Genomic DNA, 115,343 nt, shown 5'->3' with positions numbered 1-115,343 from the left:
ACCGATGCAAATCAAAGGTGTGAAAGGATTAGAAGAAAAACGAGAAGGACTGTCGGAACGTTTCCGGGAAGCAGCGCTATTCGTCCAACCATTCGTTCAGAATGTCATTAGCGATCGACGCTGGGTGGAACAAGCACCTCGATACGGAGATCTTGACGAAAGTTTGCGTGAAGTAGCGAATGAGATTGAGATTGCCTATCCAGTCGAACGTCTCGAACGTCTCAAGTCGCTCGCAGCAGGAGAAGATATTACGTTTAGCGGTCAAGCGATTCAATCATCCGATTGGAAAGAACGATTCGCGGCGCTCGATGAATTACCTGTTGAGATGGAATGGGTTCCAGCTTATGCTCGCCTGTTACAGGATGAGAAGATGCAAATTCGGCGTCAAGCGATTGTAAAGCTTGGGATGTTCGAAGATCACCGAGAAGAACTGTTAGAGTATTTGACGAGTGCACTGCATGATCCGTCAGGGATCGTTCGTCGGACAGCAGGCGATACGATTTCAGATTGGGCGATGCCAGAAGCTGAACCAATGATGATGGAAGCGTTAGCGGATAAAAATAAATTAGTACGCTGGCGAGCTGCACGCTTCCTGTTTGATGTCGGAACGGAACAGTCAATCCCAAGACTGCGTGAAGCAAGCCGAGACCGGGAATATGAAGTAGCTCTACAAGCCGAACTCGCATTAACGCGGATCGAGAGTGGGGAAGAAGCACTAGGAACGGTTTGGCAGCAAATGAATCGAATGATAGATGAAAGTTCATGAGAACTTAAAAAATAATTGGGTGAGAGAATCATTCGACAAAATGAGTCACTAATTGTCTAGGTATATATTCCCTGTTTCCTAAAAATACTGGTAAAATAATCAAAATCATGTTGTCATCTTTTTGAAATCGAAATGAAATGTGTTGGAAATGCTTATTAAAACGCTTGCATCTAACAACTAAATGGATTATTCCAAAATATCCCTGATGAAATTGAAATATTGTTTTGAAATGAAATGTCGAATGACAATTTTCTTCTTTTTTCTGCCCTTTGGTACAGTTAACCTACAATAACGAATTCGGAACATGTAGGTCATCTCTTGGCTGGGCATTATGAATGAGAAAAGGGGAGAATCGGGGATATGTTACTTTTCGCTGAAACTGATTTAGCAGTAGGATATAAGGAACGGACAAAAACAGGGGTATATGTAACGATCGAAACAATCGACAGTCGTACGATTACATTAGTCGCACCAGCAAACGCGGCAGAGGATATTTGTGACGAACTGTTTGCGACAGGACTAGAGCAATTGTTTTCATTCAAGATGAATCCATCGACTTTACCTGTGGCATAAGTGAATAACCGTGCGAGAGAGGAGAATCCTCTCTCGCTTTTTTTGTGATAAAATTATTAGAGATAAAAGGAGGGATGAGATGAAACGTCTCGTTTTCATTCTGCTACTGCTTTCTGTTTGTTTAGCAGGTTGCCAAGAAAAGAAACAACAGGCAACAACAACTACGAACGAACCGATTCGGATCGCAGTCAAAACGACAAAGCAGGACGACATGATGCAATTAGACATTTCTTTAACGAATCCAAATGATCACAGTGTGAACGTGACGTATCCTTCCTCACAACGTTTTCAGGCTCAATTGATTGATGCGAAACAACACGTAACGTATGATTTTGAGAAAGAGCAAGTATTCACGCAAGCGATTGAAAAAGATACGTTCACGAAACATGAAACGAAACAGTATACGGTTGAATTACCAATCTCCTCTTTAGGTGATAGCACGGAAGTTCGCGTATCGACAATCCGTCAATTCAAGGGAGCAAGTGCAAAACAAACGACGGATCAACAAATGATTGATTCAAAATGACGATCAACACAATGTGAAGGAGTGAAGCGATTCATGCAAAAAGAAATCATCCAAGTAACAGGAGTAAAGCCTGTCATTGACCCAGCACAAGAAGTAAACGAGCGGGTAGCCTTCTTGAAAGCGTATCTCAACCATACAGGAGCAAAAGGATTCGTATTGGGCATCTCAGGGGGACAAGATTCTTCGCTCGCAGGTCGTCTGTGCCAACTGGCAGTTGAAGAGTTGCGAAAAGAAGAGGGGAAAGATGTCGCATTTTATGCGGTCCGCTTGCCTTACGGGGAACAACAAGATGAAGCAGACGCACAGACAGCCTTGACGTTCATTCAACCGGATCATTCGCTTCGTGTGAACATTAAACCAGCAGTCGAAGCATCGATGCAGGCGTTCAAAGAAGCGACAGGTGCAGAACTTTCCGACTTTAGTAAAGGAAATACGAAAGCGCGGGAGCGAATGAAAAGCCAATATGATTTAGCTGCTCATTATGGCTGTTTAGTCGTTGGAACGGATCATGCAGCTGAATTCGTGACGGGATTCTACACGAAACACGGTGATGGTGCATGTGATTTGACGCCATTGACAGGACTGAATAAACGGCAAGGGAAACAACTGTTACGTTACTTGAACGCACCAGAAGTCTTGATTGAAAAAGTTCCGACAGCAGACCTTGAGGAAAATCGTCCGGCACTACCAGACGAAGTGGCACTTGGTATGACATATGAAGAAATCGATGACTACTTGGAAGGAAAGACGATTTCAGAAGCAAGTCAAGAAAAGTTAGAGACGCAGTATAAACGTGTTGGACACAAGCATCATATGCCGGTCTCACCACTCGATGAATGGTGGAAAGCATAATCCAAAATAAGGAGGCGTGATTTCAAGATTGAAATCGCGCCTTTTTTCATGTTCTTCGATTCTTCTTCAATCGTTATGGGAAAAGAAAAGAAATGACGATTGAGGAGGCGGGAGTATGACGATTGGTATCATAGGTGGAGGGTTATCCGGCTTGACGGCAGCGGCATTATTCGCAAAACAAGGAACGCCGGTCACGCTCTGGGATGCGGGATTACTTGGAGGACGTGCCACCTCTCAAACCGTAAAAGGATTTACGTTTAATTACGGTGCTCATGCGATTTATGGACGCGATCAATCGATTCTTCGCAAATTAACGAAACAGCTCGGTATCGAAGTGACGTGGCTGGATTTCTCAGCAAGTCGTGCGAAATATGAGTTTTCAGGTCATTTGACGGCAATTCCTGCGAATGCCTGGGGATTATTGAAAACAGAAGTCATCGAAGGAACGAACAAAGTACGTTTCACATGGGAAATCATTAAAACGATTTTACGAGTCGAACGAGGGGATCCGCAACAATCAATCGGGCAATGGTTAAAAACAGAACGAGTCGATGAACAAGTGGCACAGTTGATGCTTGATTTGGCCTCAACGAACTTTTTTACGGCAGAACCCGAAAAAATTCCGTCAGACGTCTATTTCGAGTATTATCAAAAACTTTTTCGGACGCGCAAGCCTGTCTCATACATCGAAGGTGGATGGCAAGGGTTAGTTCAGGAGTTGGAACGGATCATCCTAGAAAACCGCGGAGAGATCCTAAAAAAAACAAAAATAACAGCAGTCGAATCGACTAAGACCGGATTCTTAGTACGTGATCGAAAGAAACAAGAATGGAACGTCGAACGGATCATCTTTGCCGTCCCACCGCGTGAAATCTTAAAAATGGCGACCCCCACTGCCATTCAGCGATTTGTTACACCATATGCAAGTCATGAACCGGTAGAAGTATTCGTGTATGATCTTGGACTTCATCCGTATATTCAAACACCGTATTCATACATCTACGACCGTTCGCATCGAGCGTTCATCACGGATTTATCGCATTATGATGCAAGTCTTGCACCGAAGGATGGTCAAGTCCTTCAAGCAATCGCCTACCTTGAACACGATCGACTTGAGGATCCTGATTATATTGGACATGTCCGAACAGGAATCGAACAGATGCTTGACGTTCATTTTGCAGATTGGCGACAACGTATCGTCGCAGAACGAACGATCAAACGAGCAGTCGTACAAGAAATCAAATGGAAAATGGGTCAAGCGCCGCTTGCGACTCATATTCCGGATCATGCAGGTGTCGCTTTCGTCGGGGACTGGTGTGAAGGTACAGGACAGCTCTCAGAGCTTGCGTTCTCAAGCGCCGTCAGCGTCTTCAATCGCTGGGCGTGAATCAAACGACAAAAAAGAGAAGTCGAATCGACTTCTCTTTTTTGTATCTTACGCTTCATTGTTCGAACGTGCTGGATAGAACGCTAGAATCAAGAGTAATGTAAAGGCAATGAGACTCATCATCGGAATCGTCAAGAAACCAAAATAGTTGACCCATTTGATGAGACAGCCGCTTGTACATAACGCTTCGCCATCGGGTAAGCGCTCAAGAATGACGTGGTACAAGGCGACACCAAAGCCAGCAAGCACATACAGGCGGACGAAGAGTGGATCAATCGTTTTCGACCGGAATAGCGAGATGAGCAAATAAAAGGCAGTCGTATACATGAATAGTCGTTGCCACCAACAGAGAGGGCAGGGGATGAATCCACGAATTTCACTGAAATAGAGACTGCCAAGCGTTGCAATCGTTGAGATGATGAACATAAAATGATAGCGTGTCATATGTATCGTCCTTTCTAACGTGTTAAACTAATGCCATCTTATATCATGAGGAGTCGAATCTCACATTGCAAGTGTCGGAAATGGAAATGTTGATCACCTTATCGGAAGAATTGAATATGAGGCGCGCTGCTGAACGATTATTCGTCTCGCAACCTGCACTTAGTCAACGTCTCGTTGCGATTGAAAGACGCTGGGGAACAAAGTTATTCATTCGTTCATCGCGTGGGTTAAGCATCACACCACAAGGAGAAAAAGTAATCGGTCTCGCAAAAGAGATGAATCGGAAGGAACTTGAGTTAAAAAGTGAATTGACGGCAGAAGAGGGTGCTGTTTATGGAACGCTTCGAATTGCCGTCGCTTCCATCATGGGACAATACTGGCTCCCGCGTGTCTTGAAACGATTCGTTGAGCGTTATCCGCATGTCCGTGTTCAGCTCGTCACGGGATGGTCCAGTGAGATGATGCGTCATATGTTAGAGGAACATTTTCATATCGGGATCATTCGTGGAAACCCGGACTGGAAAGGTGTTAAAGAACGTCTTTTCTCGGATCCGCTCTATTTAGTCGATAGTGAGTTGACGTCAATCGAACAGTTACGCGTGACGGATCGACCATTCATCCAGTTCAAGAGTGATTCAACGTACTATCAAGAAATTTTAGAATGGTGGCAAGATCGGTTCGCAAGTCCGCCATCGCGGACGCTGGTCGTCGATCAAATCGAGACATGTAAGCAGATGGCTCTACATGGAATTGGATTTGCGATTTTACCCGAATCGACGATCCAACAATCAAATGAAGTCATGCAGCTTCCGTTAAAAACATCATCTGGAAAGGTATTAAAGCGAGATACATGGATTTTGTCTACGGAATCGATGCTTGAACTAAAACAAGTTCAAGCATTTTGGGATATCGTAAAAGAAGAAGGAGGAAGTCAGTCAGATGGAATACGCCATTGAAATGCGGCGCGCGCTTCATAAAATACCAGAACCAGGGTTCAAGGAATTTAAGACGCAAGCTTTTATATTGGAACAAATTCGTGCTTATCCACCAGATCGTGTCACGTATGACACGTTTGAAACGGGTGTTTTCGTTCGAGTGAAAGGATTGACTGGAAATCGGACGATTGGATACCGGGCAGACATTGATGGGTTACCAATCGAAGAAGCGACAGGTCTTCCATTTTGCTCGGAACATCCAGGCTTCATGCATGCCTGTGGTCACGATATGCACACGTCGATTGCGTTGGGATTGATGAAACGAATCATTGAATTGCCGGTCATGGATGATGTCGTCTTTTTATTCCAACCAGCGGAAGAAGGTCCGGGCGGGGCAGAACCGATGATTAAAAGTCCGTTGTTTGAAAAATATCGTCCAAGTGAGATGTATGGTCTTCACGTCGCACCGGAGTATCCAGTCGGTACGATTGCAAGCCGTCCCGGCGTCTTGTTCGCGAGTGCTCGAGAAGTCCATATCACGATCTATGGTCAAAGTGGTCACGCGGCCTTTCCTCATTTGACGATTGATACGGTCGTCGCGCAAGCAGCCTTAATCATGCAATTGCAAACAATCGTCAGCCGATCCATCAATCCGATGAACTGTAGCGTCATCACGATCGGAAAGGTCGATGCCGGGATTCGAGAAAACGTCATCGCCGGTAGAGCAGTTCTTGACGGTACGATGCGCGCACTCAACGGGGAAGACATGGAAAAACTGGAACGACGCGTTCGTGACATCATCCGGGGAATCGAAGCTTCCTTTGGCGTCAAGATTGATCTACAATTCGGAAATCGTTATTACGAGGTCGTCAATGACCGACACATCGTTGATAAATTTTCATCATTCGTTAAGATGAATGCGAACTATATTGAATGTGATGCAGCAATGACAGGAGAAGACTTTGGATTCATGTTGAAGGAAATTCCAGGGATGATGTTTTGGCTTGGAGTCGACAATCCGACATCTGGACTTCATCAACCAACCTTGAATCCAGATGAATCCGCTATTCCATTTGTGATTGATTTACTCGATCATTATTTCCGAGAATATGTTTAAAAAGTTTTATGAAATAATAAAGGACATTAAGCTTTCCCTTTCGAAATCAAGAATGGGAAAGCTTTTTATATATGTAAGAATAGGAGTTTTCGAACATTTTGTGAAAAAAATCACGTGCACATGTGAACAATTTGTTACATCAAACATTATAAACAGACATAAAGGGTTATGTTCTCTATGATACGGTTATAGACCATATAGAGAAGTATGTTTTAGGAAGAGGGGGCTATATACATGTTCAATGATCCCGTATTGCTCAGTCGATTGTTGACAGGGCTCACATTAGCGTTTCATATTATATTCGCGACGATTGGCGTCGGGGTACCACTCATGGTACTCGCAGCTGAATTCATCGGTCTGAAACGCAAAGATCCGGATTATATTTTATTAGCAAGACGGTGGACGCGTGGATACGTCGTTACCGTCGCAGTCGGTGTCGTGACAGGGACGGCCATCGGATTGCAATTATCACTACTTTGGCCGTCACTCATGCAAGTGGCTGGTCAAACGATCGCACTACCGCTATTTATGGAAACATTCGCATTCTTCTTTGAAGCGATTTTCCTCGGTATTTATCTGTACACGTGGGATCGGTTCAAAAACCCATGGTTACACTGGTTGATCGGGATTCCGGTCGTCATTGGTGCGACAGCATCAGCATTCTTCATTACGACGGTCAACTCCTTCATGAACTCACCAGAAGGATTTAAGATCGTCAACGGAACGCTAACGCAAATTGAACCATTGAAAGCAATGTTCAATACAGCAACACCTACAAAAGCAACACACGTCATCGTATCGGCTTATTTAACAGTCGCATTCATCTTGGCGGCAATCGCGGCGTTCCACTTACTCCGTAAAAAAACACTCTCGGCAGCGGAAACAGCGTATCACAAAAAAGCACTTCGCTTAACGGTCATGGCTGGATTGATTTTTGCCTTCTCGACGGCACTTGTCGGGGACTTCTCAGGGAAATACTTGGCGAAATACCAGCCAGAGAAACTCGCAGCTGCTGAATGGCATTTTGAAACGACAAGTGAAGCCGAGTTGATCTTCGGTGGGATACTTGATCAGCAAGAAGACGGCAGTTATGAAATCAAGGGTGCCGTCAAAATCCCATATGCACTCTCAATTCTTGCGGGTGGAGCTCCAGATACAGAAGTCATTGGTCTAAATGAGTTCGCAAAAGAAGATCAAGCACCGCTGATCGTTCACTATTTCTTCGATATCATGGTTTCGATTGGTATGTATTTGGCTGCCATCTCTGCCTTGTTCATCTTGGCATTCCGTTTGAAAAAATTAAATCCTTATAACAAATGGATTTTAAGAGGTGTCTTCATCGGTGGACCTCTGGCGATGATTTCAATTGAAGCAGGTTGGATGTATGCTGAAATTGGTCGTCAACCTTGGACACTGTACGGCATCATGCGGACAGCAGATGCGGCGACGACATCAACTGCTGTTGGTCCGATGTTGATTCTATTCAGTGCCTTGTACTTGATGCTCGGTACGATTTGTACAGTCGTATTATTACGGATGTTCAAGAAAAACCCGGTTGGAAAAGAACTTCAAGAACTTGCTGAAAACCACCACGCGCGTGGGGAAGCTATGTTCGTGGATGATAACAAGTAAGGAGGGAACGATTTGGACGTTCAAACACTAGGAATTACGGTCCTTTGGACTTTCCTGTACGGATATCTCATCGTTGCCTCAATTGACTTCGGTGCTGGATTTTACGCCTTTTATTCAAAATATACGAAGCGGGATCATTTAACGAATCGATTGATTCTTCGTTATCTCTCACCAGTGTGGGAGGTAACGAATGTCTTCTTCGTATTCTTCTTCGTCGGACTAGTCGGGTTCTTCCCGGATACCGCTTATTATTTCGGTACGGCACTGCTCGTGCCAGCCTCAATCGTTCTCGTATTAATTGCGATTCGTGGTAGCTTCTATGCATTTGCCAATTATGGATCAAACGACAGCATGTTCTATACGTTCTTATATGGAGCAACTGGTCTATTGATTCCGGCGGCGATGTCAACGACTTTGACGATCAGTCAAGGTGGATTCATTCGTAAAACGAATGAAACAGTCGAGTTTTTAGGAACAAAATTATTTACGAACTTTTACTCTTGGTCGGTCGTAGCACTCGCTATCGTATCCGTCCTCTATATCAGTGCGATGTTCCTCTTGTTCTACGCAGATAAAGCGAAGGATGAAGGGGCTACTCCGCTAATTCGTAAATGGGCACTCTTCTGGAGTGGTCCAACGATTCTAGTCTGTGCACTCGTTTTCTTTGGATTGAAAAATCAAGCGGCATGGCACTATGAGAACATCTTAAACGGGAACTGGTGGTGGTTCGCTGCTAGTTTCATCTTCTTCCTTGTTGCGGTGACACTCGTCTACATGAAGAAGAATTACGGAATTGCTTTCGTCGCGGTCATGCTACAGTATGGAGTGGCATGGTTCGGTTACGGTTATACGCACTTACCATATATCTTGTATCCATATATCGATATCAACAAAGCGGTCGTTAACGAAACAATGGCTTCCGCACTCGTCGTTGTCTTCATCTTCGGACTCTTACTCTTGATTCCGGCGTTGTACTTGATTTTACGACTCTTCTTGTTCGATAACGATTATGTACGTGGGAAATCCTCAAAATAATGGATGAATAAACGCCTCTGCGAATCGCAGGGGCGTTTATAGTAATTTTAAATTGAATCGGGTACACTACTAAGGAAGAGCGATTGTGAAGGAGAGTTGTGAAAATGAATGGAGAGTTTGCAGTAATTGGACTAGGGCGCTTTGGTGGCTCGATTGTCCGTGAATTATCGAAAAATGGCTATGATGTCTTAGCGATTGACTCCGACGAGGAGCGCGTCAATGAATTCATGGGAATTGCGACGCATTCCGTCATCGCGGATACGACGGATGAGAACGTCTTAAAGAGTCTAGGAATCCGAAACTTCGATCATGTCATCGTTGCGATCGGGGAAAATATTCAAGCATCCATCTTGACGACATTGATCTTAAAAGAGCTTGGGGTACAATCGATTACTGTCAAAGCGACGAACGATTACCACGAAAAAGTATTACGAAAAATCGGAGCAGATTTCATCGTTCACCCCGAACGGGATATGGGAGTCCGGATTGCAAATGGTTTAATGAGTTCCAATATTCTTGACTATCTCGATTTATCTCAAGAATTTTCGATCGTTGAAATTAAAGTCAGTGATCGGATGGCAAAACAAACATTGATTGACCTGGATCTACGGAGCAAATACGGAGCGAACGTTGTCGCCATTAAACGTGGAGAAAACGTTCTGATTTCTCTACAAGCTGACGAAATGATTGAAAAAGGGGACTATCTCGTCGTCATTGGTGAAAATGAGGACCTCGACCGTCTAGAGCGTGCGATTCATAAAGTGAAGAACTAAAAAAAGCTGAGGCGCGCCTCAGCTTTACATTTACTTAATTAAATGAGTTGGAATTCTTTTAATCCGTGTGCGATACCGTCCTCAAGGATGGGTTTCGTGACATAGTCAGCGGCAGCTTTCGTTTCTGGAAGTCCGTTGCCCATTGCAATACCCGTTCCGACGTAGCGAAGCATCTCTAGATCGTTTAAAGCATCACCAAATGCAAAGGTATCTTCGCGGCGAATATTCGTCAATTTCAGGAATTGTTTGATCCCTTCTGCTTTCGAAGAACCGACATTGATGACATCCATTGCATGTGGGTGCCAACGAATGAAATCAAATGCGTCATAGCGTTTAACATAATCGCTCTCTTCTTCAGCTGTGCAGTAGACGAGCGTTTGGAAAACATCATGCGATAAGAATGCTTCTTCATCGTGAATCGGCAACGGCATATCAAGCTCCCCGAGTGAATCGACGACATGAACATCATTTGATTTCGTCGTGAAGCCTTTTGTTTCGCCAAGATAAACGAGTGTATGCCCGTTTTCTTTCGCTTGTTGCGTTAAATGCGTTAAATCCGTCTTCGGTTGTGGACGTTTGTAGATGATTTCATTTTGATGAACGACGATTTGCCCGTTATAGCCGATAATCGTATCGATGTTGAGTAGTTCACGGATTCCAGACAACATCGCAGGTCCGCGTCCGGTTGCAAGGGCTACATAGACACCATTTTCTTGAAGCTTACGAATTGCCTGTTTTGTTGATTCCGGAACAAAATGACCATCATGCAATAAGGTTCCGTCGATATCGAAAAAGACGACTTTCTGATTTGCCATGGTTTCACCTTCTCTTTTTAATTGGTCGAAATGACCTGTTCATGTGAAAGTATAGCATAACCAAAAGCGTGTTGCCGGAAGGGAACATGCCGAATAAGGATGAAAAATAGTCCATGTATCGTGTATACTGTACTAAGGACAAAAAACAATGTACTGATAAGGAGTTGCTAGGCATGATTTTTAAAGTATTTTACCAACCGCTTCGTTCGGAAGCACCTGTTCGTGAACGGACAGAAACAATGTATGTAGAAGGGGAAAGCATTCGTGACGTGCGATCAACGATTGACCACCTCAAAGATATTAACATCGAGTTCATCCGCGAAGTCAGCGGAGAATTTTTGACATACGAACAACAACATCCTGATTTCAAGGTTGCGACGTTCGAATGAAGTTCGTCAAAAACCATCAGGCCGCCGTTTTCGCACTCGGTGGACTCGGGGAAATCGGGAAGAACACGTATGTCGTTCAATTCCAAGATGAGATCATCGTCATTGACGCGGGTGTCATGTTCCCAGAAGATGAATTACTCGGAATCGACTATGTCATTCCAGATTACACGTACTTGATCAAGAACAAGGATAAGGTCAAAGGCGTCTTCATCACACACGGTCACGAGGATCACATCGGTGGATTACCTTTCTTGCTTAAGCAAGTCAATTTACCAATCTATGCAGGTAAAATCGCCATGGGACTTATCAAAGTAAAATTAGAAGAACATGGCTTGCTTCGTAATGCAGAACTTCATGAAATCGATGAGGATTCGATCATCAAGTTCCGCAAAACAAGCATTTCGTTCTTCCGTACGACGCACTCGATTCCGAATTCGTTCGGTGTCGTCGTCAAAACACCACAAGGGAACATCGTGCATACAGGGGACTTCAAGTTCGATTTCACGCCAGTCGGAGAGCCGGCTGATCTAGCGAAAATGGCTGAACTCGGTAAAGAAGGCGTATTGTGTCTTCTATCGGACTCAACGAATGCGGAAGTAGAAGGGTTTACGATGAGTGAACGTGTCGTTGGGGAAACGATCTCAGACATCTTCCGTAAAGCGGAAGGACGGATCATCTTCGCGACGTTTGCGTCGAACATCTATCGTCTGCAACAAGTCGTCAATGCTTCTGTAGAAGCAGGACGGAAAATCGTCGTCTTCGGACGTAGCATGGACAAGGTCATGATGATTGGTCAAGAACTTGATTTCATCAAAGCGCCGAAGGGTACGATCATCGAGCCGAACGAGATGAAACGTTATAAATCAAATGAGTTGACGATCCTTTGTACGGGTTCACAAGGAGAACCAATGGCTGCACTTAGCCGTATCGCAAACGGAACACATCGTCAAATCTCGATCATTCCGGATGATCTCGTCATCTTCTCTTCGTCACCAATCCCAGGAAACGTCGTTTCTGTCGGAAAGACGATCAATCAGCTGTACAAAGCTGGCGCAGATGTCATGTACGGTAAACTAAATGATATCCATACATCAGGTCACGGTAGTCAACAAGAGCAGTTGCTCATGTTACGTCTATTGAATCCGAAATACTTCATGCCGATTCACGGGGAATACCGGATGCTGAAGAAGCATATGTCGCTTGCGATGGATGCTGGCGTACCGGAAGAGAACTGTTTCGTCATGGATAACGGTGAAGTACTGGCATTAGATGCGAATGCAGCCGCTATCACTGGAAAGATTCAAGCGAATGCGGTTTATGTCGACGGGAAAGGAATCGGAGACATCGGAAACATCGTTTTACGCGATCGCCGTATTCTCTCAGAAGAGGGACTCGTCGTCGTCGTCGTGACGCTTGACTCGAAGACGAATCGTCTCGTCTCTGGACCGGACATCATCTCGCGTGGTTTCGTCTACATGCGTGAGTCGGGTAATTTGATTAAAGATGCTGAACGTCTTCTCAAGCGTTCACTTGATCAATCGCTTGCGAACCGTAATACGAAATGGACGGACATCAAACAAGTCATCAATGATACGCTCACACCGTATTTAACAGAAAAAACACAACGTCATCCAATGGTCATGCCGATCATCATGGAAGTCTGATTCAAAAAATCCTCGTCTCCGAAAACGGAAACGAGGATTTTTGTATTACGTGGCAGGACCGTATTCCTTGAACGGTTCTTTTTTATCAATCCGATCATAAAACATGACGCCATCTAGATGATCGTATTCATGCTGGCAGACGATTGCTTTCATCCCTTTTAAACGTAATTTTACAGGATTTCCGTTATGATCGATGCCAGTTAGGGTAATACGCATATAGCGCGGTACATGTCCTTCGACTTCACGGTCGACGGACAGACATCCTTCGCCGCCCGTTAAATACGTCTGCTCGACGGAATGACTGATGATTTTTGGATTATAGATACCAAATTCCAGCAAATCATCTCCATCCGGTAAGCGGATCGCGAACATGCGCTTGTTGACACCGATTTGTGGTGCTGCAAGTCCAATGCCGCTTCGTAAATCGTATTTCTTCGCAATTTCATCATCTTGACTGTTGGCGAGGAACTCGCGCATGAGTCGCATCGTTTCCTTATCCTCATCGCTGAGAGGGAAGGTCACTTCTACTGACCGTTCGTGAAGAGCAGGAACGTCTTCGCGTACGATTTCATTCATGGTGATCATGAACAACACTCCTTTCGTCTACAAAAAGTATAGCATAGGAAAGTGGGGAATGATGACAACTAACACAGTAGGAAAATATCGAATGATACAGAAGATGGAATATTCTAGTTTTGTGATTGAATTCACAATGTGAAACGCGAAAAAAATAAAACATTTCCTTTGATTTTAAGGTGTTACAGATTTATACTTGTAACGTAATGAACAAGACACTATAACGTGTCGATTCATGATAATACAGTTTACTCAACTGAATAGGTACACAGACACATGTTCAAAGGATAGTCACACGGGACTTCGTTTTTTGGACACTATTGTCATGTGGGCAAATCAGTCAGAGGAATATTTCGCTGAACGCAGTGAAAGGATGAGGTGAAAAGATGAACGTAAACATGTTTAAAAACGTGGAAGAAAACTTTGAAACGTTCCGCATTCTTGACGAGAAAGGTGAAGTCGTCAATAAAGACGCTATGCCAGACCTCTCGGATGAAGAGCTTACGGAATTAATGCGCCGTCTCGTATACACACGTATCTGGGACCAACGTGCAATCTCACTTAACCGTCAAGGACGTCTTGGTTTCTACGCTCCAGTAGCTGGACAAGAAGCGTCAATGATCGGTACGCAATTCGCTTTGGATAAAGATGACTGGATTCTTCCTGGATACCGTGATATTCCACAAATGGTCTTCCATGGCTTCCCACTTTACAAAGCATTCTTGTTCTCACGCGGTCACATCACAGGTGGTAAGATCCCTGAAGGTGTTAACGTCTTAATGCCACAAATCATCATCGGTGCGCAGATCGTTCAAGCGGCTGGTGTTGCTCTCGGTCTTAAGAAAAGCGGTAAAGAACAAGTCGCAATCACTTACACAGGTGATGGTGGTTCTTCACAAGGTGACTTCTATGAAGGTATGAACTTCGCTGGAGCTTTCAAAGCACCTGCAATCTTCGTCGTTCAAAACAACCGTTTCGCAATCTCGACACCTGTCGAAAAACAATCTATGGCGAAAACAATCGCTCAAAAAGCTGTCGCTGCTGGGATCAATGGTATCCAAGTCGACGGTATGGACGTTCTTGCTGTATACGCAGCTACGAAACAAGCGCGTGTTGAAGCACTCAACGGTGTTCCGACATTGATCGAAACATTGACTTACCGTTACGGACCACACACACTCGCTGGTGATGATCCAACACGTTACCGTACAAAAGACATGGATGATGAGTATCAAGCACAAGATCCACTCGTCCGATTCCGTGCTTTCATGGAAGCAAAAGGTCTTTGGAACGAAGATAAAGAGAACGAAGTCATCGAGCAAGCAAAAGCTGACGTTAAGGAAGCACTTGCACAAGCTGACAAAGAACCAAAACAAAAAGTTACAGATTTCATCAACGTGATGGCTGAAAAGCTTCCACAAAACCTGCAAGAGCAGCTTGATGAGTATACAGCAAAGGAGTCGAAATAACCCATGGCACAAATGACGATGATCCAAGCGATCACTGACGCAATGCGCGTCGAGATGAAACGCGACGAACAAGTTCTCTTGTTCGGTGAAGACGTCGGTAAAAACGGTGGGGTATTCCGTGCGACAGAAGGTCTTCAAGATGAGCTCGGCGAAGACCGCGTCTTCGATACACCACTTGCAGAATCAGGTATTGGTGGTCTTGCTGTCGGATTCAGTCTGACAGGATTCCGTCCAATCATGGAAATCCAATTCTTCGGATTCGTATTCGAAGTATTCGATTCAGTCGCAGCACAACTTGCGCGTCTCCGTTACCGTTCAGGCGGCACATACAGTGCACCTGTTACAATCCGTTCACCATTCGGTGGCGGTGTTAAAACACCGGAACTTCACGCAGATAACCTCGAAGGACTCATGGCTCAGTCACCAGGACTTAAAGTTGTCATTCCTTCAACACCTTACGATGCAAAAGGTCTTTTGATCGCGTCAATCCGCGACAACGACCCAGTCGTATTCCTCGAGCACATGAAACTCTACCGTTCATTCCGCGGTGAAGTGCCAGAGGGCGATTACACGATCGAACTCGGAAAAGCTGATGTTAAACGTGAAGGTACAGACGTAACAATCGTCACTTACGGTGCGATGGTACACGCTTCACTTAAAGCAGCTGAAGAGCTCGAAAAAGAAAACATCAGCGTCGAAATCATCGACTTGATGACAATCAGCCCAATCGACATCGATACGATTCTTGCTTCTGTCAAGAAAACAAACCGTGTCGTCGTCGTTCAAGAAGCACAAAAACAAGCGGGTATCGCTGCAATGGTTGCAACTGAAATCCAAGAACGTGCAATCCTTGACCTCGAAGCGCCAATTCTTCGTGTTGCTGCTCCAGATACAATCTTCCCATTCGCACAAGGTGAAGACGTCTGGATCCCAGATCACAAAGATATCGTTGAGAAAGTCAAAACTGTCTACAATTTCTAAGAGCATTTCGGAAAATAAGGAGAGGGGTTCATTCTCTCCTTGCTTCCGTTTTTACAGATAACAATCGACTAGAAGAGTGAACTAAAAGGAGGCATATTCAAATGGGTTTATTTGAATTCAAATTGCCGGATATCGGTGAGGGTATTCATGAAGGTGAAATCGTAAAGTGGTTCGTAAAAGCGGGCGACACTGTCAAGGAAGACGACGTTCTTCTTGAAGTACAAAACGATAAAGCAGTCGTTGAAATCCCATCACCAGTTGATGGTACTGTTAAAGAAGTAAAAGTTGACGAAGGTGTCGTAGCTGTCGTTGGCGACGTCCTCATCACTTTCGAAGTCGAAGGCGAAGGTTCTGCTCCTTCTGAAGAAGCAGAGCAACCAAAAGCTGAAGACAACGCAAAAGACGTTCAAGATACGGATCAAAAAGTGGAAGACAAACCAAACGAGGTTCAAATCCATAAATCAGAACGCGTCATCGCGATGCCATCTGTCCGTAAATATGCACGTGAAAAAGGTGTCGACATCCGTGAAGTCCAAGGTTCTGGAGACAACGGTCGTGTCGTCAAAGAAGACATCGATGCATTCGCAAACGGTGGTCAAACTTCTGAAGCACCAGCAACAGAAGAAAAAGCACCAGCTGCAGCTGCTTCTGCACCAAAAACAGAAGTTAAGCCATACGTTGCTGCTCAACCTGAACTTGAAACACGCGAGAAAATCAAAGGAATCCGTAAAGCGATTTCGAAAGCAATGGTTAACTCGAAACATACAGCTCCACACGTAACACTCATGGACGAAGTCGATGTTACGAACCTCGTAGCACTCCGTAAAAACTTCAAAGAAGTTGCGGCTGCTCAAGGTACGAAATTGACTTACCTTCCGTTCGTCGTAAAAGCATTGACTGCTGCTGCTAAAAAATACCCAGCAATCAACGCATCAATCGACGATGTAAACGAAGAAATCGTCTACAAAAACTACTTCAACATCGGTATCGCTGCAGATACAGACAACGGTCTTGTCGTACCAGTCGTTAAAGATGCAGATCGTAAATCGATCTTCTCACTCGCTGACGACATCAACGACCTTGCTGGTAAAGCACGCGAAGGTAAACTTTCTGGCGAAGAGATGAAAGGCGGATCAATCACGATCACTAACATCGGTTCTGCTGGCGGTCAGTGGTTCACACCAGTCATCAACCACCCAGAAGTTGCAATCCTCGGTATCGGCCGTATCGCTGAAAAAGCAGTCGTTAAAAACGGCGAAATCGTTGCTGCACCAGTTCTTGCACTTTCATTCAGCTTCGACCACCGTCTCATCGATGGTGCAACTGCACAAAACGCGCTTAACTTAGTTAAACGCCTATTGAACGACCCACAACTTCTCATCATGGAGGGATAAGCAATGGTAGTAGGTGAATTCGCACAAGAAACAGATTTACTCGTAATCGGGGCTGGCCCTGGTGGTTACGTTGCTGCAATCCGCGGCGCGCAACTCGGTATGAAAGTAACAATCGTTGAACGTGAAAACGTCGGTGGTGTTTGCTTAAACGTTGGATGTATCCCATCAAAAGCCTTGATCACTGCAGGTCATAACTTCCAGCATGCTAAAGGTTCAAGCGATATGGGGATCACTTCTGAGAATGCAACTGTCGATTTCTCGAAAGTTCAATCTTGGAAACAATCTGTCGTCAACAAATTGACTGGCGGCGTTAGTGGTCTTCTTAAAGGGAACAAAGTCGAGACTGTCGTTGGGGAAGCTTACTTCCAATCAGAAGATACAGTCCGTATCATCAACGAAGATTCTTCGACTCCTTACAAATTCAAGAAATGTATCATCGCGACAGGTTCGACTCCAATCGAACTTCCAGCTTTCAAATGGTCAAAACGCGTTCTTTCTTCAACAGGCGCATTGAACCTTCCTGAAATCCCGAAAAAACTCATCGTCATCGGTGGTGGATATATCGGGATGGAGCTTGGTACAGCGTATGCGAACTTCGATACAGAAGTCGTCATTCTTGAAGGAACAAAAGACATCCTTTCTGGTTTCGAGCCTGCTATGACGCAAGTCGTTAAGAAAAAGCTCAAACAAAAAGGTAACATCACAATCCACAACGAAGCACTTGCTCAAAGTGTGGAAGAGTCGGAAGATGGCGTTAAAGTAACATTCGAAGTCAACGGTGAAGCACAAACAGTTGAAGCGGACTACGTCCTCGTCACTGTCGGTCGCCGTCCGAACACTGGTGATCTTGGTCTTGAAATGGCAGAAGTCAAAGTCAGCGACCGTGGTCTTGTCGAAATCGACGATCAGTGCCGTACTTCAAACGAAAACATCTACGCAATCGGTGATATCGTTCCAGGACCACCACTTGCACACAAAGCTTCATTCGAAGCTAAAATTGCTGCTGAAGCAGCTGCAGGACACCCTGCATACCTCGACTACAGCGCGATTCCAGCGGTCGTCTTCACAGATCCAGAACTCGCTACAGTCGGTTACACGGAAGCACAAGCGAAAGAAGAAGGACTCGATTACATCGCGTCTAAATTCCCTTACGCTGCGAATGGTCGTGCACTTGCACTCAACGAGCCAGACGGCTTCTTGAAAATGATCACTCGTAAATCAGATGGTCTCTTGATCGGCGCGCAAATCGCTGGTACAGGCGCATCTGATATGATCGCTGAAATGGGACTCGCAATCGAGTCTGGTATGACAGCTGAAGATATCGCACTCACAATCCATGCACACCCATCACTCGGTGAAATCGCAATGGAAACTGCTGAAGTTGCAATCGGTAGCCCAATCCACATCATTAAATAATATCGAAACACCTCATACACGGGGAGCCGACCGTGTATGAGGTGTTTTTTTGTTTGGTCTTGATACAAAAAAGGAAAAGAAAAAGTAAAAATCGGAGAGGGTGGACGCACATGGAATCCGTGACTACCTTAGAGGAGCTGTATTACGTATCGGAAATGGATAAGGTTCGTTTTGTCGGCTGGACGACCGCACTCGCCCGCTATGATTTTGCTGTCGTCTGTACGGGACAATTCTTCGGGAAAGTACTTGTCGTCAGTTTAACCGGTGGTCAGTCAGCGTTACTCGATCAACAGGATGTGTTGAATGGAGATGTCTTAATTCGTACATTTGCGATTGAACGAGAGGATGTCGAAGTAATCGGTGAAGCACTCGCAGCATTCATTCCTTGTTCACCAAACGATGAGTACGCAGAATGAAATGACAAAAAAAGCAGTAATCCTCATTAACTAAGGATTACTGCTTTATCTTGTCTTCACCGAATCGCATTCGATTGTTGAATGACTTTGATCGTCTCAAGCGAATGATCTTCAAGACCTTGAACCGGAAGACCGGCTTCGATGTTTTCTTTAATATAGGCAAGGTTGTCTGCCGTGATCATTTCGCCTGGGATGAAGATAGGAATACCAGGTGGATATACCATCATGAATTCAGCCGAAATCCGCCCAACCGCATCGATCAACGGAATCGTCTCTGTCTCTTCATAGAATGCATCACGAGGACTGAGAGCGAGCGCTGGGATGTCTGGAAGAACAATCGAATGATCAGTCGTCTCGGCGGCATTATTTTGATAACGTGCGACAAGTAATGACATCGCATGTAAAAAGGCATCAATCGTCTCTTCTGAGTCGCCAGACGTGATGATGACGAGAATGTTGTTCAAATCAGAAAGTTCAACTTCGATCCGGTGTTCTTCACGTAAGAACTCTTCGACGAGGTGACCAGAAATGCCAAGCCCTTTGACGGAAACAAGCACTTTCGTTGGATCAAAGGCGAACGTCGCACTCGAATGAAGATCGGATTCACCGAAAACAGCGAGATAAGGAAGCTTCGCTAATCCAAAGCGCATCCGTGTCGCAAGTTCAAGTGCCCGACGATTCATCGCTTCACCGTTGATCGCAAGATGACGCCGAGCGCAGTCAAGAGAAGCGAGCAACAGGTAAGATGTCGATGTCGTCGTCAACATCGAGAGCACTGCTTGAACTTTATCTGGAGAGACAAGTCCGCGACGAACGTTCAGGACAGAGCTTCCTGTAAGTGAGCCACCGAGTTTATGCACGCTGGTTGCGGCAAGATCAGCTCCTGCTTGCATCGCAGACAACGGCATATCTTCGTGGAAGGCAATATGGACGCCGTGTGCTTCGTCGACGAGTACCGGAATACCTTTACTATGGGAAAGCTTGACGATGCTTTCTAAGTCACCAGCAACGCCGAAATAGGTCGGGTTGATGACGAGTACTGCTTTTGTATCGGGATGAAGTGCAAGGGCACGTTCTACCGCGCTTGGTGTGATGCCGTGCGCGATTCCGAATGTCTCATCGAATTCAGGGTGAATGAAAATCGGATGCGCACCAGAAAGAACGATAGCTGACATCACCGATTTATGCACGTTCCGAGGAACGAGAATTTTATCATCAGGTCCGACGACACTCATGATCATCGCCATGATTGCCGTTGAAGTTCCTTGTACGGAAAAGAACGTTTCGTCGGCGTGGAAGGCTTGAGCTGCCAATTGATGAGCTTCCTTAATGATTGCCTTTGGATGATGGAGATCATCAAGGGGAGCGATATTGATTAAATCGATATCGAGCGCATTCTGACCGATGAACGATCGAAAGGCTGGATCCATTCCCTGACCATTTTTATGACCGGGAATATGAAATTGAATTGGTTGACGTTTCGCATGCGCGAGTAGCGCATCGAATAAAGGTGTATCGAGCTGTGTTAAGCTTTTTGTTTGCACCAGATTTCCCCCCTTAAAACCGAATAAAAATACAATCAAACAAGCTAACTATAACAAGTTTTCGGACGGTTGCAACTGTTTTATGCTTCTTTTCCGTGTAAAATAGAAAAGAGCAGAAAGGAAGTGGGAATGATGGCATTGAATTATCCGCTCAATTCCGATTGGTCGACTGAAGAAATCGTGAAAGTCATCGACTTCTTTAATTTAGTCGAGCAAGCGTATGAGACAGGTGTTGAACGACAACGATTGCTCGAAGCGTATCGTGAATTCAAGCAAATCGTCACCTCGAAATCCGAGGAAAAACAGTGGGATCAGTTTTATATGGAAGAGACCGGTTGCTCGAGTTATCGGACGATGCAACAAGCAAAACGTCAGGAAGAACCGATTGTTCGTATGAAGAAATAATTGGATCATGAAGATAAGACTCCTATGCGATCGCGTAGGAGTCTTATCTTTTAATCCGACTGGAAATGTGCGGGAAATGATCAACATTTGTTTAAAGTGGAAAGGAAGCGGCTATATACTACATACAAGACGTTGGCCTTACAAATATGTGAAACTGTATTTTTTAAAATTAGATGCTTTACATCTAAGTTGAATCGTACTATTATAGATTCAATCCACTAATAAGTCGCAATTGTCTGACAAATTAAACCTCTGTTTATCCCGCGAAGGAGTGTGGTTACTGTGAAACAAGTGATAGAAGCATACAAGAGAAAAGATGCAGAAAAACGCATTCCTGTATTGCGTCTCGAAATCGATTATGAGCTTGCTACATTACACGATGCGATGGTGGCAAGTGACGCAGAAGCTGTTGGCGCAAGTAAAGAGCGCCTCGAAAAATATCGTCAAGAGATGGTACGTCTTGAAGCTTGATTTCAACGTTCCGATCTCTACCTTATAATAAAATATCAACTCTTCAACCAGCGAGCTGTTCGCTGGTTTTCTTTTTTTGTTACTATAGAAGAAGCTGGAAACTACGATGAAGGAGTGAACTCAAATGCAGATTGAGTTGGATGCGATAGATTTGATCAAACGAGCGGGAAAGTACATTCGCGAAAAAATTGATGGTTCGTATCACGTCGAACAAAAAACCGGAAAAAGCGATTTAGTGACAGAGATTGATCAAGCCGTCGAGGATTTATTGATTCAAGGTATTTTAGATCGCTATCCGAATCATCATATTTATGGGGAAGAAGGGCGAATCGCTCGACCCGATACACTCGAAGGCACGATCTGGTTCGTTGATCCGATTGATGGAACGATGAACTTTATCCGTCAAAAACGAATGTTTGCCATCTCGATTGCGATCATGATAGATGGTGAGTTACGTTATGGATTCGTCTACGATGTCATGGCGGACGAGTTGTTCCATGTCATCAAAGGGCATGGTGCTTATCAAAACGGCATACGATTACCACAAATCGAGGAGCGGAGTGTTAAAGAAGCAATCATCTGTATGAACGCGACCTGGGTGACACCAAATCGCCGGATCAATACGGATCGTCTTGCGCCACTCGTACGACACGCGGTAGGTGTACGAGCAATCGGTGCAGCATCACTTGAACTCGCATGGACAGCTGCAGGGCGTGTTGACGGGTATATCACGATGCGTAATATGCCTTGGGATTACGCAGCCGGTCAGTTATTGATTGAAGAGGTCGGTGGGCGTGTCGGAACAATCACAGGTGAATCGATGTCATTTCTCGAACAAACGAGTGTGCTAGCAGGGAGCCAGACGTTCGTTGAAGATGTGTTGACATTCGTACAAACACAAGAGGATTGAAAAAAGGTTTCTTTCGTCTTGAACGAAAGGAACCTTTTTGTTCATGCTTGTTTTCGTAAACGTGCTTTTAAAACGAACCCGGCACCCATCGCAACAATCATTAAGATGACAGAGGCGATCGTCATCGGTACGTTTTGTTCCGCGATGAAGATGCCGATGGCTGCCATGGATCCTACGGCAAGCATGGCTAGTAATAAAAATAGCAGGCGCATGTTCTTTTCCCCCTCTACCCGTGAGTACGTTAACAGTGTAGCGTGAATGAAGGATAATGAAAAGGCTTTCGGAGTGATGTCGAATCTTAGTCATTGCCAATTAGGACTCTACCTGTGCTATACTCTTAAAGTTGACCGAAAGTATGATAAGATTTATTTAAATGAATAGAAAGAGGTACACACCTATGACAACATTAGTACGAAATGATTTACGCAACGTTGCGATCATCGCCCACGTTGACCATGGTAAAACAACATTAGTCGATGAGCTTTTAAAACAGTCTGGTACGTTCCGTACGAACGAACAAGTCGAAGAACGCGCAATGGACTCAAATGACATCGAGCGGGAACGTGGAATCACGATTCTTGCGAAAAACACTGCAATTGACTACAAAAACACACGCATCAACATCGTTGATACGCCAGGACACGCCGATTTCGGTGGAGAAGTTGAGCGGATCATGCGTATGGTTGATGGCGTCATCCTCGTCGTCGATGCACGTGAAGGCTGTATGCCACAAACACGCTTCGTTTTGAAAAAAGCACTCGAGCAAGGACTTCAACCAATCGTCGTCGTCAACAAAATTGACAAACCGATGGTCCGTCCTCTTGAAGTCGTCGACGAAGTCGTTGATCTCTTGATCGACCTCGGAGCTGACGAAGATCAACTCGAATTCCCAGTCGTTTATGCATCGGCAGTCAACGGCTCAAGTTCGTTTGAACCTGAATTAGAGAAACAAGAAGATACAATCACAAACGTTCTTGATTTAATTCTTGAGCACACACCAGCACCTGTCGATAACACAATGGAGCCACTTCAGTTCCAAGTGACGATGCTTGACTATGATAACTACCTCGGACGGATCGGTGTCGGTCGTGTCTTCCGTGGAGAAATCAAAGTTGGCGATAGCGTTTCGCTTTCAAAACTTGATGGTTCAACGAAGAACTTCCGTGTTACGAAGTTGTTCGGTTACTTCGGTCTAAAACGTGTCGAAATCGAAACAGCAAAAGCTGGAGATTTGATCGCGATCGCTGGTATGGAAGATATCAACGTCGGTGAGACGGTTTGCCCAACTTCACACGTTGATCCACTCCCATTATTACGTATCGATGAGCCAACGCTTCAAATGACATTCATCGTCAACAACTCGCCATTCGCTGGTCGTGAAGGGGATCTCGTTACTTCACGTAAAATCGAAGAGCGTCTTGAAAAAGAACTCGAAACAGACGTTTCACTTCGCATCGAAAACACAGATTCACCGGACCGCTGGATCGTTTCTGGTCGTGGGGAACTTCACCTCGGGATCTTGATCGAAAACATGCGCCGTGAAGGATACGAAATTCAAGTATCGAAACCGCAAGTAATCATCAAAGAAGAAGAAGGCGTCAAAGTCGAGCCATTCGAACGCGTCGTCATTGATACACCAGAAGAGTACACAGGTTCTGTCATGGAATCGATCGGTCTCCGCAAAGGTGAATTGACGAACATGCAAACAATGGACAACGGTCAAACAAAAATGGAATTCATCGTTCCTTCACGTGGTTTGATCGGTTACCGTAACGAATTCCTTTCTGCTACACGCGGATACGGAATCATGAACCACACATTCGAAGAATACCGTCCGTTCATCCAAGCGGATATCGGTGGACGTCGTAGTGGTGTTATGGTCTCAATCGAAACAGGTAAAGCAACTGCTTACGCGATCTCAGCTCTTGAAGACCGCGGAACGATCTTCATCGAGCCTGGTATTGAAGTATACGAAGGTATGATCATCGGCGAATGTAACCGTGATGTCGATCTCGCTGTCAACGTCGTTAAAGCAAAACAATTAACGAACATGCGTGCATCTGCAAAAGACTCAACAAACGTTCTTAAACGTCCACGTGTCTTCTCACTTGAAGAGTCGTTGACATTCTTGAACGAAGATGAGTACTGTGAAATCACACCACAATCGGTTCGTCTCCGTAAACAAGTCTTGAACAAAAACGAACGTGAAAAGCAAGAAAAACGTCGTCGTCTAGGTAAAGATTAAGTCTTGAACGAATAGGGGGACTGGCAATGAATGCACAAGCTGCCGTTGCTTCTGATTTCTCGAAATACGATATTCCGTTCATCGCGAAACTTCTCGGTATCGGAAGTGATCCGAATAACATCGAAGCGGGATTTTATCCTTTAATGATTACCGTCGTCATCTTGACACTTGTCGTCTTTAAGTTAGGATTTGCTAAGGAACTAGCATGGTGGAAATCACTGATCGTCTATCTCTTGCTCGCCGTCTTCTCGGCAGCATTGACGCTTGTCTTCTGGACATGGCCAATTCCTGAAGTACTCCTTGCGATGGTCTTTGTACTTGGTATTTATCGCTTCCGGATGTGGATGGTCAAGCGTGAACGTGAACGGACAGCTTCTTGACGGAAGCATGTCATGAATCAAAAGAACGAATCTCTTCGGAGGTTCGTTCTTTTTTTGAGCCAATTCAGATGCATGATTTAAAGCGTAGCGGGAACTAGAATACTAAAAGGGGGAGAAAACATTGAAGATCAAGTATGTCATATCACCCCTCCTGTTAGCGGGTATTCTGATGGGTTGTACACAAACGTCAGAAGAATCGTCAACAGAGGAAACGAATCAGACGACACAAGAAAACAATCAACAGGATTCAGGTGATCAAGAAGCGACGCAATCATCTCAAGCACAAGAAGGTGTCGTATTTAAAGAACTAAACGCTCCGTGGAATATTGTCCGAGAAGGAGAGGTATTTTACATCACGGAACGAGAAGGAACGATTGTCAAAGGAGAAAAAGATGATTATGAACGGATGTGCCTTCAGCTGAAAGAGGATGTCCTCGCTGAAGGAGAAGGTGGATTGCTTGGAATGGTACTTGATCCTGATTTTAAGGACAATCAGACGGCATACGTCTACCATACGTACGCCAAACAAGGACAAGCGACAAATCGCGTCATCGCGATAAAAGAAGAGGGTGATCAGTGGACGGAAGAACGTGTCTTACTCGATGATATTCCCGGAGCGACGATTCATAACGGGGGACGACTGGAGTGGGGACCTGAGGGCGCGCTCTACGTCACAGCAGGAGACGCAGCGAATCCCGAACTGGCGCAAGACTTTGATTCGTTGGCAGGAAAGATTTTACGTATCACATCTGAAGGGAAACCGTTCGAGGGGAATCAAAAAGGATACGTCTACAGTCTCGGTCACCGGAATCCACAAGGACTTGTTTTCGTCGATGATCAACTGTATGCAAGCGAACATGGGCAAAGTGGGCACGATGAAATCAACCGAATCGAACAAAAGAATTATGGATGGCCGACGATTGAAGGGAAAGAACAAGCAGATGGACTGGTGACGCCGTGGTATGAAGTAGGAGAACAATCTGTTGCACCAAGTGGAGTTGCAACGGCAGAGAATACACTTTATTTTGCAACACTTGTCGGACAACGATTACAAACCATCGATCTAGAGACGAAGCAAGTCAAGACGATCGTCGAAAATCAAGGTCGGATTCGAGATGTCTGGATTGACGAGACATCGATTTACTATATTACAAATAATACGGACGGAAGAGGGAATCCATCGGCAGATGATGATCGACTCGTTCGTATCAATCGATGAACAATAAAAGGTCTGTCAGGGAATTTCCCCGCAGACCTTTTGTTTACCAGTGTTTTCGTTTCGTTTCCCAAGTCGGGTATAGATGGAATTGCCCAGAAGCGTGGCGTTCAAGTGTCCGTTCTTCTACGCGTGATCGACATTCATCACAAATGTGGACACGAACAGGTTTATTGCGTAATCGCTTCGCCGTGAAGGACCAATCATCAATCGTTTCACGCTTATCGCAAATCGTACATTTCACTCGCATGCCAGGTCCTCCCTTTTTTTCTTAGTATATCATATTAGAAGATTATTCAGATGTAAAAAAGGGAAACGAGAAGTATATCTCGAAATATCATCACTAAGTCGTAGAGGGGGTGATGTCATGGCAAATAAAGTTGAACAACAGCTCAACTCAGATCAACTAGAAGCACTATCGCAATTACCACTTGTTTTTTTGATTACGCATGATCAATCCAAACATTGGCCCATCACACACGCAATCAGTTGGGTACATGCGACGGATTCGCAAACGGTTCGTTTTACAATCGAAGCAGATTCTCATCTCGTTAAAACATTACGAGGACATCCGGTCTTCACATTGATCTTTTTTGCAGATCAGTCGACGTACAGCTTAACGTGTACGGACGTCAAGGCGTTTACGCCGCAAGAAGACCTTCCGTTGCCACTCGCTTTTTATGAGGGACGCGTTGAGGAGGTACGTGACATCTTGTTTTACGGAGCAGCTGTCACACAACGACCGACTATCGAAAAAACATACGATGAACAGGCAGCTGAACGGTTGGATCAACTCGTTCATCGCATCCTAAAAGCGTAACATTCATCACAAACTCGACTCTAAAGGGGCGAACGATGGAATGAAAAAAATATACGTACTTGATACTAATGTCATGCTTCACGATCCACTTTCTCTTTTCCAATTCCAGGAGCACGACGTCGTCATACCAGCGATCGTATTAGAAGAACTAGATGGAAAAAAACGCAACATGGATGAGGTTGGACGTAATGCACGAGAAACAGCTCGCATTTTAGACCAATTACGAGAAACGGGTCAGCTTCATGCGGGAGTACCACTCGGAAATGGCGGTATTCTTCGCGTCGATATTGGGGACTCCATTCATGAAGGTTCGCCGTTTACGCATGAATCGAACGATAATAAGATCATTGAACTGGCGTGGTCGATTCATCAGGAACAACAAACCGAAGCGACCCCACGAGATGTCATTCTCGTCTCAAAAGATATCTTAGTCCGCGTCAAAGCGGATGCGTATGGATTAGTCGCTGAAGATTATATGACAGATCATATCGCTGATTTGACCGGTCTTTATACAGGATTCATCGAAGTGACCGTCGATCAGGAATATATTGATGCCTTCTATCAGGACAAACGGCTTTCGGTGGATGTCTTGCCAGAAAAAGTGCAACCGAATGAGTTCGTCATCTTAAAAAGTAACATGTCGAAAGCTTCAGCCATCGCCGTCGTTGATCAGAACCTGCCAATCATTCGGGCACTTTCGATCGATGTCGATCAAGTCTGGGGCGTCATTCCACGAAACGTCCAACAACGGATGGCATTTGAGTTATTATTACGTGACGATGTACCACTTGTGACACTCGTTGGTAAGGCAGGTACCGGAAAAACATTACTTGCACTCGCTGCGGGTCTCCTGCAAGTGGAAGACGAGCATAAATATAAAAAACTGGTCGTTGCTCGTCCGGTCGTACCGATGGGAAACGATATCGGCTACTTGCCGGGTGAAATGGAAGAGAAGCTTCGTCCGTGGATGCAACCCATCTACGATAACCTTGAACACCTTTTCAATACGGGATCGGGAGACGAACTAGGTAACATTCTCGCCGGAATGAAGACGATTCAACTGGAAGCTTTAACGTATATCCGGGGACGCAGTATGCCGGGACAATTCATCATCATCGATGAAGCGCAGAATTTGACGAAACATGAAGTCAAGACGATTTTGACACGTGTCGGTGAAAACTCGAAAATCGTGTTAGTCGGGGATCCACAACAGATTGATCATCCGTATCTAGATGAGTATTCCAATGGTTTATCCTACGCCGTAGAACGACTTAAAAATGAGAAGATGACGGGACACGTCAAACTCGTCAAAGGGGAGCGCTCGAACTTGGCGCGCCTCGCAGCCGATTTACTATGAAAAAACGTGGTGCGTCTATTCAGGCGCACCACGTTTTCCTTATATGACGGTAACCGTATGAACGGATTTGACGATCCGTTGTCCGTGTAACAGATGAACGGGTCCATCTGCTAATACTTTGCCGTCTTGTGAGAACTGCAGATACACTTCGTCGAGTTGCTCAAGTGGAAGTTCAACCGTTTCTTCGCCTTCAAAACGAATAGCAATCGCATCTGGTAAAAGTTCGGCATTCCGGATGAACGGTGCAAGCGCCATGGCGAATGACCCTTGAAGCGCGGCTTCTTTTTCAGCACGTGTCATCGGACGATTGTGATCCGTACGACTGCCTTCCATGATGCCTTTATCCCACGCAGCCCCCATTTTCGCGTAGTACGCTTCTTGTTCACTTGTGTCGGCTGGTTGACCGATTTTCTCGATTTCCACCTTTCGTTCATCAAAGATCCAGACTGTCGGATCAATCGTCAACTGATGCCGTACTTTACCGTTAATCGGAAAAATCATTTGTTCTACCCCCTAAATGTGTAAGTCCAACAAATCCATTATACCGAAACGTTGAATTGTTGGCGAAAGTAAGGTAAAGTTTAGCTATAACAGGAACGCGTCATTTGATGAGGAGGGATTGGATTGTCAACTGAAATCGAGACAGTTCATCGCCAGCGCGCTCTTGAGCTACTAGAAGCGGATGCACAAAAAATCCGCCGGTTGATCGAGGTCCAGCTTGCGAATTTAACGATGCCACAATGTCCTCTTTACGAGGAAGTATTGGATACACAAATGTTCGGATTATCCCGTCAGATTGATTTTGCGGTACGTCTTGAACTGATTGATGCGGGTGAGGGGAAACAATTACTCGAATCACTTGAACAGCAATTATCTGATTTACATGATGCGGAGACGTGCTGATTTTCTACTCAAACGTGAAATGCGGCGTTTGGGTATTTTTTTTAGAAAATGAAAAAAGGACGTGTACATATGTTAGCGAAGTTTAAAGAAAAACGAGCATTTTTTGACTATGGTCTCTTCTTTACGATGCTCATCCTCATGGCGATCAGTACGGTCATGGTCTATAGTGCGAGCGTGTGGAACGGTGGGGATTATGCGAATACGTCCTTCTTTGAGAAGCAGTTGATGTTTGATGCGATGGCGATCGCCTTGTTCCTTTTCGTTTCGCAAGTAAATCATGAGGTGTTCCGTGGACCGATTATTCGCTTACTCCTGTACGCGATTACATGGTTGATGTTGATGGCAACGTTGTTTTCGGCTCCACTCAATGGTGCTCGTGCATGGCTGAACTTCGGTATCTTCTTGATTCAACCGATCGAGCTCTGTAAATTCGTCCTCGTCGTCGGACTTGCGAGTTATTTTGATCAAAAGCACAAAGGGAAGATGGACGGCGTGATTGGGATCGTCCACCACTTCATCCATCGTCAAATCAAAGCGACGTCTCCAGGCCGAAGAATTTTACTTAGTTTCTCGGACTGGATTTTGATTCCGATGGTTGTGTTACTGGCACCATACGCAATCATCATTCGCATGCAACCGGATGACGGCGGATTGTTCATTCTGTTGCTCATCACGGCGATGATTTTATTCGCAGTTGGATTACCGAGTGGTTACATCATGTTATGTGTCGTCACCGTACCAATCATCTTCATGTATGCCTGGAACAACTTTTCGGATAATCAGATGCAACGGATTCAGGCAAGTTTGAATCCCTTCCTTGACGCAGAAGGTAAGGGATATCAGCTCATCAACTCCGTCATATCGATTGCACACGGGGGATTATTCGGAGTAGGTCTCGGGAATAGCTTTCAGAAGTATGGTTATTTGCCTGAACCTGAAACTGACTACATCATGTCGATCATCTCGGAGGAACTTGGATTCGTCGGTGTCCTCGTCGTGCTTGGTCTACTGTTCTACTTGATGATTCAAGGGGCGATTATCGCTAACCGGTGTGTTTCTATTTATTCGAGTATGCTTGCGCTTGGGATTTCAGGTATTATCTTCATTCAGACATGTATCAATATCGCGGCGATGTCTGGTCTCTTTCCAGGAACCGGCGTCACCTTGCCATTCATCAGTTACGGTGGGTCATCGTTACTCGTCATGAGTACGATGCTTGGTGTAATGGCGAACATTTCCATGCAAAACAAATATCGAGTGGCTTATCAGAAAGAAGTGCGGACTGCACGTTCGATGAGTGCCACAAGCTCATTAACTAAAGGGGGAGCATCAGTTGACTAAAATCCAGAAGATTCTCGTAGCAAACCGCGGGGAGATCGCGATTCGCGTTTTCCGTGCAGCGACAGAACTCGGTATTCGTACCGTTGCCATTTATTCGCGAGAGGATATGGGTTCTCTTCATCGCTATAAAGCCGATGAAGCGTACCGGATCGGAGAAGGGAAAAAACCGATCGAAGCCTATCTCGATATTGAAGATATCATTGCAACAGCGAAAAAAGCCGAATGTGATGCAATCCATCCTGGTTATGGATTCCTCTCTGAGAATATTGAGCTAGCCAAACGTTGTCGTGAAGAAGGAATCATCTTCATCGGACCGCAAGAAGAGCATCTGTATAAGTTCGGGGATAAAGTACGGGCACGAACGACAGCGATTGAGGCCGGTCTTCCTGTCATTCCAGGAACGGATGGTCCGATCTCATCCATTGATGAAGCATATGCGTTCGCAAAAGAAGCAGGCTATCCACTCATGGTCAAAGCATCGCTTGGCGGTGGTGGACGCGGTATGCGTGTCGTCCGGACAGAAGAAGAGCTCCCAGACATGATCGAACGTGCGAAATCTGAAGCCTTAAAAGCGTTTGGTTCGGATGAGATTTACGTCGAAAAATTAATTGAACGACCAAAACATATCGAAGTTCAAATCATCGGTGACGCCCATGGGAACATCATTCATTTGTTTGAACGTGATTGTTCCGTACAGCGTCGTCACCAAAAAGTCGTCGAAGTGGCGCCGTGTGTGACGCTATCAGACGAAGGTCGACAAAAGATTTGTGACGCAGCCGTCACTTTGATGAAACATGTCGGATACGAAAATGCGGGTACGGTCGAATTTCTCGTGACACAAGATGAATCGTTCTACTTCATCGAGGTCAACCCACGTGTCCAAGTCGAGCACACGATTACGGAGATGATCACAGGCGTTGATATCGTCCAGACACAAATCCGTGTTGCTGAAGGCGAATCGTTACATAGCGACCTCGTTGGTATTCCGCAACAAGAAGACATTAAGATGCTTGGTTTTGCGATCCAAAGCCGAATCACGTCAGAAGATCCGGAAAACGGCTTCTTGCCGGATACAGGGAAAATTAAAGCCTATCGTTCACCAGGTGGTTTTGGTGTACGTCTCGATGGTGGAAATGCTTATGTTGGAGCGGAAATCTCACCATATTATGACTCGCTGCTTGTTAAAATCTCGACGCATGGTTTGACATACGACCAAGCCGTCGCGAAGATGCGTCGAAATTTAAGTGAATTCCGAATCCGAGGGATCAAGACAAATATTCCATTCTTGAGTAACGTCTTGAAGCACCATGCGTTCGTCAGCGGGGATTACAACACATCGTTCATTGATGATACACAAGAATTATTCATCTTCCCAAAACGTCAAGACCGGGGAACGAAACTTTTGACGTACATCGGAGAGGTTTCCGTCAATGGATTCCCGGGAATCGGAAAATTGGACAAGCCGCTTGCACGTGACGTCCGGATTCCGAAAAATCTCCCGACAGACTATAAACCAGGTGCAAAAGCGATTCTCGATGCAGAAGGTCCAGAAGCCGTCGCAAAATGGTTGGCAGCTCAGGAAAACGTTTTGTTGACAGATACGACATTCCGTGACGCCCATCAGTCGCTCCTTGCGACGCGGATGCGGACGAAGGATCTCGTTGCAATCGCCGAAGCGGAAGCGAAACTTCTACCTGAATTGTTCTCTGTCGAAGCATGGGGAGGCGCGACATTTGATGTTGCCTACCGATTCTTATCGGAGGATCCATGGGTTCGTCTGATGAAATTACGTGAAAAGATGCCAAATGTCCTTATTCAAATGTTGCTTCGTGGTGCGAACGGCGTTGGTTACAAAAACTATCCGGACAATGTCATTCACACGTTCGTTAAGGAAGCGGCGCAGGCAGGAGTCGACGTTTTCCGAATCTTCGATAGCTTGAACAACCCGGAGTCAATCCAACTTGCGATCGATGCGGTCTTGCCGACTGGTAAAATCGCGGAAGCAGCTGTCTGTTACACAGGGGATCTATTCGATGCGAATCGACCGAAATATCACCTGCCGTATTACGTCAATCTGGCGAAACAACTGGAAGAAAGCGGCGCTCATATCATTGCCATCAAGGATATGGCGGGTCTCTTGAAACCGGAAGCAGCCTATGCGCTCGTATCAGCACTTAAAGATGCGGTATCGCTACCGATCCATCTCCACACACACGATGCGAGTGGGAACGGGATTTATACGTATGCGCGTGCGATCGATGCAGGTGTCGACGTCGTAGACGTCGCCGCATCAAGCATGTCGGGACTGACGAGTCAGCCAGCGGGTGGTAGCTTGATTCATGCCTTAAGTGGTCATCCACGTCAACCGCTCGTATCAGCACAGAAGTTTGAACAGATTTCGGATTATTGGCAGGACGTGCGTCATCTGTATCAAGCATTCGAACTCGATATGATCGCACCGAATCCAACGGTCTACGACCATGAGATGCCGGGTGGACAGTATTCGAACTTACAGCAACAAGCAAAAGCGGTTGGACTTGCGGATCGTTGGTCTGAAGTCAAAGAGATGTATGCGCGTGTCAATATGCTGTTTGGCGATATCGTCAAAGTCACACCATCGTCAAAAGTCGTTGGAGACATGGCACTCTTCATGGTTCAACATCATCTGACAGAAGAGGATGTCTTGCACCGTGCAAGTGGACTTGATTTCCCGGATTCAGTCGTCGAACTGATGAAAGGGGAGCTCGGAACACCACCAGATGGTTTCCCGCAAGACGTTCAACAGGCTATTCTCAAGGGAGCTGCTCCGCTGACAGAACGTCCAGGTAAGATGATGGAACCACTCAATTTTGATGCGATCAAACATGAGTTGTTCGAAAAACTTGAACGTCCCGTTACAGAATTTGATGCACTCGCTTACGCGCTCTATCCAAAAGTCTTCATGGACTACAGTTCGTATGTCGCGCGATATGGCGATATCTCTGTTCTTGATACGAATACGTTCTTCCATGGAATGCGTCTAGGGGAGACGATCGAGGTTGAAATCGAACGAGGCAAGACACTCTACCTTAAGTTGATTCAAATCGGTCAGCCAGACGATCATGGTATGCGGACGATCTATTATGAGATGAACGGTGTGCCTCGTGAAGTCGAAGTCAAAGACATCAGTATTAAGGAAAGTTCATCAAGTCGTCCAAAAGCAGATCGAAGCAATGCGAAACAAATCGGTGCATCAATGCCGGGGAGCGTGCTGAAGGTGCTCGTCGAGACGGGTACACGTGTCCGTAAAGGAGAGCAACTCCTCGTCACGGAAGCGATGAAGATGGAAACGACGATCCAAGCACCGGAAGACGGTGAAATCAAAGCCGTCCACGTCAAGGAAGGCGAAGCCATCGCGAGTCAAGACTTACTGATTGAATTCGTATAAGGTCACAAGGAAAAACAGGCGCACGCTCGGCGGGCTGCCTGTTTTTCATTCAATACGTAGTGGGAGAGGATACGATTGAACATTATTTGTTGGGTACGTAGTGATTTTCGATTACAAGATAACCACATGTTGGCACGTGCTGTTGAATTACTAAATGAAAATCCGAAGGCGACGGTCGAGTTCGTCTTTTGGCTCAATCCGGATTACATCGGAGAATATGAAGCACGGCAACAATATTTCTTCCAAGCGCTCGAGATGTTTTCTGATGCCTGCAAAGAGAAAGAGATGCCAATTCGTTTCATCGAAGGCGATGAACAGGCTTTCTTAGACGCAACTGGTGATGCGGACGTTTTGTTATTTAATGCGGAATATGTCGAACCATTTAAGACGCGAGATGAAAAAATCATTAAAAAGCGTAAAGATCGTCAGACGGAGCGACTACTAGACCGGCATCTTCTTCATCCACATGACATTAAAAAGCAAGATGGAAAGTTCTATAAAGTATTCACGCCATATAAGAATGCATTCATGAAAAAAGACATTCCTGCACCATACGAAGTCAAATGGCAAACGCTGCGGGATCATTATCAAAAGCGTCAGCACGATAATAGTTTCATCAACGCTTATTTTAAAAAGGCAGAGTCGGAAGCTGTCTTCCATCCTGGTGAAAAGCAGGCGAAACAACGCTTGAAGAAATTCATCGAACAATCGCTTGAAGATTACGAAGAGAACCGTGATTTTCCTGCTGTCGACGGTACGAGTTTACTTTCTCGCTATTTACGGACTGGAGAAATCAGCATTCGGACCGTCTATGCGGCTGTTCAGGAGGCAAAAGAATCAAAAGGGAAACAGACCTTCATCACCGAACTCATCTGGCGTGAATTCTATTACATGATTTTAATGCATTTCCCGGAATCAAAACGACAAGCCGTCAATACGCAATATCGGGAAATCGAATGGGAAGAAGATGAAGAGGGCTTCAAGGCGTGGTGTGAAGGCAAGACGGGCTATCCGATCGTTGATGCAGCGATGCGGCAATTGAATCAAACAGGGTGGATGCATAATCGTCTACGGATGATCGTCGCTTCTTTCCTGACAAAAGACTTGTTGGTCGATTGGCAGAAAGGCGAACGATATTTCCAGCAGAAACTCGTTGATTACGAAGCGGCATCAAACATCGGGGGTTGGCAATGGGCAGCATCAGTCGGAACGGATGCCGTCCCGTACTTCCGCGTCTTCAATCCGACGACTCAATCGAAGAAGTTCGATAAGGATGGAGCGTTCATTCGAAAGTATGTCACGGAAATCAAGGATTTATCAAAGCAGTATATTCATGAACCGACTGCTGAGCAACGCAAGGATTATGGCTATCCAGAACCAATCGTCGCACATGACGAAGCGCGAAAGCGTGCGATTGCTCGATTCAAATAATGAAAAAAGGATGTCCCTCAAGTGAGGAACATCCTTTTTTATGACCTTATTGAAGACGACTATTTGCCTTACGCGTTCGGAATGCATGGTACGTCAAGTAAGATAAGACCCCGAAGTAACATGTGATCAAGAAGGCGTGGAGTAACGGCACATACGTTGCATGTCCACCAAGAACGATCCAAGCCCCAGTGGCGACTTGGCACGAGATGAAGAACGTCGCGAACGCCATACCAATCGTTGTCGTCCGATGCTTTAAGCGAATCGCAACGACATGGACGAATAAGGTGAACAGGAACAGTAATCCTGCCATGATTCGGTGAATCATCTGCACCCACGCTTCGAACGTCATGGAAGGTTGAGAACAGACAGGCCAACCAACGCAAGCATATGTAGCCCCGACGTGGCGTACGTAAGCACCCGTATAAACGACGATCAGCGTATAGATGAGTAGACCGTACAAGAGCTTCCGTAAGAATGCTGGGACAGATTCCCTGAATTCCTGACCCGGACGCTCCATGATCAACAGTGTCAAAATCAATAGCGAAGCAAAGGAAATCAAAGAGATTCCGAAATGTAACGCCATGACGAGGTCTGATTGTTGCCAAACGACTGCTCCAGCACCGACGATCGATTGAATCAACATGAAGATGAAAGCAAGAAACGCAAAGATCTTCGTATCTAATCGATCCTTGAAGGCAACGAGCGTCCAGAGACATAAGGCAATGATTAAGAGTCCAACGACTCCAGTCACAGCGCGGTGACTATATTCAATCATCGTTTCAACACTTGGGTTCGTCGGAATGAGTTCCCCGTGACAGAGTGGCCAATCCGTTCCGCAACCATCTCCCGAATCCGTTTTTGTGACTGTCCCACCCATCAGTAAGACGATCATCATCGTAAACGTGACGAAGGCTGAAAACATCGAAAGTTTTCGATTCAAGATTTGGACACCACCTTTCTAAAAAAATACGAAATACATGGATTTCCATAGGTCTAGTATCGCATAAAAAGTACTGAAAGGGTTGCAATCTTTTAGAACAACGCTATTCTAGTATTAGGTAAATATGGTGAACTGTGATGAAAATCACATAGATTTCACATTTTGTTCATTATGTCGAAAGTATTTTCATACGTCACGGTCCTCGATATGTGGTATCTTTTATAGAGAAAAGGGCGTTTCGTGGCATGTCTGTGTTATTTCTGTGAAGAAATTACGTGAAGCTTAGGTGCTAAACGGAAGCAGACGGTGAAAAGGAGGGAACAGCATGGCGAAAGTTACTGGAGAGGCACTGGATATGGCGATCGAGCAAGCAGATCAGCCGACATTCAAGGACTATATTACCCTAGCAAAAATGGGGATTGTTCGTGCCAATCTGATTACGGTCTTCGCGGGGTATGTCGTAGCAGCATCGTACATAACGGATGATGTCCTGTTGTACTTGTGGCAAACCAAGTGGATGTTACTGTGGACGCTTCTCGGGAGTGGATTGGTCATTGCCGGAAGTTGCTACCTCAATAACTACATTGACCGGGACATCGATTACAAGATGGAACGGACGATGGGAAGACCAAGCGTTACTGGGAAGATGGATGGACAGCGGATACTCGCACTAGGACTCGGTATTCTTGCGACCGGTACGGTATTGTTGTTGATCGTCAACCATGTGGCGGCAGTGTTCGGATTGATCGGATCATTCGTTTACGTCGTGATTTATACGATGTGGTTAAAGCGGACGCACACGATCAATACAGTCGTAGGTGGTATATCAGGAGCTGTGCCACCAATCATTGGATTTGCGGCAGTCACTCCGACGCTTCACATTGATGCGTGGATTTTATTCCTCATCATGTTCGTGTGGCAACCACCACATTTCCTTGCACTCGCGATGCGACGGACAGAGGAGTATCGGGCAGCAGGTATCCCGATGTTACCTGTCGTAAACGGATTCGCGATCACGAAACGACAAATTGTATGGTGGATTGCAGTACTCATTCCATCATCACTCCTCTTAGCACACTATGGCATCATCTACATGATCGTCATGGCATTGCTCGGTGGATATTGGCTCTATATGGGACTGAAAGGTCTGAAGATCCAAGATGAACAAGCCGAAATCAAATGGGCGTCGAAGATGTTCTTCTTCTCACTGTTTTATTTCACGGCTTGGATCGTGACGGTCGTACTCGTTTCTCTCTAAAACGATTTGACATAATTCACGTACACCATTACGAAAGACAAAATTGGGGACAAAGAAAGTGGGGATGGTTGTGAAAAAATCAGTAAAAATGCTCTTCCGGCTTCTTCCAATCGGCTTGATGGCACTCATGTTATCAGGTTGTGGAATTCCGGAATTGTCTGCGCTACAGCCTCGCGGAGAAGGCGCTGAGATGCAACTTGAGATCATCAAGCTTAGCTTGTGGGTCATGTTGTTCGTCCTTGCGATCGTAGCCGTCATTTATATTTACGTACTTATGAAATTCCGTCGTAAATCAGGTGATAACACGGTTCCGAAGCAAGTCGAAGGGAACCATACGCTTGAAATCATCTGGACAGTCATTCCGATTCTTCTTTTGATCGTTCTTGCAATTCCGACGATCAAAACAACGGTTGAACTCGCAGATGCAAAAGAAGCGAAGAAAAACGAACAAATCAACGTTACAGCAAACCTCTACTGGTGGGAGTTCGAATACCCAGACAAAGGTGTTTCGACAGGACAAGAACTTGTCATCCCAGTCGGTAAACGTGTTGCTGTTAACTTGACGTCTAAAGACGTCATTCACTCGTTCTGGGTACCAGCTCTTTCTGGTAAAACAGATACGAACCCAGGTCTTGAGAACGAAATGTGGTTACAAGCAAAAGAAGCAGGCACTTACTACGGTAAATGTGCCGAGTTGTGTGGTCCTTCTCACGCATTGATGGACTTCAAAGTCGTTGCACTTGAACAAGACGACTACGACAACTGGTTGAAAGATATGAAAGCTGCTAAAGAAGCAGAGACGAAGCAGCTTGATAAAAAGAATGAAAAGAACTGGACGACTGGCGAGAAAGTCTATGCCCAGAACTGTCTCAGCTGTCATGGTGGCGGGAAAGTCGCACCTAGCTTGACGAACTTCGGTGATCGTCAACGTATCGCGGGTTACCTCGACCATGATAAAGAAAACCTCGAAAAATGGATTCGCGATCCTCAAAAAGAGAAGCAAGGTACGAAAATGCCTGGATTCTCTGAAGATCAGATCAGCGATGAAGAATTGAGCGAATTGGCAGATTATCTATTGGACAAAAAGCTCCAATAATTTTTTAAGGGGGAATCATAGTGGGGACACATACTATGGGTATGCCGCAGAAAAAAAGCGGCATCATGGACTGGCTAACGACAGTCGACCATAAGAAAATCGGGATTCTCTACATCATGTCTGGATTGTTCTTCCTTCTAGTCGGTGGCGTAGAAGCCCTAATGATTCGTTTTCAATTGATTAAACCGATGAACGATTTCGTCAGCGGTGAACTCTTTAACCAATTGATCACGATGCACGGTACGACGATGATCTTCTTGGCAGCGATGCCGATGTTGATCGGATACATGAACGCAGCAGTACCGCTTCAAATCGGGGCACGTGACGTTGCGTTCCCATTCTTGAATGCACTTGGTTTCTGGTTGTTCTTCTTCGGTGGAGTCTTGTTGAACCTTTCTTGGTTCTTTGGCGCTGCACCGAACGCAGGGTGGACTGCATACGCCCCACTCTCGACGGTACCTGAGTCTCTCGGTGTAGACTTCTACGCGTTGGGTCTTCAGATTTCTGGTTTCGGTACACTTATGGGGGGGATTAACTTCCTCGTTACGATTTTGAACATGCGTGCACCAGGTATGAAACTGATGCGGATGCCGCTCTTCACATGGACAGCATTCGTTGCTTCTGCCTTGATCGTTTTCGCATTCCCACCACTTACGGTTGGATTGTTCCTCTTGACGTTCGAGCGACTCTTCGGAGCGCATTTCTTCGACCCGGCAGCGGGCGGGAACATCGTCATCTGGGAACACCTCTTCTGGATCTTCGGTCACCCGGAAGTTTATATCTTGATCTTACCGGCATTCGGTATTTTCTCTGAAATCATTCCTACATTTGCTCGTAAGCGTCTCTTCGGTTACACGACGATGGTCTTTGCGACGATGTTGATCGGTTTCCTCGGATTCATGGTATGGGTCCACCACATGTTCACAGTTGGTCTCGGTCCGGTCGCAAACGCGATCTTCGCCGTAGCAACGATGGCGATTGCCGTACCGACAGGGGTCAAGATCTTCAACTGGCTCTTTACGCTATGGGGCGGTAAATTGACGTTCCCAGTCGCAATGCTTTACTCGGTCGCGTTCATTCCATCATTCCTTGTTGGTGGTATGACAGGGGTCATGCTTTCTGTTGCACCTGCCGATTACCAGTACCATGACAGTTACTTCGTAGTAGCTCACTTCCACTACGTTATCGTTGGTGGGGTTGTCTTTGGTCTCTTCGCAGGTCTTTACTACTGGTTCCCACTCATGTTCGGGAAACAGCTCAACGAATTCTGGGGAAAAATTCAATTCTGGTTGTTCTTCATCGGCTTCCATTTGACGTTCTTCCCGCAACATATTCTTGGTCTTACAGGTATGCCACGTCGTGTCTTCACGTACTTGCCAAACCAAGGCTGGGAAACTATGAACTTACTTTCATCAATCGGTGCAGCCTTCATGGGTGTGTCGACGATCGTTCTCGTCATTTCGATTGCAGCAGCATTGATGTCAAAAGAATATGTAAAACGCGACGTCTGGGGAGATGGACGTACACTTGAGTGGACACTTCCAGTTCCAACTCCAGAGTATAACTTCGCTCAAATCCCACTCGTCAAAGGTTTGGATACGTATTGGCTCGAAAAAATGGCAGGAAACAAAACAGTTTCTGTATCGGAAGAAGTCGGCGATATCCACATGCCGAACAACACGATCTTGCCATTCGTCATGTCAGTCGGTCTATTCCTCGCAGGTCTCGGATTCATTCTTCGCCTAGACTATGGAACTGTTGGTCTTGTCGTTGCCTTGATTGGTCTTGCGATGACATTGATCGCGATGTTCCTCCGTTCTTGGATCGATGATGAAGGATACTACATCCCGAAATCAGTCGTCGAAGAAGATCTACGCCTTGAAGCAGAAAAGGAGGCGAAGTAAGATGGGTCATCATTCAGTACCGAATAACCCGATCACGGGTATTCCGGATCATGTTGAAAAAGCAACACTTGAGGGTAAGAATAAATATGTAGCCTTCTGGTTCTTCCTTGGAGGAGAGACGACTTTGTTCGCCTCTCTCTTCGGGACATACATCGGTCTTCATAACTCCGGTGCAAAAGAAGGATTACGCAGTTATGACATCTTTGAAATGGGTCTCGTCTTCATCATGACGATGCTTCTCTTGACGAGTTCATTAACAAGCGTTCTTGCAATGATGGCAATGAAACGTAATGATGTGAAAAAGATGAAGCTTTGGCTCATCATCACATTGCTTCTCGGTCTTGGATTCTTAAGTGGTGAGATTTATGAGTTCAATCACTACTACCACATCGGTCATACGTTCACGTCGAGTGCATTTGGTTCTGCCTTCTACACTCTCGTCGGATTCCACGGTGCGCACGTCTTGTTCGGTCTTCTCTGGATCTCGACATTGCTCATCCGGAACTGGAACCGTGGCATCACGGTCGTGAATGCGCCGAAGTACTATGTTTCAAGTCTTTACTGGCACTTCATTGACGTCGTCTGGGTCTTTATCTTCTCAGTCGTCTACCTCATGGGGATGGTGAAATAAGATGGAAAAACACGAACCGCAACTTACGCGCAATCAAATCGAGCTTGAGATGAAAGCAGAACGTGGTCGTGAGACACAACTGCAACTCATCAGTTTCGCACTCATGATTTTCTTGACGCTCATCGCTTTCGGTGCTGTCATGGCTGATCTCATGCCGCACTGGGCAGCTGGTGGTTTCTTGATCATCATGGCAATCGTTCAGGTTTACCTGCAGCTTTACATGTTCATGCATATGAACAACAAAGGCAACACATGGATCAAAGTCATGATGGGTCTCGGTGTATTCGTCGCCTTGACGATCGTTGCGACGCTTCGTCTGTTGATCTGGTAAGAAATGTGACCATTCTGCTAACGTTTAGCAGGATGGTCTTTTATTTTGGAATCGTTTTATGAGAAACCTTTACAATGAAATAGGGGAACGGTAATCTTAGTTTGTAAGAGAAAGGAACGGGGTGAAAAAATATGTTAGGCAATTTAAGGGGAGCACTTTCGCAATTCGAATGGACTGTCTTATGGAGTCCGTATTATGCGTTGATACTCGTTGGATTGTATATCCTATATGCTGTCGTGACAGAAAAGTTGCGTCGTCCGGATGAGCCGGAAACAACGCTTGGGCAAAAGTTTTCGATGCTCGCGGCATTGATCGTTTTTTACATCGGTTTTGGAAGTCCGTTAGACCTGCTAGCACATATCACGTTCTCAGCACACATGCTGCAGATGGTATTCGTCTATATGGTCGCACCGCCGCTCTTGTTGATTGCGATACCAGAGTGGCTTTATAAGCGCTTGTTCGATACACCGTATCTTGGTAGGATTCTTCGCTTCTTCATCAAGCCGCTGATTGCACTTGTCGTCTTTAATGCCTTGTTTACGTTCTATCACATGCCATTTATTTTTGATTATGTCTTGACGAACTATACCGTTCACCGTCTGTTCCACGGAACATTGATTTTCTTGAGTATGACGATGTGGTATCCGATCATTGCACCGGTCAATGAGGCGGACAGCCTTTCTGACCTGAAGAAGATGGTCTACATCGTAGCGAATGGTGTGTTGTTGACACCAGCCTGTGCCTTCATGATCTTCAGTCAAAGTTTTCAGTATCAAGCGTATCAGGATCCGGCGACATTCGCGAAAGTACTCGCTTACTGTATGCCGAACAATGATTTAAGCGGATTGAACCTGGAACGATTGCTCGGAACGACAGATGACTTATTAGAGGACCAACGCTTTGGTGGTGTCCTCATGAAGCTCGGTCAAGAACTCGTGTATGGTCTATTCTTCGGACTGACCTTCTTTACATGGGTGCGCCGTTCAAAAAGTACTGCCGTGGATGAAGGCATGTCCTTCACACCAAAAGCGGATTAAATTGGAGGAAGTTGGAACATGAGTTATTTGCCGTTGATTTGTGTGTCGCTGATTGTCATCAGTGCGATTTTCGTAGCGATTGGCTGGTTTTTGATCGCCCAAACGCGTCGTAACATGAAAGCTCACCAAACCGTGATGACGATTGCAGCTGCACTCGCTTTATTGTTCTTCATCATGTATGCCTTGCGGACGATTTTGCTTGGTAACACAGCCTTTGGCGGTCCTGAATCCGTCAAAGCCTACTACACAGGATTCTTGATCTTCCACATCCTTCTTGCGACATCTGGTGGGGTGCTCGGTTTGATGGCACTCTATCACGCGTATAAGAAGAACTTTGCACGTCACCGTAAAATCGGACCGGTTGCCTCAATCGTTTGGTTTTTGACAGCCATTACCGGTGTGATCGTGTATTGCTTACTATATGTCGTCTACGATCCGGGTGAGACGACGAACGTATTCCGGGCGATCTGGAGTCATTAAGGGGGAGCCAACTTGAAAAAGAATAGTTACTTGACGGTCGCTGCCGTCGTCCTTATCTTAGTTGCGGCAGCCGGGGGATATTATTATTTCTTCATGAAAGAAAAGTTACCTGTCATCGCTGAACCGACACCATTTGAATTAACGAATGCCGTAGACGGAAAATCATTCAATTCGGAAGACGGAAAAATCAAAGTGTTGACGTTCTTCTACTCGAACTGTCCTGATATTTGTCCGTTGACGTTAAATGATTACCGTAAGCTTGAGAAGAAGCTTCGGAGCGAAGAATTGTACGGAAGTGACGTCGAACTCGTCGCAGTGACGGTTGATCCAAAAGTGGATACACCGAAAGTCTTGAAAAAGTATGCTTCGAACTTTGAAGCAGATGCCAAAGGGTGGAGAGTATTGACGGGAGATCCAGTCGTCATCGATCGTTTGACACGTCAGTTGAATTTCTATTACTCGAAGGCTGAGAGCGGCTTAGTGACACACGGAACACAAATGTTCATTTTGGACCGTGAGAATAAAGTACGGGCGATTTCGTCCATGGCGAAGACACCGGATGAACCGGTCGACTTAGAAGAGGTCATGTCTTCGGTCACACAATTAGCAAAGGAGTGAAGGTAGATGACTTATGAAGAGTACATGCAAGGAGATGTTACCGTCTCTATTCAAGCCATCGAGGAATTACTTGCTTGTGCGATCGAGGATTATGGAATCCATCACTCCCGGATCAAACGGATGGACCGGGAAGAGATTGCATTTAGCGTAAAGGTCAATGCACCGGCAACGTCACTTCACGCACTTTATCTTCATGTACGCGAGCAGCTTGGGATTCAGCTCGGAGACGATGTCGTATCTTATGTACAATTCGTCGCGCGTTAAAAGCGATTTCGCGTGTATTAAGGAATAACAATCAGGTGGACAGAACAGCTAATGATTTCGTGGATGATGCGAGGTCGTTAGCTTTTTTGTTTGGCATGAAGAACAAAAAAATAGAGGCTCCTCATTGGAACCTCTACGTGTGGATCTTATTTTTCGAGTGTTTCGAGCAATGCTGCTAAACGACGTTCGCAGTCTTTGACGATTTCCGGAGGGAACGTCTCATCATACTCGACACCGTGTGGATAGTAGTGTTTACCGAGAAGTGGTGTCATCATACGAACGACAGCATGGCGGTCTTCAATCTCGCCTTGGATCGCATAGACAGGAACACGCAGGTAGAATACTTCACCTGTTGATTGTTTTTCATATTTCATGTCGTACATCGCGCGTTCGTAATCCCACTGTCCTTCACGAACGAAGCGGTGATGTTCCATGATTGTTTCGAGAAGACCGAACTTCAGTTCCTTGCCTTCGATGCCATATTGTTCAAACTTCATGTTTGAATCCCCCTATACCCCAGTTTGCTAGTAGATACTAGTCTTTCCAAACTATCATACCATAATGAATGAAACGATGACGTAAAAGATGTGAAGTCATTTTGAAGAATTCATGAACTTCCATATTTTCGTTCGACATATTCAAGAATCGTATCCGGTGCGTGGATACCAAGATGATTGAGACCTTCCCCACCGAAGAAGACATTGAACTCAAGAACGTACCACTGTCCGTCACGGATGATGAGATCAAAACCGGCGTGATCGATATCGAGCTGTTTCGCGAGAGCGAGCACGAAGTCGATCGCTCCTTGTGGCACATCATCAAAATCAAGGACACCACCTTGAGCGACGTTATTTAAGAACTGAGCACCACCGACGCGCCAGTACGCAGCAAGAACTTGATCGCCGACGACGACGACACGTAAGTCCTTCTCATTCGGAATGTACTCCTGAATGTAGAACGTCTCGTGTGTATCCGTGTATTTCTTCCAGTCTGTTTCATTTTTGATGAGATGGACACCTTGTCCCATGGAGCTACGGACTGTCTTCGCAACGAACGGAAACGAAAATTCACGTAAGACACGTTCGACGGTGAATTCATTTTTTCCATAGATACCGGTTCGAGGGATGTTATCCGGAATGACGGTTTGAAAAATCCGCGTCATCTCGATCTTGTCATGACCTAAGTGGAACGTAGCAGCCGACGGGAAAATCGGTTTTTTCATTCCGTAGATGATTGAGTGGATTTGCCAGTATTCCGGGAACAGGACGACATCCGCCTGTTCGATTTTTTTCAAGGAATCAAAGTGATAATCTGATTTGGCATGTTCCGTCTTGATTCCAATCGTCCGGAACATATTAAAAGAGAGCAGTTGCATAAAGTTCATTCCTTCCTTCTGAACAAATTATACACAATTCAACAGGCTAGGAGGGAGAGAAATGTTATGATAAGATGGTAAAGTTAAGGAGGAGATTCGTTGTGATATATACCGATAAGACGATTGACCTCATCAACGCAGCGGAAGACCTCATTCGATCTCTCGCTCAAAGTGAAACGGGGCAAGCATATAGATGTGCGAAACAAGCACAGCAAGAGTCAACAGAGGCACAGGCTGTCATTCGCGATTTTCATCAAGTCAAGGAGGACTACGAACTCGTACAGCGATTCGGACGGTATCATCCTGACTATCAGACGATCACGAAAAGGGTCCATGAAGTCAAACGGCGACTTGATTTACAAGAGGAAGTCGCGCAGTTTAAAAAGGCGGAAAAACAACTCGAGACGTTACTCGGACAAATCAGTCTGAAGCTCGCTGGAGAAGTATCACCGCAAATTAAAGTACCGACGGGAAATCCTTTCTTCGATCAAGGATGCGCTGGAGGTTGTTCGACCGGTGGCAGCTGTAGCTGTAGCGGATAACGAAGGTGAAGGGGGTAGGCTGGCGTGATCAAGGAACGAGTGGGACTCATCGTCTATGTCAATGCGATGAAAGCATCCCGTCAATTACGCCGTTACGGGAACGTCTACTTTACGTCTAAACGTGAACGATACGTTCATCTGTATGTCGATTTAGATCAGCATGAACAGGTGATGGAAGTCATTTCGACTCTCCCGTTCGTCGAATCGATCAAACGTTCAGAACGACCGTTCATCACGGAGACGTTCGCGAACAAAAAAGGTAAAATGCCAGAAGAAGCATAATCCATGGAGCGATGAGGACATCCTCGTCGCTTCTTTGTTGAAAGGAATGAAGGAAATGCGAGTCATTTCAGGGGAACGGAAAGGTACACGATTAAAAGCAGTGCCAGGGGATCAAACACGACCGACGACGGATAAGGTAAAAGAATCCTTATTCAACGTCATCGGTCCTTATTTCAACGGAGGACGAGCACTGGATCTGTTTGCGGGGAGCGGTGGTCTTGGGATTGAATCTCTTTCAAGAGGATGCGATGAGGCGGTGTTCGTCGACCAACACCATAAAGCGATCCAAACGATCCAAGATAATTTACGAACGACGCGCTATACGGACCAAGCACGTGTTTTAAAAAAAGATGTAGCGATCGCTTTAACGGAACTCGCATCTGAAGAGCCGTTTAAGTTGATTTATCTAGACCCTCCCTATGCAAAAGAGCGATTGACGGAACATGTCACGTACATAGAGCAACACAATATGTTGACGGACAATGGTGTCATCGTCTGTGAACATGACTCAGCGGTTGAATTACCGGACCAGATCGGACGACTAGAAGTCGTGCGTCGACTTCGTTATTCCGCTGTCATCTCGATTACATTGTACGAATTCATGGAAGCGGAGGAAGACCACGAATGAAACGAATCGCCATTTGCCCAGGTAGCTTTGATCCAATCACGAACGGACATTTAGACATCATCGAGCGTGCCGTTCCGATTTTTGATGAGATCATCGTTGCCGTACTGAATAATTCTTCGAAGCAACCACTCTTTTCTGTCCAGGAACGGATGGAGTTAATTGCCGATGTGACATCGCACCTACCTCAAATCAAGGTGGATTCCTTTAATGGTCTACTGGTCGATTATGCGGCGGAAGTTGGAGCAACCGCGATCGTACGCGGTTTACGAGCAGTTTCGGATTTTGAATACGAAATGCAAGTCGCTTCTATCAACAAGAAGATGAACGATCAAATCGAGACACTATTCATGATGACGAATAATCAGTATTCCTTCTTGAGTTCTTCAATCGTCAAGGAAGCTGCCAAATATGGTGCTTCCGTTGCCGATCTCGTACCGCCTTCCGTCGAAGAGGCGCTACGTCAGAAATATGCGAAAGGAGAACTGTGATGAAAGCTTGGAAACCTGCCTTAGCAGCGATCATCGCTGCCTTGATCGTATTTTTCTTACCACTTCCTTATTTCATCTCCTATCCGGGTGACGCGACGTCGACGGACAATTTGATTGAAGTATCTGGAGGCGACAAGGAACCGGGAGATTTGATGATGCTGACGATCGCACAACGTCGGGCAACGCCTTACTTTCTCATTGAAAGCTTATTTCTACCGTTCTCCGAAACATCGAGTGTAAGTGATTATCTGTACGACGGCGAGTCGGACGCGCAGTATGAAACGCGTCAGAAGCTGTATATGGAAGAAGCACAACATAACGCAACAATCGAAGCGTATGAATTAGCGGATCAAAAGGTCGATGTCGATTTCGAAGGGGTCTACGTCTCCGGCGTCATTCCCGGTGGTCCAGCCGAAGGGAAACTGAAGGCAGGGGATCGGATTACAAGTGTTGACGGAAAACCGATTACGTCATTTGAAGGTTTCATGAAGACGATTCAAGCAAAAAAAGCCAAAACAGCTGTTCCGATTCAGTTCACGCGTAAATCGGAAGACAAGAAGACGACGATTCGAGTGGATCAGTTATCTAAAGAGGTCAAGCGAGTCGGGCTCGGCATTTACGAACCGCTCCCGATCTCGAACGTGAAGACGGATCCTGAGATCGAGTTTCAGGTCGAAGACGTCGGGGGACCTTCTGCAGGAATGATGTTCACTCTTGAAATCTACGATCAATTGACGCCGGGAGATTTGGCGAAAGGGCATAAAATCGCCGGCACAGGAACCATTGAAGAAGGTGGCAAGGTGGGACCAATCGGTGGAGCTTGGCAAAAGGTGGTCGCTGCAGACGAGGCAGAAGCAGAAATCATGTTCGTACCAGCAGGAGAGAACTACAAAGAAGCAAAACCATCCATCAAAAAACTCGGAACGAACATGAAGCTCGTTCCGATCAAGACAGTCGAAGATGCGATTGATTATTTAGAAGAACTTCCAGCGAAATAAGGAAAGCGACGGTGTTCAAGCAACGCGTCGTAGCGAGCCAAGGGCAGTGCATATGCAGCTGTCACTTGGCTTTCTTTCGTTAGCCAAGGATGACTCGTGAAGGTGCTGAATACGGCAGTCCGCGTTTTGATGGTTTTGAGTGCCTGTCGTCCTCGTTCTGAAAAGGCGAGGGGACGAACGAAATCAACATGGTCGTAATCGATCCGTGCGACCTCCTCTGCCGTCGTTGAGGTCAATAGATAGATCAAGGCACGCTGCAGGCTCGTCCGCGTATAACGGCGTGTTTTGACGTAATTCAGAAAGGTGTCGAACGTCGTTGCTTGTTTAGCCCCTTCGATGAGTCGTGGTGCTAACGAAGCGTCGATCCCAGCGATTCGCATCAACTCGGGTACTGGAGTCGTTAGTAGACGTTGTCGAATCCATGGATAATAATGCGAGAAGTTGGCGAAAGAGGCGTTTGCTAAGACGTTTTCCGTCTGTTCGGGAAGTGCGAGCAGCTGACCGTGTGTCTGATGATGGGCGCGTATCGCGGTGGCGCTCATGATGTCCCCGGTGGATAAGTCGTGGTAGCCACTTCCAATCCGTTTCGTCGTGTGGAGCGATAGGGTATTTGCGGCGCGAGCGTAATAATAGCCAAGCGTATTGTTCGGTTGTGTCAAATCAAGCGTCTGTGAGACGCTCCTGAATGCTTGACTGGCGGCGTGAGCAGAAGAGAGGCCCGCTGATAATCCATCGTGTAACGCTTGCTTGTATGCAGGTGTCTCTTCGATCTGTTCCGCTGCCGCATGCAGAAAAGGTTCGATGTCTCCACACTCGCTTCCAAACGAAAGCGACTGACAGCCGATTGTCTCGGCAATCGTCACACCACCGAGTGCAAAGCGATCAGCACGCTGGACAGCAAAATAGAAGGGAAGTTCAAGAACGAGATCGATGGCACCGCTCGCGACGGCCGCCTGAGCACGTGTCCATTTATCCGTAAAGGCGGGCTCACCACGCTGCATGAACGTCCCGCTCATGATGGCGACGATGACGTCGGCATCCGTTTCCCGTCGTGCTGTTGTCGCTTGATAATAGTGTCCGTTATGAAACGGATTGTACTCTGAAATGATAGCTGTCATCCTCATGAAAACTTTCTCCTTTGCAAACCGAATTAAGTGCGGTAATATGGATAAAGACGTCCAAAAGTGTTCGTTCTCTAGCGATTTCAGTGTAAAGAAAAAACATTGACAAAACAAGATGTCCTCTCTATAATTCATATTGTTGCAATTGAGGTGATTCGGATGAAATGGTCCCTGATGCAATTGAATAAATTGCGCAATCTGGGTCAACTTCAGGTTAACGAGACGATCGAGCTCAATGAGCTAGTCGCCCTCCATCCGGATATCCGGGCGGTGCAACCTGTGCACGTTCGTGCAAATGCATCGTTTACATCGAATCAATTAATATTCAATCTTCGGATTACCGGCGAAATGACGCTTCCGGATGCCCGGACGCTAAATGACGTCGCTTATCCATTCGAGATTGAATCCATCGAGCCATTCCTGCTCGAGGTCGATGCTGTTTCGAACGAAGCAGATGACATCAACGTGCCGATCGGGAATACGGTCGATCTTCGACCGCTCGTGCAAGAATTGATTTTACTTCATGTGCCAGTGCAAGTGCATGGGGATGATGAAGAGAATCAGTTGGTTGAGGGGGAAGGCTGGACGATTCTTTCTGAAGAAGATCCAGAGGAAACCGAACCAAAAATCGATCCGCGACTCGCGGGTCTCGCTCAGTTCTTTAAAAAAGATCAGGATTCCTGATTTCTGAAGTAAAGGCGAGTGTATTTTTTCAAGGAGGTGGACAACGATGGCAGTACCATTCCGCAGAACGTCGAAAACACGCAAACGTCTTCGCCGTACTCATTTCAAACTCCGTGTACCAGGTATGGTCGAGTGCCCAAACTGTGGTGAAATGAAACTTTCACACCGCGTTTGTAAAGCATGTGGCTCGTACAAAGGTAAAGAAATCGTCAGCAAATAAGCTGATTGATCGGTATAAAAGCGACCTTCGAATCGAGAAATCGGTTTTAAGGTCGCTTTTTTCATGAAAGGGGATAGGAATAGATGAATGTTGGAATCATTGGCGCGGGTGCCATCGGGTTATTGCTTGCCTCTTATTTATCGGAAGATCATGCAGTCACGCTTTATGTGCGACAAGAACAAGATGAGGAACGACCAATCATTCGCGATGGACAAGCGAGTCGTCTCGTACGGATCCGGAAGATTGATCGGCTCGAGTCAGAAGACTTGGTGTTTGTCGCGACAAAGTCGTATGATATAAAAAGTGTGATTCCATTCCTTAAACGGCTGACGTGTCCCGTCATGTTCCTGCAAAATGGAATGGATCATTTGAAATGGAAAGAGCAATTGCCGCATGTCTTATTTGGTGTCGTCGAACATGGTGCCATGCGCACTGCACCGTTTGAAGTCCAGCATACTGGAAAAGGACGCATCCGCTACGGAAATCAAGAGGTAGTGAACTTGTCGTCAAAGCAGCTGTGCTTTGAACTTGAGTCAGATATGGAAGCCGTTTTATTGACGAAGCTGTTCATCAACGTCGTCATCAATCCAGTGACGGCTTATTACGGTGTTGAGAATGGATCCTTATTAGATATGCCTTATCGAGAAGAAGCCCGTCAATTATTTGACGAAATGCGGACGATTTTCCCGCACCATGACATTACTTATTCCGAAATCGAGCGGATCATGAAGAATACGAGCAAAAATCGTTCTTCCATGTTACGAGATCTTGAGTATGGACGACGAACGGAAGTAGAACCGATACTTGGATACGCATTACGTCAGGCGACGACTGCGACGCCACGTTTATCTTTTTATTATGAACAGATCAAACAGAGGGAGGGTCCGCAGTGACAGTCTTCATCATTTTTCCTTTATTCAGCCTGATTGCGTTGTATCTCGTCTTTCTACTTCTATTTCGGAAACATGGGAAGGCCGTTCGATTTGCACTCGACTTTGGAACATTCATCGTTCTGTATGCGATTCATGTTGCATTGATTGCCTTGACCGGAACAAATTACTTAGGGTGGATCGTCATCGTCGTGTTGTTGGTGTTTGCGTTGAATGCACTCTGGCAACGAATTCGTCAACTTGATGTTGATTTGAGACAAATGATTCGCCACAGCTGGCGGATCATCATCTTGCTGGCATTACCCGTCCATTTCATACTGTTCGTACTCGGTATTCGTCAACTGTTCATCAGCTGACCAGTTAGGTAAGAAAGAAGGGATTTTGTTTGAAGGTACAACCATTTGAAGCCTTATACGATGATAACTCGTTGATGCATCGTGCTTCACGAGAAGAATTCTTAACATATGTCGACCACCTTGGAGAGAGTGGTTTAGCGTCGAGGAGCCGTTTGCTTGAAGAACGTCACTATCCGCATCTTGCGGCACTGACAGACGAACTCGAACGCCAAAATCCGAACATGACGGAGCGTTTGCGGGAACGTGTCGCGAAGCTTCGTACGGGTGAAGCTCAAGTTGTCATTACAGGGCAACAAACGGGTATCTTTGGCGGACCATTATATGCCATCTATAAATTGTTGACCTGTCTTAAGGTCGCGAAGCAGGCGGAAACGACACTTGGGCGACCTGTCGTTCCGATTTTTTGGCTCGCGACCGAAGATCACGATTTTGATGAGATTAACCATGTTTACGTTCCGACAGCGGATTATCAAACGCGTAAAATCGCTGTCACACCTTCAGAATCGATTGCCCGCTCGGTCAGTCGGCTCTCTTTTGATCAAGCAGCACTTCTTGAAATCATCGAAGAGACATTCCGAGCAATGCCAGAAACGGTTCATACGAAACAATTAGTTGCGCGCCTGAAGCAACTCGTTGAAGCGTGTACATCGTATGGGATGTTTTTCTCACAATTGATCGGTGAATTGATCGATTTTGATATCGTCTTCTTTGATGCGGATACACATTCTGTCCGTGAACTCGAGATTCCGTTCTTTGAACGGTTGATTCAAGACAATGCGGAATTTAGACGAGCATTGACGGATGGTATTTCACAGACGCAAGAGTTACCGGATACATTCTTGAACGAGGAAGCGGCGCATCTTTTCGTCGATGATCACGGTCGTCAGTTACTGTATCCGACAGCAGACGGATTCGAGACAAAACAAGGAAAGCAATATACGGAGCTTGAATTGATCGCGTTGCTATACGCCAGTCCGGAACGTTTCTCCAACAGTGTCGTCACACGTCCATTGATGCAGGATTACCTGTTCCCGACGCTTGCCTATATCGGGGGTCCGGGGGAGTTAGCATACTGGACACGCTTACGACCGCTCTTTCATCACCTGAATTGGACGATGCCGTTATTGATTCCCCGCATGGGTGGGTTACTCGTGCGCCGTAGCGATGAAAAGCGTCTTGCTAAACTTGAGGTGTCGCTCGAAGAAATCGTCCGATCAGGCGTACCGATTCCGCTCTATTCAGAAGAGAAGATGACAGGACGTATGCAGACGGCAGCGATGCTAAAAGACAGTTTCGTCTCGGAATTCCTCTCGCTCGAACAGAATCTACTGCGGACATCGAGTAAGAGTGAGAAGGTCAAGAAACAGCTCGATCAAGCAATTGTTAGTCTACTGGCAGAAGATCGACGTCAGTTTGACCGACAGACACGGCAATATAAAGAGACGGCTTATCATCTTCTTCCTGATGGAGCGCCACAAGAGCGGATTCATTCTGTCCTCCCGTGGTTGAATCACCATGGTCTTGATTTTGTTCGGGACTTAAGAACAGCCTATGAAGCGAATACGAGTGATCAACTGAAGATTTTCCTCTAAACCTGCTGAAACTAGCAGGTTTTTTCTCTTTTTTAGCGAAAATTACACAAAAGTTAAATAAATCAAGGAAACTGTCTCATTTTCGTAACGTTTTCACGAGAGAATGTGATACATTGAAAAAGAGTAACGTCCTTCAAGGACAGTGAAAGGTGAGGCAGGACATGTTTGAGCATGAAACAGTATTGAAATGGGAGTCGATCGAAGGACTCGCGATTAAACCCGACGGTATTTACGTCGATTGTACGTTAGGTGGAGCAGGACACAGCGAAGAGATCGTCAAGCAATTGACGACAGGTCATCTGTACGCATTTGATCAAGATGATGTCGCCCTCGCTCATGCAGCAGAACGTCTCGCGGCGTATGAAGGTCGCTTTACTTTAATAAAGAGTAATTTTGCTTATCTGAAAGAGCAATTAGCAGCACATGGCGTCGAGAAAGTGGACGGCATCCTATTCGATCTCGGTGTCTCTTCACCACAATTAGACGAAGGGGAACGGGGATTTAGTTACAATCACGACGCACGTCTCGACATGCGCATGGATCAATCTTCTCCACTTTCTGCTTACGAAGTCGTCAATGAGTGGTCGTACAATGATCTCGTACGTATCTTCTTTACATACGGGGAAGAGAAATTCTCGAAACAGATTGCGCGTAAAATCGAAAAAGCGCGGGAAGAGCGACCGATCGAGACGACATTTGAACTCGTCGAATTGATCAAGGATGCGATTCCGGCACCAGCACGACGTAAAGGTGGTCACCCTGCGAAACGGACTTTCCAAGCAATCCGGATCGCTGTCAATGATGAACTGAACGTCTTTGATCGTGCGGTACACCAAGCCATTGATTTATTACGGGTCGGTGGACGTCTATGTGTCATTACGTTCCATTCACTTGAAGATCGCATGTGTAAACAAGCAATCAAAGAAAAATCATCATTACCCGAGCTTCCACCGGGGTTACCGATGATTCCCGTCGAAATGGAGCCGGAACTCCGACTCGTCACACGCAAGCCGATTACGGCGGGTGTTGAAGAGCTCGATGATAACCGTCGCGCCCGATCGGCAAAATTACGAGTTGCTGAAAAAATGAAAGAAACTTGAGAGGAGCATTCCAATGGCAGAACCACTTCGTAAATCGGTCCAAACGGTTCAACCCGTTCGTCAACAACCTGTTCAGGAACCACGAAAGACGGAAGATATCGCGCGTCGCGTCGCCGTCCGTCCGAAGTATCGCTTGTATCCCTTTGAAAAATTCTTATACAGCGCGATGATTGGTGGTCTTGTGTTATTTGGGAGTTTGACGATCAGTACGCATAACGAAGCGTATAATGTGAGCCGTGATTTAGCGAAAGAGAACCAAGTCACACAATCACTCAAAAAAGAAAACGAACGTTTACAACTAGAGGTCACGAACTTAAGCTCTCCGGAACGGATTTATAAGATTGCAAAAGAACAGGGTCTTGATATGCGTAAAGGGAACATCAAGGTGATTCCTAAATGAATCCACTGAAAAAATCCCGTTGGAGAGTAGCCTTTATCATGGTGATATTTGCTACTCTCTTTTTTGTGTTCATTGGTCGATTTTTATACTTGGCGACAACAAAACAATTCCATGGGGAAGACATGATCGCCTATGCTGAGAAAAAGCGATGGGAGTCTCAGGAGACGCTCGGGGCAGAACGCGGTGAAATTTTCGACCGACTCGGTTCACCGATCGCGATCAATGTTCCATCCTATCATTTGATTGGTATTTACCGACTAGGTGGCGTCAAAGATCCGGACGAGACGATCGTCGATTTTAAAAAGACGGCTGAAGGTCTTGCACCGATTCTTGGGATGACGACGAAGGAACTGGAGACCTATTTGATTGAGAACAAAGATCGTTCGCAAATCGAATTCGGAAAAAAAGGAAATGATTTGACGCTCGATCAAAAAGAGAAGATCGATAAGTTGAAACTTCCTGGAATCCGGATGATTGAAGAGCCGAAACGATATTACCCGAATGGTATCTTCTTGTCCGATACACTTGGATTCGTCCAAAAGATCACCGAGGAGAATGGTCGTGTCGCGTTACAGGGACAAATGGGGATCGAAAAACAGTATGACGATGCCTTAAGCGAATCTTACGGGGCACGTGTCTTCGAGAAAGATCGGAGCGGTAATCCGTTGATCCAAGGCTCGTCGCGTGTCTCGAATGAACCGAAGGACGGGTCAAACCTGTACTTGACGATCGATCACCGCATTCAACAGTCGCTAGAGAAACAAATGCAAAAAATGTACAACACGTACAAACCGAAAAATGCGACAGGGATCGTCATGGATGCGAAAACCGGTGAAATCCTTGCCATGGCGGATCGTCCATCGTTCAACCCGAACTTACGTGACATGAAAGATTTCACGAATTTTGCCGTCTCGTCACGCTTCGAACCCGGTTCGACGATGAAAATCTTTACGCTCGCAGCGGCGATTGATGCGGGAGTGTTCCGTCCGAATGAGATGTATAAATCGGGTAGTTATAACTACAAAGGAACGGTCATCAAGGATTATAACGATGTCGGTTGGGGAACCATTCCGATGATTGAAGGAGTCTATCACTCCTCGAACGTCATGTTCTCGAAGTTGACAGCAGAAAAACTTGGGATCGAGCGTTATAAAGAATACTTTAAGAAGTTTCATTTTGACCAACGAACGGGTATAGACATCTCGGGAGAAGTAAACAGTCAATCTGACTTGTCGAAACCGTTGAATGCGCTCATTACGTCATGGGGACAATCGACTGCGGTCACACCAATGCAACTGCTTCAAGGGGCAACGGCAATTGCTGGTGACGGCGAGATGGTCAAACCGCATATCATCCAAAAAGCGGATCATACGGATAAAGCACCGTACCGGGCGAAAACAGAGGTCGTCGGTAAGCCGATCTCGGCAGAGGCGGCAAAAGCGACGCGGGATGCACTTGATGGTGTCGTCAATAGTAAAATCGGAACCGGGCAAATGTATAAGTTGAAAGACTACCGTGTCATCGGGAAGACCGGTACAGCTCAAATTTCTGAGAATGGGAAATACATTCAAGGACAATTCATTCACTCGTTCATCGGTATGGCGCCAAAAGATGATCCGGAATTGATCATGTACATCGCAGTCGATCGTCCTTCGAAAAGTGAATCGTCTGTTTCAGGACCACTCATCATGAGTCCGGTGTTCAAGAGTGTCATGAACACAGCATTGCAATACCGGAGCATTCAACCGGAAACGCAAAAGGACTCGGTGGATGTCAAAGCGAAAATTACGCCAAGCTACATCAAGAAGAGTGCCCGACAAGCGACGGATTTAGCAAAAGAACAAGAGGCTGTTCCAATCATCCTAGGCGATGGTGCTGAAGTCGTTTCGCAGATTCCGTCTCGTGGTCAAGAATTCGTCAGCGGAGAGCGTGTCTTGCTGAAGACAGCAAATACGTTCAAAATGCCGGATTTGACGGGGTGGTCGCAGCGAGACGTCAAAAAACTCGTCAGCTTGTATGACTTGAAGCTTGATGTCATTGGTAAAGGTTTTGTAACCAAACAATCAGCTCGAACTGGTACACTAGTGAGGGAAAATGGAAAGTTAACGGTCGAACTAGCTGAACCTAAAGAATAACGGTGGGGCAAATTTCCTGATTTCTACAGGAAGACGAGGACGAACAGGAGTCATTCGTTGACTTTTGCATTCGTCCTCTTTTGCTGTCATCAAATGGAGGTATATATCATGTTAACAATTACGCAACTCGCTGAATGGTTGCATCTCGATGTGAAAGATGATCGTATCGTTCGTCATTTTGCAACGGATTCACGCGCACAACTTGAAGACGGTCTTTATGTTCCGATTCAAGGAGCACGCGTTGATGGTCATCGATTCCTTGAAGGTGCAAAAAAACAAGGAGCGATTGTCACCTTATGGAAGAAAGGTATTGATCGACCAAACATCGACATCGTCTTTTTAGAAGTCGATGAACCATTGGTTGCCCTGCAACACATCGCAAAACGATACTTACTGCAGGTTGCGCCAAAAATCGTCGCCATCACTGGATCAAATGGGAAGACATCGACGAAGGACATGGTCGAGAGCGTACTCAAGACGACGTTTAAGACACATAAGACACAAGGAAACTTCAATTCGGATATCGGAATGCCGTTAACGATTCTCATGATGCCAGCTGATACAGAAGTCGCTGTGCTTGAGATGGGAATGAACGGGTTTGGCGATATTGAATTCCTATCGAATCTAGCTGAGCCAGATATCGCACTCGTCACGAACATCGGCGAATCGCATGCGGAGCAAGTCGGTGGACGCAGTGGCATCGCCAAAGCGAAGCTTGAGATTCAATCCGGACTCAAACCAGGTGGTCATTTATTCGTTGATGGTGACGAACCACTTCTCGCAGAAGTCGAAGCGGAGAAGATCGGCTATCAAATCGGAAATACGTACCGGATCGAAACGAAGGAAGCAACGTTCTTTGGAACGGCCTTTACTTACGATGGCACCGCTTTTCACCTACCAGTGCTAGGGAAACACCAAGTCCGAAATGCAGCATACGCAATTGCGACAGCACGTGCACTTGGCGTGACGGACGCCCGGATTCAAGAAGGGTTCGATGCGGTTGAATTGACACCGATGCGGATGGAACGATTACTCTTTGAAGAGACTGCGGTCATCAATGATGCGTATAACGCGAGTCCGACATCAATGAATGCAGCGATTGAGACGGTCACTGCGCTGGAAGGGTACACGACACGCGTTCTCGTCCTCGGCGATATGTATGAATTAGGGGACCAAGAACGCTTATTACATGCCTCGGTCGGAAAGCGGATTGCGTTACCTGTCTCGCATGCTATCCTAGTAGGGGAGAAAGGCGCGTGGATTGCTGAAGGAATCAGCGACCCGTCTGTTCAAATCCAATTCGCGACAACCGTCGAGGATGCTGCAAAACGATTGCGCCCATTGCTCGGAGAACGAACAATCGTCTTATTGAAAGCGTCACGTGGGATGGCGCTTGAACGGATATTAACCTATCTGAACGAAAACTAATTTTTGAAAAAGGGTGTCTGCTATGATCACATTATTCATCAGTCTTATTCTTGCATTTCTTGTTGTATTACTCGTCATGCCAAAAGCGATTCCGTTTCTACACCAATTGAAGTTTGGTCAGGAAATTCGGGAAGAAGGACCGCAATGGCATCAGGTCAAATCCGGAACACCGACGATGGGTGGAATCGTCATTCTTGTCGCGATGATCGTCAGCGTTCTCGGTGCAGTCGTCATGGGCGATCTATCGACGACACAATTATCGTTACTGTTTTTAACACTTGCGTATGGCGTTATCGGCTTCATTGATGATTACATCAAAGTCGTCAAGAAACGTAACCTTGGTCTGAATTCAAAACAAAAATTACTTGGACAAATCGTCGTCGGATTGTTATTTGTCTGGTTGAGTGGTGGATTTACAAGTGACGCGACGTATCTATCGATTCCATTTACCGATTTTGAGCTTGATTTCGGTATCGTCTATCCGTTTGTTGCCTTGTTCTGGTTAGTTGGTTTCTCAAATGCAGTCAACTTGACGGATGGATTGGACGGTCTCGTATCATTTACAGCGATTCCAACATTCTTGTTCTTCGGATTATACAGTTGGTTTATCGCAGATGAAGTAGGCGCTGCTTGTTTTGCTTTCTCAGCGGTCGGTGCCTTGATCGGATTCCTATTATTCAATGCGCACCCAGCGAAGATCTTCATGGGAGATACAGGGTCACTTGCACTTGGAGCTGCATTAGCAGGTCTATCGATTGTCTTAAAACTGGAATTACTACTCGTCTTAATCGGTATCGTTTTCGTTGTCGAGACATTATCAGTCATTCTACAAGTCATCTCCTTTAAGACGACAGGAAAACGAATTTTCAAAATGAGCCCAATTCACCACCACTTCGAAATGGTCGGTTGGAGCGAATGGCGGATCGTCGGTACATTCGCAGGAATCAGCTGTTTGATGGCATTCATCGCCTATCTATTCGTGTAATAAAAAAGAAGAGAGAAAGTGAGCGATTCAACAATGGAACAACGACAATGGAATGATCAAAAAGTGCTCGTTCTCGGAACGGCGAAAAGTGGAATCGCAGCAGCTCGGTATTTAGCGAGTGTTGGTGCAGAAGTAACGGTCAATGACGGGAAAACGCCGTCCGAGAGTGATCAAGCGACGCTTGCATCACTCGATGTTAAGACGGTCTACGGTGAGCACCCGCTCACACTACTCGACGACATCGATTTGATCGTCAAGAATCCAGGGATTCCGTATCACATCGATCTGCTACAAGAAGCCTTACGACGCGACATTCCGGTTTGGACAGAAGTAGAACTAGCGTATCAAGCAACCGATGCGACGTGGATTGCCATTACAGGATCGAACGGGAAAACGACGACGACGACGCTTGTCCATGAGTTGTTGAAAACCGGTACGCGGCGTGTACATTTGGCAGGAAACATTGGATTCCCGGCAATTGAAATCGCATGTCAGGCGAAACAGGACGATATCATCGTCATTGAATTATCAAGTTTTCAATTGATGGGGATCGAGCAGTTCCGACCATACACGGCAGCCTTCTTGAATTTATCACCGGCACATCTGGATTATCATGGTGATTTTGAATCGTATGGTGAAGCGAAAGCCCGGATCTTTAAGAACATGAAAGAAACGGATCGTCTTGTCTTGAATGCCGATGATGCGTCCGTCAATGCGCTCGGAAAGACTGCTGAAGTAACGCCACTCTTGTTCTCTCGTCGTCAATCGGCGTATGCAGAAGTCCTGAACGATACGTTGACAATCAATGGGACGAGTATCTTACCTGTTGATGAACTTGCTCTCGGTGGTGGACATAATGTCGAGAACGTTCTCGCAGCCTTAACACTCGTCGAACCGTTTAACTTAGCATTCTCTGACGTTCAACATGTTCTACGGACGTTTGGTGGTGTAGAGCACCGGACACAGTTCGTCGGTGAAATTGCTGGTCGAAAAGTTTACAACGACTCAAAAGCAACGAATAATGTTGCAACAGAAGCGGCGTTGTCCGGATTTACGGCACCCATCATCTGGTTGTGTGGCGGACTCGAGCGTGGAGCGGATTTGACACCGTTACTCGATGCAATGAAGCATGTCAAACATGTCATCGGACTTGGTGAGACGGGTCATCGATTCGGAACGCTTGCGTCAGAAAATGGCTATGCGTCAACCGTCGTTGAGGCGATGGATGAAGCCGTGAAAGTAGCGTTTGAAGTGTCACGACCCGGCGACATCATTCTTCTGTCACCAGCATCTGCAAGTTGGGATCAATACAAGACATATGAAGAGCGCGGCGATCATTTCGTTCGTGCCGTACATGAAGTAGGAGGAACAACAGTATGAAAATCGTCGTCTCTGGAGGCGGTACAGGCGGTCACATCTATCCGGCACTCGCTATGATCCGGGAGCTCGAACAACGCATGCCGTGTGAGGTCCTCTATATCGGAACAGAAAATGGTCTCGAGGCGGATATCGTTCGTCGTGCGGGAATTCCATTTGAATCGATTGAGATTTCTGGCATCCGTCGTTCCTTGTCGTTCGAAAACGTCAAGACTGGTATCCGGTTCGTCAAGAGCGTCCGGCGTGTTCGTCGACTACTGCGTCAGTTCCAACCGGATATCGTCGTTGGTACAGGTGGGTTCGTTTGTGGACCGGTATTGTATACGGCTGCAAAAATGGGTTTCAAGACACTCGTTCATGAACAAAACAGTCTACCTGGTATCACGAATAAATTTTTAGCTCGGTATGTGGATCGTGTTGCACTCTCTTTTAAAGGGTCTGGACATCACTTTGGTAAGAATGAAGCGAAGACGGTTTTAATCGGAAATCCGCGTGCTTCTGAAGTGGCAGAGCTCAACATCAATCCGCTTGAAGAGCGACAACGTTTCGGTTTTGAGGAAGGACGTCCTCTCGTCGTCATCTATGGCGGTAGTCGTGGCGCACCTGCAATCAACGAAGCAGTCGTCGATATGATGCCAAAGGTCGAGCAAGCAGGCTGGTCGCTCCTCTTCGTTACTGGTCAAATTCATTACGATACGATTATGTCACGCGTTGGTTCCGTACCAGAACGCATTCAACTTCGCCCATTCGTATATGATTTACCGAACATCTTAAAAGCAAGTCAACTCGTCATTTCACGTTCGGGAGCAAGCACATTGGCAGAGCTGACGACACTCGGCTTACCGAGTGTGCTCATCCCGAGTCCTTACGTGACGGAAAATCACCAAGAGGTCAATGCCTCATCGCTCGTCGAGACAGGTGCGAGTCTATTGATTCGTGAACAAGAGCTAACGGGTGATCGGTTGTTTGAGGCATGCGAAAAAGCATTAGCACAACAACAAATGATGTCTGAAGCGGCGCTTGCGCTCGGTATGCCGAACGCTTCACGGGACTTAGTCGATGAATTGTTACGACTGACAGGACAAAAAAACTAAACTATTGCAGGAAAAGACCGATAGGGAAATGAATTGTTACGTTATAGAGGGGGAATGAGACGTGAGGGAACGGAGAGCGGTTGGACGACCACAAGAGGACGAGAACGTCCGCAGCCTCGAGGATAAGATACCTTATATCCGTGAACAACGTCGCAAAAAAGCCAACCGGAGGCTCATCTATGTCCTGATTCTGATTGGTCTATTGGTCGGTGTCGTTTTTTATCTACAGTCGAGTTATTCTCGGGTCGCTCGATTTGATATTGATGGTAATCTTAATGTCAAAACATCAGATATCTTGAAGGCATCAGGAGTTAAGGTGAATGAGACACACGCCTTTAATCTATCAGAGGAAGACATTCTTGAACGAATCGAGAGGGTTCCAGGCATTCAGGAAGCAACGATGCAAAAACAGTTTTTGCATCAATATCGCGTGACGGTGACGGAAGAGAAAGAGATCGCTTACGCAAAGGATAAACCAGGAGACCGGATCGTACTGGCGGACGGAACGATCATTCCCGGAAAGTCGAAGGAAGAATTATTCGATGCACCAATTCTGACTGGATTTACGGATCAATCATTAAATCGGTTGACGAAGGAACTCGTTAAGATCGAGCCGAAAGTACGTAGTCGGATCTCTGAAATCGTCGCAAACGATAAGACGGACAAGGGTGGTCTGAAATTATTCATGACGGATGGGAATACGGTGTTACTCAGTACATCATCCTTTTCAAATTCCTTGAATGAATACGTAAAGGTCATTTCTGCCTTACCAAAAGGAAAGACGGGAACGATTACAATTGATGGCGGTATCTATTTCAAGCCATATAAAGGAAAAAAATAGAATATTCGTAAAGGGCTGACGAATAAAAAAACAAACGTGTGTTTTCATTCGTCGACCTTTGTTCGAATCGTCATCAAATCGTAATCTATTCGAACGCTAAGACGGGCAATAACTTCTTTTCGTAAGTATTTATATAGTGTAGACTTAAACGAGAAGAAGCCTGACTCATTCCTAGAATATAATTAGGAATAAAAAGGATTAGTATTATGAAAGTGGAGGTGTCACTCCCATGGAAACGAAAGGTACGATTGCCGCGCTCGACATTGGGACATCGGAGGTGAAACTCATCGTCGGTGAACTACTTGGTGGAACGCTGAACGTTCTTGCTGAAGGTTCTGCACCATCCGCGGGTGTTAAACGAGGTGTCATCGTTGACATCGATCAAACGGTACAAGCCATTAAACAAGCGGTTACGGAAGTGGAACGTACACTTGGTGAACCAATTGGTGAAGTATATGTCGCTATTTCCGGTGAACACATTCAAGTGAAGGATTGCCAAGGGATGACATCGATCAAAGGTGAGGACAATGAAATCACGGATGATGACGTGAAAGACGTTCTGCATTCTGCGATGGTCATGCGAATTCCGAACGAACTCAGTGTCGTCGATGTCTTGCCGAAGACCTTTACAGTCGATCAGCAAACAGAAATCACTGATCCGAGAGGAATGATCGGTTATCGTCTCGAAGTAACAGGGAAGCTCATCATCGGAGCGAAGACGATCCTACATAGCATTAAACGTTCCATTGAACGGGCTGGTTTAGAGCTTGCTGGATATGTGCTGGAGAGTTTAGCGGTATCTAGAATCGCAGCATCGATTGATGAACTCGAACTCGGTGTCGGAATCATCGATATCGGTCATGAGACGACGACACTTTCCATCTACGAAAAGAATGATCTCGTCTACTCGACGACGTTGCCATACGGTGGTGATCATCTGACACGTGATTTGACGTACAAGATGAATTGTAAATATCAAGACGCGAAACTTGCTAAAGAAGAATATGGTGTTGCGCTTGAAGCACTCGGGGATCCGGAAGAGAAAGTTTCCTACGTCACGATCAACGGCGAACATCGTTTCGAACCACAATCAGAGATTGGATTCGTTTTAGAAGCACGACTTGAGGAAATCTTCGAGATGATTCAAAAACGAATGACGCAAGCAGGATACGCTCACATGAATAGTGGCTTAATCTTATGTGGGGGAAGTTCTTCATTACCGGGAATCGATCAGCTCGGAAAACGAATCTTCAAGCAGAGCGTCAATGTCTATCAACCTGCTAGTCTTGGTATTCGTCATCCGAAGTATGCCGTCGCAGCCGGTATGTTACGTTATGTGCTCTCAAGAAGCGCCGTATCGAAATCAGGTTTCGACCGGGCGGAAGAGAAGGAAGCCGTAGCGCACGGACATGAACAGGATGCACTGCTCATGAACGAACAGACGTCACCTACGCGAAACGAACGGCCAACACGTGAACAGCCTCCGAAAGAGAAAAAGTCATTCAGTAGTTTCTTTGAGAAATTCTTTGGTTAATGCCTACAAAAAATCCAATGAGTAAAAAATATTAGGGGGCCCTTTTTATGTTGCATTTTGATGAAATGATGGACCAAGTAGCAAAAATCAAGGTCATCGGTGTAGGTGGTGGCGGTTCGAACGCCGTCAACCGAATGATTGAACACGGTGTCCAAGGCGTAGAATTCATCGCAGTAAACACGGACGCGCAGGCATTGAACATGTCACAAGCTGACGTAAAACTACAACTCGGTGCTAAATTGACACGTGGTCTCGGTGCGGGTGCCAATCCGGAAATCGGTAAAAAAGCGGCGGAAGAGAGCCGTGAGCAATTAACAGAAATCCTTTCAGGCGCTGACATGGTCTTCGTCACAGCTGGGATGGGTGGCGGAACTGGTACAGGAGCTGCTCCTGTCATCGCGGAGATTTCAAAAGAAATCGGTGCATTGACAGTCGGCGTCGTCACAAAACCATTTATGTTCGAAGGACGTAAACGGATGCAACATGCTGTTTCAGGTGTCCAGAACTTCAAAGAAAAAGTCGATACGTTGATCGTCATTCCGAACGATAAGTTACTTGAAATCGTTGATCGGAACACACCAATGCTTGAAGCGTTCAAAGAAGCAGATAACGTCTTGCGTCAAGGTGTACAAGGTATCACTGACTTGATCGCCGTACCTGGTCTGATCAACCTCGACTTCGCCGATGTGAAGACGATCATGACGGAAAAAGGTTCTGCTTTAATGGGTGTCGGTGTCGCGACAGGCGAACACCGCGCGACGGAAGCAGCGAAAAAAGCGATTTCGAGTCCGTTGCTTGAGACCTCGATCGAAGGCGCGAAAGGTGTTCTGATGAACATCACAGGTAGTGCGAACCTTAGCTTGTACGAAGTGACGGAAGCCGCACAAATCGTTCAGAGTGCAGCTGATGAGGAAGTCAACTTGATCTTTGGTTCTGTCATCAACGATAACCTAGAAGATGAAATCATCGTTACAGTCATCGCGACGGAATTCGAAAACGAACCACTCGATTTCGAAATTCCATCCGCTCAAGAAATGATGAAGAATTTATTGAAGAAAAAACAAGCGACTCCACCACCAACAGAGGAGTCAAAACCACAAGTCGAAGAGACACCTGTCAGCTCGAATCCCGAACCGGCTAAAGAGCCAGATGTCGAAGAAACGATGGACATCCCATCTTTCCTTCGCCGGAATAATCGTTGATCGATGTTCCAGTGACACGACTGCTAAACGATGAGGTGTCGCGAAAGCGGCGCCTCTTTTTTTAAAATCAAAGGAGGCATGAACATGTTTGGACAATGGATCAAATGGGATACACCAACAGGTACCGTACGTGCCGCCTTTACGACGAAGTTCGCTGCCCCTCATGGAAACGGAAATTTAGGGTTACATGTCAACGATGATCGCGACGGTGTCATTCAGAACCGACAAGTCATCGCACGTCAGCTTGATCTCTCCCTCGAGAACTCGATTTGGGCACAGCAAGTTCACGGAAATCACGTCGAACAGGTGACGACACTTGACTCCGGGCGCGGTGCTTTGGATTACGAAACAGCGATTCCGGGTACAGATGGATTGGTGACGACCGATTCGAATGTCTTATTGATGATGCTGTTCGCTGACTGTGTGCCGCTTGTCTTCTGTGATCCGACGACAGGAATCATCGCGAATACGCATGCCGGCTGGCGCGGAACCGTTGGCAATATCGTCGAGGAAACAGTCAAGCAAATGGAACGTGCGGGTGCGAGTCGTTCATCGATTCAAATGGTCATTGGTCCATCGATCCGTGATTGTTGTTACGAAGTCGATCAACCGGTCATCGATGCAATCGATGCGCTTGAACTCGATGAGTCTCCTTACATACGCAAGGAAGATGGAAAAGCGATGTTATCGCTACAAAAAACGAATGCTGCGCTAGCTGAGCGTTGTGGAGTCGGTGATGTCCTTGACTCAGGTCTATGTACACACTGTCAGGCGGAAGATTACTTCTCTTATCGCCACGGTGACCACGGTGGGCGCTTTGCAAGTTTGATCGTAAAGGAGTCATTGGATGTCAATTCTTGATAATGTACAAGAAGTTACAAAACGAATGGAACAAGCGAGTGAAAAGAGTTCTTCTGAAAAGCAGGTACAGTTGATTGGTGTGACGAAATCAGTCTCAAGTCAAGTTGCTTCTGAATTATTAGCAGCTGGCGTGACCCATCTCGGAGAAAATCGTCCGGACGGATTGCTTGAAAAACAGGCAGAGCTCGGACGAACTGCTTGTACGTGGCACTTCATTGGTACACTACAAACGCGTAAAGTTCGTCAAATCATCGATGCCATTGACGTGTTGCATTCCCTTGACCGTCTTCATTTGGCGGAAGAGATCAATAAACGAACAGACCGAATCATTGATTGTTTCATCCAAGTCAACGTTTCTGGGGAAGAATCGAAGCAAGGCATCGCGCCTGAGGATGTACCATCGTTCTTACACGAAATCGGTCAATATCCCGCGATTCGTGTCATCGGACTGATGACGATGGCACCGTTGACGGAAGATACGGCGCGTATCCGTGAGGTATTCCGGTCATTAAAAACATTGCAAGAAGAGGTCAAGGCGAAAAAATTGTCGTATGCTCCATGTACGGAGTTATCTATGGGAATGTCATCGGATTTTGAAATCGCCATCGAAGAAGGGGCGACGTTCGTCCGAATCGGGACGACGCTCGTTCACACCTAAACGAGAAGAAGGGAGAATGGATATGGGTTTTAAATCAAAAATGCAAAATCTATTTCTCGGCAACAGCGACGATTTAGATGAACTTGAATATGAAAATGATGCTACAATAAATAAAGGTAGAGGTGCTTCACAACAAGAGTATGAAGAGTATTACGAGGAATCTACCCCAAGTGTTACTCAAAAGGAGGACAGCGTGAGACAATCGAATATCGTGCCGCTTCATGCGACGAAAAAAACGAAATCGCAAGTCATCTTGAGTGAACCACGTGTCTTCAACGAAGCCCAGGAAATCGGGGAACATCTTCGTCAGAACCGTGCTGTCATCGTCAATATGCAGCGTATGTCAAAAGATCAATCACGACAGATGATTAATTTCTTATCTGGTGTCGTCTTCGCTCTCGATGGAACGATTACGACGATCAGTCAGAATACCCTCCTCTGTGTTCCGAACAACGTCGAGTTAGCTGGTAGCATCTCGAATCTTCTTGGAGAAGATGATATTAATCATAAGGGGTGGTAAGTATGGATTCTCAAGTGATGTACGCAATTGGTCGTACATTGAGTACGTTATTACAGTATTACAGTTACGTCATGATTGTTTATATCCTGCTTTCGTGGTTCCCGAATGCCCGTGATTCTAAATTCGGACAAGTGCTCGCGATGTTGGTCGAGCCATTCCTAGCGCCCTTCCGTCGTATCATCCCGCCTATCGGGGGCATGCTGGATATCTCGCCGATTGTAGCCTTCCTCGTCTTGAACTTGGCTCAATCGGGTATCCGAGCAATCTTTTTAGTATGAGCGTATATGATCATTATCGTGGAAGCGAGCGGGAATTCGTCGACTCAGTCTTGAACTGGATCGATCATGTGGAAGCGACCTATACGTTCAAATTAACGGATTTCCTAGATCCACGTGAACAACAAATCACACAAGAACTCGTCGGTTCGAAATGCGCCCTCTTTTTTGAGGGCGGTTTCGAAGGCGCTGAACGTAAACGGGCAATCCTCGCACCAGATTATTATGAATACAACGCGGATGACTTTGACATTTCCATCTATCGCATTCATTATCCTACTAAATTCGTTGAACTTTCTCATCGTCAAGTCACCGGTACATTATTGAACGTCGGATTGAAACGAGCCAAATTCGGCGACGTCATCATTCAGGATCAAGTACAGTTTGCCGTCGCGGACGAAGTCGCGACCTATATCGAAGCAAACGTCGAACGAGCAGGGAAGACGAAGATTCGTCTTTCGCGCGTAGACGCAGAAGATCGCTTGAAAGTGAAGGATCAAGAGTGGGAAGAGACACTTGGGTTTGTCAGCTCACTTCGGTTCGATACGGTCGTGAGTGAAATTCTAGGCTTCTCACGTCAAAAAGCACAGGCGCTCATTAAACAGGGTGAGAGTAAAGTGAATTATAAAGTAGTGGATGATTCGAGCTTCATGCTAGAAGAAGGCGACTTACTTTCCTTGCGTGGAACAGGACGCGTCAAGTTGATTGCAATCCTCGGATCAACGAAACGTGATCGAATCAAACTACAATACGGTATTTTAAAAGGATAAGATAAATGCGGAGGAGGAATTCATCATGCCATTAACGCCACTCGATATTCATAATAAGGAGTTCACACGAAAGTTTCGCGGCTATGACGAAGATGAAGTGAACGAATTCCTAGATCAAGTCATCAAGGATTTTGAATTGTTGTTACGTGAGAACCGTCAACAACAAGAAGTCATCCAAAACATGCAAGCGCGTGTCGACTACTTCAGTTCGATGGAAGAAACGTTGAATAAATCGATCATCGTTGCACAGGAAGCGGCTGAAGAAGTCAAAGCCAATGCTTCAAAAGAAGCGAGCTTGATCCTAAAGCAAGCAGAACGTGAAGCAGAGCAGTTGCAAGATGCGGCGCAACGCCGGGCACAACGGACAGACTTCGAAGTCGAGCAAATGCGCAAAAAAATCGAACTCTATCGTAATCGATTCAAAGTATTGATCGATGCGCAGATGGAATTATTGACGAGCCATGACTGGGATGCGTTTGATTTCTCTTCTCGTGGAGCGCTTGACGATGTTCCAGCAGTTGCGTATAATGACGACGATGTCGTATAAATAAAATCAATGACAAGGACACGTCGTATCTTGGACGGTTGACAGCGAATCGGGGGAATGGTGGAAGCCCGAGCAACGAAAAAGATGGGGTATCCCCTTGGAGTGCATGACTGAACGTTCGCTGAACAGTAAGTCATGCCGGCTCACTCCCGTTATCGAGTTCTTAAGCGGTCCTGCGTCGTCAAACTGGCGAGCGGGATTAGTAGGGTGGTACCGCGAGTTCAGCCAAGCTCGTCCCTATCTCAGGGATGAGCTTGGCTTTTTTTGTACTTTTAAAGCGAAAGGTGAGAGATGGTCAGATGGATTACAAAGAAACCTTATTGATGATGAAAACGGAGTTTTTAATGCGAGGCAACTTGCCAAAACGTGAACCAGATATGCAAGCACGATGGGAAGAGATGAATCTCTACGCTGCGGTCCAGGAAAAGAACGCTGGAAAGCCGACTTTCATCCTCCACGATGGTCCTCCATATGCGAATGGTGACATCCACATGGGTCACGGATTAAACAAAGTCTTAAAAGACATCATCGTCCGCTACAAATCGATGAACGGCTTCCAGTCTCCGTACGTGCCTGGTTGGGACACACACGGATTACCGATTGAAACAGCACTTCAAAAAGCCGGTGTTGATCGTAAATCGATGACGGTCGCAGAATTCCGTGAATTATGTGCGAAATATGCGCTCGAACAAGTCGATCACCAACGCGAACAATTCAAACGCCTCGGCGTTCTCGGTGACTATGACAACCCATACATCACCCTGCAACCAGAATTTGAAGCAGCTCAAATTCGTTTATTCGGGGATATGGCGAACAAAGGCTATATTTACAAAGGGAAGAAACCGGTCTATTGGTCACCGTCTTCTGAATCAGCACTCGCTGAAGCAGAAATCGAATATCAAGATAAACGGTCAGCTGCCATCTATGTCGCGTTCCAAGTCATGGACGGGAAAAACATCTTAGAACCGACGGATCATTTCGTCATCTGGACGACGACACCATGGACGATTCCAGCGAACCTCGGAATCTCTGTCAGTGCGGAACTGACATATGCGCGGATCGAGTATCAAGGAAAAGGCTATATCGTAGCGGAAACACTCGTTCCTGAAGTCATCGAAGCACTCGGATGGGAAGACGCAACAGTCGGACGTATCTTTAATGGTGCGGACTTCGAATACATGAAAGCAAAACATCCATTGTACGACCGTGAATCACTCGTCATGCTTGGCGATCACGTTACAGCGGAAGCGACAGGTGTCGTGCATACGGCTCCAGGTCACGGGGAAGATGACTTCCGTATCGGTCAAGCGTACGGTCTTGACGTTCTTTGCCCAGTCGACGATAAAGGGGTCATGACAGCAGAAGCGCCTGGATTCGAAGGCATGTTCTATGAGGATGCGAACAAAGAAATCGGTCTTGCACTCGAAGAAGCAGGCGCTCTCTTAAAACTGTCGTTCATCAAACACTCGTATCCACACGACTGGCGGACGAAAAAACCGGTCATCTTCCGGGCAACGCCACAGTGGTTCGCTTCAATCAAAGACTTCCGTGCGGAAATCCTTGATGAGATCAAAGGTGTCCAGTGGGTACCAGAGTGGGGCGAAACACGTCTCCACAACATGTTCAAAGACCGCGGCGACTGGGTCATCTCACGTCAACGTGCTTGGGGCGTTCCGCTTCCAATCTTCTATGCTGAAGATGGAACGGAAATCGTCACACCAGAAACGATTGATCATATCGCGAATTTATTTGCAGCTCACGGATCAAATGTCTGGTATGAGCGCGAAGCAGTCGACTTGCTTCCTGAAGGATTCACACATCCAGCAAGCCCGAACGGTATCTTCAAAAAGGAAACTGACATCATGGATGTCTGGTTCGATTCTGGTTCATCACATGCCGGTGTCCTTGCGACACGTCCTGAATTGACACGTCCAGCGGATCTCTATCTTGAAGGATCTGACCAATATCGTGGTTGGTTCAACTCGTCGCTATCGACAGCCGTCGCAACGACAGGAAAAGCACCATACAAAGCGGTCGTCAGTCACGGATTCGTTCTGGATGGTCAAGGTCGCAAGATGTCGAAATCGATCGGTAACACGATTGCTCCGATTCAAGTCATGCAGCAATTCGGAGCAGAGATCCTTCGCTTGTGGGTCGCATCTGTCGATTATCAAGCTGATGTCCGGGCATCGATGGATAACTTTAAACAAGTCTCAGAATCCTATCGTAAAATCCGCAACACGGTTCGTTTCCTCCTCGGAAACTTGGATCAATTCGATCCTGCGACGCACCGCGTCGCATTTGAAGACTTACCAGAGTCAGACCGTTTCATGCGGACGAAACTGGACCAACTTGTTGGAAAAGTAAAAGCAGCTTATGATGCGTACGACTTCATGTCGGTCTATCAATTGCTCCACAACTTCTGTGTCCTTGATTTGTCGTCGTTCTACCTCGATTACACGAAAGATATCCTGTATATCGAAAAAGCAGACGCGACATCGCGTCGTGCGGTTCAGACGGTCATGTATGATACAGTCGTTGCCTTGTTGCAATTGATGGCACCGGTCTTGCCACACACAGCAGACGAAGCATGGGAATTCGTACCAGCTGTTGAGACGAAGAGTATCTTCTTGACAGACCTTCCGGAAACGGTCGAAGTCTCAGAAGAAGGACTTGCCCTCATCGAGAAATGGAACGCGTTCCTGACGTTCCGCGATGATGTCTTAAAAGCACTCGAGGAAGCGCGTGTTGAGAAACTCGTCGGTAAGACACTCGAAGCGAAACTCTTGCTTGCACCGAAGGAAGAGACGAAAGCCTTGCTCGGAACAATCGATCATCTTGAGCAGTTACTCCAAGTCTCACAACTCGAATTCGTGGAAACGGCGGATAAGATGTATGAGACGACCGGCATTACGGTTCAAAAAGCTGACGGTGAAAAATGTGAACGTTGTTGGACATATTCGACGGAACTCGGACAAGATCCGGCTCATCCGACGCTTTGCCCACGTTGTACTGAAGTCGTCAATTCTTTATAATGATACAAAGGGAGGGGCGACTGCGACTTCGCAGGACGTCCCTCATTATTTTTGGATGCGGAGGACAATAGGATGTGGCTTTACTTAGGGATTGCTACTTTACTCGTTGGAATTGACCAGTTGACGAAATGGATCGTCGTTCAAAACATGACGATTGGTCAAGCGATCACGGTCATTCCGGATTTCTTTTATCTCAACTCGTATCGGAATCGTGGCGCCGCGTGGGGAATGCTCGAAGGTAAATTCGGCTTTTTCTTCATCGTTACGGTCGTCGTCGTCATTGGATTGATTTACTTCCTCTACAAGGAAGGCACGAAAAATAAGGTATTTGCTTGGAGCATCGCGTTATTGCTCAGTGGTGCGATCGGAAATTTCATTGATCGAATGGCACGAGGAGAAGTCGTTGATTTCTTCCACTTCTTCCCGTTCGGCTATAATTTTCCGATCTTTAATGTCGCAGACGTCTGTTTGACGTTTGGTGTCATCACGATGTTGATCAGCGTCATGTTTGAAGAACGGTTGACTAAGAAAGGAACGATGGATAAATGAATGAAGTAGAAACATGGTCCGTACAAGCGGATGGAGCGACAGGGCGCATCGATAAATGGCTCGCAGAACAAAACGATTGGTCGCGTTCGCAAGTACAGGAATGGTTGAAAGCGGGACGTGTCGAAGTCGATGGTCGTGTCGTCAAACCGAACTATAAATTATCGGGAACGGAATCGATTGTCGTTCATATCCCGGAAGCGGTGGAGCTCGAGATCTTACCGGAAGACATCCCACTTGAAGTCGTGTATGAGGACTCGGACGTCATCGTCGTCAATAAACCAAAAGGGATGGTCGTCCACCCGGCGGCAGGTCATGTCTCAGGAACGCTAGTCAACGCCTTATTACACCACTGTCAAGATCTCTCAGGCATCAATGGCGTCAAACGTCCAGGAATCGTTCACCGGATCGATAAGGATACGTCAGGTCTGTTGATGGTCGCTAAGAACGACTTAGCGCATGAGTCACTGGCACATCAATTGAAAGAGAAGACGACGGAACGTCTCTACATCGCGCTCGTGCACGGTGAAATCCCGCACGAACTCGGAACGATCGAAGCCCCAATCGGACGCGATAAGAACGACCGTCAACGGATGACGGTAACGGATAAGAATTCAAAGTCTGCCGTGACCCATTTCCGTGTTCTCGATCGGTACGAAGGCTTTACGGTCGTTGAATGTAAACTTGAAACAGGACGGACGCACCAAATCCGTGTCCATATGCGTTATATCGGTTTCCCGCTTGCGGGTGACCCGAAATATGGTCCACGTAAGACGATGAAAATGAACGGTCAAGCCTTGCATGCTGCGGTTCTCGGTTTCGAACATCCACGCACAGGTGAGTGGATGCGCTTTGAAGCACCGCTCCCAGAAGAGATGACATTTGAAATCGGTCAATTGAAAAAACTTGAATTAGAGTCTTGACGTTTTTCTAATAAAACGGTAGAGTATCACCTAGAGAGCGATGCGAGACATCCTCTACTGACACTTCGGTCGTCCGAGTGACGATCCTACCTAACTAGTATCACCTTTAATCGAGTCCGGAGAGGCTGCGAAAGGGAGAACCTACCACGATCGTGCGTAGGCATGCATACAACACGTATGCCATGATTCTGTCTTCGATGACCTTCTGCGGATTTCCGCAGAAGGTCTTTTGTATGAAAGGAGAAACCATGAAACCAGCCGTCATCTTAGATGAAGCCGCGATCGGACGTGCACTGACACGGATCGCCCATGAAATCATCGAACGTAACAAAGGAATTCATGATTTGATAATCGTCGGAATCAAGACGCGAGGCGAGACACTCGCTCGCCGACTTGCGAAGCGCATCGAACAAATCGAAGGAAAACCGGTCTTACTCGGTGTCGTTGACATCTCGATGTACCGGGATGACTTGTCGAAACGAAGTTTAGAACCAGAAATCAAAGGTTCTGATCTACCGGAAGACATCACCGGGAAAATCGTCGTCCTCGTTGACGACGTCCTCTACACAGGACGCACCGTTCGCGCCGCGATGGATGCGCTCGTCGATCACGGAAGACCGAGTATGATTCAACTTGCTGTCCTCGTCGACCGCGGACATCGGGAGTTACCGATTCGACCAGATTTCATCGGTAAGAACGTCCCGACATCCCGCGAGGAACAAGTCGTCGTCGCGCTCGCCGAAGTCGATGAAGCCGATCAAGTATTCATTAAACGCTAAAATTCAAAACCTTTAAGGTGGTCCAGAGAGACCAGAAAGGGAGTCATCCATATGGCAAAACATGCCGCAGTACTTGATGTACAAGAAGTACCTACTCACCCTCTAAACTGGCTGATGCTCAGCTTACAACACGTCTTCGCGATGTTTGGTGCGACCGTGCTCGTCCCGCTCTTAACGGGACTCAACACATCGGTCGCGCTCGTCGCAAGCGGAGTCGGCACACTGATTTTCCTCGCCGTCACCCGCTTCAAAGTACCCACATATCTTGGTTCGAGTTTTGCCTACATCGCCCCAATCATCGCCGTCAGTGAGCGGTGGGGTGTCGAGGATGCCTTAATCGGCGGAATGGTCGCTGGACTCGTCTACGGACTCGTCTCACTCCTCATCCGCTACACGGGAGCTGCTTGGTTGCTTCGCTTACTCCCGCCGGTCGTCATCGGACCGGTCATCATGGTCATCGGTCTATCGCTCGCCCCGACCGCTGTCAACATGGCGATGAACGGAGCGGATGGTAAGTACAACGGACTGTACTTCCTCGTTGCGATGGTCACACTCGGCGTCACACTCCTTGCGATGACGTACTTAAAAGGAATGTGGAGTACGATTCCGATTTTGTTCGGGATCACAGTTGGTTATCTCGTTGCGGCATCGGTCGGAATCATTGACTTCACACCACTCCAACAAGCCACGTTCTTCCACGTGCCAGACTTCACGATTCCGTTCTTGAATTACACACCATCGTGGAATACAGCCGCCTTGCTTCTGATTGTTCCTGTGACGCTCGTCACACTGACGGAGCACATCGGCGAACAAAAAGTGACATCACGGATCATCGGGCGCGAGACGCTCCTCGATCCAGGGATGCACCGGACCGTACTGGGTGACGGGATCGCGAAGACAGTCGCGTCGATGCTTGGCGGACCACCGGTTACGACGTATGGTGAGAACAACGGTGTCATGTCGATCACACGCGTCTACAGTGTCTATGTCCTCGGTGGTGCGGCGGTTCTTGCAATCAGCTTCGGATTCCTCGGATACGTCGAAGGGTTCATCAAGACGATTCCGACACCGGTCATGGGTGGAATCAGTATCCTCTTGTTCGGAGTCATCGCGTCGAACGGTCTCCGGACGCTGACGGAAAGTAAGATCGATCTTGCCGATAAACGAAATCTGACGATTACAGCCGTCATTCTCGTCACAGGTATCGGAGGCGCGGCGCTTAAAATCGGCAACTTCTCTCTCGAAGGAATGGCACTAGCGACGATTCTTGGAATCATCCTGAATCTAGTTCTTCCAAAAACGACAGAGCAGGTCGAAGAAACAACGGAAACCTCTACAACTCAATCAGTAGCTAACAACTTTTAAGACGTTCCGAGAGAACGATAAAGTGAAGGCCATGAAAAGATGCAGGGAATCACTCTGCCTTCTTTCGGCGCACCTTCACTTAGAAGGTGCGCCTTTTTCATGACCTGAAGAGGAGTGAATGATATGAAGACGATCCTAAAAACCCGGCATTTCGTCAACCTAGAAAGTTTATCCACGACAGAAATCAATTCTTTGATTGAACGCAGTCTCGCTTTTAAACGAGGCGAGCCAGCACCAGATTTTTCCGGTAAGACACTCGTCAATCTGTTCTTTGAAAACTCGACGCGGACACGCTCTTCCTTTGAGATGGCAGAGCATCGTCTGAATATGCATCTACTGCCGTTCGAAACGGCGACTTCCTCCGTGCAAAAAGGAGAAACGTTACGCGATACATGCAAGACACTCGAAGCAATCGGCGCAGATGCTTTGGTCATTCGTCACGGAGCAACCGGATATTACGAAGAACTGATGCAGACGCTCAATATTCCGATCATCAATGCGGGAGATGGGAGCGGTCAACATCCGTCTCAGTCCTTACTCGATTTGATGACGATGGTCGAAACGTATGGAACGGTCGAAGGAAAAGTCGTCGTCATCTGTGGGGACTTACAACATAGTCGCGTCGCCCGATCGAACGCTGACATCTTAAAACGACTCGGTGCCATCGTCTATGGATCAGGACCTATTGAGTGGTACGACCCTGCGATGGGCATACCGTATCTTCCGATGGATGAAGCCGTCGAGCAGTGCGACATCTTGATGTTACTGCGTGTCCAGCACGAACGGCATGACGGGACGACGCGATTTGATCCAGCAGTCTACCACACAACGCACGGATTGACAGATGAGCGGATGAACCGTCTGAAGCATTCCGCGATCGTGCTTCATCCGGCACCGGTCAATCGGGGAGTCGAGATTGCCGACGAACTGGTCGAACATCCGCGATCGCGGATTTTTGAACAGATGAAAAACGGTGTCTTTGCACGGATGGCGATTCTGGAATGGTGCTTTTCAACGAAATCAATCAAAGGAGACGATGCAGATGACAACACGAATTGAGAATGCGAGATGGTACGAGGCGGGACAAGTTCGAACGGGAGATATTCGGATTGAAGCCGGGAAAATCACGGATTTAGCAGCAACACCGCAAGCGAATGAAACGGTCATTGATGCGTCCGGCTTATTCGTCGCACCAGGATTCGTTGACATCCATGTCCACCTGCGGGAACCGGGTGGCGAACATAAGGAGACGATTGCGACCGGCACGGCAGCGGCGGCAGCGGGTGGATTCACGACGATTTGTCCGATGCCGAACACGCGCCCCGTACCAGACGATCGTCAAACACTTGATGCGTTGTTCCAAAAGATTGAAGAGACAGCGTCCGTTCGGGTTTTGCCTTACGCGGCGATTTCAAAAAATCAACTCGGACAAGAACTCGTCGCGTTCGACCAATTAACAGATGCTGTCGCCTTTACGGATGATGGTGTCGGCGTCCAGACGGCAGCAGTCATGCGGACAGCGATGCAACAGGCGGCACGGCTCGGGAAAACGATCGTTGCTCACTGCGAAGATGATTCGTTAAAAGCAGGATGTGTGCACGAGGGGAACTATAGTCGACGGGAAGGACTACAAGGTATTCCGTCGCTTGCTGAGAGTATCCACATCGCACGTGATGTTCTGATCGCAGAAGAAACCGGCTGTCATTATCACGTCTGTCATGTCTCGACGAAAGAATCGGTCCGTGTCATCCGTGACGCGAAACGAGCAGGGATTCGGGTGACGGCAGAAGTCACACCGCACCATCTGGTGTTGATCGATGAAGACATACCGAATCAGGACCCGAACTTTAAAATGAATCCTCCCTTACGAAGTGAAGCAGATCGCCAAGCATTGCTCGAGGGGTTAGCGGACGGAACGATTGATTGCATCGCGACCGATCATGCTCCCCATGCGGCAGAAGAGAAGGCACTCGGTATCGAACGCGCCCCGTTCGGCATCACAGGGTTCGAGACGGCCTTCCCACTCCTCTATACGAAGCTCGTCGCTGAAGGAGAGATGACACTTGAGACACTGATTCGGAATTTGACGGATAAGGCAGCAGCCATCTTTGAACTTCCTTACGGGAAACTCGAAGTGGGGGCGGAAGCAGATCTAGTTTTGCTTGATCTAGAAACGGAGCGTACCGTATCACCGGAACGATTCCGCTCAAAAGGCAAGAACACACCGTTCGCAGGAGAACGGTTAAAAGGATTCCCGGTCATGACGCTCGTCAAGGGAGAAATCGTATTCAAGGAGGACACAGCACATGCGTAAACGGACACTGATACTAGAAGATGGGATGACGTTTGAAGGAACGGCGTTTGGATCAGATACGACAACAACAGGAGAGGTCGTCTTCCAGACCGGAATGACAGGATATCAGGAAATGTTATCGGATCCATCTTACTGCGATCAGATGATCGTGTTGACGAACCCGTTGATCGGAAACTACGGGATTAACCGAGAAGATTATGAGACGACGCGTCCGCTCGCTAAAGCACTGATTGTACGTGAACATTGTCAGACGCCGTCGAATTTCCGAAGTGAGATGTCGCTCGATGCAGCACTTCAAGATCTTGATATTCCAGGATTAAGTGGAATCGATACGCGTCAACTGACACGGCATATCCGTTCGAAAGGTGTCATGCGTGGACGACTCGTTGACGGTGAGTTCGATTTAGCAGCAGAACTGGTTCATCTTCAAAATGCACCTATCGAGACGGATCAAGTCAAGCGGGCTTCAACGGAACGAGCGTACATCATTCCGGGTGCTGGACCGCGGATCGTTCTCGTCGATTTCGGTGCGAAGCTCGGAATCGTCCGCGAACTCGTCAAACGCGGCTGTGAAGTCGTCGTCGTGCCCTACGACGTCAGTGCAACGGAAGTCTTACGCTATCGTCCGGACGGTGTAATGCTATCGAACGGACCAGGGAATCCAAAGGATGTCCCGACAGCGATTCCGATGATTCAAGAATTGACGGGAAAAGTCGTCATCTTCGGCATCTGTCTCGGTCATCAGTTGATCGCACTAGCGCACGGGGCGGATACGTTCAAGCTCCCATTCGGTCACCGAGGGGCGAATCATCCAGTCCAAGATATCCGGACTGGTCGCGTCGATATCACGTCGCAAAACCACGGGTATGCCGTCGACGAACAGTCATTACGCGATACCGTGCTTGAAGTGACGCATCTTGCGATCAACGACGGAACGGTCGAAGGAATCCGTCATACGACAGCAGCGGTCTTCTCCGTCCAGTACCATCCGGAAGCATCACCTGGTCCGATGGATGCGAACGGTCTATTCCAACAGTTTTTAGAAGAAATCACGAAACAACAGGAGGTCTCTCATGCCTAAACGTCAAGATATCCAGAAAATTCTCGTTATCGGGTCCGGTCCTATCGTGATCGGACAAGCAGCTGAATTCGACTACGCTGGAACACAAGCGTGTCAAGCCTTGAAGGAAGAAGGATATGAAGTCATCCTCGTCAACTCGAACCCAGCAACGATCATGACGGATCCAACGGTCGCTGATCGTGTCTACATCGAACCCCTCCAAGCAGAGTTCGTCTCACGGATCATCCGCAAGGAACGTCCGGATGCTTTGCTTGCGACACTCGGAGGTCAAACGGGTCTGAACTTGGCTGTCGAACTGGATCGTCTCGGTGTCCTTGCTGAGTATGGTGTCGAGTTACTCGGTACGAAATTGTCAGCAATCGAAGAGGCAGAAGATCGTGATTTGTTCCGTCAACTGATGTTTAAACGCGGGCATGGTGTGCCGGACAGTGAAATCGTGCATACGCTCGAAGAGGCACAACAATTCCGGCAACAGATCGGTCTACCGATCATCATCCGTCCGGCGTATACGCTTGGGGGAACGGGCGGCGGAATCGCCAGCACACCAGAAGAGTTCACGCGAATCGTCGAAGGGGGACTCAAGGCAAGTCCGGCAACACAGGTACTTCTTGAAAAATCAATTGCCGGGATGAAGGAAGTCGAGTTCGAAGTCATGCGCGATGCGACGAACCAAGCGATCATCGTCTGTGCGATGGAAAACTTCGATCCCGTCGGCGTTCATACCGGAGACTCGATCGTCTTCGCTCCGACGCAAACGCTATCGGATCGCGATTATCAATTGTTGCGAAACGTCTCGCTCGATATCATTCGTGCACTTGGAATCGAGGGCGGATGTAACATCCAGTTCGCACTGGATCCGACGAGCTTCGACTACTATGTCATCGAAGTCAACCCACGTGTCTCACGCTCGTCTGCACTCGCGTCAAAAGCAACGGGTTACCCAATCGCAAAACTGGCTGCGAAAATTGCCGTCGGGTATGCCTTGTCCGAATTAAAGAACCCGATCACCGAGACAAGTTTTGCTTCGTTCGAACCGGCACTCGATTACGTCGTCGCCAAGATTCCGCGCTGGCCGTTCGATAAATTCGAAACGGCGGACCGGACACTCGGCACACAGATGAAAGCAACTGGTGAGGTCATGGCAATGGGACGGACGATGGAAGAGGCATTACTGAAAGCGGTCCGTTCGCTTGAAATCGGTACAGCGGATCTGTATATGCCACGCTTCATCGAAATGGCAGATGATGCGTTACAACAAGCGATTCGCCAAGCGACGGACGATCGACTCTTCGCCTTGTACGCGGGCTTCGTCCGCGGTTACAGCGTCGAACAGATTCATGACTGGACAGCGATTGATCGCCTGTTCCTTGAAAAGTTGCACCATATTTGGCAGCTCGAGCAATCAGTCGCAACTGGTTTGACACCTGAGCTACTCCTGCATGTGAAGCGATATGGATTCAGTGACCCGATGCTCGCTCGGATCACCGGACAAACGGAAACGGAGATTCGCCGGATGCGTGAAGCACAAGCGATTCACCCGGTCTATAAGATGGTCGATACGTGTGCGGCAGAGTTCGCGTCCGACACGCCATACTATTACGGAACATACGAACGCGAAAATGAAGCAATCGCGACGAACCGTTCTTCGATTCTCGTCCTAGGATCGGGACCGATCCGGATTGGTCAAGGAGTCGAGTTCGATTACGCGACAGTCCATTCGATTCAAGCGATTCGACAAGCCGGCTACGAAGCAATCATCGTCAACAACAATCCAGAAACGGTGTCGACCGACTTCTCGATTTCCGATCGGCTCTACTTTGAACCACTGACGACGGAGGATGTACTGGAAGTCATCCGAAACGAACGTCCACTCGGTGTCATCGTCCAGTTCGGTGGACAGACAGCGATCAACTTAGCCGAGTCATTAGCAGCAGAAGGTGTAAAAATCCTCGGGACATCGCTTGAGGATCTCGACCGGGCTGAGGACCGGAAACAGTTCGAAGCAGCATTGACGGCGCTCGACATTCCACAGCCACCAGGTAAAACGGCCGTGACAGTCGAAGAAGCGGTCACGGCAGCAGCGTCACTCGGTTACCCGGTTCTCGTTCGTCCATCGTACGTCCTCGGCGGTCGGGCAATGGAAATCGTCTATGCTCAAGAAGAACTGGAACATTATATGAAACACGCGGTCATCGCCTCACCGGAACGACCGGTCCTCGTTGACCGCTATCTGACAGGAATCGAACTCGAGGTCGACGCAATCTGCGACGGAACGGATGTCGTCATTCCAGGCATCATGGAGCACATCGAACGTGCCGGTGTTCACTCGGGTGACTCGATTGGTGTCTATCCGCCACAACGTGTCTCCCAAGACATCAAGGACCGGATCGTCGACTACACGACACGGATTGCGAAAGCATTCGGCATCAAAGGCTTACTCAACATCCAGTTCGTCTACGCGGACGGCGCTCTCTATGTCCTTGAAGTCAATCCGCGTGCTAGCCGGACGGTGCCATTCATCTCGAAAGTGACGGGACTTCCGGTCGCGCGTCTCGCAACGGACATCATTCTCGGTGAGACACTCGCTTCTTATGGATTAACAAGTGGTGTCCTACCGGAAGAACCACTCGTCTCGGTCAAAGTACCGGTCTTCTCATTTGCGAAGCTTAAAGAAGTTGATCCGACACTCGGACCGGAAATGAAATCAACCGGTGAAGTCATCGGAACGGACCGGACGCTCGAAAAAGCGCTCTATAAAGGGTTGCTCGCATCAGGGATGGCGATTCCAGAGCACGGTCGTGTCCTCTTGACAGTCGCAGATCCAGATAAAGCAGAAATGACGGATCTCGCACGACGCTTTGCCTCACTTGGATTCACGTTACTTGCAACGGAAGGAACGGCAGCGTACTTGACGGAGCAAGGATTACCGGTCCAGACGGTCGGCAAAATCGACTCGTCTTCCGAATCGATGCTCGACGTGATTGAAAAAGGGGAAATCGAATACGTCATCAATACGATGAGTCGGGACTCGCAAGTCACGAAAGATGGCTTCATCATTCGCCGGGCAGCAGCCGAGAATCAAGTCGTCTGTCTGACATCACTCGATACGGCGGAAGCAATTCTACGTGTCATCGAAAGTCGCTCATTTGAAGCCAGTGCGATCCAAGCCTTCACACATGAAAAGAAAGTGGTGATCCAATGAAGCAACTCTTGACGGTCGTCTCTCGACGAACGGTAGCTCAAGGTGCGACAGAACTCGTCTGTCGCCTTGAGCAACCTCAGGTCATCGCGCCAGGGCGATTCATGCATCTTCGCGTCGGGCCACTCTTACGCCGACCGATCTCGATTGCCCGGGTCGACCATGATTTGATCACGTTTCTCTTTAAAGAAATCGGACAAGGAACAGCAGAACTGGCTTCTTTGCGTCCGGATGATACGATCGATGCCCTCGGACCGCTTGGAAACGGGTTTCCGATTGCTGCTATCCATCCAACTCAACGCGTCGTCCTCGTTGGTGGGGGGATCGGTGTACCACCGCTGTATGAGACGATGCGCCAACTTGTCGCCCGGGGTGTGACATGTGAAGCGATTCTAGGATTCGATACGGCAACAAGTGTTTTTTACGAAGCGGAATTCCAAGCGCTCGGTAAGACGACGGTCACGACCGTCGATGGGACGCATGGCACAAAAGGGTTCGTCACGGCTGCCTTACATCCGGAAAGCTACGATGTCCTACTCGCCTGCGGACCGGAACCGATGCTGAAGTCACTACAGCAACAACCGATTGAACATAAGTATCTGTCGATCGAAAACCGAATGGGGTGCGGGATCGGAGCATGCTTTGCCTGTGTCTGTCAAACACCGACGGGCGGGTACGTCAAGACGTGTTCCGATGGTCCAGTCTTTCGGACAGAGGAGGTCGTACTATGACGGAACGATTGCGTGTCGAGTTGCCGGGACTCTCTTTAAAAAATCCGATCATGCCGGCATCCGGATGTTTTGGGTTCGGTGAGGAATATGCGAAGTTGTATGATTTATCAGAGCTTGGGGCAATCATGATTAAAGCAGCGACGGGGGAAGAACGTTACGGAAACCCGACGCCGCGTGTCGCAGAGAGTGGGATGGGGATGTTGAATGCAATCGGTCTCCAAAACCCGGGTGTCGATGGTATCCTAACGAATAAATTGCCTTTTCTCGAGACGTTCGATACGGCAATCATCGCCAATGTCGCGGGTTCGACACCGGAAGAATATGAGCTCGTCGCAGAAAAAATGAGTCAGCACCCAGGCATTCATGCATTGGAATTAAATATTTCCTGTCCGAACGTCAAATCGGGAGGGATTCAATTCGGAACGGAACCGTTGCTTGCCGCTGAGTTGACCCGACGTGTCAAACGAGTCTCGACTAAACCGGTCTACGTCAAACTATCACCGAACGTCACCTCGATCGTTGAGATGGCGCGTGCCGTCGAAGCAGCGGGCGCAGACGGACTGACGATGATCAATACACTCGTTGGGATGCGAATCGATGTCCGGACGGGGCAACCAATCCTTGCGAACCGTATCGGTGGATTATCCGGTCCATCGATCAAACCGGTTGCGATTCGGATGATTCATGATGTCGCGCAAGCCGTTTCGATCCCGATCATTGGCATGGGTGGCGTGATGGAGGTCGATGATGTCCTCGAAATGATTTACGCTGGAGCTTCGGCTGTTGCCGTCGGTACCGCAAACTTCGTCAATCCATACATCTGTCAAGAATTGATTCAGCAGTTACCGGAACGCATGGACGAACTTGGTATTGATCATATTTTAGACATCAGGGGGAAAGCATATGAATCAACTTTACATCGCGCTTGATTTTCCGACCGAAGCAGAAGTCTTTTCGTTTCTCGAACGGTTCGAAGCGACAAGACCAGCTGTGAAAGTCGGGATGGAATTGTTTTATGCAGCAGGCGGAACCTTCGTCCGAAAACTCGTCGAGCGCGGACATGCGGTGTTCCTCGATGTCAAAGTCCACGACATTCCAGAAACGGCACGTCGGACGATGCGTATCATCGGACAATTAGACGTCGAACTGACGAACGTCCATGTTGCTGGTGGGAAAGAGATGATGATCGCAGCCCGAGAAGGACTGCGTGAGACGAACGCTGAGACACAACTGATTGGCGTGACTCAGTTGACATCGACGGATGAAGCGATGTTACGCGATTTAAAGATTGAAGGAGTGATGCCGGCAGTCGTTCGTGAATATGCGCAACTCGCAGAAGCAGCAGGACTAGATGGTATCGTCTGTTCAGCACTCGATCTTCCGGAACTAGTTTCAGCTTGTCGGACAGATTTTCGGTTCGTCACACCCGGCATTCGTCCGACGAACAGTCAAGCGGATGATCAAAAGCGGGTCGCGACCGTTCTTGACGCTCGTCAAAATGGAGCGACGGATTTAGTGATCGGTCGTCCGATTACGCGTGCAGAACATCCAGAACAGGTCTATCTGATGTTACTTGAACAATGGAAGGGGCAATTCTCATGGTAAATCCAATCGCTAGTGCGTTACTCCGTATTGAAGCCGTCACCTTATCGCCAAACGATCCATACACATGGGCAAGTGGACTTCGTTCACCGATTTATTGTGATAATCGTTTGACGCTCTCGTACCCAGAAGTTCGTTCCTTGATTGCAGATGCACTCGCTGAGAAAGTGAAGGGACTTGCAGTCGATGTGATTGCTGGAACTGCGACGGCAGGTATTCCACACGCAGCATTCGTCGCGGAACGACTAGGATTACCGATGGTCTACGTACGTAGTGGCAACAAGAAACACGGTAAAGGGAATCAAATCGAAGGTGTCATTCAACCTGGACAACGTGTCGTCGTCATCGAAGACTTATTATCGACGGGGATGTCTGCAATCGAAGCGGCGCAAGCTCTGCAAGCGAAGGGAGCAAATGTCATTCGCATTCAAGCGATCTTCTCGTACGGGATGGAGCGCTTGTCAAACAATCTCCGCGACGCAAAGATCGAAGCGGATGCATTACTGACGTTCGAAGCGTTACTCGAAACCGCACAACAACAAGGTGATATTACTATAGAAGAGCAAAAACAGTTGGCGGATTGGTCGAAAGATCCAGTCGCTTGGAGCGAACGTTTTACAGCGAACGTCTAAAATCGATAGATTCCGTCGGACGACCTACGATTTCTAGTGAATGTTTTGGTACACTAGAAAAATAAAGGAGGTCGTCGACTATGGTGACGCATTATCGTGATTATGAACAGTTCAAAAAGGTCGTCCTCCCGTTTTTGCTTGAACGTCCGGATACCCATCAGTTGATTCTTGGCATATTAGAACGTGGGGATGAACCGCTCTTGATGGCAACGGCACAAGAAGACGATCATCGTCTCGTCATATTGCAAACGATACCGGAGCAAGCCATCGTCGCAGGTGATGTGTTCTCGCAAGAAGGAATCCGAAAGCTCGCGCGAATTCTGGATAGTCCAGGATTCGTCGGAGAACAGGCCATCTTAGCGCCGCTTTTACTCCCACATTCCATGTATGAGGTACATATGGAACAAGGGATGTATACACTGACAGAGGTCGAGATGCCGCTTGTTCCGGAAAACGTCGTCTTCCGACCGATTTCGGACGATGAAAGACAACAAGCCTTAGCATTTGCGTCCGGATTTTTACATGAAGTTGAAACGCGACCTTCTGAGCGACAGCTTACGCAACTCCATCAGTCGATGACGCGCCACATCCAGCAAGGAAGCTTGTTCGGACTGTTTCGTGGAGATATGCTTGTCGCGATGGCGGCAGCAACGCGTCCGACGCAAACTGGGATTACGATTTCTTACGTCTATACGCCGAAAGAACTGCGTGGAAATGGGTATGCCTCTTATCTCGTCGCCAAACTATCTGAACATCTACTAAAGTCTTATCCGGTCGTGACGCTCTACACCGATTGGTCGAACCAGACAGCGAATAAGATCTATCAGCATGTCGGTTTCGAGTTAGTCGGGCGATCCTTACATATCAAGAAACAAGAGCGCTATCGATGAATATCGAGCCACTTGTTTCTTGGACATGTCTAGACATTGATATGTACAACAACAGCCGATCATCCTGTTATCTAAGGACGATCGGCTGTTTCATGTCAAACTGAGAAATCAATTGAATGTAGCGATGATTTTACCACGGACATGGCGTTCAGATAGACGTTGCAATCCTTTGACGATGTCCGCTGCTGGAATCTCTTCTGTGACGAGTGGATCTAGTTCTTTTGCTGCGACGAGTTTTAATAACTCGCTTGCCATATGACCGAGGTTTCGGATGGCACGGTCATCTTCGCTTGCATAAGCAGCCGCGAGTGCTACTTCATGGATCGAAGGGGAGAGCGTGAACGGCTTGACGACCGACTGATCGGGACCACCGGCGATGAAGGCAAGTTGCCCCGAGAAGGCAAGACGTCCGAGATCCGCTGTTGCTTCATCTCGACCGACCGTATTAAAAATCAAGTCAGCGCCGCGACCATTCGTCCAATCGCGGATGACATCCGTGACATTTTCTTTTTTGTAGTCGATTGCAAGATCGGCACCGAGTCGCTTGACCCACTCGTGGTTTTCCGTCGAAGCAGTCGTTGCGACTGAAAGACCCAGGCGTTTTGCGAGTTGAATGCCGATGCCACCAACACCACCTGCACCAGCATGAATGAGGATCGTCTCTTTTCCTGTCGTGTTCATCTTCTGAATGATGGCTTCATAGGCCGTCATGCCTGCGCAAAGAATCGCAGCGGCTTCAGCGAATGAGATGTCTTCCGGAATCAGGGCGAGGGCACGTGTATCGACGAGTGCATATTCAGCAAAAGCACCATCGCGTTGCAGGTTCGTATGAATCGCTACGCGATCGCCGATTTTCACTTCTGCGCCGGGTCCGATTTGTTCGACGACACCAGCTAGATCGACGCCTGGAATATGCGGGAACGTCCAAGCTGGATTGTTAGTCGCCTTATAGTCGACGGGATTCAGTGCGACGGTCTTGACGCGAATCAAAGCTTGACCTTCTCCTGGCGTCGGCGTCTCGACCTCTTCAAATGTCCATTGACCAATGGCTGTACCTGAGTGATTTAACCATGCTTTCATGTTTAATACGCTCCTTCCGAATACGTGAGTTCATACGAGTGAGAGTAGATTTCGACGAGGTTACCGAATGGATCCTCACAGTAGACCATTCGATACGGCTTGTCTCCCGGATAGTATTCGCGGATTGGCATCCGTTGTTTGCCACCATGGGCAACGATTTTTTCGACGAGTCCTTCGACGTCTGGATCTTGAATCGCATAATGGAAGATGCCTGTTTTCCAGAATTCGAAGTTGTTTTCGGGTTGTTCATTGTTCGGGAATTCGAACAACTCGATTCCGATGCGGTCACCTGTCGCCATGTGAGCAATCCGGAACTTGTTCCACCCTGCACCAAAGACATCCGTACACATGACACCGATGGCAGAATCATCTTCGAAGACATCAGACGGTTCCATGATGATATACCAGCCCATCACCTCTTGATAAAAACGGACGGCTTCGTCGAGATTCGGCACGGAAAGACCGATGTGCGAAAAATTACGTGGATACGTCATGCTTAACACTCCTTTTGCAAAATGATTTACGCATACTCTAACTTACGCTACACTCGATTGCATAGTACGCACTTTGAAGTAACTACTCTGGAGGAGAGAACAACATGTCGACAGAACAATTTCCGGTCAATCGGGCGCTCGCCATCATCGGCGGAAAATGGCGTCCACAATTATATTGCACGTTAGAGAACGGTCCGAAACGTTTTTTAGAGTTACAACGTGCCATTCCCGGGATTTCTCGGAAAGTCTTGACCGATCAGTTAAAAGAACTTGAACGACTCGGAATGATCGAGCGGATTGAGTATGATGAAGCCGTCTTACACGTCGAATACAAATTGACAGAGGCGGCATTTACACTGCAACCGGCCATGAAAGGTTTATGCGCGTGGGGGGAAGGGAATCAATTATCCGAATCCTAAACGAGAGGCAGTGACACTCATGAAATTGACTTATCACGGACAATCGACAGTAACAATCGAGACGAACGGGCATCATCTCGTCATCGATCCATTCTTTAGCGGTAACGAAAAAGCGACGACGAATCCCGATGACGTCAAAGCGGATTTCATCCTTTTGACGCATGCGCATGCCGATCATATGCTTGATGCAGAGCGAATCGCGAAAGCGACGGGAGCTACAATCATTGCTACTCATGAACTGGCGACGTATCTGAGTTTCAAAGGGCTCAACGTTCACCCGATGAACCTCGGCGGACAGTTTGAGTTTCCGTTTGGTAAAGTGAAGATGACACAGGCATTCCATTCATCAAGTATCATCGATGAGGAAAAACAGACGATTACGTACATGGGGATGCCGGCTGGATTCTTGCTGACGATCGAAGGAAAGGAAATCTATCATGCAGGTGATACGGCACTGTTCGGGGATTTAGCTCTTTATGGTGCCCATCACGAAATCGATTTAGCTTTCTTACCGATTGGTGATAACTTCACGATGGGTCCGGACGACGCGTTGATTGCTGCAGATATGTTGCAAGCGAAAGCCGTCGTACCGATCCACTACGATACATTTGATTTAATCAAACAAGATGCGAACGCCTTCTGTGAAAAGATTGAAGCACAAGGTCAAACGGGCCATCCACTCGCGATTGGCGAGTCACTCGAATTATAATCCGTTCTTAAGTAAAGGAGAGGAAACGTCATGGTTCCTCTCCTTTTTGTTGCCGTTTTTCTGACCTCCTTCCTTCTTCCGCCCGATGGCGAAACGGTGAACTTCTTCTATGATAAGAAAGGGGCTGTTGACAGCCGATTCGGATATTCGGAATAATGGAAGACATGAGATGGAGGGGCTGACATGGAAGAACATAATAGTAGGAGTGTGCGAAAACGAAAACAATCGTCGTTCACACGCTTAAAAAATAAACAAAAACAAAAGATGGATGCACGATTGAACCGGATTGGAGAAAAAGGACCAGTGAAACGGCCAATCTACTTATACGGTGGTGTCATTCTCGGACTTGTCGTCATCTATTCGATCACATTACTCGTCTCAACGGAATTGTTATCGCGCGGCGAGTCATTTAAGACGACGAATCGCTATAAATCTCTCGCCATCGAGGCGCCGCACGCAACGGTACAATTCGTTCGAAGCACAGACGGAAACGTCCAAATCAAACTCGTCGATAGTGCGTCGAGTGGGAAGCGACTGAAAATCAGTACATCGACGAATACGGTGACGGTGACAGGACGAGATGGTTGGCTGTCTCGACTTGGCAATCGTCCGAGCGAGAAAACAGCAGACTATACGATTCAAGTAGGATTACCAAGTTATATGAACCGTGTTGATGTCGATGCCGGTACACTGAAAGGGATGGGCATCTACGCAAAAACGATCGAGATGGATGGAGAAGCGATGAGTCTCGATAAAGTAAAAGGTGATGAGATTACACTGAATGCAACACGTGCGATTTCCGTCAAGGAAATGGACGCCGTACATGCGCAGGTGACAGGCGAGAGTGTCTCGCTGGCAGACTATATGGCGAAGTTGAGTCTTGACGTCACGACGATTGACGGCGCGACGAAGCTAAAACCAGATAAATCAGCCGGTACGATTACGATCGACACGGGAGGCGATATTAAAGCCTCTGACCGATATACGAAACAAAAGAATAAGGATGAGACGATTTATGAACTGTCGAAACAAGAAAAACCGGAAGTGACAGTCAATAGTGAAGTCGGGCAGGTGACGCTCGAGTGAAATTAAAGTTTCGGATTGGACTTCGAACGATCAAGACCGGTATCGCGGTAGCTCTTGCACTCAGCATCTCTTGGTATGTATTCGGTATTTATTCAGGAATGGGGGCTGTCGCAGCCATCGTTGCGATGCAACCGACGATTCATCGCTCATTTAAAATCGTCTTCAATCGGATTTTCGGAACGGTACTCGGACTGATGTGTGGACTCGCGATCGTTGCGACGCTTGGCGCCAATCCACTGACGATCGGACTCGCCGTCGTCGTCTCGCTCGTTCTCAATTCGATGATTGGACGAACGGATATGTCGACGTTTGCTGCCTTTGCAATCGTCTTGATGTTCGAGAGCCCGACCGCTGACTACGTCCACTATGCCTTATCACGGTCGTTGTTGACCGTCGTCGGTGTGTTATCTGCCGTCCTCGTCAATTACATCGTCTTCCCGCCACACTATGAGGATCGTTTACTCTTGCTCGTCAAAAAAACGACGCAACAGTTGATGGAAGATTGGCGAAGTCTTGTGCAAGATGATGGACGCTTGCTTGCCGTCCGTAAACAAATCCTCAAACATGAGGAAATGATGTTGATGCTTCAAGAGGATCAAAAATATCCACTAGTGGCGAGCGGTCAAAGTGAAGCGTTCATTCGACTGAAAGAGCTTGTCGATCTTGAAGACAAGTTGCTCGTCTTGCTTGAAAGCATTGCCAGTCATCGGGATATCCCGATGACAGAAGAACAGGAAAAGACGCTCGGTCAGGAAATTGATTTCTTACTCAGCCATCATTACGATGTCATCTTCTCCCACGAACGAAAACAGGCGATGTTCTCATTCGATCAAGAATTAAGCGAGGCGAAGGATATCATTCATGGGCATTTGCTCGATTACCGGGAACAGTTAGAAAAAATGAAGTGAAGATGAAAAAGCGCTGTTTCTCCTAAGTAACAATTAGGAAAAACAGCGCTTTTTTGTGTAGCGTCATTGACGTAAGGATTGGACGACATCTGGATCAGGTGTGACGTAAAGAGTCGTTTGATCCGTGTAGATGACGAATCCGGGCTTTGCACCACTCGGTTTTTTGACATAACGTAGTTCCGTGAAGTCGACCGGGACTTGGCTCGACTCACGTGCCTTCGAGAAATAAGCCGCGACGATCGCTGCTTCCTTCAACGTCGTCTCGTCCGGTGCATCACTTTGAATGATGACGTGTGATCCCGGGATATCCTTCGTGTGTAACCACGTATCGGACCTGCGTCCGAACTTGAACGTCGCGTAATCATTTTGTTTATTGTTCTTTCCGACGAAGAATGGAAGACCAGTCGAAGAACGGTATTCTTCGAGTTGTGGGAGCTGCGGTTTCTTTTTCTTCTTTTGTCGTTCGCGCAGATAACCTTCTTCGACGAGTTCCTCGCGCATTTCCCGGATGTCTTCCGGGGATGCGACATCGAGTTGCGCAAGTAAGCCTTCGAAGTACGCAATCTCAGCTTGGTTCTTCTCGAGCTGACGCGCGACTTCGACTTTGGCGGTTTTTAATTTGTTATACCGTTTGTAATAACGTTGCGCGTTCTCATTCGGCGAGAAACGAGGATCAAGCGTGATCGTGATTTCAGCACCATCTGGGTCATAGTAATCGACGACGGTCGCTTCCTTCATCCCGCGTTCGAGCTGATAAAGATAGGTCGTCAGCAGTTCCCCTTTATGTTTCCACTCATCCATCCGTAACGTCGCTTCTAAATCTTTTTCGAGTTTTGAGCGCTTTAAGATATTCTTATCGTACTCGCTCTTGATGAACCGTTCGAGATCGGCTGCTTGTTGTTTGACGCGATCGCGGTTTGCTTTTTGATGGAAGAAGGCGTCGAGGACTTGACCACTCGTCTCGAACGTCTTCTCGTCGATGATGGATCCTTCCGTTAGCCGGACCGGCGCGAAGCGTTCCTTACCACCTTCCATCCGTTGTAAGACATAAGGACCATCGAGTTCCTTCAGGACATCTTGAAAGGCAGATGCAAGATTCGTCCGGTTGGCGAGACCTGCCCGTGTGACGACTTCCTTTGCAATTTGCGGAGATAGACCACTGAAGAGACCAAGTAACTGTCGATCGAGTTTCCCAGCGTTCCAGTCGATTCGGTGAAGGGTCTTTTCGATATCTCCCGTAAGCGGATCCACTTTATCCTGTGCCGGCGGAAGCTGGTATGTCATCCCTGGCATGATCGTCCGGAAGGTATTTTGACTGAGTGGCAAGTGTTTGATCGCATCGAGGATCTTATCTTGTCCATCGGTCAAAATGATGTTCGAGTGACGTCCCATCAACTCGACATAGATTTTTTTCGCTTCCTCATCACCGAGTTCGTTCCGGGACCGGACGCGTAAGACGATGATTCGGTCACGTTCGAGTTGTTCGATTGATTCGATGAACCCACCTTCGACATGTTTGCGGAGCATCATACAGAAGAGTGGGGGTTCACTCGGGTTGCTGACCGCTTCCGACGTAATGTGCATCCGTGCATACATGGCATTCGCAGAGGCGAGCAACAATACGTTTTTTCGCTCAGCCCGGACCTGGAATACTAAATCCAATGTATACGGTTGGTATACCTTATTGATCCGTCCTCCGACGAGCGGTTGGAGTTCTTCGACGACGCGTGTCGTCATCAATCCGTCAAAAGCCATACGATTACCTTCTTTCTTGATTTCGTTCTCACTTTCTAAAGGTAACAGAAATGGCATCGTTATGGTATGATAAAGCAGTCGAGCTAAAAAAGATGACTTGCGAACTTCCCGTCTCTACTGCTAATATGAAACAATGTGAAGTTTGTGAGATGGAGGGGTTTTGAAGTGATTTTCAAAGAGCGTGGCTTATTACTCGTATTATCTGGTCCAAGTGGTGTCGGAAAGGGAACGGTCTGTCGTGCCTTGCGCGAAGATCAGGATAACGATCTGCATTACTCGGTATCCTGTACGACGCGCCAACCGCGTGAAGGAGAAGTAGATGGTGTCCACTATTTCTTTAAATCGCGTGAAGAATTCGAAGAGATGATTGCGAACAATCAACTCTTGGAATATGCTGAATTCGTAGGGAATTATTATGGAACGCCTGTCGAATGGGTAAACCAGATCCTAGATGAAGGAAAAGACGTCATTCTCGAAATCGAAGTTCAAGGGGCCATGCAGGTCAAAGAACATTTTCCGGAAGCTGTCTTCTTATTCCTTGCACCTCCAAGCCTCCAAGAATTGCGGAACCGCCTCGTAGGGCGTGGAACGGAATCGGAGGAAGTCATCAAGCAACGTCTTCTCGTCGCTAAGGAAGAGATCGAGATGATGGATGCGTATGACTATGTCGTGACGAACGACGAAATTCATAAAGCCTGTGATCGAATTCAAGCGATCGTCACAGCGGAACATTGCAGTCGGGAACGTGTCGCGTCCCTATATAAAAAAGCCATGGAGGTTAAGTGATATGTTATATCCATCAGTTGATAAGCTTCAAAAGAAAGTGCCATCGAAATATACGATCGTTACAGTTGCCGCTAAGCGTGCGCGTCAAATCCAAGACGGGAAACGCGTGAGAGTCACGAACCCAAAATCGCATAAACCGGTCGGGAAAGCTTTAGAAGAGCTTTATTTCGAAGAAGTATCCGTCACGAACCAACCGCAAGACTAATTTTGAAGCAGCCACTTGTCATCGTGGCTGTTTTTTTCAATAAGGAGGACACCTACATGTTAACCAACCGAAACATTCTACTGTGTGTCGGCGGTGGAATCGCTTCCTATAAATCAGCAGCACTCGCTTCAAAACTCGTCCAAGCAGGCGCACACGTTCAAGTCGCGATGACGCGTAATGCGCAACAATTCGTCGGTAAGACGACGTTTGAAGCACTGACGCGAAAAGCGGTCTATGATGACGTCTTCATCGAGCATGATCCGTCAAAAATCGCCCATATCGATTTAGCGGACGAAGCGGACTTGATCGTCGTCGCACCAGCGACCGCGAACTTGATTGCAAAACTCGCGCACGGGATCGCAGATGACTTCATTACGACGACGATCCTTGCAGCAACGTGTCCCGTCATCGTCGCACCGGCGATGAATGTCAACATGCTCGAACATCCGGCGACTGTCCGCAATATCGAACAACTCAAGCAGGATGGTGTCCAGGTGATTGCACCGGGAGTCGGAAATCTCGCATGTGGTTGGGTCGGAAAAGGTCGTTTACCGGAACCAGAAGATTTGGTCGCAACACTCTCAACGTTCTTTGAAGAAAAATATCTAGCTGGGCGAAAAGTTTTGATCAGTGCAGGTCCGACCGTTGAACGGATTGACCCGGTTCGTTATTTGACGAATGATTCTTCAGGGAAAACTGGAATTGCGCTAGCAGAGGCGGCACGAGACGCAGGAGCAGATGTCACGCTCGTCCATGGTCCCCTTCGGATCGGATTACCGACCGGGATGGCGACGATTGCTGTTGAATCAGGGGAAGAGATGCTTGAAGCCATGTTACGTGACTATGAGACGCAAGACATCGTCATCATGTCCGCTGCCGTAGCTGACTATCGACCGTCTGTCCAGTACGATCAGAAGCAGAAGAAAATTCACGGACCATTGCGGATTGAACTCGAGGAGACGACGGATATTCTGAAGACGCTCGGTGAGCAGAAACAACATCAGGTATTAGTTGGATTTGCAGCGGAGACGACGGACGTCGAGACGTTCGCGAAACAGAAACTCGTCCGAAAGAAGGCGGATTTCATTGTCGCGAATGATGTCTCTCGTTCTGACATCGGATTTGTCAGCGACGAAAATGAGGTCGTCGTCTTCGGGAAGAATGATTCCGTCACGCGATACGATCAACAATTGAAATCGACGCTCGCTAAAGCGCTCATGCGCCAATTTGCGGAGGCATTGGCATGATAGCTGAAGTCATCGTCGATGTCGCAGCGGCCACTGTCGATCGTCCATTTGATTATGCCGTGCCGGAACTTTGGCAGGAGCTGATCGTTCCCGGGATGCGCGTCGAGGTTCCGTTCGGTCCACGTGCGTTGCTTGGGATCGTCGTCGGGACGAAAGCCACATCTGATCTGACGAACGTCAAATCGATCGTTCGTGTCTTAGATGAGACGCCGACCTATACGCAGGAATTACTCGAGCTGTCGGCTTATCTATCAGAAACGACATTGTGTTTTCAGGCGACGGCACTGCTTGCGATGCTGCCGGCTGCCTTGAAGGTGAGTTATGATAAACTGGTCATAGTCGAGTCGGGCCCACTTCGGGCATATCATGGTAAGAAAATGAGTCAATTACCAACGGAAGTCCAACAAATCATCTTAACAGCGGCGAAACAAGCTGACGTGACGCTTCAACCGGTCATTCGCGAGAAAAAGACGTCTAAAACGGATAAACGGATTCATCTCCTCGAGGAACAGGCAACTTTTACGAAACAAGCGAGCCAACAAGCGGCACTTTACTCGTATATCGAAGAATTTCCGAATGCGCTTTGGAGTGAAATCAAGCAGGCGACAGGCGCAACGAGCGCAACATTGAACGCCCTCGAGAAAAAGGGCATCATTGAAGTCGAGACGATTGATGTACGGCGAAATCCTTACGAGCATCTCGTCCAAGACATCTTTGTGCCGTCTTCTTTGACGGAAAAGCAACAGGAAGCCGTCTCGGCGATAACAGCTGAAGCGGAGACCGGAACGTTTTTGTTACATGGCGTAACAGGAAGCGGTAAGACAGAAGTCTATCTTGAATCGATTCATGCACAACTCGAACGCGGTAGACAAGCGATCTTGCTCGTCCCTGAAATCAGTCTGACACCGATGATGGTCAAACGGTTCAAACGTCGTTTCGGAGAACGGGTCGCTGTCTTGCATAGCGGTCTATCGCTCGGAGAAAAGTATGATGAGTGGCGCAAAATCGCACAAGGTGAGGTTGATGTCGTCGTCGGTGCACGATCCGCCGTGTTCGCACCGCTGACGAATATCGGAATCATCATTCTCGATGAAGAACATGAAACAACCTATAAACAAGAAGAGAATCCGCGCTATCATACGCGTGATGTCGCAAAATGGCGTGCGGCCTATCATCGATGTCCTGTCGTGCTCGGAAGCGCGACGCCGTTACTCGAGACATATGCGCGGGCACAAAAAGGGGTCTATCGTTACTTACCGCTTCGTGAACGATTCGGTGGAGAACTGCCTCCGGTCGACATCGTTGATATGCGTAAGGAACTTGAACGGGGCAATCGGACTCCGTTCAGCCTCGCGCTCATCGAAGGCATCAAAGAACGAATCGAGCGTGGGGAACAGACGGTATTACTTTTGAACCGTCGTGGATACACGACCTTCGTCTTATGTCGGGATTGCGGGGAGACGCTTCAATGTCCGCATTGTGCCGTCAATTTAACGTATCATCAACATGAAAATCGCTTAAAGTGCCACTATTGTGGATTTGAGGCAGCGATGCCGAAAACTTGTCCGTCCTGTGAATCGACGAAGATTCGTCAGTTCGGAACTGGGACACAAAAGATCGAGGAAGAGTTGGCGCATTTGATTCCGGAAGCGCGCATTATCCGGATGGATCAAGATACGACGTCTCGTAAAGGCGCACACGAGAAGTTACTCGATGCCTTCGAGCGTAAGGAAGGAAACATTCTTCTCGGGACACAGATGATCGCAAAAGGTCTCGACTTTCCAAATGTCACGCTCGTTGGGGTGCTCGCTGCCGATGCGACGCTCGGTATTCCGGATTTTCGGGCAAGTGAGCGAACATTTCAGTTGATCACGCAAGTGTCGGGTCGTGCCGGGCGGGGGCAACTCGCCGGACAGTCGATCATCCAGACCTATAATCCGGAACACTACGTCATTCAGACGGCAAAACAGCATGATTTCGAAACGTTCTATAAGCGGGAGATGCAGTTGCGCAAACTCGGGGGACACCCTCCATTCTGGTTCCTTGGTCTGATCACGGTCTCGGCGGCACATCCACTTGAAGCACAAGCAGAAGCGCAACAAATCGCTTCCGAGCTGCGGGCTTTCGAATCGGAGGATTTAGTCGTCAATGGACCGTTCGATGCGCCACTTGCTCGACTGAAGAATATGTACCGACAACAGGTCTTAATTAAACATAAAGGGCAGGAAGATGTCCGGACACATCTTCGTGATATCTTAGCCCGTCGTCAAAAGTCAAAAACACAAGTCGCGATCGACTTGAATCCATTTGTATTCATGTGAGGTGTCTGTATGTATAAAGTAGTAGAAGTACCCAACGATGTATTACGACAGGTGTGTGAACCTGTCACGAAGTTCGATAAAAAACTTGGTAAGATGATCGACCGGATGTTCGATACGATGTATGAATATGATGGTGTCGGCTTAGCGGCACCGCAAATCAATCAACCGATCCGTGTTGCGGTCGTCCATACGGATGATGAGACCGGACCGATCGAGCTGATCAATCCGGAAATCATCGAAGCCGACGGTTCACAAATCGATGACGAAGGATGCCTCAGCATGCCCGGCATCTTTGGTCCTGTCGAACGGTTCGACCGCATCGTCGTCAAGTCGCAGGATCGACTCGGACGAACGGTCAAAATCAAAGCAAACGGCTTTTTTGCACGTGCCATCCAGCATGAGATGGATCATTTAGACGGTGTCCTGTTCACGGATAAACTCGTCGAGCAAGAAAAACCGCGCGTCGTCTTCATGGGGACGCCTGAGTTTGCGGCAGGAACACTGCGTGAAGTGATCGATGCCGGATATGACGTCGTCGGTGTCGTCTCACAACCCGATAAGCCGGTCGGACGAAAACGGGAAGTCAAACCGACACCAGTGAAACTCGTCGCGATGGAGCACGATATTCCTGTGTTGCAACCGAAACGGATTCGCGAGGATTATCAAGATGTTCTCGATTTAAAACCAGATCTCATCATCACGGCAGCTTACGGTCAGATCGTACCGACGGTGATTTTGGAAGCACCACGTTTTGGGGCGATCAATGTCCATGCGTCACTCTTACCGAAATATCGTGGCGGTGCACCGATTCATCAAGCAATCATCGATGGTGAAAAAGAGACAGGCGTGACGATCATGTACATGGTCGATCGATTGGATGCCGGTGATATGTTGTCAAAAATCATCGTTCCGATTGAAGAGAACGATACAGTTGGAACGATGTTTGAAAAATTAGCGGACGCAGGAGCGCGTCTGTTGCTTGAGACGTTACCGCGTTTGTTCGCAGGTGAATTGACACCGGAAGCACAAGTCGAGGCAGAAGCGACGTTTGCACCGAATATCTCACGTGAACGGGAACGGCTTGATTTTACGTTACCGGGTGAGACACTCTATGATCAAATCCGAGGAATGAATCCTTTCCCAAGTACGTACACGATGCTTGGTGATGATCGATTGAAAGTCTTTTTCGCGACGAAAGTCAAAGGAACGGGACGACCAGGTGAAATCATTGCTTTAGAGACGGATGGTCCCGTCATCGCGACAGGTTCGGAAACAGCGTTGAAGCTGATCGACTTACAGCCGTCCGGAAAAAAACGGATGGATGGTGCCACGTTCATGCGCGGGATCGGTCAATCGCTTGAACTCGGACAACAAGTAGGTGAGAACGCATGAACGTACGTGACGCAGCAGTAGCGACACTAATGAAAATTGGTCAAGGTGGTGCCTTCTCGACAATCACAGTTCACCAGATGCTTGAAAAGCGTGCTATCTCAGCAACGGATGTCGGCTTGTTCACAGAACTCGTCTACGGGACGCTCAGTCGTGAATTGACACTGGATTATATTTTGGAGCCGTATCTAGCGAAACAGAAAAAACTTGATCCGTTCATGCGTCCATTATTACGGATGAGTGTGTATCAATTGTTTTATCTTGATCGTGTACCGGATCATGCCGTCATCCATGAAGCTGTCGAGATTGCTAAAAAACGTGGGAAAGTCCACGTCTCGAAAGTCGTCAACGGAGTGCTCCGGAATGTATTACGGGCGGGAATGCCCCATTTCGCTGAGATTGAGCCTGTTGCAAAACGAATCAGCATCGAAACGAGTCATCCGCAGTGGCTCGTCGAACGCTGGATTGAACTGTTTGGTCCGGAAGAAACGCTTCAAATCTGTCAATTGAATAACACACCTGCACCGGTCACGGTTCGCATCAATCGGACGAAGACGACGCGAGAGGAAGCGATCGAGCTTCTACTCGACCAAGGTGTGACGGCAAAACCATCTACGGTCGCGCCAGATGGTCTCGAAATCGAACGAGGAAGCGTTCAAAAAACGGATCTGATTGACCGTGGGTATCTTTCTCTGCAGGATGAGAGCTCAATGCTCGTCGCCCGTGCACTCGGTGCAGAAACATCTGATCATGTACTTGACAGCTGTGCCGCACCTGGTGGGAAAGCGATGCATATTGCTGAAGGTTTGACGACGGGAACACTACAGGCACTTGATCTTCATCCACATAAGATTAAATTGATTGAACAGCAAGCGACACGATTAGGTCTTACGACTGTTCAAGCAGAAGCGTTAGATGCTCGTAAAGCAGGAGACCGCTTTGAAGTAGAATCGTTTGATCGGATTCTTGTCGACGCACCTTGTTCAGGACTCGGTGTCATTCGAAGAAAACCAGATATCAAATGGACGAAACGCCCGGAACAACTCGAGCAACTCCCGAAAATTCAACGAGATATTCTGACATCTGTCTTACCACTCGTTAAAAAGGGTGGAACCTTTGTCTATTCGACTTGTACGATTGATCCGACCGAGAACGAGGATCAGACAGCGTTCATTCTCGATCAAGGATTTGAATTTGATACATCCTTTGCGGCACGGATGCCGGAATCCGTGCGACATCTGATTGGGGATCGAGCAGAACTCAAGTTGTTACCGACGACAGTCGGAACGGACGGCTTCTATATTGCCGCGTTTAAAAAACGAGAAGATTGACACGAACGGAGGACTGTCATGGAGTTAGCTCACCTTTCGACTACTGGGAAAGTCAGGACTAAAAATGAGGATACGGTATTACTCGTCGGGAACGCTGAACGTGGTCTTGCCGTCGTTGCGGACGGTATGGGAGGTCATGCTGCTGGCGATATCGCAAGTGCAATTGTTCGCGAGGTATTTGAAGCATCCTTTTCACTCATGCCAAATCGTCCGATGGAATTGTCTGAATGGATAGAACAACGTGTAGCCGAGGCAAATGCCCGGATTCTTCAGTTTTCAAAAGAAGAGCAACTTGCCATCGTCGGAACGACCATTGCCTGCGTATGCTGGGTCGAGGAGTTGCTCGTCATCGGTCATGTTGGGGATAGCAGAGTCTATGCCCTTGAAGGTACGGCGTTAAAACAATTGACGGATGATCATTCTTACGTCAACATGTTACGACAAATGGGGGAACTTTCGGATGAGGAAGTCGAAAATCATCCACGTAAGAATGTCATCACACGGTCGGTCGGCTCGAACGAAACAGTCGAAGTCGACATTCAAGTCAGAGATGCTCCAGACTATGACCTCGTCCTCGTCTGTAGTGACGGGTTGACCGATGAAGTGCCAGATGATGTCATCGAACAGATCATCTTACAGGATGAGCCGCTTGATGAGATCGTTGGACGATTGGTGAAAGAAGCGAATGCTCGAGGAGGCGCGGATAACATTACGATTGCCGCCATCCGGTTCAAAGAAAGAAAGAGGGTCTGAATATGCGATACGGAGATCGATTAAATGACCGCTACCGCATAGAACGGCTAGTTGGAAGTGGCGGGATGGCGAATGTCTATCAAGCCTATGATGAGATTTTAAAGCGTCATGTTGCCATTAAGATTTTACGGACTGAATTTTCGCATGACGAACAGTTCATTCGTCGATTCGAACGTGAAGCGCATGCTGCTACCAGCTTGAATCATCCAAACATCGTTGCCGTCTATGATGTAGGCGAAGAAGATGCCATCTATTACATCGTCATGGAGTATATCGATGGTATGACATTAAAAACATTTTGTGAAAATCAAGCATTACCTGTGCCGCAGGCCGTCGATATCATCGCTCAAATTTGTGATGCGATTGATCACGCCCATGCACACCGGATCATCCATCGCGATATCAAACCGCAAAACATGTTGATTCGAGAAGATGGTACCGTCAAAGTAACGGATTTCGGAATCGCTGTGGCGATGTCGAATGCGACGCTGACGCATACGATGTCCGTTCTTGGGTCCGTCCATTACTTTTCACCGGAACAAGCAAAAGGTAAATTTGCGGATGAGAAGTCGGATATCTATTCGCTTGGTGCTGTCTTATACGAACTCGTCACAGGACAAGTCCCATTCGAAGGTGATTCACCGGTTGCGATCGCTTTAAAGCATCTGCAAGATACACCGCGTCGCCCATCCGTCTTGAATCCGAAAGTGCCGCAAGCACTCGAGAACTGTATCATGCAGGCGCTTGCAAAAGCACCGCATGACCGTCAACAGTCCGTCGCAGCGTTTAAGGTAGATATGGTGACGGCGTTGTCTGACGAACGGGCAAATGAAAGCATCCGTGGCGCAGAAGAGGATGAGATGGAAAAGACAATGGTTTTATCACCTGTCCAAGTGCCAGAAGAATCAAAAGCGGAACTAGAATCACCCGCCGTCGCAACTGTTCAACCGAAAACACCGGAAAAGAAAAAGAAAAAACGCTGGTGGATCATCCTCTTGTTACTCCTTTTACTGGGTGGGGCGGCTACGACGTTCGCGATGTGGCCGGATCCAACGGTCACCGTACCATCTGTCGTCAAGACGGATGGAGACGATGCGGAAACGAAGCTTGAGAAACTTGGATTTGTCGTCGAGACAACGGAACGGAGTAGCGATACGGTCGAAGAAGGCGATGTCATCAGTCAAACGCCTCGTGAAAAAGCACAGGTCAAGAAGGGCTCGACAGTCAATTTGGTCGTTTCTACTGGTAGTGCTCCGGTTGAGGTACCGGATGTGACGGATGAAGCTGAAAAAGAAGCAATTGCAACGCTAAAAGAAGCAGGATTCGCAAAAGTCGAAGTCGAGCGAGAGAAGTCGGATGAAATCGATCGAGGAAATGTGATTCGACAGTCAATTTCTGCTGGAACGGAGGTCATTGCGAAAGAACAAACGATTACGATTACTGTATCTGAGGGGACGTCTTCTTTCGAGTTGAAGGATTTGACGAATTTATCGAGTGATGAAGCAAAAGCTTATCTCGATAAAGTAGGATTAGACGGAACGTTCGAACAAGAATTTTCTAGCGATGTCAAACTCGATCAAGTCATCCGTCAGTTCCCGCAAGCTGGCGCACAAGTCGAGCCGAACGACTCCGTGACGGTCTTCATCTCTAAAGGTGAGGAAGAAAAAACAGTGACGGCGACGTTCCCTGAAAAGGTCGTCTATGATGCTGTTAGTGAAGATGAAGAAGAGGCTCCGCCGAAACAAGTCATCCGAATCGAGACGGAAGACGCGAAAGGGAAGCGGACCGTCATCGAGGAATCAATTGATCAAGATGAGACATTCGACGTGCCATTAACGATTGATCCGGGTGAAGAAGGCAAAATTACGATCTATAAAGACGATACGGTGTATCGTTCAAAAACCATCACGTACAATCAAGCAAAAGACGCACAATGAATGTGATAAAAAAGGAGTGCATAGGATGACGGAACAACGCATCGAAGAGAATCGAGAAGGAACGATCATACGCCTGCAGGGCGGCTTTTATGATGTCATGACACCAGAAGGAGAAGTTCGTTCACGAGCAAGAGGAAATTTCCGAAAACGCGGCATCAGTCCAGTCGTCGGAGATGAAGTCGTGCTTCATATCGAAAGTGAGACCGGGTACATTCTCGAAGTGAAGGAGCGGGACAACTTTTTAGTACGCCCGCCTGTCGCGAATATCGATCAAGCGTTGCTTGTCGTCTCGGCGGCAGAACCTGATTTTTCAGCGCATCTACTCGACCGATTTCTCGTCTTGATCGAAGCGAAGGAAATCCAACCCGTCATCCTGTTAACGAAGATGGATTTACTTGACGAAGTCAAAGGACCGGCTGTCCGAGAGGCGATTGCCGCTTACCGGAAGATTGGGTATACGGTCATCGAGACATCAAGTGAGACGTTGACGGGTGTTGAGCAAGTCCGTCCGTTACTTGCTGGAAAAACGAGCGTTCTCGCCGGACAATCCGGTGTCGGGAAAAGTTCATTGCTCAATGCACTGGAGCCCTCTCTTGATTTAGAAACAAGTGCGATCTCGAAATCACTCGGACGCGGACGTCATACGACGCGCCACGTCACATTAATGCCGCTTGCCGAAGGATTGATTGCCGATACGCCAGGTTTCTCGAACCTCGATTTTCCGTATGATATGGAAATCGAGGATGTACGGTGGAGTTTTCCTGAATTCGTCGCTGTACAAGATGATTGTAAATACCGAGGTTGCTTGCATTTGAATGAACCCGGTTGTGCCGTCAAGGAAGCCGTCGAAGCCCAAGAAATCATGTCCTCTCGTTATGAGAACTATGGTATGTTTATAGACGAAATCAAGAATCGAGCCCGGAGGTATTGAAGATGATTAAAATTGCACCATCTATCTTATCAGCAGATTTTGCGAATCTTGAGCGTGATGTCAAAGCAGTCGAAGCAGCAGGCGCGGACTATATCCATTTTGATGTCATGGACGGTCAGTTCGTACCGAACATCTCATTTGGATTACCTGTGCTTAGCAGCTTACGTCAAAAGACGGATATGATTCTCGATGTCCATTTGATGATCGACCAGCCAGAACGTTTCGTTGAAGATTTCGTCAAGGCAGGGGCTGACATCGTGACGTTCCACGTCGAAGCGACGAATCATGTCCATCGTGTCTTGCAACAAATCAAAGCAGCGGGCGCAAAGGCAGGAGTCGTCTTGAATCCCCATACGCCATTATCAACGATTGAACACGTCCTTGAGGATGTCGATATGGTTTTATTGATGACGGTCAATCCGGGCTTCGGTGGACAAGCCTTCATCGAGCGTGTCATGCCGAAACTCGCAGCACTTGCGCAAATGAAAGCAGATCGTGGTCTGACATTTGAAATTGAGATTGACGGTGGCGTCAATCCGGAAACGGCAAAGCTTTGCATCGATAACGGTGCGAACGTTCTCGTCGCAGGGTCAGCAATCTACAATGCACCAGATTATGCGGAAGCGATCACTAGCATTCGTCAAGGGGCTGCCGTATAATAAGAACGAGAAAACGAAATATGATGACCGCAAGGGGTGTCGCTTGAAAAGCGGCTGAGAGGAGTCTTTTAGACTTTAACCCTTCGAACCTGTTCCGTTCAAACGGACGTAGGGATGTGGCGCACGCAGGCAGTACGGCGTTCGTCGTACTGCCTTTTTGCGTCCTCTCGTACAATGAAGGAGGAAAAATAGCATGAAACGGTTACAAATGATGATGGAAATTGCCATCTTCGCCAGTCTCGGAGTCGTCTTTGATTTACTGATTCCATTCAAAATGCCACAAGGAGGCTCAATCAGCTTAGCGATGTTACCGATCTTCGTCATGGCATTTCGCCACGGTGTCGTTGGAGGGGTCGTTACGGGAGCGCTTGTCGGTACGATTCAATTGATGTTCGCTCCACAAGTCTTGACGATCGTTCAACCGATGCTTGACTATACGATTGCGTATGGTGTCGTCGGATTAAGTGGTCTGTTCGCGCGTCAAGTCAGACTAGCCGCGCGCAATGGACAAAAGAAAAGCTTGATGGCGTTCGTTCTCCTGGCGACGTTATTAGGCGCAGGACTCCGTTATATCTGTCATGTCATCAGTGGAATCGTCTTTTTTGCCGAGTATGCCGAAGGTCCAGTCGTACCGTATTCATTGATTTATAACGCGACATACATGGTACCGTCTTACGTTCTTTGTGGTGTCGTTGCGGGTCTTTTATTCACGACTGCGCCACGCTTACTACGTTATTCGGCACGAGGCGTCTGAGATGCGGGCGATTCTCGTCTGTGCCGGTCCGCGAGAAGAAGCGCCGGATTTACGGACGTTTTGTCAGCCAGGTGATTTTATCGTCGGTGTTGACGGTGGTGTTCAGACGATTGAATCGTTTGGGCTGACATGCGACCTGACGATTGGTGATTTTGATTCGCTTGGTTATGTACCAGAAGGGGCAATCGTTCATCCGGCCGAGAAAGATGAAACGGATCTCGAACTGGCACTTCGTACAGTCTCAGAGAAGAAACAGTTTGAGGATACCTTCATTATCGGGGCGACAGGTGGGCGGCTCGACATGACCGTCCAAAATGTATATTTATTGAAGCGATACCCAGAGGCACGACTCGTGACGAAACGAGAAGAGGTACGATACTTGGCTGAGGGAACGTATGCAGTCGAAGCAGGGAGCTATTATTATCTTTCGTTCATTCCACTCGTACCATCGACTTTAAGCTTATCCGGAGTCAAATATCCACTTGATGCACATCCAGTACCGGTCGGAGGTTCCTTGACCGTCAGTAATGAATGGTGTGCGTCAGAAGCGAAGGTAGAGCTCCATCAAGGAGAACTATTGATGATGCGGACGCTTAAGGAATAGCACAATCATAGGAAAGAGGCCGTGGATGACTCCGCGACCTCTTTTTGTGTGAAATTATTCTTCGAGTTGAGAAGGGGCGACACGGATGTCGCTTTGAGCGGATAGATGTTTTCCTTTGACGAAGAGATGATAACTTCCCCACATGACAAGGAAGAAAGGAACACCGATGTATAGAGCGATTCGTTGATCCGCTTGAAACGCAAGACTGACGAGGACGACGACGTTAAGTGTCAACGAAATCAGTGGTAACACCGGATAGAGTGGTGTCTTGAATTTCAGTTCGGATACATCGTGTCCGTTTCGGACGAACTGACGACGAAATGCAAGCTGAGAAGCAGAGATCGAAATCCAGCCGACTTGAGCCCCGAGTCCGGCTAAGGACAAGAGCCAAATGAAGACGGTATCTTCTGCGAAAAATGCGGTCAGAAGCGATAACATCGCGAACATCATCGTAAAGAGTAAAGCACGCATTGGCACACCACGTGCATTGACGTAAGATAATTTCTTTGAAATCATCCCTTCTTGCGCCATTGCCCATAACATCCGAGTCGCCGCATATAATCCGGAGTTTCCGACGGATAATAGTGCCGTCAAGACGACGATATTCATCAAATCAGCAGCGTACGGAATGCCGATCGCATCAAAGACCATGATGAACGGACTGCTGACTCCGCCAGCCGTCTCATACGGAATTAATGCACCAACGATCGTAATCGATAAGACGAAGAAGATGAACGTCCGCCAGACTGTATTGCGGATCGCTTTTGGAATCGATTTTTCTGGCGTGTCGGACTCCCCAGCCGCAACACCGATCAATTCCGTTCCTTGGAAGGCGAAGTTGACGGCGATCATCGTCGTCAAGACACCAAGAATCCCGTTTGGAAACCAACCGCTTGCCGTAAAGTTAGCGAATAACGATGTTGGGCGATCTGCTTCCATCGGTAACCAGCCGAACCAAGCAGCGCCACCTAAAATGATGAAGAATAGGATCGCGAGGACCTTCAAACTCGAGAACCAGAATTCAGCTTCACCGAATGCTTTGGCGGAGACGGCATTCAGACCGAACAGCAAGACCGTAAAGGCGGTACACCAGACGACGACGGGTACATTCGGAAACCAGCGGTCCATTAAACTGCCGGCAGCTGTGATTTCGAGTGCCACCGTCACGGCCCAGCCGAGCCAATAAATCCAACCGACGGCAAAGCCGATCCCTGGTCCGATGAAGCGGGTCGTATAGGTCTGAAATGACCCCGAGACCGGCAGATAGACCGCTAATTCCCCTAGACATAACATTGTCAGATACATGATGGTCCCACCCACGATGTAACTGAGGACCGCCCCGAGAGGTCCTGCTTGTGAAATCGTTAATCCTGACCCTAAAAATAAGCCTGTTCCGATGATTCCGCCAAGTGAAATCATGAACAGATGTCGACTCGTCATCTCTCGTTTGAGTTGCATGATGACTTCCCCCAATTCTGACAAAATAAAGTACGTTCCTATTGTAAGCGTTTTCAATAAAAGCGACAATTAGTTTATGAGAAAAATAAATGAGGGCATAAAAAAACCGGAAGGGAAGATTCCCATCCGGTGGTTGCGCCTTATACGCGTTCGACTTTACCTGATTTAAGAGCTCGAGCTGAAACCCAAACCTTTTTCGGCTTACCGTCGACGAGGATACGTACTTTTTGTACGTTGACTCCCCAAGTACGTTTTGTTTTGTTCAATGCGTGTGAACGGTTGTTACCCGACTTTGGCGATTTCCCAGTAACGTAGCATTTACGTGCCATGCGTTCCGCCTCCTTTTATGTTGTTTTGCGTTCGTCCTAATAGACACTTTGCTATCTTAGCATGGTGTCAGGGCGGTTGCAACATAAAAAAAGTAGCTGACAAGAAAAAAACTTGACAGACAACCTCGAAATTTAAAATAATGGATGAGGATGATGGTAAAAGTTCATTTGACCGCTACTATTTTTCACTTATTCATTGTATAGTCAGTACGGCGACTTTTCAATAGTAGGTCCTTATAGTAGAATTATGAGAAGAATACAATATTCAAAGGGGGCTACTCAGGTGGCGATCGAGATGAAAACGACCTATGGAAAGATTGATGTAGATAATGATGTCGTCGCGCAACTTGCGGGCGGCGCGGCAATGGAATGTTTTGGTGTCGTTGGTATGGCATCCCAGTCTCAAATCAAGGATGGTCTTGCTGAACTCTTAAAACGTGAGAACTTTGCACGCGGTGTCATCGTTCGACAGGCTTCAGAGCAGGTCCATATCGATATGCATATCATCGTAAGTTATGGAACGAAAATCTCAGAGGTGGCGAATAACGTACAGAGTCGCGTGAAATACACGCTCAGTCAGGCACTAGGTCTTGACGTGACATCTGTGAACATCTTTGTCCAAGGAGTCCGCTTGACGAATGTCTAAGGCGGGAATAGAGGAGGAAACTTTAGTGAGTGTAGATCGTTTAACAGGAGCGCAGTTAGTCAAGATGATTCAAAATGGCGCGGCGAATCTCTATCAAAATGCAGATTTCGTCGATTCATTGAACGTCTTCCCTGTGCCAGATGGTGATACGGGAACGAACATGAATTTGACGATGACTTCAGGTGCAAAAGAAGCAGGTAAATCAACTTCGGATTCTGTATCGGAAGTCGCAAACGTCTTCGCACGTGGATTATTGATGGGGGCGCGCGGAAACTCTGGCGTCATCTTAAGCCAATTGTTCCGTGGATTCTCGAAATCAATCGAAGGCAAAACAACGATTGATACGAAGGAATTCGCAGATGCGTTACAAAAAGGTGTCGATACTGCATACAAAGCAGTCATGAAACCCGTTGAAGGAACAATCTTGACGGTTGCCCGTGAAACAGCTGTCGCTGCTATCGCACAATCTGAGACGACGACGGATTTCTTAGAGTTGATGCGTCAACTCGTCGAAGCTTCGAAAGTATCGCTCGACGGTACACCAGAACTTCTTCCGGTATTAAAAGAAGTAGGCGTCGTTGACTCTGGTGGTCAAGGTCTCGTCTGTATCTATGAAGGATTCCTCGCAACACTCGAAGGAAAAGAACTCGACAAGCCGCATGCACCTGTCATGGAAGCACTCGTCGAAGCAGAGCATCATAAAACGGCTCAAAGCTTCATGTCGACAGAAGAAATCCATTACGGTTACTGCACGGAAATCATGGTTCGTTTCCAAGATGACAAGCTTGCGAATGCACCGTTCAGCGAAGAAGACTTCCGGAACGAATTAGCGGAATTCGGTGATTCGTTGCTCGTCGTAGCGGATGAAGAACTCCTTAAAGTTCACGTCCACGTTGAAACACCAGGAGAAGTCATCACAAAAGGACAACGTTTCGGTGAACTCGTCGCTGTTAAGATTGAAAACATGCGTCAACAACACTCGACGATCCTTGAAGAAGAAGGTGCGAACCAAGTCACTCCAGTCGCTGCACCGAAGGCAAAAGCGAAAGCAGCCCTCGTGACAGTCGCAATGGGTGAAGGAATCAGCGAACTCTTTAAATCACTCGGTGTCAGTGTCGTCATCGAAGGCGGACAAACGATGAACCCGTCGACGGAAGATATCGTTAAGGCGATCGAGGATGCACACGCTGAACACGTTTATGTCTATCCAAACAACTCAAACATCATCATGGCCGCTGAACAAGCAGCATCTGTTGCGAATTGTGGTGTGACGGTCGTGAAATCAAAAACAGTTCCACAAGGTTTAGCAGCAACAATCGTCTATAATCCAGAAGCGACTGTCGAAGAGAACGAAGCGCACATGGCAGATGCGATTGCAGCCGTTAAGTCGGGACAAGTCACATATGCCGTACGTGATACGAACATCGATGGTGTAGAAATCAAGAAGGACGACCATATGGCGATTGCTGAAAAACAAATCGTCGCTACGGACGCTTCAAGTCTTGGTGCAGTCAAGAAACTCGTCGATACACTCGTCACTGAGGACGACGAAATCATCACGGTTCTTTACGGTGAAGGCGTCTCGACAGAAGAAGTTGACGCACTCGTCGCGTACATCGAATCGGTCAATCCGGATGCTGAAGTGGAAGTCCACGACGGCAAACAACCACTTTATTCGTACATTTTAAGCGTCGAATAAAACCATCATACTGAAAAAGGGCGACTAGCCTTTTCACGAATCCCACCATCTGCGATAATAGAGGTGGGATTTCGTTTGTTTCATAGAGAGGGGAAAAGAAATGAAATATCGTAGCGTCTTTGACATCATCGGACCAGTCATGGTTGGTCCATCGAGCTCGCATACAGCAGGGGCTGCACGGATTGGATTGATGGCGGGTAAATTATTCGGGGAAACGCCTACTGTCATCCACATCACGTTTTACGGTTCATTCGCGGATACGTATCGTGGACATGGAACGGATGTCGCCATCATCGGCGGTGTTCTCGGATACGATACGTTTGACGACCGGATTCCACAATCGATCGATATCGCGAAGTCGAAAGGGATTGAGATTCATTTCGAGACGAGTGAAGCGTTGACGGATCATCCGAATACGGCTCGTGTCCATTTGACGAATGGAGTAGAAGAGTTTGAATTGGTTGGTATTTCAATTGGTGGGGGAACGATTGAAATCACGGAATTAAATGGTGTACCGCTTCGTTTGTCCGGTGGGGGGCCGGCACTCGTCGTCTTGCACCATGACCGCTTTGGTGCGATTGCAGCCGTGACGAGCATTTTGGCTGATTACGAAATCAACATCGGGCATATGGAAGTGTCACGGCATGAAAAAGGAAAACAAGCACTCATGGCAATTGAGATTGATGACCGGATAACGGCAGAAGTGTTGGAAGAAATCGATCGGTTACCTCAAGTCGAGCGTGCCGTCATGATGGGAGAGTGAAGACATGTTTAAATCCGTAAAAGAACTCGTCGCCATCGCGACGGAACGAAATATTCCGATTTCGGAAGTCATGATCGAGCAAGAGATGACGGTTCGTCATTTAGAGCGAGATGAAGTCTATGCGATGATGGAACGAAACCTACAAGTGATGGAAGAAGCAGTCGCTCGTTCACTTGATGGTGACGGTGTCCAGTCGGTGACAGGACTGACCGGTGGGGATGCTGTCTTGCTTCAACGATACCGTGCTTCAGGTAAAGGTTTGTCAGGAGATTTGCTACTTGATGCCGTCAGTAAAGCAATCGGAACGAATGAAGTCAATGCTGCGATGGGAAAAATTTGTGCGACACCAACGGCAGGGAGTGCCGGCGTCGTACCAGGTACACTATTTGCTGTCAAAGATCGGTTAAACCCAACGCGTGAACAGATGTTACGCTTCTTGTTCACATCCGGTGCGTTTGGTTTCGTCGTCGCGAACAATGCATCGATTTCTGGAGCGGCTGGTGGCTGTCAAGCAGAAGTCGGTTCGGCAACAGCGATGGCAGCAGCTGCCATCGTTGAGATGGCGGGCGGAACACCGGATCAGTCAGCGCATGCTTTTGCGATCGCGCTGAAGAACATGCTTGGACTCGTCTGTGATCCTGTTGCAGGACTCGTCGAAGTGCCATGCGTGAAACGCAATGCGATGGGTGGGGCGAATGCTGTTGTCGCTGCCGACATGGCACTCGCTGGAATCACGTCACGGATTCCGTGTGATGAAGTCATCTCAGCCATGCATGAGATTGGTCAGATGATGCCGTCTGCGCTTCGCGAGACAGCAAAAGGTGGACTCGCGAATACGCCGACGGGTCGCTGGCTCGAAGCGAAAATCTTCGGAGAGTTATCGAATGAATCCATCACGTGACGTCAAGACATTAAAAGGTGTCGGACGGGATTTAGCGAAAAAACTAGAAGAGATGAATATTCTCACCGTTGCGGACGTGCTCGAGCACGTCCCGTTTCGTTATGACGACTTCGTGACGGGAAGTCTAACGGAAGCAATCCATGAGGATAAAGTCAAGTTCACGGGTCAAGTCCAGTCTGAACCACTTGTGCGCTATTACGGCAAAGGAAAAAATCGTTTAACGTTCCGTTTGCTCGTTGAAGAACGGTATAGTGTGACCGTAACGATGTTCAACCGGGCATTCTACAAAGACCAATTGCAACTTGGAGCAGAAGTGACGGTCAGTGGCAAGTGGGATTTACACCGGATGACGATCTCTGCGACGGAATTGCAATTCGGGGCAATCGAAGGCGAATTGACACCCGTTTACTCGCTCCGGGGTGACATGCGGATGAAGACATTCCGACGCGTCGTCGACTTGGCGTTCAAGGAGACTGAGGCATTAGCTGAACGAATCCCGGATAGCATCCGGAAGACGTATCGGTTGCAAGACCGGATGACGATGTTGAAGTCGCTTCATTTCCCAACGAATCGACAAGAGTTAACGGCTGCTCGTCGCAGTTATGTCTACGAGGAGTGCCTCTATTTCCAACTGAAATTACAGGCGTTACGTCTTGGACGACGGAAAGGTCAAGGGATTGCCTTGCCTTTACATGAAACGGATATTGCCAATTTCATCAAGAGCCTGCCGTTTCCGCTGACAGGTGCACAGCAACGTGTGACAAAAGAGATTCTAGACGACATCGGTCGCGGCGAACGAATGAATCGGTTGTTGCAAGGAGATGTCGGAAGCGGAAAGACCGTCATCGCAGCCATCGCCTTGTTCGCGACGGTTCGTGCCGGAAAACAAGGTGCCTTGATGGTGCCGACCGAAATTTTAGCGGAACAGCATGCAGCGTCGCTGGCCCCATTGCTTGAACCACTTGGGATCCGAGTCGGTTTACTGACGAGTTCCGTTAAAGGGAAAGCGCGTGCACACTTGCTCGAAGCTCTTGTAACAGGAGAGATCGACGTCTTAGTCGGAACACATGCGCTGATTCAAGACACCGTCCAGTTCAAGGCATTACACCTCGTCATCACCGATGAACAACATCGCTTCGGTGTCGAACAACGGAAGCGGTTGCGCGCGAAAGCTGAACAGGCAGATGTATTATATATGACAGCGACACCGATTCCGCGTACGCTTGCGATATCGGTCTTTGGAGATATGGATGTTTCGATCATCGATGAGATGCCGGCGGGACGAAAGGAAATCGAGACCTACTGGGCGAAACCGCAACAGATGGAACGCGTTTTCGGATTCGTCGAGAAAGAATTGTCGCAAGGTCGACAAGCCTACGTCATCACGCCATTGATCGAGGAATCCGAATCACTCGAAGTTCAAAATGCGATCGAATTACATGCGACATTGACCGAGCGGTTCAAGCCCTATCATGTCGGTTTGATGCATGGGCGCTTGACTTCTTCAGAAAAAGACGAGGTCATGCAGGCATTCAAGGAGAATACTGTTCAAATCCTTGTTTCAACGACGGTCGTCGAGGTCGGCGTGAACGTTCCGAACGCATCGATCATCGTCATTCATGATGCAGAACGCTTCGGTCTTGCGCAATTACACCAATTAAGAGGACGCGTTGGTCGAGGCGATGCCCAGTCTTACTGTATTCTAATCGCCGATCCCTCTTCCGATACGGGAAAAGAACGGATCAAGACGATGACGGAGACGAACGATGGCTTCAAGCTAGCGGAAAAGGATTTAAAACTGCGCGGAGCCGGAAATTTCTTCGGTACCGAACAAAGTGGATTACCGCGCTTCGTCTTGACCGATCCGGCGCTCGATATACAAGTCATGGAAACTGCGCGACAAGATGCAGTCCGATTACTGCGATCGGACGCCTTTTGGCAAGCGCCGGAATACGATGTCTTGCGTGACTATATCGAACGACAAGGGCTACTTGAAGGAGAAAGAATCGAATAATACTTGAAAGTGAACAACAAGGGATATATACTACTATTAGTACCAGGTAATAATAGTGGTCATCCTTCTTGTGGGAGGAACATACATGCGGGTACCTAAAAAAGAGAGACAACAAGAATTATTACAGACGATCGAGCAAAATCCGTTCATCACGGATGAAGCGCTGGCGACACGATTCCGTGTCAGTATTCAGACGATTCGTCTCGACCGGATGGAATTAAAGATTCCGGAATTACGGGAGCGAATTAAACACGTCGCGACCGAACGGCTGGATGATGTGCGTACGTTGACTGAAAATGAAGTCATTGGTGATATGATTGACCTGAAACTCGATACATCTGCGATCTCGATCCTTGAGATTTTGCCGGAACATGCGTTTAGTCGGAATGCAATCGCCCGCGGACATATTTTGTTCGCGCAGGCAAACTCGCTTGCGATTGCGCTCATCGACGATGAACTCGCGTTGACGACACGTGCGAACGTTCAGTTCACACGCTCCGTTCATGTCGGAGAACGCGTCGTTGCGAAGGCGTTCGTCAGTTCCCATCGTCAAGATGGGCGTTCTGACATCACGGTGGAGAGTTATGTCGGTGAAGAATGTGTCTTTATCGGTGAGTTCACAGTGTATCGAAGTAGTAAGGAGGAATCGAAATGATTTTAGCAGTTGACGCTATGGGGGGCGATCACGCACCCCGTGCCATCGTAGAAGGGGTCGTTGCCTATTTGGCAGAACGTCCAAACGAAGACATCGATATCCGACTAGTCGGAGATGAGTTGAAATTACGCTCATACACAATCGAGGATCCGCGCGTGACGATCGTCCACGCGGCATCCGTCATCACCGGAGAAGACGAACCGGTACGTGCGATTCGCCGCAAGAAAGATAGCTCACTCGTTGTGGCTGCAAACCTGGTGAAATCAGGAGAGGCAGATGCCTTGATTTCAGCAGGCAACACGGGAGCGCTCATGACTGCCGGATTGTTCGTCATCGGTCGAATCGAAGGAGTTGACCGTCCTGCACTGGCCCCGACTTTCCCGACACGTAATGGGAAAGGTGTCGTCATCTTAGATGTTGGCGCCAACCCGGATGCGAAGGCAGAGCATCTGCTCGATTATGCCATCATGGGGTCTGTCTACGCAGAACAAGTTCGCGGCATCACACGTCCAAAAGTCGGACTCTTGAATATCGGATCAGAAGCCGGTAAAGGGAATGCACTGACGAAGGAAACGTATCCGCTACTTGAGACAGCACCGATTCATTTCGTTGGGAACGTCGAGGCGAGAGAAGCGATGAGCGGTGACGTCGATGTCATCGTCACGGAAGGTTTTGCCGGCAATACGTTACTTAAAAGTACTGAAGGGGCAGCCAGTATGATCATGGGTGTCATGAAGGAACAATTCATGAGCTCGTGGACATCAAAGCTCGCCGCTCTCGTACTGAAACCGAAGTTGAAAAAAATGAAGCAGTTGCTCGCCTATGAAGAATATGGCGGTGCTGGACTATTCGGGATTGCGGCTCCGGTCATCAAGGCGCATGGTTCAAGTAATGCTTACGCATTCAGCCGAGCGCTCGTTCAAGCGGAAAAGATGGTCGAACAAGAAGTCGTTGCCAAAATCGTTCAAGCGAAGGCAACAAAAGCACGTTAAGAAGGAGTGAGACGAGATGGGGAAAACAGTTTGGATGTTTCCGGGACAAGGGTCACAAACGCCTGGAATGGGACAGACGCTCATCACGCAAGACGAGACACGCCAAGCACTCGCTGACCTCGGAACGCGAATTGGTCTGGATCTGACGACGCTGATGACGACAGGGACGAAGGATGAATTGAAAGCAACAGATATCGCTCAACCAGCCATCGTCGCACACAGTGCATTACTCGCACAGCAGTACGCAGCACAAGGACATACACCTGATTTCGTACTCGGACACAGTGTTGGAGAATATAGCGCGCTCGTCGCAGCTTCTGTCATCACACCGTCTGAAGCCGTCTATCTC

The 115,343-nt window shown here is 47.5% G+C and carries 118 protein-coding genes, 1 pseudogene and 1 riboswitch (2 of these 120 running past the window's edge); of the genes and pseudogenes, 103 read left to right on the top strand and 16 right to left on the bottom strand.

Annotated elements, in window-relative coordinates; translation table 11 throughout:
- The 5 genes from N179_RS07390 to N179_RS07370 all read left to right on the top strand — a co-directional run.
- A protein-coding gene (locus N179_RS07390; RefSeq protein ID WP_075642565.1) for a conserved virulence factor C family protein crosses the window boundary here: on the top strand, window positions 1-766 show its 3' portion. It extends 326 nt beyond the left edge of the window; the window shows 766 of its 1,092 coding nt (coding positions 327-1,092); the start codon falls outside the window, past its left edge; the stop codon is at window positions 764-766.
- A gap of 360 nt (window positions 767-1,126) precedes the next feature.
- Complete coding sequence (locus N179_RS07385) at window positions 1,127-1,339, top strand: hypothetical protein (protein ID WP_023468866.1); 213 nt, start codon at window positions 1,127-1,129, stop codon at window positions 1,337-1,339.
- A gap of 79 nt (window positions 1,340-1,418) precedes the next feature.
- Window positions 1,419-1,865 (top strand): BsuPI-related putative proteinase inhibitor, encoded by a 447-nt coding sequence (locus N179_RS07380; RefSeq protein WP_023468865.1) that lies wholly within the window; start codon window positions 1,419-1,421, stop codon window positions 1,863-1,865.
- Window positions 1,866-1,898: 33 nt separating this feature from the next.
- Entirely contained in the window at window positions 1,899-2,717 is an 819-nt protein-coding gene (gene nadE / locus N179_RS07375; RefSeq protein ID WP_035396689.1) for an ammonia-dependent NAD(+) synthetase, read from the top strand.
- A gap of 115 nt (window positions 2,718-2,832) precedes the next feature.
- Window positions 2,833-4,104 carry an FAD-dependent oxidoreductase gene (locus tag N179_RS07370; RefSeq protein ID WP_023468863.1) on the top strand — a complete coding sequence of 424 codons (1,272 nt, stop codon included), beginning with the start codon at window positions 2,833-2,835 and terminating at the stop codon, window positions 4,102-4,104.
- 48 nt (window positions 4,105-4,152) lie between these two features.
- Here N179_RS07370 and N179_RS07365 read toward each other — a convergent pair whose 3' ends face one another.
- A complete protein-coding gene (locus N179_RS07365; RefSeq protein WP_023468862.1) occupies window positions 4,153-4,548 on the bottom strand; it encodes a disulfide bond formation protein B in 396 nt (131 codons plus the stop codon).
- Window positions 4,549-4,613: 65 nt separating this feature from the next.
- On the opposite strand from N179_RS07365, the gene N179_RS07360 reads away from it, so the two are divergent.
- From N179_RS07360 to N179_RS07340, 5 genes are all read left to right on the top strand, one after another.
- Window positions 4,614-5,504 carry a LysR family transcriptional regulator gene (locus N179_RS07360; RefSeq protein ID WP_023468861.1) on the top strand — a complete coding sequence of 297 codons (891 nt, stop codon included), beginning with the start codon at window positions 4,614-4,616 and terminating at the stop codon, window positions 5,502-5,504.
- Window positions 5,488-6,600 (top strand): N-acetyldiaminopimelate deacetylase, encoded by a 1,113-nt coding sequence (locus N179_RS07355; protein ID WP_023468860.1) that lies wholly within the window; start codon window positions 5,488-5,490, stop codon window positions 6,598-6,600. Before N179_RS07360 ends, N179_RS07355 begins: the two co-directional genes overlap by 17 nt.
- A 234-nt stretch (window positions 6,601-6,834) precedes the next feature.
- Window positions 6,835-8,232 carry a cytochrome ubiquinol oxidase subunit I gene (locus tag N179_RS07350; protein ID WP_023468859.1) on the top strand — a complete coding sequence of 466 codons (1,398 nt, stop codon included), beginning with the start codon at window positions 6,835-6,837 and terminating at the stop codon, window positions 8,230-8,232.
- Between the two features lie 12 nt (window positions 8,233-8,244).
- Window positions 8,245-9,267, top strand: coding sequence for a cytochrome d ubiquinol oxidase subunit II (locus N179_RS07345; protein ID WP_023468858.1), 1,023 nt, complete (start codon window positions 8,245-8,247; stop codon window positions 9,265-9,267).
- A 104-nt stretch (window positions 9,268-9,371) separates the two neighbouring features.
- The gene (locus tag N179_RS07340) at window positions 9,372-10,040 is read left to right on the top strand and encodes a potassium channel family protein (RefSeq protein WP_023468857.1); all 669 of its coding nucleotides are present in this window, start codon (window positions 9,372-9,374) and stop codon (window positions 10,038-10,040) included.
- A 38-nt stretch (window positions 10,041-10,078) separates the two neighbouring features.
- Here the strand turns inward: N179_RS07340 and N179_RS07335 are convergent, their stop codons facing one another.
- Window positions 10,079-10,855: a Cof-type HAD-IIB family hydrolase gene (locus N179_RS07335; RefSeq protein WP_023468856.1), complete on the bottom strand. Its 777-nt coding sequence runs from the start codon at window positions 10,853-10,855 to the stop codon at window positions 10,079-10,081.
- A 173-nt stretch (window positions 10,856-11,028) separates the two neighbouring features.
- Here N179_RS07335 and N179_RS07330 point away from each other — a divergent pair, with 173 nt between their 5' ends.
- Together N179_RS07330 and rnjA are read left to right on the top strand one after the other, a co-directional pair.
- Entirely contained in the window at window positions 11,029-11,244 is a 216-nt protein-coding gene (locus N179_RS07330; protein WP_023468855.1) for a DNA-dependent RNA polymerase subunit epsilon, read from the top strand.
- Entirely contained in the window at window positions 11,241-12,908 is a 1,668-nt protein-coding gene (gene rnjA / locus N179_RS07325) for a ribonuclease J1 (protein ID WP_035406688.1), read from the top strand. Before N179_RS07330 ends, rnjA begins: the two co-directional genes overlap by 4 nt.
- A 45-nt stretch (window positions 12,909-12,953) precedes the next feature.
- Here the strand turns inward: rnjA and def (N179_RS07320) are convergent, their stop codons facing one another.
- Entirely contained in the window at window positions 12,954-13,493 is a 540-nt protein-coding gene (def, locus tag N179_RS07320) for a peptide deformylase (RefSeq protein WP_023468853.1), read from the bottom strand.
- Window positions 13,494-13,870: 377 nt separating this feature from the next.
- Between def (N179_RS07320) and pdhA the strand changes: the two genes are divergently transcribed.
- The 5 genes from pdhA to N179_RS07295 all read left to right on the top strand — a co-directional run bounded on the left by pdhA (window position 13,871) and on the right by N179_RS07295 (window position 19,160).
- A complete protein-coding gene (gene pdhA / locus N179_RS07315; protein ID WP_023468852.1) occupies window positions 13,871-14,953 on the top strand; it encodes a pyruvate dehydrogenase (acetyl-transferring) E1 component subunit alpha in 1,083 nt (360 codons plus the stop codon).
- 3 nt (window positions 14,954-14,956) lie between these two features.
- Window positions 14,957-15,934: an alpha-ketoacid dehydrogenase subunit beta gene (locus N179_RS07310; protein WP_023468851.1), complete on the top strand. Its 978-nt coding sequence runs from the start codon at window positions 14,957-14,959 to the stop codon at window positions 15,932-15,934.
- Window positions 15,935-16,035: 101 nt separating this feature from the next.
- Window positions 16,036-17,328 (top strand): dihydrolipoamide acetyltransferase family protein, encoded by a 1,293-nt coding sequence (locus tag N179_RS07305; protein WP_023468850.1) that lies wholly within the window; start codon window positions 16,036-16,038, stop codon window positions 17,326-17,328.
- A 3-nt stretch (window positions 17,329-17,331) separates the two neighbouring features.
- Entirely contained in the window at window positions 17,332-18,744 is a 1,413-nt protein-coding gene (gene lpdA, locus N179_RS07300; RefSeq protein WP_029342176.1) for a dihydrolipoyl dehydrogenase, read from the top strand.
- A 110-nt stretch (window positions 18,745-18,854) separates the two neighbouring features.
- A complete protein-coding gene (locus N179_RS07295; RefSeq protein ID WP_023468848.1) occupies window positions 18,855-19,160 on the top strand; it encodes an SAV0927 family protein in 306 nt (101 codons plus the stop codon).
- Between the two features lie 56 nt (window positions 19,161-19,216).
- Here N179_RS07295 and N179_RS07290 read toward each other — a convergent pair whose 3' ends face one another.
- Entirely contained in the window at window positions 19,217-20,704 is a 1,488-nt protein-coding gene (locus tag N179_RS07290) for an aminotransferase class I/II-fold pyridoxal phosphate-dependent enzyme (protein WP_035396697.1), read from the bottom strand.
- 132 nt (window positions 20,705-20,836) lie between these two features.
- Here N179_RS07290 and N179_RS07285 point away from each other — a divergent pair, with 132 nt between their 5' ends.
- From N179_RS07285 to N179_RS07275, 3 genes are all read left to right on the top strand, one after another.
- Entirely contained in the window at window positions 20,837-21,109 is a 273-nt protein-coding gene (locus N179_RS07285; protein WP_023468846.1) for a UPF0223 family protein, read from the top strand.
- Window positions 21,110-21,391: 282 nt separating this feature from the next.
- On the top strand, window positions 21,392-21,580 hold the full coding sequence (locus tag N179_RS07280; RefSeq protein ID WP_023468845.1) for a hypothetical protein: 189 nt from the start codon (window positions 21,392-21,394) through the stop codon (window positions 21,578-21,580).
- Between the two features lie 124 nt (window positions 21,581-21,704).
- Window positions 21,705-22,490: an inositol monophosphatase family protein gene (locus N179_RS07275; protein ID WP_023468844.1), complete on the top strand. Its 786-nt coding sequence runs from the start codon at window positions 21,705-21,707 to the stop codon at window positions 22,488-22,490.
- Between the two features lie 41 nt (window positions 22,491-22,531).
- On the opposite strand, the gene N179_RS16940 is transcribed toward N179_RS07275, so the two are convergent.
- Entirely contained in the window at window positions 22,532-22,702 is a 171-nt protein-coding gene (locus tag N179_RS16940) for a DUF5325 family protein (RefSeq protein ID WP_023468843.1), read from the bottom strand.
- 185 nt (window positions 22,703-22,887) lie between these two features.
- Between N179_RS16940 and typA the strand changes: the two genes are divergently transcribed.
- The 3 genes from typA to N179_RS07260 all read left to right on the top strand — a co-directional run bounded on the left by typA (window position 22,888) and on the right by N179_RS07260 (window position 26,334).
- Complete coding sequence (gene typA, locus N179_RS07270; RefSeq protein ID WP_023468842.1) at window positions 22,888-24,735, top strand: translational GTPase TypA; 1,848 nt, start codon at window positions 22,888-22,890, stop codon at window positions 24,733-24,735.
- 26 nt (window positions 24,736-24,761) lie between these two features.
- Window positions 24,762-25,115 (top strand): YlaH-like family protein, encoded by a 354-nt coding sequence (locus N179_RS07265; RefSeq protein ID WP_023468841.1) that lies wholly within the window; start codon window positions 24,762-24,764, stop codon window positions 25,113-25,115.
- A gap of 121 nt (window positions 25,116-25,236) precedes the next feature.
- On the top strand, window positions 25,237-26,334 hold the full coding sequence (locus tag N179_RS07260; protein WP_083639923.1) for a PQQ-dependent sugar dehydrogenase: 1,098 nt from the start codon (window positions 25,237-25,239) through the stop codon (window positions 26,332-26,334).
- A 43-nt stretch (window positions 26,335-26,377) separates the two neighbouring features.
- Here the strand turns inward: N179_RS07260 and N179_RS07255 are convergent, their stop codons facing one another.
- Entirely contained in the window at window positions 26,378-26,581 is a 204-nt protein-coding gene (locus tag N179_RS07255; RefSeq protein ID WP_029342171.1) for a YlaI family protein, read from the bottom strand.
- 117 nt (window positions 26,582-26,698) lie between these two features.
- On the opposite strand from N179_RS07255, the gene N179_RS07250 reads away from it, so the two are divergent.
- Together N179_RS07250 and N179_RS07245 are read left to right on the top strand one after the other, a co-directional pair.
- Window positions 26,699-27,151 carry a PNPOx family protein gene (locus tag N179_RS07250; RefSeq protein WP_075642564.1) on the top strand — a complete coding sequence of 151 codons (453 nt, stop codon included), beginning with the start codon at window positions 26,699-26,701 and terminating at the stop codon, window positions 27,149-27,151.
- 40 nt (window positions 27,152-27,191) lie between these two features.
- Window positions 27,192-28,508, top strand: a complete 1,317-nt coding sequence (locus N179_RS07245; protein WP_023468837.1) for a PhoH family protein — start codon at window positions 27,192-27,194, stop codon at window positions 28,506-28,508.
- Window positions 28,509-28,547: 39 nt separating this feature from the next.
- Here the strand turns inward: N179_RS07245 and N179_RS07240 are convergent, their stop codons facing one another.
- Window positions 28,548-29,009 (bottom strand): hypothetical protein, encoded by a 462-nt coding sequence (locus N179_RS07240; RefSeq protein WP_023468836.1) that lies wholly within the window; start codon window positions 29,007-29,009, stop codon window positions 28,548-28,550.
- 123 nt (window positions 29,010-29,132) lie between these two features.
- Here N179_RS07240 and N179_RS07235 point away from each other — a divergent pair, with 123 nt between their 5' ends.
- From N179_RS07235 to N179_RS07220, 4 genes are all read left to right on the top strand, one after another.
- Window positions 29,133-29,411: an Fpa/YlaN family protein gene (locus tag N179_RS07235; RefSeq protein ID WP_023468835.1), complete on the top strand. Its 279-nt coding sequence runs from the start codon at window positions 29,133-29,135 to the stop codon at window positions 29,409-29,411.
- 69 nt (window positions 29,412-29,480) lie between these two features.
- Window positions 29,481-30,752, top strand: a complete 1,272-nt coding sequence (locus tag N179_RS07230; RefSeq protein WP_075642563.1) for an FtsW/RodA/SpoVE family cell cycle protein — start codon at window positions 29,481-29,483, stop codon at window positions 30,750-30,752.
- Complete coding sequence (locus N179_RS07225; RefSeq protein ID WP_058713754.1) at window positions 30,745-34,179, top strand: pyruvate carboxylase; 3,435 nt, start codon at window positions 30,745-30,747, stop codon at window positions 34,177-34,179. The genes N179_RS07230 and N179_RS07225 overlap by 8 nt, the downstream gene beginning before the upstream one ends.
- Window positions 34,180-34,254: 75 nt before the next feature.
- Complete coding sequence (locus tag N179_RS07220) at window positions 34,255-35,610, top strand: cryptochrome/photolyase family protein (RefSeq protein WP_075642562.1); 1,356 nt, start codon at window positions 34,255-34,257, stop codon at window positions 35,608-35,610.
- Window positions 35,611-35,656: 46 nt separating this feature from the next.
- On the opposite strand, the gene N179_RS07215 is transcribed toward N179_RS07220, so the two are convergent.
- Window positions 35,657-36,550 (bottom strand): COX15/CtaA family protein, encoded by an 894-nt coding sequence (locus N179_RS07215; protein ID WP_023468831.1) that lies wholly within the window; start codon window positions 36,548-36,550, stop codon window positions 35,657-35,659.
- A gap of 325 nt (window positions 36,551-36,875) precedes the next feature.
- Here N179_RS07215 and cyoE point away from each other — a divergent pair, with 325 nt between their 5' ends.
- The 9 genes from cyoE (at window position 36,876) to N179_RS07170 (ending at window position 44,169) form a co-directional block, all read left to right on the top strand.
- Window positions 36,876-37,808: a heme o synthase gene (gene cyoE / locus N179_RS07210; RefSeq protein WP_023468830.1), complete on the top strand. Its 933-nt coding sequence runs from the start codon at window positions 36,876-36,878 to the stop codon at window positions 37,806-37,808.
- 64 nt (window positions 37,809-37,872) lie between these two features.
- Window positions 37,873-38,904 carry a cytochrome c oxidase subunit II gene (gene coxB / locus N179_RS07205; RefSeq protein ID WP_081637364.1) on the top strand — a complete coding sequence of 344 codons (1,032 nt, stop codon included), beginning with the start codon at window positions 37,873-37,875 and terminating at the stop codon, window positions 38,902-38,904.
- Window positions 38,905-38,939: 35 nt separating this feature from the next.
- Window positions 38,940-40,808 carry a cytochrome c oxidase subunit I gene (gene ctaD, locus N179_RS07200; RefSeq protein ID WP_174514739.1) on the top strand — a complete coding sequence of 623 codons (1,869 nt, stop codon included), beginning with the start codon at window positions 38,940-38,942 and terminating at the stop codon, window positions 40,806-40,808.
- Window position 40,809: 1 nt separating this feature from the next.
- Entirely contained in the window at window positions 40,810-41,439 is a 630-nt protein-coding gene (locus N179_RS07195) for a cytochrome c oxidase subunit 3 (RefSeq protein ID WP_023468827.1), read from the top strand.
- Window position 41,440: 1 nt separating this feature from the next.
- On the top strand, window positions 41,441-41,770 hold the full coding sequence (locus tag N179_RS07190) for a cytochrome C oxidase subunit IV family protein (RefSeq protein WP_023468826.1): 330 nt from the start codon (window positions 41,441-41,443) through the stop codon (window positions 41,768-41,770).
- Window positions 41,771-41,901: 131 nt separating this feature from the next.
- The gene (gene ctaG, locus N179_RS07185) at window positions 41,902-42,807 is read left to right on the top strand and encodes a cytochrome c oxidase assembly factor CtaG (RefSeq protein WP_023468825.1); all 906 of its coding nucleotides are present in this window, start codon (window positions 41,902-41,904) and stop codon (window positions 42,805-42,807) included.
- 18 nt (window positions 42,808-42,825) lie between these two features.
- A complete protein-coding gene (locus N179_RS07180; protein WP_023468824.1) occupies window positions 42,826-43,287 on the top strand; it encodes a DUF420 domain-containing protein in 462 nt (153 codons plus the stop codon).
- A 12-nt stretch (window positions 43,288-43,299) separates the two neighbouring features.
- Window positions 43,300-43,905 carry an SCO family protein gene (locus N179_RS07175; protein ID WP_075642561.1) on the top strand — a complete coding sequence of 202 codons (606 nt, stop codon included), beginning with the start codon at window positions 43,300-43,302 and terminating at the stop codon, window positions 43,903-43,905.
- A gap of 6 nt (window positions 43,906-43,911) precedes the next feature.
- Window positions 43,912-44,169, top strand: coding sequence for a hypothetical protein (locus N179_RS07170; RefSeq protein ID WP_023468822.1), 258 nt, complete (start codon window positions 43,912-43,914; stop codon window positions 44,167-44,169).
- 146 nt (window positions 44,170-44,315) lie between these two features.
- Here the strand turns inward: N179_RS07170 and N179_RS07165 are convergent, their stop codons facing one another.
- Window positions 44,316-44,666: a YugN family protein gene (locus N179_RS07165; protein WP_023468821.1), complete on the bottom strand. Its 351-nt coding sequence runs from the start codon at window positions 44,664-44,666 to the stop codon at window positions 44,316-44,318.
- Window positions 44,667-44,776: 110 nt separating this feature from the next.
- On the bottom strand, window positions 44,777-45,544 hold the full coding sequence (locus N179_RS07160) for an ATP-grasp domain-containing protein (protein WP_231681737.1): 768 nt from the start codon (window positions 45,542-45,544) through the stop codon (window positions 44,777-44,779).
- A gap of 74 nt (window positions 45,545-45,618) precedes the next feature.
- Here N179_RS07160 and N179_RS07155 point away from each other — a divergent pair, with 74 nt between their 5' ends.
- The 5 genes from N179_RS07155 to N179_RS07135 are packed head-to-tail and all read left to right on the top strand — an operon-like array spanning window position 45,619 to window position 48,482.
- Window positions 45,619-46,086, top strand: a complete 468-nt coding sequence (locus N179_RS07155) for a YlbF/YmcA family competence regulator (RefSeq protein ID WP_217448912.1) — start codon at window positions 45,619-45,621, stop codon at window positions 46,084-46,086.
- 24 nt (window positions 46,087-46,110) lie between these two features.
- Complete coding sequence (locus tag N179_RS07150; RefSeq protein WP_023468818.1) at window positions 46,111-46,368, top strand: YlbG family protein; 258 nt, start codon at window positions 46,111-46,113, stop codon at window positions 46,366-46,368.
- Window positions 46,369-46,414: 46 nt separating this feature from the next.
- Window positions 46,415-46,996 carry a 16S rRNA (guanine(966)-N(2))-methyltransferase RsmD gene (gene rsmD / locus N179_RS07145; protein ID WP_074668417.1) on the top strand — a complete coding sequence of 194 codons (582 nt, stop codon included), beginning with the start codon at window positions 46,415-46,417 and terminating at the stop codon, window positions 46,994-46,996.
- Window positions 46,993-47,484, top strand: coding sequence for a pantetheine-phosphate adenylyltransferase (gene coaD, locus N179_RS07140; protein WP_023468816.1), 492 nt, complete (start codon window positions 46,993-46,995; stop codon window positions 47,482-47,484). The genes rsmD and coaD overlap by 4 nt, the downstream gene beginning before the upstream one ends.
- The gene (locus N179_RS07135) at window positions 47,484-48,482 is read left to right on the top strand and encodes a SepM family pheromone-processing serine protease (RefSeq protein WP_075642560.1); all 999 of its coding nucleotides are present in this window, start codon (window positions 47,484-47,486) and stop codon (window positions 48,480-48,482) included. Before coaD ends, N179_RS07135 begins: the two co-directional genes overlap by 1 nt.
- Here the strand turns inward: N179_RS07135 and N179_RS07130 are convergent.
- Window positions 48,455-49,606, bottom strand: a complete 1,152-nt coding sequence (locus N179_RS07130; protein ID WP_075642559.1) for a tRNA(Met) cytidine acetate ligase — start codon at window positions 49,604-49,606, stop codon at window positions 48,455-48,457. The genes N179_RS07135 and N179_RS07130 overlap by 28 nt on opposite strands.
- 156 nt (window positions 49,607-49,762) lie before the next feature.
- Here N179_RS07130 and N179_RS07125 point away from each other — a divergent pair, with 156 nt between their 5' ends.
- The 35 genes from N179_RS07125 (at window position 49,763) to N179_RS06955 (ending at window position 86,169) form a co-directional block, all read left to right on the top strand.
- Complete coding sequence (locus N179_RS07125; RefSeq protein ID WP_023468813.1) at window positions 49,763-50,287, top strand: YceD family protein; 525 nt, start codon at window positions 49,763-49,765, stop codon at window positions 50,285-50,287.
- Window positions 50,288-50,333: 46 nt separating this feature from the next.
- Window positions 50,334-50,507, top strand: a complete 174-nt coding sequence (gene rpmF, locus N179_RS07120; RefSeq protein WP_012370841.1) for a 50S ribosomal protein L32 — start codon at window positions 50,334-50,336, stop codon at window positions 50,505-50,507.
- 83 nt (window positions 50,508-50,590) lie between these two features.
- A complete protein-coding gene (locus N179_RS07115) occupies window positions 50,591-51,400 on the top strand; it encodes a ketopantoate reductase family protein (RefSeq protein WP_075642558.1) in 810 nt (269 codons plus the stop codon).
- Window positions 51,397-51,753, top strand: a complete 357-nt coding sequence (locus N179_RS07110) for a DUF3397 domain-containing protein (protein WP_023468811.1) — start codon at window positions 51,397-51,399, stop codon at window positions 51,751-51,753. The genes N179_RS07115 and N179_RS07110 overlap by 4 nt, the downstream gene beginning before the upstream one ends.
- 29 nt (window positions 51,754-51,782) lie before the next feature.
- Window positions 51,783-53,345, top strand: a complete 1,563-nt coding sequence (gene bshC, locus N179_RS07105) for a bacillithiol biosynthesis cysteine-adding enzyme BshC (RefSeq protein WP_075642557.1) — start codon at window positions 51,783-51,785, stop codon at window positions 53,343-53,345.
- Window positions 53,346-53,506: 161 nt separating this feature from the next.
- A complete protein-coding gene (gene rsmH / locus N179_RS07100; RefSeq protein ID WP_035396712.1) occupies window positions 53,507-54,445 on the top strand; it encodes a 16S rRNA (cytosine(1402)-N(4))-methyltransferase RsmH in 939 nt (312 codons plus the stop codon).
- A 13-nt stretch (window positions 54,446-54,458) separates the two neighbouring features.
- A complete protein-coding gene (gene ftsL / locus N179_RS07095; RefSeq protein ID WP_023468808.1) occupies window positions 54,459-54,845 on the top strand; it encodes a cell division protein FtsL in 387 nt (128 codons plus the stop codon).
- Window positions 54,842-56,980, top strand: coding sequence for a penicillin-binding protein (locus N179_RS07090; protein WP_023468807.1), 2,139 nt, complete (start codon window positions 54,842-54,844; stop codon window positions 56,978-56,980). The genes ftsL and N179_RS07090 overlap by 4 nt, the downstream gene beginning before the upstream one ends.
- A 108-nt stretch (window positions 56,981-57,088) precedes the next feature.
- The gene (locus tag N179_RS07085; protein WP_035396716.1) at window positions 57,089-58,408 is read left to right on the top strand and encodes a UDP-N-acetylmuramoyl-tripeptide--D-alanyl-D-alanine ligase; all 1,320 of its coding nucleotides are present in this window, start codon (window positions 57,089-57,091) and stop codon (window positions 58,406-58,408) included.
- A gap of 22 nt (window positions 58,409-58,430) precedes the next feature.
- A complete protein-coding gene (gene mraY / locus N179_RS07080) occupies window positions 58,431-59,393 on the top strand; it encodes a phospho-N-acetylmuramoyl-pentapeptide-transferase (RefSeq protein WP_023468805.1) in 963 nt (320 codons plus the stop codon).
- Window positions 59,394-59,426: 33 nt separating this feature from the next.
- Window positions 59,427-60,773: a UDP-N-acetylmuramoyl-L-alanine--D-glutamate ligase gene (gene murD, locus N179_RS07075; protein ID WP_075642661.1), complete on the top strand. Its 1,347-nt coding sequence runs from the start codon at window positions 59,427-59,429 to the stop codon at window positions 60,771-60,773.
- Window positions 60,770-61,864, top strand: coding sequence for an undecaprenyldiphospho-muramoylpentapeptide beta-N-acetylglucosaminyltransferase (murG, locus tag N179_RS07070; RefSeq protein WP_075642556.1), 1,095 nt, complete (start codon window positions 60,770-60,772; stop codon window positions 61,862-61,864). Before murD ends, murG begins: the two co-directional genes overlap by 4 nt.
- Before the next feature lie 61 nt (window positions 61,865-61,925).
- Complete coding sequence (locus N179_RS07065) at window positions 61,926-62,705, top strand: cell division protein FtsQ/DivIB (protein ID WP_023468802.1); 780 nt, start codon at window positions 61,926-61,928, stop codon at window positions 62,703-62,705.
- A gap of 229 nt (window positions 62,706-62,934) precedes the next feature.
- Entirely contained in the window at window positions 62,935-64,239 is a 1,305-nt protein-coding gene (ftsA, locus tag N179_RS07060; RefSeq protein WP_023468801.1) for a cell division protein FtsA, read from the top strand.
- 47 nt (window positions 64,240-64,286) lie between these two features.
- Window positions 64,287-65,441, top strand: coding sequence for a cell division protein FtsZ (ftsZ, locus tag N179_RS07055; RefSeq protein WP_023468800.1), 1,155 nt, complete (start codon window positions 64,287-64,289; stop codon window positions 65,439-65,441).
- An 84-nt stretch (window positions 65,442-65,525) separates the two neighbouring features.
- Complete coding sequence (gene pgeF, locus N179_RS07050) at window positions 65,526-66,302, top strand: peptidoglycan editing factor PgeF (RefSeq protein WP_075642555.1); 777 nt, start codon at window positions 65,526-65,528, stop codon at window positions 66,300-66,302.
- Window positions 66,289-66,960, top strand: coding sequence for a YggS family pyridoxal phosphate-dependent enzyme (locus N179_RS07045; protein WP_023468798.1), 672 nt, complete (start codon window positions 66,289-66,291; stop codon window positions 66,958-66,960). Before pgeF ends, N179_RS07045 begins: the two co-directional genes overlap by 14 nt.
- Before the next feature lie 193 nt (window positions 66,961-67,153).
- Window positions 67,154-67,480: a cell division protein SepF gene (locus tag N179_RS07040; protein WP_231496839.1), complete on the top strand. Its 327-nt coding sequence runs from the start codon at window positions 67,154-67,156 to the stop codon at window positions 67,478-67,480.
- Window positions 67,481-67,482: 2 nt separating this feature from the next.
- The gene (locus N179_RS07035; RefSeq protein ID WP_023468796.1) at window positions 67,483-67,758 is read left to right on the top strand and encodes a YggT family protein; all 276 of its coding nucleotides are present in this window, start codon (window positions 67,483-67,485) and stop codon (window positions 67,756-67,758) included.
- The gene (locus N179_RS07030; RefSeq protein WP_023468795.1) at window positions 67,755-68,525 is read left to right on the top strand and encodes a YlmH family RNA-binding protein; all 771 of its coding nucleotides are present in this window, start codon (window positions 67,755-67,757) and stop codon (window positions 68,523-68,525) included. Before N179_RS07035 ends, N179_RS07030 begins: the two co-directional genes overlap by 4 nt.
- A 25-nt stretch (window positions 68,526-68,550) precedes the next feature.
- Window positions 68,551-69,072, top strand: a complete 522-nt coding sequence (locus N179_RS07025; RefSeq protein WP_023468794.1) for a DivIVA domain-containing protein — start codon at window positions 68,551-68,553, stop codon at window positions 69,070-69,072.
- A 299-nt stretch (window positions 69,073-69,371) separates the two neighbouring features.
- The gene (ileS, locus tag N179_RS07020; RefSeq protein ID WP_058713764.1) at window positions 69,372-72,107 is read left to right on the top strand and encodes an isoleucine--tRNA ligase; all 2,736 of its coding nucleotides are present in this window, start codon (window positions 69,372-69,374) and stop codon (window positions 72,105-72,107) included.
- 72 nt (window positions 72,108-72,179) lie between these two features.
- Window positions 72,180-72,656, top strand: a complete 477-nt coding sequence (gene lspA, locus N179_RS07015; RefSeq protein ID WP_075642554.1) for a signal peptidase II — start codon at window positions 72,180-72,182, stop codon at window positions 72,654-72,656.
- Complete coding sequence (locus N179_RS07010) at window positions 72,653-73,576, top strand: RluA family pseudouridine synthase (RefSeq protein ID WP_023468791.1); 924 nt, start codon at window positions 72,653-72,655, stop codon at window positions 73,574-73,576. The genes lspA and N179_RS07010 overlap by 4 nt, the downstream gene beginning before the upstream one ends.
- Before the next feature lie 248 nt (window positions 73,577-73,824).
- On the top strand, window positions 73,825-74,355 hold the full coding sequence (gene pyrR / locus N179_RS07005; RefSeq protein ID WP_064299916.1) for a bifunctional pyr operon transcriptional regulator/uracil phosphoribosyltransferase PyrR: 531 nt from the start codon (window positions 73,825-73,827) through the stop codon (window positions 74,353-74,355).
- 51 nt (window positions 74,356-74,406) lie between these two features.
- Window positions 74,407-75,720 carry a uracil-xanthine permease family protein gene (locus tag N179_RS07000; protein ID WP_050677526.1) on the top strand — a complete coding sequence of 438 codons (1,314 nt, stop codon included), beginning with the start codon at window positions 74,407-74,409 and terminating at the stop codon, window positions 75,718-75,720.
- A gap of 123 nt (window positions 75,721-75,843) precedes the next feature.
- A complete protein-coding gene (locus tag N179_RS06995; RefSeq protein WP_023468788.1) occupies window positions 75,844-76,779 on the top strand; it encodes an aspartate carbamoyltransferase catalytic subunit in 936 nt (311 codons plus the stop codon).
- Entirely contained in the window at window positions 76,763-78,034 is a 1,272-nt protein-coding gene (locus tag N179_RS06990) for a dihydroorotase (protein ID WP_023468787.1), read from the top strand. Before N179_RS06995 ends, N179_RS06990 begins: the two co-directional genes overlap by 17 nt.
- Window positions 78,027-79,115, top strand: a complete 1,089-nt coding sequence (locus N179_RS06985; protein WP_023468786.1) for a carbamoyl phosphate synthase small subunit — start codon at window positions 78,027-78,029, stop codon at window positions 79,113-79,115. Before N179_RS06990 ends, N179_RS06985 begins: the two co-directional genes overlap by 8 nt.
- On the top strand, window positions 79,108-82,317 hold the full coding sequence (carB, locus tag N179_RS06980; protein WP_075642553.1) for a carbamoyl-phosphate synthase large subunit: 3,210 nt from the start codon (window positions 79,108-79,110) through the stop codon (window positions 82,315-82,317). The genes N179_RS06985 and carB overlap by 8 nt, the downstream gene beginning before the upstream one ends.
- Entirely contained in the window at window positions 82,314-83,045 is a 732-nt protein-coding gene (locus tag N179_RS06975) for an iron-sulfur cluster-binding protein (protein ID WP_075642552.1), read from the top strand. The genes carB and N179_RS06975 overlap by 4 nt, the downstream gene beginning before the upstream one ends.
- Window positions 83,042-83,974 carry a dihydroorotate dehydrogenase gene (locus N179_RS06970; RefSeq protein WP_075642551.1) on the top strand — a complete coding sequence of 311 codons (933 nt, stop codon included), beginning with the start codon at window positions 83,042-83,044 and terminating at the stop codon, window positions 83,972-83,974. The genes N179_RS06975 and N179_RS06970 overlap by 4 nt, the downstream gene beginning before the upstream one ends.
- Complete coding sequence (gene pyrF, locus N179_RS06965) at window positions 83,949-84,650, top strand: orotidine-5'-phosphate decarboxylase (protein WP_035396734.1); 702 nt, start codon at window positions 83,949-83,951, stop codon at window positions 84,648-84,650. Before N179_RS06970 ends, pyrF begins: the two co-directional genes overlap by 26 nt.
- On the top strand, window positions 84,644-85,279 hold the full coding sequence (gene pyrE, locus N179_RS06960) for an orotate phosphoribosyltransferase (RefSeq protein ID WP_074668419.1): 636 nt from the start codon (window positions 84,644-84,646) through the stop codon (window positions 85,277-85,279). The genes pyrF and pyrE overlap by 7 nt, the downstream gene beginning before the upstream one ends.
- Before the next feature lie 80 nt (window positions 85,280-85,359).
- A complete protein-coding gene (locus N179_RS06955) occupies window positions 85,360-86,169 on the top strand; it encodes a GNAT family N-acetyltransferase (RefSeq protein ID WP_075642550.1) in 810 nt (269 codons plus the stop codon).
- Between the two features lie 108 nt (window positions 86,170-86,277).
- Here N179_RS06955 and N179_RS06950 read toward each other — a convergent pair whose 3' ends face one another.
- The gene (locus tag N179_RS06950; RefSeq protein WP_055968652.1) at window positions 86,278-87,249 is read right to left on the bottom strand and encodes a zinc-binding dehydrogenase; all 972 of its coding nucleotides are present in this window, start codon (window positions 87,247-87,249) and stop codon (window positions 86,278-86,280) included.
- A 2-nt stretch (window positions 87,250-87,251) separates the two neighbouring features.
- Entirely contained in the window at window positions 87,252-87,743 is a 492-nt protein-coding gene (locus tag N179_RS06945) for a lactoylglutathione lyase family protein (protein ID WP_075642549.1), read from the bottom strand.
- A 104-nt stretch (window positions 87,744-87,847) separates the two neighbouring features.
- Here N179_RS06945 and N179_RS06940 point away from each other — a divergent pair, with 104 nt between their 5' ends.
- From N179_RS06940 to N179_RS06925, 4 genes are all read left to right on the top strand, one after another.
- On the top strand, window positions 87,848-88,162 hold the full coding sequence (locus tag N179_RS06940) for a winged helix-turn-helix transcriptional regulator (RefSeq protein WP_023468777.1): 315 nt from the start codon (window positions 87,848-87,850) through the stop codon (window positions 88,160-88,162).
- Window positions 88,163-88,181: 19 nt separating this feature from the next.
- Entirely contained in the window at window positions 88,182-88,871 is a 690-nt protein-coding gene (locus tag N179_RS06935) for a metal-dependent hydrolase (RefSeq protein WP_023468776.1), read from the top strand.
- A 183-nt stretch (window positions 88,872-89,054) separates the two neighbouring features.
- Window positions 89,055-89,957 carry a DUF4097 family beta strand repeat-containing protein gene (locus N179_RS06930; protein WP_023468774.1) on the top strand — a complete coding sequence of 301 codons (903 nt, stop codon included), beginning with the start codon at window positions 89,055-89,057 and terminating at the stop codon, window positions 89,955-89,957.
- A complete protein-coding gene (locus tag N179_RS06925) occupies window positions 89,954-90,865 on the top strand; it encodes an FUSC family protein (RefSeq protein WP_058704466.1) in 912 nt (303 codons plus the stop codon). Before N179_RS06930 ends, N179_RS06925 begins: the two co-directional genes overlap by 4 nt.
- 63 nt (window positions 90,866-90,928) lie before the next feature.
- Here the strand turns inward: N179_RS06925 and N179_RS06920 are convergent, their stop codons facing one another.
- Window positions 90,929-92,620, bottom strand: coding sequence for an Rqc2 family fibronectin-binding protein (locus tag N179_RS06920; RefSeq protein WP_050677513.1), 1,692 nt, complete (start codon window positions 92,618-92,620; stop codon window positions 90,929-90,931).
- A gap of 168 nt (window positions 92,621-92,788) precedes the next feature.
- Here N179_RS06920 and gmk point away from each other — a divergent pair, with 168 nt between their 5' ends.
- The 13 genes and pseudogenes from gmk (at window position 92,789) to N179_RS06860 (ending at window position 105,537) form a co-directional block, all read left to right on the top strand.
- Window positions 92,789-93,406 (top strand): guanylate kinase, encoded by a 618-nt coding sequence (gene gmk / locus N179_RS06915; protein ID WP_174316772.1) that lies wholly within the window; start codon window positions 92,789-92,791, stop codon window positions 93,404-93,406.
- Window position 93,407: 1 nt separating this feature from the next.
- Window positions 93,408-93,611: a DNA-directed RNA polymerase subunit omega gene (gene rpoZ, locus N179_RS06910; protein WP_023468770.1), complete on the top strand. Its 204-nt coding sequence runs from the start codon at window positions 93,408-93,410 to the stop codon at window positions 93,609-93,611.
- 56 nt (window positions 93,612-93,667) lie between these two features.
- A complete protein-coding gene (gene coaBC, locus N179_RS06905; protein ID WP_023468769.1) occupies window positions 93,668-94,858 on the top strand; it encodes a bifunctional phosphopantothenoylcysteine decarboxylase/phosphopantothenate--cysteine ligase CoaBC in 1,191 nt (396 codons plus the stop codon).
- Complete coding sequence (priA, locus tag N179_RS06900) at window positions 94,855-97,179, top strand: primosomal protein N' (protein ID WP_075642548.1); 2,325 nt, start codon at window positions 94,855-94,857, stop codon at window positions 97,177-97,179. Before coaBC ends, priA begins: the two co-directional genes overlap by 4 nt.
- 9 nt (window positions 97,180-97,188) lie before the next feature.
- Window positions 97,189-97,578: pseudogene (gene def / locus N179_RS17130) on the top strand (peptide deformylase); the annotation flags it as partial.
- Window positions 97,579-97,650: 72 nt separating this feature from the next.
- Window positions 97,651-98,571: a methionyl-tRNA formyltransferase gene (gene fmt / locus N179_RS06895; RefSeq protein WP_244150222.1), complete on the top strand. Its 921-nt coding sequence runs from the start codon at window positions 97,651-97,653 to the stop codon at window positions 98,569-98,571.
- Window positions 98,568-99,899: a 16S rRNA (cytosine(967)-C(5))-methyltransferase RsmB gene (gene rsmB, locus N179_RS06890; protein ID WP_075642546.1), complete on the top strand. Its 1,332-nt coding sequence runs from the start codon at window positions 98,568-98,570 to the stop codon at window positions 99,897-99,899. The genes fmt and rsmB overlap by 4 nt, the downstream gene beginning before the upstream one ends.
- 18 nt (window positions 99,900-99,917) lie before the next feature.
- Window positions 99,918-100,652, top strand: a complete 735-nt coding sequence (locus N179_RS06885; protein WP_035396748.1) for a Stp1/IreP family PP2C-type Ser/Thr phosphatase — start codon at window positions 99,918-99,920, stop codon at window positions 100,650-100,652.
- Window positions 100,653-100,654: 2 nt separating this feature from the next.
- A complete protein-coding gene (pknB, locus tag N179_RS06880; RefSeq protein ID WP_075642545.1) occupies window positions 100,655-102,589 on the top strand; it encodes a Stk1 family PASTA domain-containing Ser/Thr kinase in 1,935 nt (644 codons plus the stop codon).
- A 25-nt stretch (window positions 102,590-102,614) separates the two neighbouring features.
- Window positions 102,615-103,520: a ribosome small subunit-dependent GTPase A gene (rsgA, locus tag N179_RS06875; RefSeq protein ID WP_023468763.1), complete on the top strand. Its 906-nt coding sequence runs from the start codon at window positions 102,615-102,617 to the stop codon at window positions 103,518-103,520.
- Window positions 103,521-103,522: 2 nt separating this feature from the next.
- Window positions 103,523-104,179 carry a ribulose-phosphate 3-epimerase gene (gene rpe / locus N179_RS06870; protein WP_029342106.1) on the top strand — a complete coding sequence of 219 codons (657 nt, stop codon included), beginning with the start codon at window positions 103,523-103,525 and terminating at the stop codon, window positions 104,177-104,179.
- A 22-nt stretch (window positions 104,180-104,201) separates the two neighbouring features.
- Window positions 104,202-104,311, top strand: a riboswitch (TPP riboswitch).
- Window positions 104,312-104,372: 61 nt separating this feature from the next.
- The gene (gene thiT, locus N179_RS06865) at window positions 104,373-104,933 is read left to right on the top strand and encodes an energy-coupled thiamine transporter ThiT (protein ID WP_023468761.1); all 561 of its coding nucleotides are present in this window, start codon (window positions 104,373-104,375) and stop codon (window positions 104,931-104,933) included.
- A 1-nt stretch (window position 104,934) separates the two neighbouring features.
- A complete protein-coding gene (locus N179_RS06860) occupies window positions 104,935-105,537 on the top strand; it encodes a thiamine diphosphokinase (protein WP_035396754.1) in 603 nt (200 codons plus the stop codon).
- A 54-nt stretch (window positions 105,538-105,591) separates the two neighbouring features.
- Here N179_RS06860 and N179_RS06855 read toward each other — a convergent pair whose 3' ends face one another.
- Both N179_RS06855 and rpmB read right to left on the bottom strand, forming a co-directional pair.
- Window positions 105,592-106,995 carry an amino acid permease gene (locus tag N179_RS06855; protein ID WP_023468759.1) on the bottom strand — a complete coding sequence of 468 codons (1,404 nt, stop codon included), beginning with the start codon at window positions 106,993-106,995 and terminating at the stop codon, window positions 105,592-105,594.
- A 140-nt stretch (window positions 106,996-107,135) separates the two neighbouring features.
- Window positions 107,136-107,324, bottom strand: a complete 189-nt coding sequence (gene rpmB, locus N179_RS06850; RefSeq protein ID WP_023468758.1) for a 50S ribosomal protein L28 — start codon at window positions 107,322-107,324, stop codon at window positions 107,136-107,138.
- Between the two features lie 283 nt (window positions 107,325-107,607).
- On the opposite strand from rpmB, the gene N179_RS06845 reads away from it, so the two are divergent.
- The 8 genes from N179_RS06845 to fabD all read left to right on the top strand — a co-directional run.
- Window positions 107,608-107,970, top strand: coding sequence for an Asp23/Gls24 family envelope stress response protein (locus N179_RS06845; RefSeq protein ID WP_023468757.1), 363 nt, complete (start codon window positions 107,608-107,610; stop codon window positions 107,968-107,970).
- Between the two features lie 25 nt (window positions 107,971-107,995).
- Window positions 107,996-109,669, top strand: a complete 1,674-nt coding sequence (locus tag N179_RS06840) for a DAK2 domain-containing protein (RefSeq protein WP_369815311.1) — start codon at window positions 107,996-107,998, stop codon at window positions 109,667-109,669.
- 100 nt (window positions 109,670-109,769) lie between these two features.
- Window positions 109,770-110,432: an L-serine ammonia-lyase, iron-sulfur-dependent subunit beta gene (sdaAB, locus tag N179_RS06835; protein WP_023468755.1), complete on the top strand. Its 663-nt coding sequence runs from the start codon at window positions 109,770-109,772 to the stop codon at window positions 110,430-110,432.
- Window positions 110,433-110,436: 4 nt separating this feature from the next.
- Window positions 110,437-111,333, top strand: coding sequence for an L-serine ammonia-lyase, iron-sulfur-dependent, subunit alpha (sdaAA, locus tag N179_RS06830; RefSeq protein ID WP_023468754.1), 897 nt, complete (start codon window positions 110,437-110,439; stop codon window positions 111,331-111,333).
- Window positions 111,317-113,347 carry an ATP-dependent DNA helicase RecG gene (gene recG / locus N179_RS06825; RefSeq protein WP_035396758.1) on the top strand — a complete coding sequence of 677 codons (2,031 nt, stop codon included), beginning with the start codon at window positions 111,317-111,319 and terminating at the stop codon, window positions 113,345-113,347. Before sdaAA ends, recG begins: the two co-directional genes overlap by 17 nt.
- An 85-nt stretch (window positions 113,348-113,432) precedes the next feature.
- A complete protein-coding gene (fapR, locus tag N179_RS06820) occupies window positions 113,433-114,002 on the top strand; it encodes a transcription factor FapR (protein WP_023468752.1) in 570 nt (189 codons plus the stop codon).
- Window positions 113,999-114,994 carry a phosphate acyltransferase PlsX gene (gene plsX / locus N179_RS06815; protein WP_055968645.1) on the top strand — a complete coding sequence of 332 codons (996 nt, stop codon included), beginning with the start codon at window positions 113,999-114,001 and terminating at the stop codon, window positions 114,992-114,994. Before fapR ends, plsX begins: the two co-directional genes overlap by 4 nt.
- A gap of 16 nt (window positions 114,995-115,010) precedes the next feature.
- Window positions 115,011-115,343, top strand: partial view of an ACP S-malonyltransferase gene (fabD, locus tag N179_RS06810; RefSeq protein ID WP_035396761.1) — the beginning only. 588 nt of this gene lie beyond the right edge of the window; 333 of the gene's 921 nt are visible here — the first part of the coding sequence; its start codon is at window positions 115,011-115,013; its stop codon lies off the right edge, out of view.

Source organism: Exiguobacterium indicum HHS 31 (assembly GCF_001939065.1).
GTDB classification, from domain to species: Bacteria; Bacillota; Bacilli; order Exiguobacteriales; family Exiguobacteriaceae; genus Exiguobacterium_A; species Exiguobacterium_A indicum.
This window is presented reverse-complemented; position numbering and strand designations above follow the sequence as displayed.

Coding starts and splice junctions, on each gene's coding strand:
- N179_RS07385 (WP_023468866.1), top strand. CDS start 1,127: ATGTTACTTTTCGCTGAAACTGATTTAGCAGTAGGATATAAGGAACGG.
- N179_RS07380 (WP_023468865.1), top strand. CDS start 1,419: ATGAAACGTCTCGTTTTCATTCTGCTACTGCTTTCTGTTTGTTTAGCA.
- nadE (WP_035396689.1), top strand. CDS start 1,899: ATGCAAAAAGAAATCATCCAAGTAACAGGAGTAAAGCCTGTCATTGAC.
- N179_RS07370 (WP_023468863.1), top strand. CDS start 2,833: ATGACGATTGGTATCATAGGTGGAGGGTTATCCGGCTTGACGGCAGCG.
- N179_RS07365 (WP_023468862.1), bottom strand. CDS start 4,548: ATGACACGCTATCATTTTATGTTCATCATCTCAACGATTGCAACGCTT.
- N179_RS07355 (WP_023468860.1), top strand. CDS start 5,488: ATGGAATACGCCATTGAAATGCGGCGCGCGCTTCATAAAATACCAGAA.
- N179_RS07350 (WP_023468859.1), top strand. CDS start 6,835: ATGTTCAATGATCCCGTATTGCTCAGTCGATTGTTGACAGGGCTCACA.
- N179_RS07340 (WP_023468857.1), top strand. CDS start 9,372: ATGAATGGAGAGTTTGCAGTAATTGGACTAGGGCGCTTTGGTGGCTCG.
- N179_RS07335 (WP_023468856.1), bottom strand. CDS start 10,855: ATGGCAAATCAGAAAGTCGTCTTTTTCGATATCGACGGAACCTTATTG.
- N179_RS07330 (WP_023468855.1), top strand. CDS start 11,029: ATGATTTTTAAAGTATTTTACCAACCGCTTCGTTCGGAAGCACCTGTT.
- rnjA (WP_035406688.1), top strand. CDS start 11,241: ATGAAGTTCGTCAAAAACCATCAGGCCGCCGTTTTCGCACTCGGTGGA.
- def (WP_023468853.1), bottom strand. CDS start 13,493: ATGATCACCATGAATGAAATCGTACGCGAAGACGTTCCTGCTCTTCAC.
- pdhA (WP_023468852.1), top strand. CDS start 13,871: ATGAACGTAAACATGTTTAAAAACGTGGAAGAAAACTTTGAAACGTTC.
- N179_RS07310 (WP_023468851.1), top strand. CDS start 14,957: ATGGCACAAATGACGATGATCCAAGCGATCACTGACGCAATGCGCGTC.
- N179_RS07305 (WP_023468850.1), top strand. CDS start 16,036: ATGGGTTTATTTGAATTCAAATTGCCGGATATCGGTGAGGGTATTCAT.
- lpdA (WP_029342176.1), top strand. CDS start 17,332: ATGGTAGTAGGTGAATTCGCACAAGAAACAGATTTACTCGTAATCGGG.
- N179_RS07295 (WP_023468848.1), top strand. CDS start 18,855: ATGGAATCCGTGACTACCTTAGAGGAGCTGTATTACGTATCGGAAATG.
- N179_RS07285 (WP_023468846.1), top strand. CDS start 20,837: ATGGCATTGAATTATCCGCTCAATTCCGATTGGTCGACTGAAGAAATC.
- N179_RS07275 (WP_023468844.1), top strand. CDS start 21,705: ATGCAGATTGAGTTGGATGCGATAGATTTGATCAAACGAGCGGGAAAG.
- N179_RS16940 (WP_023468843.1), bottom strand. CDS start 22,702: ATGCGCCTGCTATTTTTATTACTAGCCATGCTTGCCGTAGGATCCATG.
- typA (WP_023468842.1), top strand. CDS start 22,888: ATGACAACATTAGTACGAAATGATTTACGCAACGTTGCGATCATCGCC.
- N179_RS07265 (WP_023468841.1), top strand. CDS start 24,762: ATGAATGCACAAGCTGCCGTTGCTTCTGATTTCTCGAAATACGATATT.
- N179_RS07255 (WP_029342171.1), bottom strand. CDS start 26,581: ATGCGAGTGAAATGTACGATTTGCGATAAGCGTGAAACGATTGATGAT.
- N179_RS07250 (WP_075642564.1), top strand. CDS start 26,699: ATGGCAAATAAAGTTGAACAACAGCTCAACTCAGATCAACTAGAAGCA.
- N179_RS07245 (WP_023468837.1), top strand. CDS start 27,192: ATGAAAAAAATATACGTACTTGATACTAATGTCATGCTTCACGATCCA.
- N179_RS07240 (WP_023468836.1), bottom strand. CDS start 29,009: ATGATTTTTCCGATTAACGGTAAAGTACGGCATCAGTTGACGATTGAT.
- N179_RS07230 (WP_075642563.1), top strand. CDS start 29,481: ATGTTAGCGAAGTTTAAAGAAAAACGAGCATTTTTTGACTATGGTCTC.
- cyoE (WP_023468830.1), top strand. CDS start 36,876: ATGGCGAAAGTTACTGGAGAGGCACTGGATATGGCGATCGAGCAAGCA.
- coxB (WP_081637364.1), top strand. CDS start 37,873: ATGGTTGTGAAAAAATCAGTAAAAATGCTCTTCCGGCTTCTTCCAATC.
- ctaD (WP_174514739.1), top strand. CDS start 38,940: ATGGGTATGCCGCAGAAAAAAAGCGGCATCATGGACTGGCTAACGACA.
- N179_RS07195 (WP_023468827.1), top strand. CDS start 40,810: ATGGGTCATCATTCAGTACCGAATAACCCGATCACGGGTATTCCGGAT.
- N179_RS07190 (WP_023468826.1), top strand. CDS start 41,441: ATGGAAAAACACGAACCGCAACTTACGCGCAATCAAATCGAGCTTGAG.
- ctaG (WP_023468825.1), top strand. CDS start 41,902: ATGTTAGGCAATTTAAGGGGAGCACTTTCGCAATTCGAATGGACTGTC.
- N179_RS07180 (WP_023468824.1), top strand. CDS start 42,826: ATGAGTTATTTGCCGTTGATTTGTGTGTCGCTGATTGTCATCAGTGCG.
- N179_RS07170 (WP_023468822.1), top strand. CDS start 43,912: ATGACTTATGAAGAGTACATGCAAGGAGATGTTACCGTCTCTATTCAA.
- N179_RS07165 (WP_023468821.1), bottom strand. CDS start 44,666: ATGAAGTTTGAACAATATGGCATCGAAGGCAAGGAACTGAAGTTCGGT.
- N179_RS07160 (WP_231681737.1), bottom strand. CDS start 45,544: ATGCAACTGCTCTCTTTTAATATGTTCCGGACGATTGGAATCAAGACG.
- N179_RS07155 (WP_217448912.1), top strand. CDS start 45,619: ATGGTAAAGTTAAGGAGGAGATTCGTTGTGATATATACCGATAAGACG.
- rsmD (WP_074668417.1), top strand. CDS start 46,415: ATGAAGGAAATGCGAGTCATTTCAGGGGAACGGAAAGGTACACGATTA.
- coaD (WP_023468816.1), top strand. CDS start 46,993: ATGAAACGAATCGCCATTTGCCCAGGTAGCTTTGATCCAATCACGAAC.
- N179_RS07135 (WP_075642560.1), top strand. CDS start 47,484: ATGAAAGCTTGGAAACCTGCCTTAGCAGCGATCATCGCTGCCTTGATC.
- N179_RS07130 (WP_075642559.1), bottom strand. CDS start 49,606: ATGAGGATGACAGCTATCATTTCAGAGTACAATCCGTTTCATAACGGA.
- N179_RS07125 (WP_023468813.1), top strand. CDS start 49,763: ATGAAATGGTCCCTGATGCAATTGAATAAATTGCGCAATCTGGGTCAA.
- rpmF (WP_012370841.1), top strand. CDS start 50,334: ATGGCAGTACCATTCCGCAGAACGTCGAAAACACGCAAACGTCTTCGC.
- N179_RS07115 (WP_075642558.1), top strand. CDS start 50,591: ATGAATGTTGGAATCATTGGCGCGGGTGCCATCGGGTTATTGCTTGCC.
- rsmH (WP_035396712.1), top strand. CDS start 53,507: ATGTTTGAGCATGAAACAGTATTGAAATGGGAGTCGATCGAAGGACTC.
- ftsL (WP_023468808.1), top strand. CDS start 54,459: ATGGCAGAACCACTTCGTAAATCGGTCCAAACGGTTCAACCCGTTCGT.
- N179_RS07090 (WP_023468807.1), top strand. CDS start 54,842: ATGAATCCACTGAAAAAATCCCGTTGGAGAGTAGCCTTTATCATGGTG.
- N179_RS07085 (WP_035396716.1), top strand. CDS start 57,089: ATGTTAACAATTACGCAACTCGCTGAATGGTTGCATCTCGATGTGAAA.
- mraY (WP_023468805.1), top strand. CDS start 58,431: ATGATCACATTATTCATCAGTCTTATTCTTGCATTTCTTGTTGTATTA.
- murD (WP_075642661.1), top strand. CDS start 59,427: ATGGAACAACGACAATGGAATGATCAAAAAGTGCTCGTTCTCGGAACG.
- murG (WP_075642556.1), top strand. CDS start 60,770: ATGAAAATCGTCGTCTCTGGAGGCGGTACAGGCGGTCACATCTATCCG.
- ftsA (WP_023468801.1), top strand. CDS start 62,935: ATGGAAACGAAAGGTACGATTGCCGCGCTCGACATTGGGACATCGGAG.
- ftsZ (WP_023468800.1), top strand. CDS start 64,287: ATGTTGCATTTTGATGAAATGATGGACCAAGTAGCAAAAATCAAGGTC.
- pgeF (WP_075642555.1), top strand. CDS start 65,526: ATGTTTGGACAATGGATCAAATGGGATACACCAACAGGTACCGTACGT.
- N179_RS07045 (WP_023468798.1), top strand. CDS start 66,289: ATGTCAATTCTTGATAATGTACAAGAAGTTACAAAACGAATGGAACAA.
- N179_RS07035 (WP_023468796.1), top strand. CDS start 67,483: ATGGATTCTCAAGTGATGTACGCAATTGGTCGTACATTGAGTACGTTA.
- N179_RS07030 (WP_023468795.1), top strand. CDS start 67,755: ATGAGCGTATATGATCATTATCGTGGAAGCGAGCGGGAATTCGTCGAC.
- N179_RS07025 (WP_023468794.1), top strand. CDS start 68,551: ATGCCATTAACGCCACTCGATATTCATAATAAGGAGTTCACACGAAAG.
- ileS (WP_058713764.1), top strand. CDS start 69,372: ATGGATTACAAAGAAACCTTATTGATGATGAAAACGGAGTTTTTAATG.
- lspA (WP_075642554.1), top strand. CDS start 72,180: ATGTGGCTTTACTTAGGGATTGCTACTTTACTCGTTGGAATTGACCAG.
- N179_RS07010 (WP_023468791.1), top strand. CDS start 72,653: ATGAATGAAGTAGAAACATGGTCCGTACAAGCGGATGGAGCGACAGGG.
- pyrR (WP_064299916.1), top strand. CDS start 73,825: ATGAAACCAGCCGTCATCTTAGATGAAGCCGCGATCGGACGTGCACTG.
- N179_RS07000 (WP_050677526.1), top strand. CDS start 74,407: ATGGCAAAACATGCCGCAGTACTTGATGTACAAGAAGTACCTACTCAC.
- N179_RS06995 (WP_023468788.1), top strand. CDS start 75,844: ATGAAGACGATCCTAAAAACCCGGCATTTCGTCAACCTAGAAAGTTTA.
- N179_RS06990 (WP_023468787.1), top strand. CDS start 76,763: ATGACAACACGAATTGAGAATGCGAGATGGTACGAGGCGGGACAAGTT.
- N179_RS06985 (WP_023468786.1), top strand. CDS start 78,027: ATGCGTAAACGGACACTGATACTAGAAGATGGGATGACGTTTGAAGGA.
- carB (WP_075642553.1), top strand. CDS start 79,108: ATGCCTAAACGTCAAGATATCCAGAAAATTCTCGTTATCGGGTCCGGT.
- N179_RS06975 (WP_075642552.1), top strand. CDS start 82,314: ATGAAGCAACTCTTGACGGTCGTCTCTCGACGAACGGTAGCTCAAGGT.
- N179_RS06970 (WP_075642551.1), top strand. CDS start 83,042: ATGACGGAACGATTGCGTGTCGAGTTGCCGGGACTCTCTTTAAAAAAT.
- pyrF (WP_035396734.1), top strand. CDS start 83,949: ATGAATCAACTTTACATCGCGCTTGATTTTCCGACCGAAGCAGAAGTC.
- pyrE (WP_074668419.1), top strand. CDS start 84,644: ATGGTAAATCCAATCGCTAGTGCGTTACTCCGTATTGAAGCCGTCACC.
- N179_RS06955 (WP_075642550.1), top strand. CDS start 85,360: ATGGTGACGCATTATCGTGATTATGAACAGTTCAAAAAGGTCGTCCTC.
- N179_RS06950 (WP_055968652.1), bottom strand. CDS start 87,249: ATGAAAGCATGGTTAAATCACTCAGGTACAGCCATTGGTCAATGGACA.
- N179_RS06945 (WP_075642549.1), bottom strand. CDS start 87,743: ATGACGTATCCACGTAATTTTTCGCACATCGGTCTTTCCGTGCCGAAT.
- N179_RS06940 (WP_023468777.1), top strand. CDS start 87,848: ATGTCGACAGAACAATTTCCGGTCAATCGGGCGCTCGCCATCATCGGC.
- N179_RS06935 (WP_023468776.1), top strand. CDS start 88,182: ATGAAATTGACTTATCACGGACAATCGACAGTAACAATCGAGACGAAC.
- N179_RS06930 (WP_023468774.1), top strand. CDS start 89,055: ATGGAAGAACATAATAGTAGGAGTGTGCGAAAACGAAAACAATCGTCG.
- N179_RS06920 (WP_050677513.1), bottom strand. CDS start 92,620: ATGGCTTTTGACGGATTGATGACGACACGCGTCGTCGAAGAACTCCAA.
- rpoZ (WP_023468770.1), top strand. CDS start 93,408: ATGTTATATCCATCAGTTGATAAGCTTCAAAAGAAAGTGCCATCGAAA.
- coaBC (WP_023468769.1), top strand. CDS start 93,668: ATGTTAACCAACCGAAACATTCTACTGTGTGTCGGCGGTGGAATCGCT.
- priA (WP_075642548.1), top strand. CDS start 94,855: ATGATAGCTGAAGTCATCGTCGATGTCGCAGCGGCCACTGTCGATCGT.
- fmt (WP_244150222.1), top strand. CDS start 97,651: ATGGGGACGCCTGAGTTTGCGGCAGGAACACTGCGTGAAGTGATCGAT.
- rsmB (WP_075642546.1), top strand. CDS start 98,568: ATGAACGTACGTGACGCAGCAGTAGCGACACTAATGAAAATTGGTCAA.
- N179_RS06885 (WP_035396748.1), top strand. CDS start 99,918: ATGGAGTTAGCTCACCTTTCGACTACTGGGAAAGTCAGGACTAAAAAT.
- pknB (WP_075642545.1), top strand. CDS start 100,655: ATGCGATACGGAGATCGATTAAATGACCGCTACCGCATAGAACGGCTA.
- rsgA (WP_023468763.1), top strand. CDS start 102,615: ATGACGGAACAACGCATCGAAGAGAATCGAGAAGGAACGATCATACGC.
- rpe (WP_029342106.1), top strand. CDS start 103,523: ATGATTAAAATTGCACCATCTATCTTATCAGCAGATTTTGCGAATCTT.
- thiT (WP_023468761.1), top strand. CDS start 104,373: ATGAAACGGTTACAAATGATGATGGAAATTGCCATCTTCGCCAGTCTC.
- N179_RS06860 (WP_035396754.1), top strand. CDS start 104,935: ATGCGGGCGATTCTCGTCTGTGCCGGTCCGCGAGAAGAAGCGCCGGAT.
- N179_RS06855 (WP_023468759.1), bottom strand. CDS start 106,995: ATGCAACTCAAACGAGAGATGACGAGTCGACATCTGTTCATGATTTCA.
- rpmB (WP_023468758.1), bottom strand. CDS start 107,324: ATGGCACGTAAATGCTACGTTACTGGGAAATCGCCAAAGTCGGGTAAC.
- sdaAB (WP_023468755.1), top strand. CDS start 109,770: ATGAAATATCGTAGCGTCTTTGACATCATCGGACCAGTCATGGTTGGT.
- sdaAA (WP_023468754.1), top strand. CDS start 110,437: ATGTTTAAATCCGTAAAAGAACTCGTCGCCATCGCGACGGAACGAAAT.
- recG (WP_035396758.1), top strand. CDS start 111,317: ATGAATCCATCACGTGACGTCAAGACATTAAAAGGTGTCGGACGGGAT.
- fapR (WP_023468752.1), top strand. CDS start 113,433: ATGCGGGTACCTAAAAAAGAGAGACAACAAGAATTATTACAGACGATC.
- plsX (WP_055968645.1), top strand. CDS start 113,999: ATGATTTTAGCAGTTGACGCTATGGGGGGCGATCACGCACCCCGTGCC.